This is a genomic window from Kitasatospora sp. NPDC059812, from assembly GCF_042732075.1.
Classification (GTDB): domain Bacteria; phylum Actinomycetota; class Actinomycetes; order Streptomycetales; family Streptomycetaceae; genus Kitasatospora.
Window position 1 is genome coordinate 48,246 of sequence record NZ_JBHWIO010000002.1, and the last position, 111,874, is coordinate 160,119.

Annotated in this window: 111 protein-coding genes and 2 tRNA genes (1 of these 113 running past the window's edge); 74 read left to right on the top strand and 39 right to left on the bottom strand. The window is 69.9% G+C overall.

The window, feature by feature from the left end:
- Window positions 1-105: 105 nt before the first annotated feature.
- From ACFV6D_RS01305 to ACFV6D_RS01315, 3 genes are all read right to left on the bottom strand, one after another.
- Window positions 106-510, bottom strand: coding sequence for a hypothetical protein (locus ACFV6D_RS01305; protein WP_371518744.1), 405 nt, complete (start codon window positions 508-510; stop codon window positions 106-108).
- A gap of 258 nt (window positions 511-768) precedes the next feature.
- Window positions 769-954 (bottom strand): DUF397 domain-containing protein, encoded by a 186-nt coding sequence (locus ACFV6D_RS01310; RefSeq protein ID WP_380557490.1) that lies wholly within the window; start codon window positions 952-954, stop codon window positions 769-771.
- A 3-nt stretch (window positions 955-957) separates the two neighbouring features.
- Window positions 958-1,809 (bottom strand): helix-turn-helix domain-containing protein, encoded by an 852-nt coding sequence (locus ACFV6D_RS01315; protein ID WP_380557493.1) that lies wholly within the window; start codon window positions 1,807-1,809, stop codon window positions 958-960.
- 180 nt (window positions 1,810-1,989) lie between these two features.
- Here ACFV6D_RS01315 and ACFV6D_RS01320 point away from each other — a divergent pair, with 180 nt between their 5' ends.
- From ACFV6D_RS01320 to ACFV6D_RS01345, 6 genes are all read left to right on the top strand, one after another.
- Window positions 1,990-2,352 carry an ATP-binding protein gene (locus tag ACFV6D_RS01320; RefSeq protein ID WP_380557496.1) on the top strand — a complete coding sequence of 121 codons (363 nt, stop codon included), beginning with the start codon at window positions 1,990-1,992 and terminating at the stop codon, window positions 2,350-2,352.
- The gene (locus tag ACFV6D_RS01325; protein ID WP_063349240.1) at window positions 2,349-2,606 is read left to right on the top strand and encodes a hypothetical protein; all 258 of its coding nucleotides are present in this window, start codon (window positions 2,349-2,351) and stop codon (window positions 2,604-2,606) included. The genes ACFV6D_RS01320 and ACFV6D_RS01325 overlap by 4 nt, the downstream gene beginning before the upstream one ends.
- Before the next feature lie 178 nt (window positions 2,607-2,784).
- Window positions 2,785-3,633, top strand: a complete 849-nt coding sequence (locus ACFV6D_RS01330; RefSeq protein ID WP_063351379.1) for a helix-turn-helix transcriptional regulator — start codon at window positions 2,785-2,787, stop codon at window positions 3,631-3,633.
- A 254-nt stretch (window positions 3,634-3,887) separates the two neighbouring features.
- Entirely contained in the window at window positions 3,888-5,018 is a 1,131-nt protein-coding gene (locus ACFV6D_RS01335) for a methyltransferase domain-containing protein (protein ID WP_380335097.1), read from the top strand.
- Between the two features lie 177 nt (window positions 5,019-5,195).
- Window positions 5,196-6,389: a PQQ-binding-like beta-propeller repeat protein gene (locus ACFV6D_RS01340; RefSeq protein WP_380335094.1), complete on the top strand. Its 1,194-nt coding sequence runs from the start codon at window positions 5,196-5,198 to the stop codon at window positions 6,387-6,389.
- Between the two features lie 137 nt (window positions 6,390-6,526).
- Window positions 6,527-7,354 carry a putative adhesin gene (locus ACFV6D_RS01345; RefSeq protein ID WP_380335092.1) on the top strand — a complete coding sequence of 276 codons (828 nt, stop codon included), beginning with the start codon at window positions 6,527-6,529 and terminating at the stop codon, window positions 7,352-7,354.
- Window positions 7,355-7,468: 114 nt separating this feature from the next.
- Here ACFV6D_RS01345 and ACFV6D_RS01350 read toward each other — a convergent pair whose 3' ends face one another.
- On the bottom strand, window positions 7,469-8,458 hold the full coding sequence (locus ACFV6D_RS01350; RefSeq protein ID WP_380557499.1) for a zinc-binding alcohol dehydrogenase family protein: 990 nt from the start codon (window positions 8,456-8,458) through the stop codon (window positions 7,469-7,471).
- Window positions 8,459-8,633: 175 nt separating this feature from the next.
- Between ACFV6D_RS01350 and ACFV6D_RS01355 the strand changes: the two genes are divergently transcribed.
- Window positions 8,634-9,029 carry an ArsR/SmtB family transcription factor gene (locus ACFV6D_RS01355; protein WP_380335086.1) on the top strand — a complete coding sequence of 132 codons (396 nt, stop codon included), beginning with the start codon at window positions 8,634-8,636 and terminating at the stop codon, window positions 9,027-9,029.
- A gap of 31 nt (window positions 9,030-9,060) precedes the next feature.
- Here the strand turns inward: ACFV6D_RS01355 and ACFV6D_RS01360 are convergent, their stop codons facing one another.
- Window positions 9,061-9,828: a CDP-alcohol phosphatidyltransferase family protein gene (locus tag ACFV6D_RS01360; protein WP_380557502.1), complete on the bottom strand. Its 768-nt coding sequence runs from the start codon at window positions 9,826-9,828 to the stop codon at window positions 9,061-9,063.
- Between the two features lie 261 nt (window positions 9,829-10,089).
- On the opposite strand from ACFV6D_RS01360, the gene ACFV6D_RS01365 reads away from it, so the two are divergent.
- Both ACFV6D_RS01365 and ACFV6D_RS01370 read left to right on the top strand, forming a co-directional pair.
- Window positions 10,090-10,680, top strand: coding sequence for an NUDIX hydrolase (locus ACFV6D_RS01365; RefSeq protein WP_380557505.1), 591 nt, complete (start codon window positions 10,090-10,092; stop codon window positions 10,678-10,680).
- A gap of 29 nt (window positions 10,681-10,709) precedes the next feature.
- Entirely contained in the window at window positions 10,710-11,396 is a 687-nt protein-coding gene (locus tag ACFV6D_RS01370; RefSeq protein ID WP_380557508.1) for an HAD family hydrolase, read from the top strand.
- Between the two features lie 69 nt (window positions 11,397-11,465).
- Here ACFV6D_RS01370 and ACFV6D_RS01375 read toward each other — a convergent pair whose 3' ends face one another.
- Window positions 11,466-12,161: a YidC/Oxa1 family membrane protein insertase gene (locus tag ACFV6D_RS01375; protein WP_380557511.1), complete on the bottom strand. Its 696-nt coding sequence runs from the start codon at window positions 12,159-12,161 to the stop codon at window positions 11,466-11,468.
- An 81-nt stretch (window positions 12,162-12,242) separates the two neighbouring features.
- The gene (locus tag ACFV6D_RS01380; RefSeq protein ID WP_063349248.1) at window positions 12,243-12,536 is read right to left on the bottom strand and encodes a DUF6412 domain-containing protein; all 294 of its coding nucleotides are present in this window, start codon (window positions 12,534-12,536) and stop codon (window positions 12,243-12,245) included.
- 194 nt (window positions 12,537-12,730) lie between these two features.
- Between ACFV6D_RS01380 and ACFV6D_RS01385 the strand changes: the two genes are divergently transcribed.
- Window positions 12,731-13,015, top strand: coding sequence for a type II toxin-antitoxin system Phd/YefM family antitoxin (locus ACFV6D_RS01385; RefSeq protein WP_371518778.1), 285 nt, complete (start codon window positions 12,731-12,733; stop codon window positions 13,013-13,015).
- On the top strand, window positions 13,008-13,430 hold the full coding sequence (locus tag ACFV6D_RS01390; RefSeq protein WP_380557514.1) for a type II toxin-antitoxin system VapC family toxin: 423 nt from the start codon (window positions 13,008-13,010) through the stop codon (window positions 13,428-13,430). Before ACFV6D_RS01385 ends, ACFV6D_RS01390 begins: the two co-directional genes overlap by 8 nt.
- A 98-nt stretch (window positions 13,431-13,528) precedes the next feature.
- On the opposite strand, the gene ACFV6D_RS01395 is transcribed toward ACFV6D_RS01390, so the two are convergent.
- From ACFV6D_RS01395 to ACFV6D_RS01405, 3 genes are all read right to left on the bottom strand, one after another.
- Entirely contained in the window at window positions 13,529-14,617 is a 1,089-nt protein-coding gene (locus ACFV6D_RS01395; RefSeq protein WP_380335070.1) for a Gfo/Idh/MocA family oxidoreductase, read from the bottom strand.
- A gap of 134 nt (window positions 14,618-14,751) precedes the next feature.
- The gene (locus ACFV6D_RS01400) at window positions 14,752-15,603 is read right to left on the bottom strand and encodes a hypothetical protein (protein WP_380492347.1); all 852 of its coding nucleotides are present in this window, start codon (window positions 15,601-15,603) and stop codon (window positions 14,752-14,754) included.
- A gap of 191 nt (window positions 15,604-15,794) precedes the next feature.
- Window positions 15,795-16,229, bottom strand: coding sequence for a hypothetical protein (locus ACFV6D_RS01405; RefSeq protein WP_380492349.1), 435 nt, complete (start codon window positions 16,227-16,229; stop codon window positions 15,795-15,797).
- A 515-nt stretch (window positions 16,230-16,744) separates the two neighbouring features.
- Between ACFV6D_RS01405 and ACFV6D_RS01410 the strand changes: the two genes are divergently transcribed.
- The 4 genes from ACFV6D_RS01410 (at window position 16,745) to ACFV6D_RS01425 (ending at window position 20,977) form a co-directional block, all read left to right on the top strand.
- Complete coding sequence (locus ACFV6D_RS01410; RefSeq protein ID WP_063349252.1) at window positions 16,745-17,524, top strand: HAD-IIA family hydrolase; 780 nt, start codon at window positions 16,745-16,747, stop codon at window positions 17,522-17,524.
- A gap of 83 nt (window positions 17,525-17,607) precedes the next feature.
- Entirely contained in the window at window positions 17,608-18,876 is a 1,269-nt protein-coding gene (locus ACFV6D_RS01415; RefSeq protein ID WP_380557517.1) for a low temperature requirement protein A, read from the top strand.
- A gap of 78 nt (window positions 18,877-18,954) precedes the next feature.
- On the top strand, window positions 18,955-19,683 hold the full coding sequence (locus ACFV6D_RS01420) for a uracil-DNA glycosylase (protein ID WP_244293451.1): 729 nt from the start codon (window positions 18,955-18,957) through the stop codon (window positions 19,681-19,683).
- Between the two features lie 196 nt (window positions 19,684-19,879).
- On the top strand, window positions 19,880-20,977 hold the full coding sequence (locus ACFV6D_RS01425; RefSeq protein ID WP_380557520.1) for a glycoside hydrolase family 6 protein: 1,098 nt from the start codon (window positions 19,880-19,882) through the stop codon (window positions 20,975-20,977).
- A 79-nt stretch (window positions 20,978-21,056) separates the two neighbouring features.
- On the opposite strand, the gene ACFV6D_RS01430 is transcribed toward ACFV6D_RS01425, so the two are convergent.
- The 4 genes from ACFV6D_RS01430 to ACFV6D_RS01445 all read right to left on the bottom strand — a co-directional run bounded on the left by ACFV6D_RS01430 (window position 21,057) and on the right by ACFV6D_RS01445 (window position 27,311).
- Window positions 21,057-22,988 carry a galactose oxidase-like domain-containing protein gene (locus tag ACFV6D_RS01430; protein WP_380557523.1) on the bottom strand — a complete coding sequence of 644 codons (1,932 nt, stop codon included), beginning with the start codon at window positions 22,986-22,988 and terminating at the stop codon, window positions 21,057-21,059.
- An 84-nt stretch (window positions 22,989-23,072) separates the two neighbouring features.
- A complete protein-coding gene (locus tag ACFV6D_RS01435) occupies window positions 23,073-25,202 on the bottom strand; it encodes a glycosyltransferase family 2 protein (protein WP_380557526.1) in 2,130 nt (709 codons plus the stop codon).
- A gap of 623 nt (window positions 25,203-25,825) precedes the next feature.
- The gene (locus ACFV6D_RS01440) at window positions 25,826-26,545 is read right to left on the bottom strand and encodes a 3-oxoacid CoA-transferase subunit B (protein WP_079135861.1); all 720 of its coding nucleotides are present in this window, start codon (window positions 26,543-26,545) and stop codon (window positions 25,826-25,828) included.
- Between the two features lie 4 nt (window positions 26,546-26,549).
- Window positions 26,550-27,311 carry a CoA transferase subunit A gene (locus ACFV6D_RS01445; RefSeq protein WP_380372832.1) on the bottom strand — a complete coding sequence of 254 codons (762 nt, stop codon included), beginning with the start codon at window positions 27,309-27,311 and terminating at the stop codon, window positions 26,550-26,552.
- Window positions 27,312-27,656: 345 nt separating this feature from the next.
- On the opposite strand from ACFV6D_RS01445, the gene ACFV6D_RS01450 reads away from it, so the two are divergent.
- The 6 genes from ACFV6D_RS01450 (at window position 27,657) to ACFV6D_RS01475 (ending at window position 33,726) form a co-directional block, all read left to right on the top strand.
- Window positions 27,657-28,931 (top strand): substrate-binding domain-containing protein, encoded by a 1,275-nt coding sequence (locus ACFV6D_RS01450; RefSeq protein ID WP_380557529.1) that lies wholly within the window; start codon window positions 27,657-27,659, stop codon window positions 28,929-28,931.
- Window positions 28,932-28,936: 5 nt separating this feature from the next.
- The gene (locus ACFV6D_RS01455) at window positions 28,937-29,749 is read left to right on the top strand and encodes an ABC transporter ATP-binding protein (protein WP_380423633.1); all 813 of its coding nucleotides are present in this window, start codon (window positions 28,937-28,939) and stop codon (window positions 29,747-29,749) included.
- 65 nt (window positions 29,750-29,814) lie between these two features.
- Window positions 29,815-30,621, top strand: a complete 807-nt coding sequence (locus ACFV6D_RS01460) for an ABC transporter ATP-binding protein (protein WP_079136313.1) — start codon at window positions 29,815-29,817, stop codon at window positions 30,619-30,621.
- Entirely contained in the window at window positions 30,621-31,487 is an 867-nt protein-coding gene (locus ACFV6D_RS01465; protein WP_063349260.1) for a branched-chain amino acid ABC transporter permease, read from the top strand. The genes ACFV6D_RS01460 and ACFV6D_RS01465 overlap by 1 nt, the downstream gene beginning before the upstream one ends.
- Window positions 31,488-31,738: 251 nt before the next feature.
- Entirely contained in the window at window positions 31,739-32,824 is a 1,086-nt protein-coding gene (locus ACFV6D_RS01470) for a branched-chain amino acid ABC transporter permease (protein WP_380557532.1), read from the top strand.
- The gene (locus ACFV6D_RS01475) at window positions 32,821-33,726 is read left to right on the top strand and encodes an alpha/beta fold hydrolase (RefSeq protein WP_380372846.1); all 906 of its coding nucleotides are present in this window, start codon (window positions 32,821-32,823) and stop codon (window positions 33,724-33,726) included. Before ACFV6D_RS01470 ends, ACFV6D_RS01475 begins: the two co-directional genes overlap by 4 nt.
- Window positions 33,727-33,832: 106 nt before the next feature.
- On the opposite strand, the gene ACFV6D_RS01480 is transcribed toward ACFV6D_RS01475, so the two are convergent.
- Together ACFV6D_RS01480 and ACFV6D_RS01485 are read right to left on the bottom strand one after the other, a co-directional pair.
- Entirely contained in the window at window positions 33,833-35,113 is a 1,281-nt protein-coding gene (locus tag ACFV6D_RS01480) for a hypothetical protein (RefSeq protein WP_380557535.1), read from the bottom strand.
- A 377-nt stretch (window positions 35,114-35,490) separates the two neighbouring features.
- Window positions 35,491-36,081: a DedA family protein gene (locus ACFV6D_RS01485; RefSeq protein WP_244293667.1), complete on the bottom strand. Its 591-nt coding sequence runs from the start codon at window positions 36,079-36,081 to the stop codon at window positions 35,491-35,493.
- Window positions 36,082-36,593: 512 nt separating this feature from the next.
- Between ACFV6D_RS01485 and ACFV6D_RS01490 the strand changes: the two genes are divergently transcribed.
- Entirely contained in the window at window positions 36,594-37,685 is a 1,092-nt protein-coding gene (locus tag ACFV6D_RS01490; protein WP_063349264.1) for an LLM class flavin-dependent oxidoreductase, read from the top strand.
- 102 nt (window positions 37,686-37,787) lie between these two features.
- On the opposite strand, the gene ACFV6D_RS01495 is transcribed toward ACFV6D_RS01490, so the two are convergent.
- Complete coding sequence (locus ACFV6D_RS01495) at window positions 37,788-39,719, bottom strand: putative bifunctional diguanylate cyclase/phosphodiesterase (RefSeq protein ID WP_380557752.1); 1,932 nt, start codon at window positions 39,717-39,719, stop codon at window positions 37,788-37,790.
- Between the two features lie 682 nt (window positions 39,720-40,401).
- Window positions 40,402-40,827: an OsmC family protein gene (locus tag ACFV6D_RS01500; RefSeq protein WP_063351385.1), complete on the bottom strand. Its 426-nt coding sequence runs from the start codon at window positions 40,825-40,827 to the stop codon at window positions 40,402-40,404.
- A gap of 263 nt (window positions 40,828-41,090) precedes the next feature.
- On the opposite strand from ACFV6D_RS01500, the gene ACFV6D_RS01505 reads away from it, so the two are divergent.
- Window positions 41,091-41,426, top strand: coding sequence for a chorismate mutase (locus ACFV6D_RS01505; protein ID WP_063349265.1), 336 nt, complete (start codon window positions 41,091-41,093; stop codon window positions 41,424-41,426).
- Between the two features lie 358 nt (window positions 41,427-41,784).
- Window positions 41,785-42,393, top strand: coding sequence for a signal peptidase I (lepB, locus tag ACFV6D_RS01510; protein ID WP_380557538.1), 609 nt, complete (start codon window positions 41,785-41,787; stop codon window positions 42,391-42,393).
- Here the strand turns inward: lepB and ACFV6D_RS01515 are convergent.
- From ACFV6D_RS01515 to ACFV6D_RS01525, 3 genes are all read right to left on the bottom strand, one after another.
- Window positions 42,356-43,423: a DMT family transporter gene (locus tag ACFV6D_RS01515; RefSeq protein WP_380557541.1), complete on the bottom strand. Its 1,068-nt coding sequence runs from the start codon at window positions 43,421-43,423 to the stop codon at window positions 42,356-42,358. The two genes, lepB and ACFV6D_RS01515, sit on opposite strands and share 38 nt — an antisense overlap.
- A 254-nt stretch (window positions 43,424-43,677) precedes the next feature.
- Window positions 43,678-46,119, bottom strand: a complete 2,442-nt coding sequence (locus ACFV6D_RS01520; RefSeq protein WP_380557544.1) for a transglycosylase domain-containing protein — start codon at window positions 46,117-46,119, stop codon at window positions 43,678-43,680.
- 223 nt (window positions 46,120-46,342) lie between these two features.
- A tRNA-Lys gene (locus ACFV6D_RS01525) sits at window positions 46,343-46,416 on the bottom strand.
- 202 nt (window positions 46,417-46,618) lie between these two features.
- Between ACFV6D_RS01525 and ACFV6D_RS01530 the strand changes: the two genes are divergently transcribed.
- Both ACFV6D_RS01530 and ACFV6D_RS01535 read left to right on the top strand, forming a co-directional pair.
- Window positions 46,619-47,359 (top strand): DUF998 domain-containing protein, encoded by a 741-nt coding sequence (locus ACFV6D_RS01530; RefSeq protein ID WP_380557755.1) that lies wholly within the window; start codon window positions 46,619-46,621, stop codon window positions 47,357-47,359.
- A complete protein-coding gene (locus ACFV6D_RS01535) occupies window positions 47,356-48,237 on the top strand; it encodes an alpha/beta fold hydrolase (protein ID WP_380335039.1) in 882 nt (293 codons plus the stop codon). The genes ACFV6D_RS01530 and ACFV6D_RS01535 overlap by 4 nt, the downstream gene beginning before the upstream one ends.
- A gap of 101 nt (window positions 48,238-48,338) precedes the next feature.
- Here ACFV6D_RS01535 and ACFV6D_RS01540 read toward each other — a convergent pair.
- The 4 genes from ACFV6D_RS01540 to ACFV6D_RS01555 all read right to left on the bottom strand — a co-directional run bounded on the left by ACFV6D_RS01540 (window position 48,339) and on the right by ACFV6D_RS01555 (window position 52,504).
- Window positions 48,339-48,412, bottom strand: a tRNA-Lys gene (locus ACFV6D_RS01540).
- 87 nt (window positions 48,413-48,499) lie between these two features.
- Entirely contained in the window at window positions 48,500-50,581 is a 2,082-nt protein-coding gene (locus ACFV6D_RS01545) for a dipeptide ABC transporter ATP-binding protein (protein WP_380557547.1), read from the bottom strand.
- On the bottom strand, window positions 50,578-51,507 hold the full coding sequence (locus tag ACFV6D_RS01550) for an ABC transporter permease (RefSeq protein WP_380426341.1): 930 nt from the start codon (window positions 51,505-51,507) through the stop codon (window positions 50,578-50,580). The genes ACFV6D_RS01545 and ACFV6D_RS01550 overlap by 4 nt, the downstream gene beginning before the upstream one ends.
- 16 nt (window positions 51,508-51,523) lie before the next feature.
- Window positions 51,524-52,504 carry an ABC transporter permease gene (locus ACFV6D_RS01555; RefSeq protein ID WP_063349271.1) on the bottom strand — a complete coding sequence of 327 codons (981 nt, stop codon included), beginning with the start codon at window positions 52,502-52,504 and terminating at the stop codon, window positions 51,524-51,526.
- A gap of 345 nt (window positions 52,505-52,849) precedes the next feature.
- Here ACFV6D_RS01555 and ACFV6D_RS01560 point away from each other — a divergent pair, with 345 nt between their 5' ends.
- The 35 genes from ACFV6D_RS01560 to ACFV6D_RS01730 all read left to right on the top strand — a co-directional run bounded on the left by ACFV6D_RS01560 (window position 52,850) and on the right by ACFV6D_RS01730 (window position 89,336).
- On the top strand, window positions 52,850-54,553 hold the full coding sequence (locus tag ACFV6D_RS01560; RefSeq protein ID WP_363370159.1) for an ABC transporter family substrate-binding protein: 1,704 nt from the start codon (window positions 52,850-52,852) through the stop codon (window positions 54,551-54,553).
- Window positions 54,554-55,006: 453 nt separating this feature from the next.
- The gene (locus ACFV6D_RS01565; RefSeq protein WP_380557550.1) at window positions 55,007-55,279 is read left to right on the top strand and encodes a low temperature requirement protein A; all 273 of its coding nucleotides are present in this window, start codon (window positions 55,007-55,009) and stop codon (window positions 55,277-55,279) included.
- A 74-nt stretch (window positions 55,280-55,353) separates the two neighbouring features.
- On the top strand, window positions 55,354-57,051 hold the full coding sequence (locus ACFV6D_RS01570) for a recombinase family protein (protein ID WP_380557553.1): 1,698 nt from the start codon (window positions 55,354-55,356) through the stop codon (window positions 57,049-57,051).
- 25 nt (window positions 57,052-57,076) lie between these two features.
- Window positions 57,077-57,850, top strand: coding sequence for a hypothetical protein (locus ACFV6D_RS01575; protein WP_380557556.1), 774 nt, complete (start codon window positions 57,077-57,079; stop codon window positions 57,848-57,850).
- Window positions 57,851-58,800: 950 nt separating this feature from the next.
- Entirely contained in the window at window positions 58,801-59,004 is a 204-nt protein-coding gene (locus tag ACFV6D_RS01580; RefSeq protein WP_380557559.1) for an HNH endonuclease, read from the top strand.
- 486 nt (window positions 59,005-59,490) lie between these two features.
- On the top strand, window positions 59,491-59,976 hold the full coding sequence (locus tag ACFV6D_RS01585; RefSeq protein ID WP_380557562.1) for a P27 family phage terminase small subunit: 486 nt from the start codon (window positions 59,491-59,493) through the stop codon (window positions 59,974-59,976).
- Window positions 59,957-61,660, top strand: a complete 1,704-nt coding sequence (locus tag ACFV6D_RS01590; RefSeq protein ID WP_380557565.1) for a terminase large subunit — start codon at window positions 59,957-59,959, stop codon at window positions 61,658-61,660. The genes ACFV6D_RS01585 and ACFV6D_RS01590 overlap by 20 nt, the downstream gene beginning before the upstream one ends.
- 79 nt (window positions 61,661-61,739) lie before the next feature.
- Window positions 61,740-63,152 (top strand): phage portal protein, encoded by a 1,413-nt coding sequence (locus tag ACFV6D_RS01595; RefSeq protein WP_380557568.1) that lies wholly within the window; start codon window positions 61,740-61,742, stop codon window positions 63,150-63,152.
- 215 nt (window positions 63,153-63,367) lie between these two features.
- On the top strand, window positions 63,368-64,126 hold the full coding sequence (locus tag ACFV6D_RS01600) for a hypothetical protein (protein WP_380557758.1): 759 nt from the start codon (window positions 63,368-63,370) through the stop codon (window positions 64,124-64,126).
- Window positions 64,127-64,136: 10 nt separating this feature from the next.
- Window positions 64,137-64,664 carry a hypothetical protein gene (locus ACFV6D_RS01605; RefSeq protein WP_380557571.1) on the top strand — a complete coding sequence of 176 codons (528 nt, stop codon included), beginning with the start codon at window positions 64,137-64,139 and terminating at the stop codon, window positions 64,662-64,664.
- Between the two features lie 109 nt (window positions 64,665-64,773).
- On the top strand, window positions 64,774-65,715 hold the full coding sequence (locus tag ACFV6D_RS01610) for a major capsid protein (protein ID WP_380557574.1): 942 nt from the start codon (window positions 64,774-64,776) through the stop codon (window positions 65,713-65,715).
- Between the two features lie 183 nt (window positions 65,716-65,898).
- Window positions 65,899-66,435 (top strand): hypothetical protein, encoded by a 537-nt coding sequence (locus tag ACFV6D_RS01615; protein ID WP_380557577.1) that lies wholly within the window; start codon window positions 65,899-65,901, stop codon window positions 66,433-66,435.
- A complete protein-coding gene (locus ACFV6D_RS01620; protein ID WP_380557580.1) occupies window positions 66,432-66,776 on the top strand; it encodes a hypothetical protein in 345 nt (114 codons plus the stop codon). The genes ACFV6D_RS01615 and ACFV6D_RS01620 overlap by 4 nt, the downstream gene beginning before the upstream one ends.
- The gene (locus ACFV6D_RS01625; RefSeq protein WP_380557583.1) at window positions 66,776-67,036 is read left to right on the top strand and encodes a hypothetical protein; all 261 of its coding nucleotides are present in this window, start codon (window positions 66,776-66,778) and stop codon (window positions 67,034-67,036) included. Before ACFV6D_RS01620 ends, ACFV6D_RS01625 begins: the two co-directional genes overlap by 1 nt.
- Window positions 67,029-67,433 (top strand): hypothetical protein, encoded by a 405-nt coding sequence (locus tag ACFV6D_RS01630; RefSeq protein ID WP_380557586.1) that lies wholly within the window; start codon window positions 67,029-67,031, stop codon window positions 67,431-67,433. The genes ACFV6D_RS01625 and ACFV6D_RS01630 overlap by 8 nt, the downstream gene beginning before the upstream one ends.
- Before the next feature lie 18 nt (window positions 67,434-67,451).
- On the top strand, window positions 67,452-68,021 hold the full coding sequence (locus ACFV6D_RS01635) for a hypothetical protein (protein ID WP_380557588.1): 570 nt from the start codon (window positions 67,452-67,454) through the stop codon (window positions 68,019-68,021).
- 84 nt (window positions 68,022-68,105) lie between these two features.
- The gene (locus ACFV6D_RS01640) at window positions 68,106-68,417 is read left to right on the top strand and encodes a hypothetical protein (RefSeq protein ID WP_380557591.1); all 312 of its coding nucleotides are present in this window, start codon (window positions 68,106-68,108) and stop codon (window positions 68,415-68,417) included.
- 384 nt (window positions 68,418-68,801) lie between these two features.
- Window positions 68,802-71,204, top strand: coding sequence for a phage tail tape measure protein (locus tag ACFV6D_RS01645; protein WP_380557594.1), 2,403 nt, complete (start codon window positions 68,802-68,804; stop codon window positions 71,202-71,204).
- Window positions 71,205-72,065 (top strand): phage distal tail protein, encoded by an 861-nt coding sequence (locus tag ACFV6D_RS01650; protein WP_380557597.1) that lies wholly within the window; start codon window positions 71,205-71,207, stop codon window positions 72,063-72,065. It abuts the gene before it with no gap.
- 9 nt (window positions 72,066-72,074) lie between these two features.
- Window positions 72,075-73,187: a hypothetical protein gene (locus ACFV6D_RS01655; protein WP_380557600.1), complete on the top strand. Its 1,113-nt coding sequence runs from the start codon at window positions 72,075-72,077 to the stop codon at window positions 73,185-73,187.
- A gap of 9 nt (window positions 73,188-73,196) precedes the next feature.
- Window positions 73,197-74,309, top strand: coding sequence for a hypothetical protein (locus ACFV6D_RS01660; RefSeq protein WP_380557603.1), 1,113 nt, complete (start codon window positions 73,197-73,199; stop codon window positions 74,307-74,309).
- Between the two features lie 801 nt (window positions 74,310-75,110).
- Window positions 75,111-75,329: a hypothetical protein gene (locus ACFV6D_RS01665; RefSeq protein ID WP_380557605.1), complete on the top strand. Its 219-nt coding sequence runs from the start codon at window positions 75,111-75,113 to the stop codon at window positions 75,327-75,329.
- 19 nt (window positions 75,330-75,348) lie between these two features.
- Entirely contained in the window at window positions 75,349-76,182 is an 834-nt protein-coding gene (locus tag ACFV6D_RS01670) for a peptidoglycan-binding protein (RefSeq protein ID WP_380557761.1), read from the top strand.
- Between the two features lie 99 nt (window positions 76,183-76,281).
- The gene (locus ACFV6D_RS01675; RefSeq protein ID WP_380557608.1) at window positions 76,282-76,503 is read left to right on the top strand and encodes a hypothetical protein; all 222 of its coding nucleotides are present in this window, start codon (window positions 76,282-76,284) and stop codon (window positions 76,501-76,503) included.
- A gap of 51 nt (window positions 76,504-76,554) precedes the next feature.
- A complete protein-coding gene (locus tag ACFV6D_RS01680) occupies window positions 76,555-77,121 on the top strand; it encodes a hypothetical protein (protein ID WP_380557611.1) in 567 nt (188 codons plus the stop codon).
- 155 nt (window positions 77,122-77,276) lie between these two features.
- Complete coding sequence (locus tag ACFV6D_RS01685; protein ID WP_380557614.1) at window positions 77,277-79,136, top strand: hypothetical protein; 1,860 nt, start codon at window positions 77,277-77,279, stop codon at window positions 79,134-79,136.
- A 222-nt stretch (window positions 79,137-79,358) separates the two neighbouring features.
- A complete protein-coding gene (locus tag ACFV6D_RS01690; RefSeq protein ID WP_380557617.1) occupies window positions 79,359-80,189 on the top strand; it encodes a hypothetical protein in 831 nt (276 codons plus the stop codon).
- A 96-nt stretch (window positions 80,190-80,285) separates the two neighbouring features.
- The gene (locus ACFV6D_RS01695) at window positions 80,286-81,002 is read left to right on the top strand and encodes a hypothetical protein (RefSeq protein WP_380557620.1); all 717 of its coding nucleotides are present in this window, start codon (window positions 80,286-80,288) and stop codon (window positions 81,000-81,002) included.
- A 54-nt stretch (window positions 81,003-81,056) separates the two neighbouring features.
- Window positions 81,057-81,593: a DNA cytosine methyltransferase gene (locus ACFV6D_RS01700; protein ID WP_380557623.1), complete on the top strand. Its 537-nt coding sequence runs from the start codon at window positions 81,057-81,059 to the stop codon at window positions 81,591-81,593.
- Between the two features lie 25 nt (window positions 81,594-81,618).
- Window positions 81,619-81,972 carry a hypothetical protein gene (locus ACFV6D_RS01705; RefSeq protein WP_380557625.1) on the top strand — a complete coding sequence of 118 codons (354 nt, stop codon included), beginning with the start codon at window positions 81,619-81,621 and terminating at the stop codon, window positions 81,970-81,972.
- Between the two features lie 421 nt (window positions 81,973-82,393).
- On the top strand, window positions 82,394-82,924 hold the full coding sequence (locus ACFV6D_RS01710; RefSeq protein ID WP_380557628.1) for a hypothetical protein: 531 nt from the start codon (window positions 82,394-82,396) through the stop codon (window positions 82,922-82,924).
- A complete protein-coding gene (locus ACFV6D_RS01715; RefSeq protein ID WP_380557631.1) occupies window positions 82,911-85,343 on the top strand; it encodes a phage/plasmid primase, P4 family in 2,433 nt (810 codons plus the stop codon). The genes ACFV6D_RS01710 and ACFV6D_RS01715 overlap by 14 nt, the downstream gene beginning before the upstream one ends.
- Before the next feature lie 65 nt (window positions 85,344-85,408).
- Complete coding sequence (locus ACFV6D_RS01720) at window positions 85,409-87,256, top strand: DNA polymerase (protein WP_380557633.1); 1,848 nt, start codon at window positions 85,409-85,411, stop codon at window positions 87,254-87,256.
- Window positions 87,257-87,639: 383 nt separating this feature from the next.
- The gene (locus tag ACFV6D_RS01725) at window positions 87,640-88,431 is read left to right on the top strand and encodes a sigma-70 family RNA polymerase sigma factor (RefSeq protein ID WP_380557636.1); all 792 of its coding nucleotides are present in this window, start codon (window positions 87,640-87,642) and stop codon (window positions 88,429-88,431) included.
- A 491-nt stretch (window positions 88,432-88,922) separates the two neighbouring features.
- The gene (locus ACFV6D_RS01730; protein WP_380557639.1) at window positions 88,923-89,336 is read left to right on the top strand and encodes a hypothetical protein; all 414 of its coding nucleotides are present in this window, start codon (window positions 88,923-88,925) and stop codon (window positions 89,334-89,336) included.
- 70 nt (window positions 89,337-89,406) lie between these two features.
- On the opposite strand, the gene ACFV6D_RS01735 is transcribed toward ACFV6D_RS01730, so the two are convergent.
- Window positions 89,407-89,610: a DUF397 domain-containing protein gene (locus tag ACFV6D_RS01735; RefSeq protein WP_380557642.1), complete on the bottom strand. Its 204-nt coding sequence runs from the start codon at window positions 89,608-89,610 to the stop codon at window positions 89,407-89,409.
- Entirely contained in the window at window positions 89,588-90,442 is an 855-nt protein-coding gene (locus ACFV6D_RS01740; protein WP_380557645.1) for a helix-turn-helix transcriptional regulator, read from the bottom strand. Before ACFV6D_RS01740 ends, ACFV6D_RS01735 begins: the two co-directional genes overlap by 23 nt.
- Before the next feature lie 143 nt (window positions 90,443-90,585).
- Here ACFV6D_RS01740 and ACFV6D_RS01745 point away from each other — a divergent pair, with 143 nt between their 5' ends.
- The 7 genes from ACFV6D_RS01745 to ACFV6D_RS01775 all read left to right on the top strand — a co-directional run bounded on the left by ACFV6D_RS01745 (window position 90,586) and on the right by ACFV6D_RS01775 (window position 95,282).
- On the top strand, window positions 90,586-91,014 hold the full coding sequence (locus ACFV6D_RS01745; protein WP_380557648.1) for a hypothetical protein: 429 nt from the start codon (window positions 90,586-90,588) through the stop codon (window positions 91,012-91,014).
- The gene (locus tag ACFV6D_RS01750; RefSeq protein WP_380557650.1) at window positions 91,011-91,247 is read left to right on the top strand and encodes a hypothetical protein; all 237 of its coding nucleotides are present in this window, start codon (window positions 91,011-91,013) and stop codon (window positions 91,245-91,247) included. The genes ACFV6D_RS01745 and ACFV6D_RS01750 overlap by 4 nt, the downstream gene beginning before the upstream one ends.
- 269 nt (window positions 91,248-91,516) lie before the next feature.
- A complete protein-coding gene (locus ACFV6D_RS01755) occupies window positions 91,517-91,990 on the top strand; it encodes an NUDIX domain-containing protein (protein ID WP_380557653.1) in 474 nt (157 codons plus the stop codon).
- A gap of 395 nt (window positions 91,991-92,385) precedes the next feature.
- Complete coding sequence (locus ACFV6D_RS01760) at window positions 92,386-92,706, top strand: hypothetical protein (RefSeq protein ID WP_380557656.1); 321 nt, start codon at window positions 92,386-92,388, stop codon at window positions 92,704-92,706.
- Between the two features lie 84 nt (window positions 92,707-92,790).
- Window positions 92,791-93,255 (top strand): NUDIX domain-containing protein, encoded by a 465-nt coding sequence (locus ACFV6D_RS01765; RefSeq protein ID WP_380557658.1) that lies wholly within the window; start codon window positions 92,791-92,793, stop codon window positions 93,253-93,255.
- A complete protein-coding gene (hemC, locus tag ACFV6D_RS01770) occupies window positions 93,256-94,227 on the top strand; it encodes a hydroxymethylbilane synthase (RefSeq protein WP_380557660.1) in 972 nt (323 codons plus the stop codon). It begins immediately after the preceding gene.
- Complete coding sequence (locus ACFV6D_RS01775; RefSeq protein ID WP_380557662.1) at window positions 94,170-95,282, top strand: low temperature requirement protein A; 1,113 nt, start codon at window positions 94,170-94,172, stop codon at window positions 95,280-95,282. Before hemC ends, ACFV6D_RS01775 begins: the two co-directional genes overlap by 58 nt.
- Before the next feature lie 136 nt (window positions 95,283-95,418).
- Here the strand turns inward: ACFV6D_RS01775 and ACFV6D_RS01780 are convergent, their stop codons facing one another.
- Entirely contained in the window at window positions 95,419-96,393 is a 975-nt protein-coding gene (locus ACFV6D_RS01780) for a LysR family transcriptional regulator (RefSeq protein WP_244293453.1), read from the bottom strand.
- Window positions 96,394-96,653: 260 nt separating this feature from the next.
- Here ACFV6D_RS01780 and snpA (ACFV6D_RS01785) point away from each other — a divergent pair, with 260 nt between their 5' ends.
- The 4 genes from snpA (ACFV6D_RS01785) (at window position 96,654) to ACFV6D_RS01800 (ending at window position 101,384) form a co-directional block, all read left to right on the top strand.
- On the top strand, window positions 96,654-97,295 hold the full coding sequence (snpA, locus tag ACFV6D_RS01785; RefSeq protein ID WP_063349275.1) for a snapalysin: 642 nt from the start codon (window positions 96,654-96,656) through the stop codon (window positions 97,293-97,295).
- A gap of 340 nt (window positions 97,296-97,635) precedes the next feature.
- On the top strand, window positions 97,636-98,259 hold the full coding sequence (snpA, locus tag ACFV6D_RS01790) for a snapalysin (protein WP_380335027.1): 624 nt from the start codon (window positions 97,636-97,638) through the stop codon (window positions 98,257-98,259).
- Window positions 98,260-98,441: 182 nt separating this feature from the next.
- Window positions 98,442-99,101, top strand: a complete 660-nt coding sequence (locus ACFV6D_RS01795) for a pentapeptide repeat-containing protein (RefSeq protein WP_380335024.1) — start codon at window positions 98,442-98,444, stop codon at window positions 99,099-99,101.
- Between the two features lie 207 nt (window positions 99,102-99,308).
- Entirely contained in the window at window positions 99,309-101,384 is a 2,076-nt protein-coding gene (locus ACFV6D_RS01800; RefSeq protein ID WP_380426829.1) for a phosphocholine-specific phospholipase C, read from the top strand.
- Window positions 101,385-101,586: 202 nt separating this feature from the next.
- Here ACFV6D_RS01800 and ACFV6D_RS01805 read toward each other — a convergent pair whose 3' ends face one another.
- From ACFV6D_RS01805 to ACFV6D_RS01845, 9 genes are all read right to left on the bottom strand, one after another.
- Window positions 101,587-102,375 carry a multiprotein-bridging factor 1 family protein gene (locus ACFV6D_RS01805; RefSeq protein WP_380557665.1) on the bottom strand — a complete coding sequence of 263 codons (789 nt, stop codon included), beginning with the start codon at window positions 102,373-102,375 and terminating at the stop codon, window positions 101,587-101,589.
- Window positions 102,375-102,887, bottom strand: coding sequence for a GNAT family N-acetyltransferase (locus ACFV6D_RS01810; RefSeq protein WP_380557668.1), 513 nt, complete (start codon window positions 102,885-102,887; stop codon window positions 102,375-102,377). The genes ACFV6D_RS01805 and ACFV6D_RS01810 overlap by 1 nt, the downstream gene beginning before the upstream one ends.
- On the bottom strand, window positions 102,884-103,729 hold the full coding sequence (locus tag ACFV6D_RS01815) for a hypothetical protein (protein ID WP_380557671.1): 846 nt from the start codon (window positions 103,727-103,729) through the stop codon (window positions 102,884-102,886). Before ACFV6D_RS01815 ends, ACFV6D_RS01810 begins: the two co-directional genes overlap by 4 nt.
- The gene (locus ACFV6D_RS01820) at window positions 103,693-104,349 is read right to left on the bottom strand and encodes a hypothetical protein (RefSeq protein ID WP_380557674.1); all 657 of its coding nucleotides are present in this window, start codon (window positions 104,347-104,349) and stop codon (window positions 103,693-103,695) included. The genes ACFV6D_RS01815 and ACFV6D_RS01820 overlap by 37 nt, the downstream gene beginning before the upstream one ends.
- On the bottom strand, window positions 104,346-104,765 hold the full coding sequence (locus ACFV6D_RS01825; protein WP_380557677.1) for a hypothetical protein: 420 nt from the start codon (window positions 104,763-104,765) through the stop codon (window positions 104,346-104,348). The genes ACFV6D_RS01820 and ACFV6D_RS01825 overlap by 4 nt, the downstream gene beginning before the upstream one ends.
- Window positions 104,766-104,950: 185 nt before the next feature.
- Complete coding sequence (locus ACFV6D_RS01830; RefSeq protein WP_380557679.1) at window positions 104,951-105,799, bottom strand: helix-turn-helix domain-containing protein; 849 nt, start codon at window positions 105,797-105,799, stop codon at window positions 104,951-104,953.
- 26 nt (window positions 105,800-105,825) lie between these two features.
- Entirely contained in the window at window positions 105,826-106,347 is a 522-nt protein-coding gene (locus ACFV6D_RS01835) for a DUF6879 family protein (RefSeq protein WP_380485629.1), read from the bottom strand.
- On the bottom strand, window positions 106,271-106,585 hold the full coding sequence (locus ACFV6D_RS01840) for a hypothetical protein (RefSeq protein WP_380557682.1): 315 nt from the start codon (window positions 106,583-106,585) through the stop codon (window positions 106,271-106,273). Before ACFV6D_RS01840 ends, ACFV6D_RS01835 begins: the two co-directional genes overlap by 77 nt.
- An 81-nt stretch (window positions 106,586-106,666) precedes the next feature.
- Window positions 106,667-107,209 (bottom strand): DUF5753 domain-containing protein, encoded by a 543-nt coding sequence (locus tag ACFV6D_RS01845; protein WP_380557685.1) that lies wholly within the window; start codon window positions 107,207-107,209, stop codon window positions 106,667-106,669.
- A gap of 54 nt (window positions 107,210-107,263) precedes the next feature.
- Between ACFV6D_RS01845 and ACFV6D_RS01850 the strand changes: the two genes are divergently transcribed.
- Window positions 107,264-107,476: a hypothetical protein gene (locus ACFV6D_RS01850; RefSeq protein ID WP_380557688.1), complete on the top strand. Its 213-nt coding sequence runs from the start codon at window positions 107,264-107,266 to the stop codon at window positions 107,474-107,476.
- A 13-nt stretch (window positions 107,477-107,489) separates the two neighbouring features.
- On the opposite strand, the gene ACFV6D_RS01855 is transcribed toward ACFV6D_RS01850, so the two are convergent.
- Entirely contained in the window at window positions 107,490-108,296 is an 807-nt protein-coding gene (locus tag ACFV6D_RS01855) for a phosphoribosyl-dephospho-CoA transferase MdcG domain-containing protein (RefSeq protein ID WP_063349280.1), read from the bottom strand.
- 173 nt (window positions 108,297-108,469) lie between these two features.
- Here ACFV6D_RS01855 and ACFV6D_RS01860 point away from each other — a divergent pair, with 173 nt between their 5' ends.
- Entirely contained in the window at window positions 108,470-108,703 is a 234-nt protein-coding gene (locus tag ACFV6D_RS01860; protein WP_063349281.1) for a hypothetical protein, read from the top strand.
- Between the two features lie 40 nt (window positions 108,704-108,743).
- Here the strand turns inward: ACFV6D_RS01860 and ACFV6D_RS01865 are convergent, their stop codons facing one another.
- Window positions 108,744-111,874, bottom strand: the 3' portion of a protein-coding gene (locus ACFV6D_RS01865; RefSeq protein WP_380557691.1) for a S41 family peptidase. It continues 73 nt past the right edge of the window; the window shows 3,131 of its 3,204 coding nt (coding positions 74-3,204); the start codon falls outside the window, past its right edge — the gene reads right to left on this strand; it ends in the stop codon at window positions 108,744-108,746.

The following is a 111,874-nucleotide window of genomic DNA, read 5'->3' on the forward strand; positions in this document are numbered from 1 at the left end:
GGCTGCGAGCGCGCGCGCGGGCGCGCGCGGGGGGGGGGGGGGGGGGGGGGGGGGGCGGGGCCGGGGGGGGGGGGCGCCCCCCGCCCCCCCCCCCCCCGGGCGGGGTTACCAGGTGTCGATGCCCATCTTCTTGGCCGCGTCGTGGACGGCCTTGTAGTGGGCGTGCGACATGCCGGACTGCTTGTCCTTCTCGGGCAGGTTCTTGTCCGCCGCGCGGAACTCGTCGCGGGCCTCGGCGAGCAGGCTCGTGCCGTAGGAGACGGGGACGTCCTTGACGCCGTGGGACGGGTGGGTCTTCTCGGCGGTCTTGCTGCCCGCCTTGATCAGGATGTCGCGGGCCTTGTTGAAGTCGTCGGCCTTGACCGTCTTCGGGTTGCTGAGCTGCGCCTGCACCCGGGCCGTCGGCTGGGCCGGCGTGGTGTCTGCGGCCATGGCGGGAGCGGCAGCGGCGACGCCGAGGGCGCCGACGGCGGCGACTGCCACGAGGGCGTTCCGGAGGGTCCTGTTCATGGATATCGATCCCTTCGCAATGTCTAAGCATCAGTGCCCGCACCGGACTTGAGGTCCGTGGGAGTGCGAACTCCTCGGCACTACCCCGGCCCTCCTCGGCGGCAAACCGGCGTCGGGTCGGGGGCGGTTGGGGAGCGGTGGGATCAGGCCGTCTTATGAAAATGGGGTTATCGGACTGCTGGGTTAGTAGGGACGGAAGGGGCTCAAGGGGACGGCCAGGGCGGGCCGTTCGACGAACGGCCCGCCAGTTGCGGTGGATCAGACGTCGAACTCTCCGGCGCGGATGGCGGAGACGAGGTCGCGCCATTCGGTGGGGGTGAGTTGGGCGATGGCGTCGGGTAGAAGAGTGCTGCGGATGTATATGACATCGGGACCTATGGCCACCTCAGGGCAGGAGTTGCCGTCTGCGCAGGCCTTGGGGCGCTTCCAGTGGAGGGTCTTCATGGCTTAGATCTCTTTCTTGATAAGCCTGATGGCATCACGAGACTGGCTCTCGGTGAGAGACCGCTCGGCCATCGTGTCAATGATGTGGCGGTAGTTCTCCAAGTGCTTCTGCTCATGCAGGAACGCCGGGCCGCCAACTGCGTCGAGCTGGACGGTGTCCAAGCGGGGAACTGGCCCCTTCGCGTAGAAGATGCCTTGGCCCGCACCAATGAACCCATTGGCGCTGAAGGTGATCACTCGAAGCGCCACGTGCGGAAGTTCTGAGTACTCAAGCAGCTTGTCCAGCTGGTGTTTTGCGGCATCGCGGCCACCGAACAGCATGCGCAGGGCGGCTTCGTGAACCAGCGCCGAGTACGGTTGAGCACCTTCGCCCATCAGTAGTGCCGAGCGCTGAAGTCGGTGCTCGACACGTGCTTCGAGGAGTCGAGGCGGAAGCGTCGGGTAGACGTCCTTGAAGATCGCTCTCCCGTACTCCTCTGTCTGCATAGCGCCGGGAATGTGCGAGATCTGATAGGTGAGCATTCCCCTGGCGAAGTACTCCATCTCGGCGATGTTGAGGAAGCCAGGCGGTACGGACCCTCGGTAGTCCTCCCACCAACCCTTGTGGCGTTCCTCGGCCATGGCCGCGAGCGCTTCCACGAAGGCGTGATCGCCCTCCTCGTAGTCGCAGGCGAGCATGCGTACCCGCTCGGCGCTGATCGGGTACTGCCCCTTCTCGATCTGCGTGATCTTCGGTCGGGCGAATCCGAACAGCGCGGCGGCTTCGGCGGTTGTGCGGCCCGCGCAGTCGCGCATCTTCCGCAGCTCGGTGCCTACTCGTTCCTGCCTGGCCGACGGGGTGGTTCGTGGTGGCATGCCCCCAAGCATCCATCGCGATCCCGCGAAGGGTCCAGCAATCCATCGATCGAGTGAAGAGTGGGGTAGAAGTACCCGTACATGTACCACCAGTGCCCTACAGTCGGTGATGCACCGATCACCGAACCGGGCGTCAGTGGCCCGCTCGGCATTTCCCCTTCACCTCTCCGGGAGATCCCTGTGCGTAACCTCAACTCCCCCTCCCTCACCCTCGCTCGCGACACCCTCCGCGACGGCATGACCCGCGTCGGCTGGTCGTCCTCCTCCATCGCGGACGCCGAGCTCGCCCTCGTCGAACTGATCGTCAACGCCTGGCGTCACGGCGAGACGACCTCCCCCGTCGTCCTCATCCACTTCCTCTCCAATACTCTCCGCGTCACCGTCGCGGACCGCTCCTCCGCCCTCCCCGAGCAGCGAACGCCCTGCCCGCTCGCCGAGTCCGGCCGGGGCCTCCAGCTGGTCACCGGCCTCACCCACCGCTGGGGCGTCGACCCCCTGAAGCTGGGCAAAATCGTTTGGTTCGAGCTGGACGGTGTCGCGTGATCGCCCACCACCCCATCCACCCGGCCGATCCGGCGCTGCACCACCTCACGGCCCGCCAGATCACCGGACTCATCGTCGAACTCCGGACCGAAGGTCGCGAGTTCGGGCTCCTGTGGCCCTCCGCCCAGCCCGGCGAGACCAACCTCAACGGCCGCGCCCTCGTCTCCCTCGGCAACATCCCGGCGAGCACCCTCATCAACCTCCTCGCCCTCCTCCGCGAGTACAAGCGCGAGCGGGACCGCCGCCGATGCTAGGTCTCCTGACCTTCAACCTCCTGGCCGCCCTCCTCGGCGCCCTCTGCGAAACCCGCGCTCGTCACCTCCACGACCGCACGGTCACCCGCGCAGTGCTTGCCGAGTGCCAAGCCTGCGATGCCGCACGGCACTTCGCGGTTCCGACGTGCGAGTTCAGTCGGCAGGTAGCCTCCGGGTGGTGAGCACCGATTTTCAGCAGGCCCGGCTGTCCCTCGGTGTGCGGCTACGGGAGTTGCGCACCGAGGCGGGCGTGAACGGCCGCGACCTCGCCGGACGACTGGGCTGGCCGGCGTCGAAGATTTCGAAGCTGGAGAACGGCAAGCAGACGGCCACTCCCGCAGATCTCCAGGCGTGGGCCGAAGCGTTGGGGCGTCCGGAGGTCGCTGCCGAGTTGAAAGGCAGGCTGCAAGGCCTGGAGTCCCGCTATCGGGGATGGAAGCGGGTGCTGGCCGGCGGGCACCGGGTGCGCGAGGAAGCCGGAGTCAGGCACGGCCGGGAGGCGGCGGTGACCACCGGCTACGAACCTGCCATCATCCCGGGCATTTTCCAGATCGCGGAATACGCCCGCCACGTCCTGACTCACGCAACCGATCTGGACGACGGGCCACGTGACATCGAGGAAGGAGTATGTGCCAGGCTGAAGCGTCAGGAGTCCCTCTACCAGCGAGGGAAGCGCTTCCGCTTCATCATGTCCGAGGCCGCACTGTACGTGCAGATCTGTCCGCCCGACATTCTCGCCGCTCAACTCGATCGACTGGGTGGCCTGCTGGGGCTCGACACGGTTGAGGTGGGGATCGTTCCGCTGGGGGCTCCGGTGACAGTCATTCCCAAGCACGGTTTCTGGATCTACGACGACAGGCTCGCGATCGTCGAGACGTGGAACGCTGAGCTGTGGCTCGATGAACCCGCCGACATCGCGCTGTACCGGAAGGTCTGGGGAAAGCTGCACGATGCTGCGGTGTGCGGCCCCGCAGCACACCGGCTGATCGCCCGTGCGCGCTCGACGCTGGCACTGGCAGCCACCTGAGAAACCTGCGGAAGCCTCGCCGCGCACAGGAGAAATACGGAGAAATGCCGCTCACGCCAGCAAGGTTGGGCCTCTACCGTGCTGGACAGGACCTTGCCGGCACCCGAATGACCGGCACCGATCGAGAGGAGCCGGAATGGGCGAGCACGGAGACGGCAAGGGTGGCGAGGACGGGGACAAGAAGCAGTCCCCGAAGGAGTCCGACGGTCAGTGGACCAAGCCCGTGACGCCGCCGAAGAAGTGAGCGCTAACTGATGGACGACTACGCACAGTTGCTGACCCGAATGGAATCAGCGGGGGCACTGGGCGAGGGGTGGCGGGGCGCGTTCGAGCGTGCCCCGCGCTCTTCCTTCGTCCCGGACTCCGTCTGGGCCCCGGACGGCGACAGGCCGACCGGCTACGGCCTGATCACCCGGACCGACCACCCGGACGCCTGGTGGGCGCTGGTGAACGCCGACGAGGTGGTGGTCACCCAGATCGATGACGGCCTGGATACCGGGCCGGGCATCGCCACCTCCTCGGCCTCCATGCCGTCCCTCGTCGCGCGGATGCTCCGGCACCTGGACGTGGTCGACGGGAACACCGTGCTCGACATCGGCACCGGCACCGGATGGACGAGCGCGCTCCTCTCCGCCAGGCTCGGCGACGCCCACGTGACCACCGTGGAGGTGGATCGAGCGGTCGCCGCCGCAGCGGCCCGACGACTCACCGCAGCAGGCTTCCACCCCAGTTGCTCGACCGGCGACGGCCTCGAAGGCCAGCCCCTCCGGGCGCCTTACGATCGCGTCCATTCCACGGCGGCGGTTCGCCGACTGCCGCGTGCCTGGCTCGAACAGACCCGCCCCGGCGGCGTGATCGTCACCCCCTGGGGCACGCCCTACGCCAACGCCGGACTCCTGCGCCTGGTGGTCGGCGGTCCGGGGGAGCCCTCCCACGGCAGGTTCGTGGACAACGTCAGCTTCATGTGGGTCCGCAGCCAGCGCCCCCACCCGGTGACCGAACCGACCGACCGGCCGATCCACCGGGGCTCGTCGCCGATCGACCCGGAGCTGGCGCTGGAGAACGTGGACGTGGCGTTCGCCATCGGCCTCCGGGTGCCCGGCGTTCGGTATCACCACACCTGGGACGACACGGACCCCGGCGGCACCTACCGCATGCAGCTCTCCGACGGCGTCGGCTCCTGGGCGTCCGTCCGCCACCACGACTGGGGCGCCGCCGACGCCGTCCAGCAGGCCGGGCCCCGCCGCCTGTGGGACGAGATCGTCCGCGCCCGCCGGGGATGGCTGGCCGACGGCGAACCGGACCTCACCCGCTTCGGCGTGACGATGACGCCGACCGGTGAACAGCACGTGTGGCTCGACGAGCCCGGCAAGCTGATCGGATGACCCGGCCGCGAAGCTTCAAGCGACTGACCTGAGTCCCCGCGCAGGAAGTCGGCCGGTCCGACTTCCTGCGCACAGCCTTCAGAATCCCGGCCGCATCCTGGCCGCCCTTCTCGGCGCCTTTTGTGAAGCTCGCCCGCGCGGTGGAACCGGCGGCGGGCGCAGACGGTCACCTTCGGTGTGACCTCGAACGAATCGCAGACCGATCCCGTCCGCCCCCACGTCAGCCGCAGGCGCATGCTGCTGGGCGTCGCCGGTGTGGCGGGGGCCGCCGTCACCGTCGGGGGCATCGGCTGGTGGGCGCGGCGGGACGCCGACACCGGCCACCGCGTCTGGAGCAGGACCGGTACCGGCAGCCGGGTCGCCCTGTCGGCCACCCCGCAGCCCGACCTCTACGTCGCGGACTTCGACGGCACGGTCAGCGCCCTCGACCTGCGGACCGGCACCCCGCGCTGGAGCGCCAAGGTCACCTCGCACAATCCCGCCGACAGCAACTTCGGCTGGCCGATCGCCGCAGGCGACGGACTGGTCTGCGTGACCACCGACTCCCACGTCCACGCCCTGGACGCCGCGTCCGGAGCCGTCCGATGGGCCGTGCCCGCGCCGGGGGGCTACCTGTCCGGATGGACGGACGGCCCCACCGTCAGCGGGGACGTGTTCGTGACCTGCGACGGCCGCGTCCACTCCTACGACGCGGCGACCGGCGAGGCCCGGTGGGCCGGCCCGCTGGAGGCCGCCTGCGGGCCGGCGATCGCGGGCGGCACCGTGTACCTCGCCGCCCCCGCAGGCGGGATCTCCGCCCTCGACGCGAAGACTTGTGAGCGGCGCTGGGAGCAGCCCGCCGTCGGCAAGCTCGTCGACCGGCCCGTGGTCCACGAGGGCGTCCTCTACCTGTCCACTTCCGCTGCCTCCGCCCCGACCGGCGCCACTTCGACCGCCTCTGCCTCGACCGGTGCCGCCTCGACCGTCTCCGCCCTGGACGCGGCGACCGGCCGGGTGCTCTGGCAGCGTGACGATCTCGGCCACCCCGGTGTCCGGCCCGCCCCGGTCGCCGACGGGACGCTCTGCCTCCTCGACAACGACCGGGTCGTCGCCGTGGAGGCGAGTACGGGCCGCAGCCGGTGGACCTCCTCGGTGCCGGACGGCCTGGGCCGGGGCATGAGCACCATGGCCGTCGCCGACGGCCGGGTCTACGTGGCGCTGAACGACGGTCGGCTGCACACCCTCGACCTGGCCACCGGCCGGCTTCAATGGCAGGACGATCCGGCCAAGTTCGGCACCGAGTACACCGGGCTCTCGCTGACGGCCTTCGGCGGCGTCGCCTACCGCGGCAGCCGGGCAGGCCTCTACGCGGCGGGCATACCCGCGGCCTGACCACCGCGCGAGGTCTCGGCGCGGCAGGGCACCGCGCGGTGCGCCTTCAGGCAGCGGGCACTGCCCGTACGGACCTGGCGCCCGGGCCGACGCCACCGATATCCAGGAGAGTGAGCTTTCGAGTCGAGAGGGGGACGATGCACGCCCACGACAGGACCAAGGGTGCCGCCGGCAAGGCCCGCACGCCGGCCCGCACTTCGGAGCCGGCGACCAGGAACCCGAACCGGGCGCAGGCCGCCGCCCAGTCGCTGCTCGGCCTCCAGAGCAGCCACGGCAACGCGGCCGTCGTGCAGATGCTCCGCGCGACCGGGATCCAGCGCGCGGCCGACCAGAACCGGCCCATGATCAATCACCAGAACCCGGACGACGACTGGGAGGCCGACAACACCGCGCCCGCGCGTACGGACGGTCTCGTGCTCAGCGGTCACGGCGCCTGGGAGGCCGCGAACGGCACCTTCCGGGTGCCCGCGGGGACGAGGGTGCACTTCTACACGCAGCACGGGATGGTCCTCCCCGACGACCTGGGCGGGCAGGTGGAGAACGGCGCCAACCGGGGCGGCAGCGTGGAACAGGGGCAGGACCGTGGCGCCACGCGCACCGTGGTGGGCGGGCGGAGCCTGCAGAACTACACCATCTCCTACCCCAGCGGCCTCACCATCCGGGGAAACCCGGCGATCGCCAGCCCGGTGGGCGGCGGGTACGACGTCGAACTCGACCCGGGGACGCCAGCCGCCGCCGTCATCAACGTCGCCACGCTGACCGACCCCCAACTCGCGGGCCGCTCGATCGTCTTCGACGGCGACGTGCTGCTGAGCGACATCCTGCGGCCCGGCATGGGCGACGTGCACTTCGCCGCCTGTCGCTTTGTCGAGACCAACAGGCCCGGGACGCGCAACCAGGGCCGTCCTCAGGGCTACAACGGCCCCGGCGACCCCGGCGAGGCCGGCGGCCTCTACAACCCCTGACCCGCCCGGCCTCCAACGCTCCGGGCTCCGCGCTTCAGGCTCCGCGCTCCGCGCTCTGCGCAGGAAGTCGGCCCACCCGACTTCCTGCGCAAGGGGCGCCGCCCGGGGCAGGGCTCAACCGGCCACGCGCACCACGTACTTGCCGGTGGCCCGACCCTCCGCCATGGCATCGTGCGCGGCGGGGACGGCGGTCAGGCCGGGGACTTCGGTGACCGGCAGCGTGAGGTCACCGGCGGCGAGCAGGTCGAGGACCGTGCGGATGGCTCGGGCCAGCCGCTCGGGGGCGGTGGCGGCCAGGGCGCGGTGGCTGAAGCCGGTGACGGTGAGGTTCCCGGCCATCAGGCGGCCGAGCGGCGGGAGGTCGGCGACGGCGCCGCCGCCCGCGTTGCCGAAGAGGACGATCCGGCCGTTGGGCGCGGTGAGTTCGAGGTCGAGCTCCAGGGCCTCGGTGCCCAGCGGGTCCAGCACGAGGTCGACGCCCCGGCCGCCGGTCGCGGCCCGGACGGCCTCCGGCAGCGCCTCGTCGCGGGCGAAGGCGTGGTCGTAGCCGGAGGCGACGGCGGCCGCCGCCTTCTCCGGTCGGCCCACCGTGCCGATCAGTCGACCGCCACCCCCGATCAGCGGGACCAGTTGGGCGACGGCGTGGCCGATCCCGCCGCCGGCCGAGTGCACCAGGACGGTGTCCCCGGCGGTGAGCCGGCCGGCGTCGGTGAGCAGCAGCACGGCGGTGGCCAGGCCCAGCGGGGCGGCGGCGGCCTCGCGCAGCGCCAGCCCGTCCGGGACGGGCACGGTGAGCGCGGCCTCGGCGAGCACCACCTCGGCCAGGCCGCCGCCGACGGGCGCGGCCGCCACCCGGTCGCCCACCGCCAGTCCGGTGACGCCCTCGCCGACCGCCCGGACGGTGCCGGCCACCTCCTTGCCCGGCCGGTACGGCCAGGCGGTGACGTAGCCGGCGTCGCCCCGGCGGCCCATCACGTCGACGAAGTTCAGCCCGGCGTAGGCGACGTCGACCGCAACCTGGCCGGGGCCGGGGCTCGGGGCCTCGACCTCCCGGATCTCCGTGTGCTCGGCCCCACCGGGTGCGGTCATCACCAGTGCGCGCATGTCGGTCCCCCTCGACTACGATGTTCGACGAACGGCGAAATTGACGTGAGGCAGTGGTACCACGCAGTTTCGATGATTGTCGAACATCGCAGATCAGGCGCAGATCAGATGTTGATCAGAAGTGGATCAGACGCGGATCAGACGCAGGTCAAACGCAGATCAGAGAGGTCGGATCATGCCCCGCAGCACCCGGCGCCGACCGGCGCTCACCCACCCCGCGACCGGGGAGATCGACCTGCTCGACGTCCTGCACGCGCTCTCCGACCCCACCCGGATGACCATCGTGCGCATCCTGCGCGCCGAACCCGAGCGGGCCTGCGGCACCTTCCCGGTGGACGTCGCCCCCTCCACCCTCAGCCACCACTTCAAGGTGCTGCGCGAGTCCGGCCTGATCCACCAGCGCGAGGAGGCCAACCGCAAGTTCTCCGCCCTGCGCGCCGTCGACCTGGAACAGCGCTTCCCCGGCCTCCTCGACACCATCCTCGCCGCCCACGCGCGGGCCGAAGCCGACGTACAGGCCGAGCCCCACGCGCAGGCCGAGACCTACGCGCGGGCCGAAACCCGCGCGTAGGCAGCCGCCCGCGCGCAGCGGCGCGGCCCGCTCAGCGCAGGCGCGAGGAGGACAGGATCGACGCCAGGTGCGCCACCACCATGCCCCAGGTGATCACCGCGATCCCCGCGACCGCCGCCCGCGTCGCGTCCAGGTTGCCGAGCGCCGCGTCCACCGCGGCCGCCGCGAGCAGCACCAGGGAGGCCTCGATGCCGTTCGTCACCCGGTGGATCTTGAACACCGAGGCGAGCCGGCGCGCGGTCGCGATGCCCTGCGAGCGCGGCTGGGTGGACTCCTCGTCCGCCGGGGCCTGCCCGCTGCGGGCCCGGGCCACGTCCACCAGGTCCGTCGAGGCCTTGAGCAGCACCACGCCCAGCGCGGCCGCCAGGCCCACCGACACCCACAGCTCCGACCCGCCCCGGGCCGCCCGCACGCCCGCGCCGATCATCAGCGCCGCGTCCGCCAGATAGGCGCCGAGCCGGTCCACGTAGACCCCGACCATGCTGAACTGGCGCTTCCAGCGCGCCACTTCGCCGTCGACGCAGTCGAAGAGCAGGAACAGCTGGAACAGCACCGCCGCCAGCACGGCGCCGGTCAGACCGGGGATCAGCAGGGCCGCCCCGCCGCCGACCCCGCAGACCACCATCACCCAGGTGAGGGTGTTCGGCGACACCGAGGTGCGCACCAACTGCCGGGTCGTGCGCAGCGAGATGCGGCGCATGTACAGCCGTCCCGCCCAGTGCTCACCGTTGCGGCTCTGCAGCTTGGCCTGCGGCTGGCACACCTCGCGCAAGTCCGCGAGCGCCGGAGCAGCCACCATGACGACATCCCTCCACCTGTCCCGAAACGATCACCACAGGCTACGGCCTCCCGGGCGCCGCCCCGACCGGCCCTTCGTGGCCGTCCGGAGAGGGGGGAGCCAGCTGCCGGGCGGCCCCGGGAGGAAAACCGGTGGGCCGCCGGAGGGCCCCGGGGCTAGGCTTCGCGGGTTCGCCGGAACCGGAAGCCCCGGCCCCGATCACCCGCCCCCGCAAGCCGGTTGACGTTGACGTGGTCCGGAGCGCAACGAGGAGTGCTGATCATGGTGACCACAGGCGGCGCGGTGCACAGCCCGGGCCTGACCGAACTGCTGGCCGGCCACCGGCCGCAGGGCCCGACGGAGACCGCCGACCACGAGCGCGTCCGCCACCTCACCGGGGCCGCCGACGCCTGGGACCGCGGGACGCCGCTGCACTTCACCGCCTCCGCGCTGATCGTCCACCCGCCGACCCGGCGCGTCCTCCTGCGCTGGCACGTCCGCCAGCAGGCCTGGCTCCAGGTCGGCGGCCACGGCGACCCGGGGGAGACCCGGCCGCTGGACATCGCGCTGCGCGAAGGCCTGGAGGAGACCGGGCTCACCGACCTCACCCCGTGGCCCGACGCCGCCCTCGTCCACCTCGCCCTCGTCCACCTCGCCGTCGTGCCCGTCCCGGCCTCGCCCGCCGAACCGGCCCACGAACACGCCGACCTGCGCTTCCTGCTGGCCACCGGCACCCCGGAGCGGGCGCGGCCGGAGAACCCCGCCGCCCCGCTGGAGTGGCTGACCATCGCCGAGGCCCGGCAGCGGACCACCGAGGAGAACCTCCGCGAAACGCTCGACCGGGCCGGCCGCCTGCTCGACGCCCCCGCCTGACCTTCCGAACCCCGCTGGAGCACACCCGGATGCACACCGACCAGACCCTCATCTTCGACGCCGACGACACGCTCTGGGAGAACAACGTCCTCTTCGAGCGCGTCATCGACGGCTTCCTGGACTGGGTCGCCGCCCCGGCCGACCGCGACCGCGCCAGGGCCGTCCTCGACGAGATCGAAGCCGCCAACTCCGCCGCCCTCGGCTACGGCGCCGCCGTGTTCCGGCAGAGCCTCGCCGACTGCCTGCGGCGGCTGAACGGCGACCGCACCCCCACCCCGGCCGAAGAAGCCCGGATCGACGGCCTCCTCACTCCGCTCAGCAGCCGCGAGATCGAGCTGATCCCCGGCGTCGCCGACACCCTCGCCGACCTCGCCGGACGCCACCACCTGCTGCTGCTCACCAAGGGCGACCTCGACGAGCAGCAGCGCAAGGTGACGGCCTCCACGATCGACCACCACTTCCGCGGCGTCCACATCGTGGCCGAGAAGTCGGCGGACACCTACCGGCGGCTCGGCGCCGAGCTCGGCCTCGACCCCGACCGGACCTGGATGATCGGCAACTCGCCCAAGTCCGACATCGCCCCGGCCCGCCGGGCCGGCCTGCGCACGGTCTTCATCCCGCACCAGCACACCTGGGTCCTGGAACACCAGGACCTCGGCCCCGACGAGGCGACCCTGCAACTGGCGGCCTTCCCCGAACTGCTGCGGCACTTCTGACGCAGGCCGGCGGGGTCAGCGGCCTCGGCGAGATCGGCGGGTTCGGCGGCGGTGTTCACAACGCGAGGCTCACAGCGCGAGCGCCGCCGCCGTCGGCGCCGGTGCGCCACCCCGGTGCAGCCAGGCCCGCTCCGCGGCCGTCCACGTGCTCGTCGTCACCAGGTGGAGCGCCGCGGCCACCGGCACCAGCATCGCGAACAGCACCGACCCGAAGGACAGGTAAGGCAGCAGCCCCGCCCCCGGCTGAGGGGTCGGCTGCGCGGCCGCCGCCCGCCTGGCCCGGCGGAAGTTGACGTACCCGACCGCCGCCAGCCCGGCGTACAGCAGGCCGAACACCGCCAACTGCCCGGCGCCGTGCGCGCTCCCGACGTGCAGGCCGAGCGGCACGCCGAACAGGGTGTGGTCCAGCAGGCCGTTCGGGGTGGTGAACAGGCGGTACATCACCGAGAAGAACGGAACCTGCACCAGCATCGGCAGGCACCCCGCGAACGGCGAAGCCCGCTCCTCCCGGTACAACTCGGCGAGCGCCTCCCGCAGCTTCTCCGGGCGGTCCTTGAACCTCCGGTTCACCTCGGCGACCTTCGGCACCAGCCGCGCCCGCGACTTCTCCCCCCGCGCCGCCGCGCGCGCGAAGGGATGCAACGCCAGCCGGACGGCGACGGTGAACAGGACGATCGCCAGCGCGGTCGGCAGTACCTGGGCCAGCGCGGCGACGGCGGCATGGGCGACGGCGACGGCCGGGTCGAGAACAGCGAGAACGGACATGGTGGAGCGAGCCCTCCGGGGGTCTCGGAAAACGAGTGGTCGACGGAGGACGGCCGCGTGGAACGGCGGAAGACGACGAAGCTACGCGGCCGCCGGGGCCGCACCCGGCGCCCTCGGGCGTCGCCTGCCCCGGGCATCGGGATCGCGCTGCGGGAGGAAGGCCGTACGGAACGCGCGCCGCCGCAGCACCCCGCTGCGCACCGCCGTGGGCGCCCGTGCGCCCAGCAGCCGCGCCCCCGCCAGCGTGCCCGCGACCGCACCGGCCAGCAGCGCCACGGCGGCGACCGCCGCCACCGACGCGACCGTCCCGCCCTCGGTCACCAGCTCCCCGGTCAGCACCCGGAGCAGCCCGAGGAGCATCGCGACGACGGTCATGCGCTGCTCCTCCTTCGACGTGACGGGCTTGGGGCCCCACGGACTCGGGGGACTTCAGACGTTCAGGACGATCGCCGAGCCCGCCGAGTTCCCGCCCGGCGCGGAATTCCCGTGGCGCACCCGCCGCGCCGGGGTGCTTCGCGAAGCGGTGCAGGGGCGTAGCCGCAGGTGCTACACGGGGCTACCGTGGAGGGATGAAGACGATTACCCAGCGGGAGTTCCGGAACAACTCCGCCGCGGTGATGGATGCGGTGGAGGCCGGGGAGACCTTCCACATCACCAGGAACGGGGTCGAGGTCGCGGAGCTGCGACCGGTGTCCGGACGGCGGCGGCTCACGGCGGAGGAGCTGGTGGCGCGGCACGTGAAGCTGCCGCGGGTGGACTACCAGCAGATGCGCAAGGAGGCCGAGGAGTACCTCGGGCCGGAGGAGCTGGTGGGCGACGAGGGCGACGACCCGTTCGAGCGGCGGCGTGGCTGAGCGCAGACGGGCAGTCCGGCGGCGGCCGGCCGGGGTGCTCGACACCTGTGTCTACATCGATCTGGCCCTGCTCTCCCCGGCGAGCCTGCCGGCCGTGCCGGAGCTGACCGCGATCACCTTCGCGGAGCTGCAACAGGGCGTGTCGATGGCCCGCGACGCGGTCAGCCGGGCGGCCCGGCTGGAGGTGCTGGGCGCGGCGATGGCCGACTTCGACCCGCTGCCCTTCGACGCGGCGGCGGCCGCCCGCTACGGCACGCTGGTGACCCTCACCATCGCGGCCGGCCGGCAGCCGCGTCCGCGCCGGATCGACCTGATGATCGCGGCCGTGGCCTCGGCCCACGGACTGCCGCTGTACACGCGCAACGTCGCGGACTTCCGGGGCCTGGGCTCGGCGGTGGAGGTCATCGGGGTGTGACGGCCGCCGCTCTTCGCGCTGGTGGCCTGCCGCCCCTTCGGCTGATCATCTAAGCAGCTTAGAAGTGGAATTGAGGGGGCGGCAGGCCCGGAAGCCGCTCAGCCCAGGCGGACCGTGGTGCCCGTGGCGGCGGAGGCCCGGGCGGCCTCCAGGACGGCCAGGGTGGCCACCGCGTCGCGCGGGTCGACCGGGGGCGGGGTGCCCGGGGAGGCCAGGGCGGCGGCGATGCCCGCGTAGAAGGCGGGGTAGTCGCCCGGTTCGGTGGGCAGCGCGATCGAGGACTCGTCGGTGCCGAGGGTGCCGTACTGCGAGGGCTGGTCGGCACCCCACGGGCGGGCGCCGTCCGGTCGGTGCCCGGCCCGCAGCTCCGCCTCCTGCGGGTCCATGCCGGGCTTGACGTACCCGGCGGCGTCGCCGAGCACCCGCAGCCGGGGGCCGATCAGCGGGGTGATGGCGCTGGTCCACAGGTGCGAGCGGGTGCCGGAGGCGTGCGTGAGGGCGAGGAAGGCGTCGTCGTCGACGACCGCGCCGTCCCGGCGCACGTCGACCTCCGCGTACACCGTCTCCACCGGGCCGAACAGCGTCAGCGCCTGGTCCACCAGGTGGCTGCCCAGGTCGTACAGCGTGCCGCCGACCTCCGCCGGGTCGGCGAGCTCACGCCAGCCGGGCTTGGGCTTCGGGCGGAACCGCTCGAAACGGGACTCGAAGCGGTGCACCCGGCCGAGCGCGCCGCCCCGGACCAGCCGGGCGGCGGTCAGGAAGTCGCCGTCCCAGCGCCGGTTCTGGAACACGGAGAGCAGGGTGCCCCGGGCCTCGGCGAGCTGGCACAGCTCCAGCGCCTCGGCGGCGGTGCCGGCCAGCGGCTTGTCGACGACGGTGGCCAGCCCGGCGCGCAGGGCGGCGCGGGCGAGCGGGGCGTGGGTGCGGTTGGGCGAGGCGACGACGACGAGGTCGAGCGCGTCCGGGTCGGCGAGCAGCTGCTCGGGGGTGTCGACGGCGCGGGCGCCGGGGTGCTCGCGGCGCAGCTGCTCGCGGCGCTCGGGGCTGGCGGTGACCACGGCGTCCAACCGCAGCCCCGGCGTGGTGGCGATGAGCGGGGCGTGGAAGGCGGAGCCGGCCAGGCCGTAGCCGATCAGGCCGACGCGGAACGGGCGGTCCGGGGAGGACGAGGGGGTCGAGGCGCTCATGCGCCCACTCAATCACGAGGCGCCCGGTTGCTCCCGGTTTCGCAGTGGCGGAGCCGGGAGGCGGGGCGGACGTCGGTTCGCGCCCTCGCTCGTCGGACGGCATGGGGGCAAGGCGCCTCAGGGCAGTTGACGGATCAGCCGACGCAGCCGGGTACCGAGGGGGAGCTGCCGACGCAGTTGTCGGGGGTGTTTCCACTGACCGGTGTCGTGGTGAGTGTCATGGTTCCGTTCTGCCGGTAGATTCCGCCGGCCGTCATGACGGCCTGGTTGGCGCTGATCTGGGTGCTGGTCAGCGTGGTGGAGGTGGAGTCGATGGCGGCGATGCCGCCGCCCTGGGATCCGGAGCTGTTGCCCGCGTCGATGAAACTGCTGGTGGTGGTGAGCGACCCGCGCAGGCCGTTGTAGATCCCGCCGCCCTGGCCGGTGGCGCTGTTCCTGGCCACGGTGCTGTTCGTGAAGGTCGCCACCGCCCCCTTCTGGGGGGCGCCGACGTCCTCGTTGGCCAGGCCGCCGCCCCTGCCCTGGGCGGTGTTGCCGGTCAGGGCGCTGGCCGTGAGGGTTACCGCGCCGTAGTTGAGGATGCCGCCGCCGTCGGTGACGGCGGAGCCGTTGCTGAGGGTGACGTTGCCCTTGAGGGTGAGGCTGGCGCCCGCGGCCACCTTGACGATGCGGAAGCCGGCCGTACCGGCCGTCGTCGAGCGCGTGATGGTGTCGTTGTTACCGGTCAGGGTGATGGCGGTGGTGATGATCGGCAGCGCGTTCGCGCCGTCGGTGTCGCTGCTGTGCGACGAGGTGATGGTGTAGACGCAGCCGGTCGCGAGGACGACGTTGCCCCCGCCGGCGCTGTTGGCGGCGTTGATCGCCGCGACCAGCGCCGTCTCGTTGCAGGCCACGGCCGCCTGTGCGGAGGTGGGGGCCAGTGCGGCCAGCACGGCGGTCAGGACGACGGAACTGGCGAGGACCGGGATGGTGCGGATGCGTCGCATGATGTTCCCTTCGGGTTGATGGAGACCCCCGTGTTCGTGGTGCCGTGCCCGCTGCGGCAGCGGCTGCGGCGGCTGCTGCGGGCACGGGCACGGGCACGGCTCGCGAGAGCGGGCCGGGCCAAGCCGGGCCAGGCCGTGGAGGCTTCGCGCCACGGCCTGACCCGGCGGCCGAGCGATGCCGCGCGTCCGTCTCAGGCGGTGGGGGTCACCGCAACGGCGCAGGCCTTCACGGCGGCGGCGCTGGCGGTGGCAGCGGTGGCGGCCGCGGTGGCGGCAGCGGCGGAGGAGGTGACCGCGGCGGCCTCGGCGGCGCTGGCGCTGGTGGCGGCTGCGGCCTCGGCGGCGGCGTTGGGTGGCACGGCTTGGGTCGCCGCGATGAAGGTCTTGAGGGCGGCGGCGGCCGACGCGGCGTCGGCCTGCGCCGCGGCTGCCGCGGTGGAGGCGTTGGAGGCGGCGACCGACGAGGAGACGGTGGCGACCGCGCAGGCCACGGCGTCCCTGCGGGTCTGACCGGTCGATGCTGAACTCGGTGTGTTCGTCGAGGTGTTGGCCACGGCCGCAGCCGTGCCTCCGGCCAGCAAGGTGCCGACGGCAAGAGCTGCGACGGCTATGCGATGGATCTTCATGGGGCCCTGTTCTGGGAAGGATGGGCTCACGCGCCCGGCAGCACAGCCGAACACGGATGCCACGGTGACGAGAGCCGAACCGGCTCTCACCAGAACAAGAACACCGAGCGGCCCGCCTGTCCCTTCGATCATCGCGCCGACGTGCCGAAAGCCGGACCGGAACTGTCCGACTTCCTGTGCGACTTCGCTGGTCAGGAGCGCACGGGAAGATCCGGTACGAACCGCCCGGTGGTCCCCTCATCGGCGTAGCGCGTTTGCGCGGACGAACCCGCCCACCGGCCGACTGCCTCCATTCGCACCGCGGCCGTGCCCGGGCGGAAGTGGTGCACGCGGATGCGTTGCCGCAGGCGTGCCGTGGTCGTTCCCGTCCGGGGCCGCCCCGGTCGGCCCGAGGAGGCAGGCTCTAGGCTGGTCCGTGTTGGGGCAGCCAGTGGCGCCCGGCCGGCCGAGGGTGTCCGGTCCGGAGCGATGTGCGAAATCGTTCAGAACCGTTGCAAGACCAAGGAGACACCTACGTGGCAGACCGCAAGCCCATCGAGTCCTGGCTGACCGACATGGACGGCGTCCTCATCCACGAGGGCACGCCCATTCCTGGCGCGAAGGAGTTCCTGCGCAGGCTGCGGGAGTCCGGCAAGCCGTTCCTGGTCCTCACCAACAACTCCATCTACACCCCGCGCGACCTCAGCGCCCGCCTGGCCGGGATGGGCCTGGAGGTGCCGGAGGAGTGCATCTGGACCTCCGCCCTGGCCACCGCCAAGTTCCTCAAGGGCCAGCGCCCGGGCGGCACCGCCTACGTGATCGGCGAGGCGGGGCTCACCACCGCGCTGTACCAGGCCGGTTACGTGCTGACCGACAACAACCCGGACTACGTCGTCCTCGGCGAGACCCGCACCTACAGCTTCGAGGCGCTCACCAAGGCGATCCGCCTGATCAACCAGGGCGCCCGGTTCATCTGCACCAACCCCGACGAGACCGGCCCGTCCCCCGAGGGCGTGCTGCCGGCCACCGGCTCGGTCGCGGCCCTGATCACCAAGGCGACCGGCGTCGAGCCGTACTTCGTCGGCAAGCCCAACCCGCTGATGATGCGCGAGGCGCTGAACACCGCCGGGGCCCACTCCGAGACCGCCGTCATGATCGGCGACCGGATGGACACCGACATCGTCGCGGGCATGGAGGCCGGCATGGAGACCATCCTGGTGCTCACCGGCCTGACCGCCGCCGCCGACGTCGAGCGCTTCCCGTACCGGCCGACCCGGGTGGTCAAGTCGATCGCGGACCTGGTCGAGCTGGTCTAGCCTCTGCGGTGCTGTCATGGGCCCCGTCCCGGCCGGTCGCCGGGCCGGGGCCCGTTTCGTACCTGTGGGGAGGCAACGGCGCAATGAGTGCGACGGGGGATGCGGGGCCGCCGGAGGCGCGGCGGGACGCCGGGGGCGTCGGCGGGGAGGCCGACGAGAAGCGGGTCACCTGGGCCGAGCTCTACTTCGACCTGGTCTTCGTCTTCGCGATCACCCAGGTCTCCGGGCTGCTGCACCACCACCACGACGCCACCGGGCTGGTCCGGGCGCTGGTGGTGTTCGTGCCGGTGTACTGGTGCTGGGTGGGCACCACCGTGCAGGCCAACATCCGGGACGTGGACAACCTGCGGGACCGCCTCGGCATCCTGGCGGTCGGGCTGGCCGGCCTGTTCATGGCGCTCGCCGTCCCGGGCGCGTACGGCGGGCGGGGCGTGCTGCTCGGCGCCGCGTACTGGCTGGCCCGGCTGGTGCTGCTGCTCCTGCTGATCCGCCTGCCGGGCGTCTGGCGCGGCCCGTACGGCGCCGGCGTGCTGGTCAGCGGGCCGCTGCTGGTCGTGGGCGGGCTGTTGCCGGACGGGCCGCGGCTGGCCCTGTGGGCGGCGGCAGCGCTCTGCGACCTGGCCGCGCCGCTGGTGTTCCGGCGGCGGCTGGCGGCGGTGGCGTACCACCCCTCGCACATGCCGGAGCGGTTCGCGCTGTTCCTGCTGGTGGCGCTCGGCGAGTCGATCGTCGGCATCGGCGGGACGGCGGCCGGCGCCCGGCTGGACGTGGCCGAACTCGCCGCCGTGGCCGCGGCGTTCACCATCTCGGCGGGGCTGTGGTGGCAGTACTTCGTGTACGCGGCGGACGCCATGCGGTACGCCGTCGAGGTCGCCGACTCCCGGCGGGACGTCGTCCGGCGGATCTTCCAATACGGGCACCTGGCGCTGGCCGCCGGGGTGATCGGGGTGGCGGTCGGCTTCGGGGAGACCGTCGCGGACCCGTGGCAGGCGCTCGGCCCGGGGTCGGTGGCGCTGCTGTACGGCGGGTGCGGGCTGTACCTGCTGACCTTCGGATACACCCGCTGGATGATGTTCCGCAAGGTGGCGACGACCCGGCTTGGTGCGGCGGCGGTGGTGCTGGGGCTGGCGCCGGCGGTGGTGCGGCTGCCGGCGCTGGCGGTGCTGGTGGCACTGGCGGTGCTGCTGGTGGCGCTCAACGTGGTGGAGCACGTCCGGGTGGTGCGGGCGGCCGGTTCGGGCCCCGCGACGGTGGCTCCCTCGGGGTCGGCGCTGCCTGTAGTTCCCGCTGGGGCCCCGCTGCCTGGTGGGTCCGCGCTGCCTTCTGCGCCTTCTGCGGCTTCGGCGGAGTGAGTTGTCGGTGGGGCTGTGTAGCGTTCGGGGTGAAAGAGGGCGTGCGGCACAACAGCCGCGGTGTGGGAGGTAGATGTCGTGACGGACACGGTCGAGGCGGGCGTGGTGGAGGCTGGCGAGGGCGGCGGGCTGGAGCTGCCCGAGTCCTGGCGCCCGGTGCTGGGCGCCGAGACGGAGAAGCCGTACTTCGCCGAGCTGGCGGCCTTCGTGGCGGCCGAGCGTGCGCAGCACCAGGTGTTCCCGCCGAGCGGCCAGGAGTTCGCCGCGCTGGAGGCCACGCCGTACGAGAAGGTCCGGGTGCTGGTCCTCGGGCAGGACCCGTACCACGACGACGGCCAGGCCCACGGCATGAGCTTCTCGGTGCTGCCCGGCACCAGGACGCCGCCCTCGCTGCGCAACATCTTCAAGGAGCTGGACGCCGACCTCGGCATCCCCGCCCCGGACAACGGCTACCTGATGCACTGGGCCGAACAGGGCGTCCTGCTGCTCAACGCGGTGCTCACGGTGCGCGCGCACGAGGCCAACTCGCACAAGGCGAAGGGCTGGGAGAAGTTCACCGACGCCGTGATCAAGGCGGTGAGCGAGCGCGAGGAGCCGGTGGTCTTCGTGCTGTGGGGCAACTACGCGAAGAAGAAGCTGCCGCTGATCGACACGTCCAAGCACGTGGTCGTGCAGGGGGCGCACCCGTCGCCGCTGTCGGCCAAGCTGTTCTTCGGCAGCCGCCCGTTCTCGCAGATCGACACGGCGCTGGACGGCTTCGGCGGCGAGCCGATCGACTGGCAGGTGCCCAACCTGAAGCAGGGCTGAGCACCTGGGGCTGAGCGCCCGGGAGTTGGGTGAGGGGCGGTCCGGGCGGGCGGGGTCGCCCGTCCGCCCGCTCACGGCCACCCGGCGTTCACCGCCCGTCGCGGGCGGGCGGTGGCCGGTGTGCTTAGCTGGTGCCGACCGGTCGCCGGACCGGCTCTGGGGGGAGGGGCGGTACGTGCGCCGGGTGGGACGGGTAGTGGCAATCCGACGGGCCGTGGGGGCGGCCCTGGTCGTGCTGTTGGCGGGGGCCGCGGGCTGTAGCGGTTCGACCGCCGGATCGGCCAAGGGATCACCCGGCGGCCCGGGCGGCGGGGCCTCGGCCGGTGCCGCGGCCGGCGGGAACGCCGCCGTGTCCACAGCCGCGCCCACCGCCTCCGCCGCGAACCCGGGCACCGGCCCCGCGAGCCTCGCCCAGCTCCCCGGCCAGGCCTTCTACGTCTCCGACCAGACCAACGCCGCCCGGCAGGTGACCGCCCTGCGCGGCCAGGGCCGGCCGGCGGAGGCCGACACGATGCTGCGGATCGCCGCCCAACCCTCCTCGCAGTGGCTCGGCGAGCAGGGCGCCAAGGAGATCGCCGAACAGGTCAGCCGCCGGGCCGCCGAGGCGGACCGGACGGCGGTCTTCGTCGCCTACAACATCCCGCACCGCGACTGCGGCCTGTACTCGGCCGGCGGCGCCGCCGACGCCGCCTCCTACCGGGCCTGGATCAGCGGTGTCGCGGAGGCCCTCGGCGACCGCAAGGCCTGGGTGGTGCTGGAGCCGGACGCCGTCGCGCACACCCTGGACAGCTGCGGGATCAAGGGCGACCTGGCCGCCGAGCGGTACGGCCTGCTGGCCTTCGCCGTGCAGGAGCTGAAGAAGCGTCCGCAGGTGCGGGTCTACCTGGACGCGGGCAACCCCGGCTGGTCGCAGGACCCGGCCGAACTGTCCACCGCGCTGCGCAAGTCGGGGATCGCGGCGGCGGACGGCTTCGCGGTGAACGTCGCCAACTTCTACGACACCGGCCGCAACACGGCCTACGGCGGCCAGCTCTCCGCCGCCCTGGGCGGGAAGCACTTCGTCATCGACACCAGCCGCAACGGCAACGGCCCGCTGGGCGGCGACGCCTGGTGCAACCCGCCCGGCCGCGCGCTCGGTGAGCGGCCGACCGCCGACACCGGCCGGGCCGGGGTCGACGCCTACCTGTGGATCAAGAATCCGGGGGAGTCGGACGGCGAGTGCGGGCGCGGCGAGCCCCGGGCGGGCGAGTTCTGGCTGCCGTACGCGCTCGGCCTGGCGCAGGCCGCCCGCTGAGGGGGCTGATCCGCACCAGTGCCGGCCCGCACCAGTGCGGGTCCGGGTCCGTACCAGGCCGTGACGCACCCGGTGTCGCTCAGCCGGTCACCTGGATCCAGCGCGCGACCGACGGAGTGCCGGCGGCGTCGGTCAGGAACAGCATGTACCAGCCGGGCGGCAGCAGGTTGGGGTTGGCGGGGAGCGTGAGCGAGACCCCGTCGGCCGTGCGACCGCTGATGTCCAAGGCCACCGACCGCTGTTCGACGTCGGTCACGTGGGTGACCGAACTCGGCCGGATCAGCTTGGCGGTGGCGACCGCGTCCGGCCGGGCGGTGCCGATCCGCACGGTGGTGCCGAGCTTCGCGGCCCCCGGCGCGGCGGCCACCTGTGGGCGGTCGCCGTGGAACAGGTACGGCGGGGTGTAGATCTCGATGCGCTGCTCGAAGCCGCCCGGCGTGGTCTCGGCCTTGTCCGCGAACAGCGGGTTGGAACCGAGCACGGCCACCCGGCCGTCCGGCAGCAGCAGTGCCTCGGAGTGGTAGTTGCGGCCGACGGCGGGCTCGGCGGCGGTGCTGAAGCTGTTGGTGTCCGGGTGGTACACCTGCGCTTTGAGCAGGTCGCTGGCACCCCGGCCCCGGTAGCCGCTGGAGCCGCCGGTGGTGAACACGGTGTCGTCCGGGAGGATCACGCTGTTCAGGTAGCGGGTGCCGCCGGCCGGCAGGTCCGGGCCCGGGGTGAAGGCGGGCTTGGCGGCGGAGAGGTCGACGATGTCGGTGCGGGCGGTGGACAGCGGCGACTCGCCGACGCCCCCGCCGCCGAGCACCATCACCTTCTGGGCCTGCGCGGGCGGCAGCAGCACCGAGGACGAGGTCTCGGTGAGGGCGGGGTCGCGCAGGCCGGGGACGGGCTGGAAGCCGTTGTTCGACAGGTCCCACACCCCGGGGTCGCGGCCCTTGTCGGCCGGGCCGTAGCCGCCGTTGGAGCCCGAGTAGAAGAGCTTGCCGGAGGCGGTCAGGAAGATCGACGGGTAGGTCGGGAAGTAGCGGTCCGGGCCCTTGGACCAGGTCTTGTTCTTCGGGTCGTAGATCTCGTTGTCGTTGCCGTTGAGGATTTCCCCGGTGTCGTCCAGGCCCGAGACGGTGACCACCCGTCCGTCTCCCAGTCCGGTGAGCGTCGGGTACCAGCGGGCGTACGCCATGTCGGTGACCTGCTCGTACAGCTCGGTGTCCGGGTTGAACTCGAACGCGGAGCGGATGCCCTGGTACTCCTGCTTGTCCAGGGTCAGCTTCGTGCTCTGCCCGTACAGGTTGTGGGCGTCGACCCCGGCCAGGCCCTTGATCCGGTACTGGGCGGGGGAGTCGGTGACGTAGTCGGCGCCCTCGCCGACCGCCTCGACGAACACGTGCTGCTCGCCGGCGGTGACGACGGCCTGCTTGCCGGCGCCCGTCTTCACCGCGGCCGGGACGGTCACCGGCACGGTGGAGGCGTACTCGCGTCCGTTCGGGCCGACGAAGACGGTGCCCTTGGGGAACGTCCTGGCGCGCTCGGGGCTCTCGTTGCGCACCCGCATGACGCCAGCCGCCCTCTTCACCACGCCCGCCAGCTTCTCGTACCGCTGGGTGCCGCCAGCCACCAGGACGCGGCCGTCCGGCAGCGAGGCGTGGCCACCGCAGAACATGTCGGCCGGGGTGGGTATCAGCTTGTAGGTGTTCGCGGCCGGGTCCCAGAGCAGGCTGCGGAAGCTGCCCGCGTCGAAGCGCTTCTCGTCGTTGCCGGAGCCGGCCACGATGAGGACCTTGCCGGTGCGCAGCAGCGTGGCGTGGACGGCGTTGACCCGGAACTCGGCGGGGAGCGTGAGGGTCTGCCAGTGGCCGTACTCCGCCTTGTAGTCGGGGCGGTTGATCACGTACTGGTGGTACTGCTGGCTGGCGAAGCCGAGGACGGCGGGCGCGTTCATCCCGGCGACGGTCAGCGCGACGGTGCTGCCGAGGGCGAAGCGCTTGGTCCGGCCGGTCTTGTGGATCTTCACGGTGGTTGGTCCCCTCGTGAGGTTCGGGAGCTCGTGAGGTTCGGGGTGGCTGGCGGTTCGGGTGTGCTGGCGGGTCGGGCGGCTTCAGCGGGTGGTGGTGGTGTGCTCCGCCCGGTCGGGTGCCGCGGGGACGCCCGGCGGCGCGGCCGGCGCGGCCGGGGCGGCCGGGGCGGCCGGGGCGACCGGTGCGGCCCGGCCGTGCCGGGGATCGCGGGCGTGCCGGGGGCGGCGCTTCTCCAGGACGACCCTCGGGGTCGCCGCCGGACCGCCGGTGACGGTGAGCGTGGCCGTGGGCCGGGTGCGCCGGCGGCGGACGGCGTCGCCGGCCAGCACCAGGATCGGCAGCACGGTCAGGACCAGGGCGATCCAGGCCCAGGTGCGCATCGCGACGTGGTCGTAGCCGGTGAAGAAGGAGGCCGCTATCGCGCCGCCGAACACCAGCGTCCAGAACAGGTGGAAGCGGAAGGTGCTCACCCGGTCCGCGCTGGCCGAACGGCCCTTCGGCGTCACCACGAAGCGGCTGCGCCGCCGCAGCAGCGCCTGCACCAGCGAGGCTGCGTAGACCGGGCCGCAGAGCGCGGACATCAGCATGCCCGCGACCCCGGAGGAGCCGGCCGGCTCGTGCGGGCTCACGTTGTGCTTGCGGTTCCAGGTGTAGAGAAGCAGTTGGAGTGCGGCGGCGTCGCTGTACAGCATCATCCAGATCTCGGAGGACACGTGGACCCCCGAGGCGCCGAACACCAGGTAGAGCACGCTGGACAGACCGCCGAGCAGCCAGGTGAGCGCCGCCATCGGGTAGAAGCCCACCATCAGCGAGTAGTTGAGCAGCCGCCCGGGCGACAGCCGCCAGAGCACCCGCCAGTACTGGGTGAGCAGGGTCTCGTAGGTGCCGCGGCTCCAGCGCAGCTGCTGGGAGAAGAAGTCGGTCCAGGAGGACGGGCCCTCGCCGACCGCGAGCACGTCCGGGGTGTACACGGATTTCCAGCGTTCACCGGTCTCGGCGTTCCGGCTCCGGTGGAACTCCAGGCCGGTCGCCATATCCTCCGTGATGGAGTCGTACAACCCGCCGATCGACTGGAGCGCACGGATTCTGACGGCGTTGTTGGTGCCGACGAACATGGGAGCGCCGTAACGGTTTCCGGCGCGCTGGATGAGTGCGTGGAAGAGGTACTGCTGGCTCTCGGAGAATTTGGTGACGGCCGATCCCGAGCTGCGGTAGTTCCCGTACACCTGGGGTCCGACCACGAATGCCACGTCGGGGTCGCGGAAGTAGCCGAGCATCCGCTCGCAGAAGTCCGGCAGCGGGACGTGGTCGGTGTCCACCGAGACCCAGAAGTCGTAGTCGTCGCCGTGCGCCTGCAACCAGGCGTTGTAGTTGCCGTGCTTGGTGCCGGTGCGGAACCGGCCCTTGGGCTGGTTCCAGTACGGGCGGCCGAAGCGGCTGAAGTGGCGGACGCCCAGCTCGGTGCAGAGCGCCTGCATCGCAGGATCGTTTCCCTCGTCCAACAGCCAGACGTCGTACGGGCCGTCGTGCCGGACGGCGCGTGCCGCGACCAGCGTGGCCCGCACCATCTCCGCCGGCTCCTTGCCCGGCACGCAGGCGGTGACGAACGCGACCCGGGTGCCGGACTCCGGCGTCACCGGTATCGGATCGCGGGCGACGAGCGTGGCGTGGGTGTTGGACACGACGTTGACCAGCCGGAACACCTCGACCACGGCGATGATCCCGATCATCACCTTGTCGCCCAGCAGCACCAGGGTGTGCGTCTCGCCGGGGCGCTCCGGCCAGTGCTCCGGCAGCAGCAGCCACACCAGCAGCACCACCTCCACCAGCGGGGCCGCCACCATCAGCAGGGCGGCGCGGATCCGGTGCGGCTCGCGGCGCAGCAGGCTGCGGTACTGGACGCGGTAGGGGGCGGTGGGGGCGGGGGCGGGCTCTTGCGCGGCCTGGTGCACGGTCTCTTGTGCGGCCTGGTACGCGTGCCACGGTGTCGGCGGGGCTCCGTGCCGGGCGGGCTCGGGCCGGTAGACGCCGCCACCGAGGTCGTCCTCCTCGTCGGGGTCGTGCGCCGGGCCGGCCAGCCGGCTGAAGTGACCGTAGTCGTACGGGGCTTCGGGTACGGGAACGGCGGCCAGGTCGTCGTCGAGCCGCCGCCCGGCGCCTCGCCCGCGGGCCGTCCCGGCGTCCTTCTGTCGCGCGAACGGCGTGGTCATCGTCTGCTCCCCCCGGCCGGGGCCCGGCCGTGGCGGCGGGCCCGTTGGTGCGTGTTCAGACCGGGGGTATGCGATCCGCCGTCCCGTGGCGCGCCTGGCCGGCCGCGTTCGGCGGGGCTGGTCCGCTCCCCCCGGAGCTTTGCTTCGCCTTGCCTCTTGCCTCGAAAGCCGTCCCCGTGAAACACCGCCCGGTGGACCGCCGTTGTTTCCAAGCGGTTTTCGGGCCGTCATTCGCGTCATGCTTCTGCTTGCGCCGGTGGGCGTTTGCGAGCGGAATTCATTGCGCGCCTGCGGGGACTTCGAATGCGGATCCCGGCGCGCTCCCGGCTTCCCCTCCGGGCACGCGGGATCCACGGCGCCCCCAACTCTCCCGGAGGGCAACCGTGATCGCAACCGGTCTGGGAAATGATCACCGCGCAAGCATGAAGATCCTACGGTTCCCGGCCAATCCGCACCGCAGTGGTGCTAATGCAGCGAATTCGGCGGACGGGGCGACGGCAGCGGCGGCACTGAGGCAAAGCGAACGGCCGGACCTCCCCGACGGGAGGCCCGGCCGCTGCTGTGGGGCGGGGTCGGCGCGTCCGGTCCGGTTGGTGCTGGCCGGTCCGGTCGACCCGGCCCGGTCAGAGCGGTGGAAGGAGGGCGGCGCCCGTCGCGGCCTGGACGTCCGCGAACCCCGTGCCCGGGGCCGTCTCCACCACCCGCAGCCCGTCCGGCGTCACGTCGATCACGGCCAGATCGGTTACGATCCGGTTGACAACTCCTCGGCCGGTGGCGGGAAGTGAGAGCTCCTCGACGATCTTCGGGGAGCCGTCCCGGGCGGTGTGCTCCATGACCACGATCAGTCGACGGGCCCCGTGCACGAGGTCCATCGCGCCGCCCATGCCCTTGACCATCTTGCCGGGGATCATCCAGTTGGCGAGGTCGCCGGCAGCCGAGACCTGCATGGCGCCGAGCACCGAGACGTCGATCCGGCCGGCCCGGATCATGCCGAAGGAGAAGGCGGAGTCGAAGTACGAGGCGCCGGGGGCGACCGTCACCGTTTCCTTCCCGGCGTTGATCAGATCGGCGTGCTCCGTGCCCTCGACCGGGTACGGGCCCACGCCCAGGATGCCGTTCTCCGAGTGCAGCACCACCTCGACGCCCGGCGGGAGGTGACTGGGGATCAGGGTGGGCAGGCCGATGCCCAGGTTCACGTACTGGCCGTCGCGCAGTTCGCGGGCGGCTCGGGCGGCCAGGGCGTTGCGCGGGTCGAGGCCGGGCTGCGGGTGGCGGACGGCCTGCGGTCGGTGGGCGGTCTGCGGGGTGGGCGCGGGGGACCGGGTGCTGGTCGGGGTGGACATCGGTTCAGGCCTCCTGGAGTGCGGGGCGGACGGTCCGGCGCTCGATACGGCGGTCCGCGGGATCGGCGGCCACCACCCGGTCCACGTACACGCCGGGCAGGTGCACGGCGTCCGGGGCGAGCTCGCCCGGCTCGACGATCCGGTCCGCCTCGACCAGGGTGATCCGGCCCGCGGTCGCGCAGAGCGGGTTGAAGTTGCGGGCGGCGGCGTGGAACACGCAGTTCCCGTGCCGGTCCGCCACCTCGGCCCGGACCAGCGCGAAGTCCGCCGTGATGGCCTCCTCCAGCAGGTACCGGCGGCCGCCGAACTCCCGGACCTCCTTCGCCGGTGAGGCCAGTGCCACCGAGCCGTCCGCCGCGTAGCGCCAGGGCAGCCCGCCCTCCTCGACCTGGGTGCCGACCCCGGCCGGGGTGTAGAACGCGGGGACGCCGGCGCCTCCGGCGCGCAGCCGCTCGGCCAGCGTGCCCTGCGGGGTGAGCTCCACCTCCAACTCGCCGGACAGGTACTGCCGGGCGAACTCCTTGTTCTCGCCGACGTACGAGGACGTCATCCGGGCGATCCGGCCCGCCCGCAGCAGCAGGCCGAGCCCCCAGTCGTCCACCCCGCAGTTGTTCGAGACCACCTGGAGGCCGGTGGTGCCGGTGTCCGCCAGGGCACTGATCAGGGTGCTCGGGATGCCGCAGAGGCCGAAGCCGCCGACGGCCAGCACCGCACCGTCGGGGATGTCCCCGACCGCGTCGGCGGGGGAGTCCAGGACCTTGTCCAAGGGATCACCTCGTGAGGAGTGGGATACGGGAGAGGGCACGCCCGGGCCGGGCCCGGTGGGAGGGCCCGGCGGGATGGCTCGGCGGCCGCCGCCGGACGGCTGCCGAGCCCCTCCACCGTCACCGGACGCGGGCCGCCGCAGCCATGGCGGCTCCCGCCATGGGCGGATACCAGCCCGTGTCGGCCGGCCACACCCGGACGTCCGGGGAGCGGCGCCGCCCGGGTGGTATGTCGGCCAGAGCCACATCACGATGGGCCGATGCGTCGCCCGGCCACATGTCGCCAGTCCCACCGCACACCTACGGTTCCGGCATCCACCCCGCCGCACCCTCAGGAGTCGGTCATCATGCGCAGCTCGACAGCCCCCACTCGGCCCGCCTCCGGCGCCCGCCCGGGCGAGACCCTGACCGGCGGCCCGGCCCGGAAGCTCGCCGCCGTCGCGGCGTGCGTCCTGCTCGCCGCGGGCTGCGCCAAGGCCGGCACCGCCGGGACGGCCTCGGCGGACGGCGGTGGTGCGAAGAGCCCGGTCAAGGTCGGCCTGGTGTACTCCAAGACCGGACCGCTGGCCGCCTACGGCAAGCAGTACCTGGAGGGCTTCAAGGCGGGGCTGAGCTACGCGACCAAGGGCACCGGCGCGGTCGACGGGCACAAGGTCGAATTCGAGGAGCAGGACGACGCGGGCGACCCGGCCAAGGCGGTGTCCGCCGCCAAGGACCTGATCGGCAAGGGCTACAAGGTCCTGGCCGGCTCCACCGTCTCGGGCGTCGCCCTCCAGGTGGGCCCGATCGCCGCCCAGAACAAGGTGCTCTTCGTCAGCGGCCCGGCCGCCGCCGACAAGGTCACCGGTTTGAACAAGTACACCTTCCGTTCCGGCCGCCAGTCCTTCCAGGACATCCGCACCGCGGCCTCGTTCATCGGTGACGCCAAGGGCAAGAAGGTCACCGTGCTCGCTCAGGACAACGCCTTCGGACAGGCCAACGTGGCTGCCGTCAAGGCCGTGCTCGGGGCCCAGGGCGCGACGGTCGACCAGGTGCTCGCCCCGCCGAGCGCCACCGACCTCACCCCGTTCGCCACCCAGGCCAAGACCGCCAAGCCCGACCTGCTGTTCGTCGCCTGGGCCGGCGACAGCTCCTCGGCCCTGTGGACGGCGCTCAACCAGCAGGACGTGTTCGCCGACACCAAGGTCGTCACCGGCCTGGATCTGGCCGCCTCCTACCCGCTGTTCGGCCCGGCGGCCGAGAAGATCTCCTTTCTGAACCACTACTTCAGCGGCGCCGCCGGCACTCCGGTGGAGAAGGCCATGGACGAGGCCGTCACCGCCGCCGGCGGGAAGACCGACATCTTCACGCCCGACGGCTTCACCGCCGCCCAGCTGATCGTGCACGCCGTCGAGGCCAACCACGGCTCCACCGACGACACCTCGGCCCTGGTCAAGGCGCTGGAGGGCTGGAGCTTCGACGGGGTGAAGGGGCGCACCACGGTGCGCGCCGAGGACCACGCCCTCCTCCAGCCGATGTTCCAGGCCCGGCTGACCGGCACCGGGGCCGCCGCCAAGCCCTCGGTGGAGAAGGCCCTGACCGCGGACGAGGTGGCGCCCCCGGTCACCCCGATGGCGGGCTGATCCCGATGCCCGCTCCCACCGCCCCCACTCCTTCCCGGGCCGGTTCCCCGGCCACGACCACGGCCTCGCCCGCCCCGGTGCTTCGGCTGGACGGACTCGGTTGGTCCGTCCGCGGGGTGCCGATCGTCGAGGACGTCTCCTTCTCGGTCGGCGAAGGCGAGTTCATCGCCTTCATCGGCCCCAACGGCGCCGGCAAGACCTCCCTCTTCAACCTGATCTCCGGCATCTATCCGGCGACCCACGGCAGCCTCCACCTCGACGGTGTGGACGTCACCGCCGAGGCCGTGCACGCCCGGGCGCGCCGCGGCCTCGGCCGCACCTTCCAGACCTCCTCCCTCTGGCCGGGGATGACCGTCGCCGACCATGTCCGACTGGCCGCCCAGGCGGCGGCCGGACCGCGCGCCTCGTACCGGCTCTGGCGCCGTGCCGACCGGTACCAGGAGCAGCTGGCCGAGACCCTCCACCGCACCGAACTCACCCACCGTGCGGACACCTTGGCGGGCGCGCTCTCGCACGGCGAGAAGCGCAAACTGGAACTGGCCGTCCTCCTCGTCTCCGATCCGCGGCTGATCCTGCTGGACGAGCCGATGGCCGGGGTCAGCGCCGAGGAGGTGCCGGCCCTCACCGAGCTGATCCGGTCCGTGCACCGCGACCTGGGCCGGACCGTCCTGATGGTCGAGCACCACATGGACGTCCTGCTCGGGCTGGCCGACCGCCTCGCGGTGATGCACCACGGCACGCTGCTCGCGCTGGACACCCCCGAGGCAGTGATGGCCGACCCGACCGTGCAACAGGCCTACCTGGGCGAGGCGCTGTGACCTCCTCTCCGCTCCCCTCGCCCGGTTTTACCTCCACCGCTGCCGCTGCCGCTGCCTCCGCGGCCGTGCCTACGTCTCCTGCCGCCCCTCTCCTCTCCGTTCGCGATCTGCGGGTGGTCATCGGCGGGCTGCACATCCTGCACGGTGTCGACCTCGACGTGGCCCCCGTCGGGGTCACCGCGCTCCTCGGCCGCAACGGCGCCGGCAAGACCACCACCGTCAAGGCCGTGATGGGCCTGGTGCCGCGCACCGGAAGTGTCCGCTTCTCCGGTGTCGAACTCGCCTCCCTTCCGACACATCTGGTGGTCCGTCATGGCATCGGCTACGCCCCCGAGGACCGGGGGATCTTCGCCGGCCTGACGGTCGCCGAGAACCTCCGCCTCGCCGAGCGCGCCGTCCGGGGCGGGGGCGAGGCGGGCGAGCCGAACTATCCGCTCGTCCACGAGCTCTTCCCCGAACTCAAGCAGCGGGCCGGCCAGTTGGCCGGGACGCTCTCCGGCGGCCAGCAGCAGATGGTGGCGATAGGCCGGACGCTGCTCAACCGCAACCGGTTGATCATCGCCGACGAGCCCACCAAGGGTCTGGCGCCGAAGATCGTCGCCGAGGTGGCCGAGGTGCTGGCGCGAGCGGCCGAGGCCGTGCCCGTTCTCCTGGTCGAGCAGAACCTCGCCCTCGTCCGACGGCTGGCCGGCACCTGCGCCGTCCTGGCCGACGGCCGTACCGCCCACCGGGGCGACACCGCCGAGCTGTTGGCCGACGAGGAGGCCGCCCGCCGCCTGCTCGGCGTCGGCTCCCGTCACCCGCTCGCCGGCGGACCCCGGCCCGCCGCTTCTCCGGCCACCCCTGTCGTCACCGCGGAGGTGAAGCCCTGATGGACACCGTCGTCCTCCTCTCCTGTACCGGACTAGGTCTTGGTGCGCTGTACTTCCTGGTCGCCTCCGGTCTGTCGTTGATCTTCGGTCTGATGGACGTGCTCAACTTCGCGCACGGCGCCCTGCTCTCCATCGGCGCCTACGCCACCTGGTGGGCCGGCACCGAGGCCGGCCTCTCCTTCTGGCTCGCGGTGCCGTTCGGCACCCTGGTCGGAACGGCCGCCGCCGTCCTGCTGGAGCTCTTCCTGATCCGCCCGCTCTACAGCCGGCCGCGCGATCAGATCCTCGCCACCGTCGGGGTCGGGCTCGCCGTGCCCGCCCTCCTGATGGGGGTCTGGGGCGCGGACGCCCGCCCCTTCCCCCAGCCGGCCGTGCTCTCCGGCACCTGGCACGTGCTCGGTGCGACCGTCCCGGTCAACCGCTTCGTGCTCGTGGCCGCGGCCGCGCTGCTGCTGCTCGCTCTTCGGTTGTTCCTCGCCCGTACCCGCTACGGGCTGATCGTCCGGGCCGGCGTCGAGGACCGGGCGATGGTCACGGCGCTCGGCATCGACGTCCGGAAGGCGTTCACCCTCGTCTTCGCCATCGGCGGGGCGGCCGCCGCGCTCGGCGGTGCCCTCGGTGGCCTCTACTTCGGTTCGGTCAATCCCGGCCAGGGGACCGGGCTGCTCATCTTCGCCTTCGTCGTCGTGGTGATGGGCGGCATGGGCTCCGTCACCGGGGCCGCCGTCGCCTCCGTGGGCGTTGGTCTCGTCCAGCAGTTCGCCAACTACTACACCGGCGCCGGGCTCGGCGACCTCTCGGTCGTCGTCCTGCTCGCCGTGCTCCTTCTCGTCCGACCCCGTGGACTCACCGGGAGGCTCGCGTGAGCGCCGAAACTCCGATCACGAGCACCGGTGGCCCCGCGGCCGACCGCAGCGCCGCCGCCATGGCAGGGGGGACTGACACCAGCCCTGCCATGACCGCCATGCTGGCAGAGGGGACTGACACCAGCTCCGCCAACACCGTCACTGTGGCAAGGGGGACTGACACCAGCCTTGCCGAGACCCATTGTGAACACACGACCGACCTCGGCGCCATCCCTCGAACAGGTGATTCAGTCACTAATCGCTGGACACCGGTGCACAGAGCGCTACGCTGGTGGCCGATCGCCCTGCTGATCACGCTCCTTGTCGCCCCATATAGTGCGCTTCCCGTCCCGGGACTGCTCGACGGCCCGCTCGGCAGCCCCGGCAGCCTGCAACTGCTCGCCCTGTGCCTGCTCTACGGGGCCCTCGCCTCCGGCTACGACCTCCTGCTCGGCCGCACCGGACTGCTCTCCTTCGGCCACGCGCTCTACTTCGCGACCGGCCTCTACGCCACCGACCTCGGCATGCTGGAACTGCGACTGCCGTTCGCCGCCGCGGCGGTCTTCGGCGTCGCCTGCACCGTCGCGCTGGCCCTGCTGCTCGGCTCGGTCAGCCTCCGCGTCACCGGAATCGGCTTCTCCATGGTCACCCTCGCCTTCGCCCAGGCCGGCTCGATCCTCGTCCAGCGCAACCCCGGTGGCGTCACCGGCGGTGAGGAGGGCCGCTCCGCCCCGGCCGACCTGCTGCCCTCCGGCCTGCTCGGGATCGAGAACACCGCCAACCTCTACTGGATCGCCGTCGGCTACCTGGTGCTGACGGTCGCCGTGGTCCACTGGGCCGTCAACTCGCCGGCCGGTCGGGTCTGGGAGGGGATCAAGGAGAACGAGCGCCGGGTGGAGGTGCTCGGACTGCGTCCCTACGGCTACAAGTTGGTCGCCTTCGTGCTCGCCGGCGGCCTCGCGGGGCTGGGCGGGGTGGTCTACCTGCTGCTGACCGGCGGCGCCACCCCGCAGGCCGCCGGCTCCGACGCCACGCTCGCCCTGCTGGTGATGGTGGTGCTCGGCGGCTCGGGGACCCGCTGGGGTCCGCTGCTCGGCGGTGTCCTCTACACCTGGGCCAGCCACCGGCTCGGCGACCTCGCCAACTCGACGACGATCGCGGACCTGCCCGCGGTCCTGCGGGTGCCGCTCTCCCAACCCCTGTTCCTGCTGGGCACCCTGTTCGTCGCGGTGGTCTACCTGCTGCCCGGCGGCCTGGCTAGACTGCCTGCCCGCATTCGCGCCGCCCGATCCGCCCGTGCGGTCCGCACTCCGGCCGCTACCCGGACCGCCCGTCCCACCGGAGGTACCCCCGCGTGAGCCAGTCGCCCCTGAAGCCCGAGGAGTTGACCGTCGCCGTGCCCGGAGGGGAGCTGGCGGTCCTGCGCTGGCCCGCCGCCGAGCCGGACGCCCCGACGATCGTGGCGGTGCACGGCATCACCGCCAACGGCCTCGCCTGGTACGAGGTCGCCCGTCAACTCGCCGGGCGGGTCACCCTGCTCGCGCCCGACCTGCGGGGGCGCGGCGGGAGCCGCGCGGTCGCCGGGCCGTACGGGCTGGCCCGGCACGCCGACGACGTGGCCGCACTGATCACGGCCCTCGGCACGGGCCCGACCACCGTGGTCGGCCACTCGATGGGAGCCTGGGTCACCGCCCTGGCCGCCGTCCGGCACCCGGAACTCGTCCGCCGGGTGCTGCTGGTGGACGGCGCGCTGACCTTCCCGCTGCCGGAGGGTATCCGTGAGGAGGACGCGCTGGCCGCGGTGCTCGGCCCCGCGCTGGCCCGGCTGTCGATGACCTTCCCGGACCGGGACGCCTACCGCGAGTTCTGGCAGCGGCACCCGGCCTTCGGGACGGCCTGGTCGGCGGAGATCGACGCCTACACCCAGCGCGACCTGGTCGGTGTCGAGCCCGAACTGCGCTCCTCCTGCGTGCTGGAGGCCGTACAGACCGACGGCGCCCAGGTCCTGCTGGACCGGGACGCGGCCACCGCAGTGCACCGGCTGCCCTGCCCGGCCGAACTGCTCTGGGCCGAGCGCGGCCTGCTCGACGAGCCCCAGGGCCTCTACGACCACCAGCGGATCGGGCTGGCCGGGCTGGACCAGGCCCGGGTGCCGGCCTCGCTGGTGCCGGACACCAACCACTACTCGATCCTCTGGGGAGAGCCGGGGGCCGAGCGCATCGTCCGCGGCCTGCTCGCGGACGTCACCGCCGCGGGGTAGCGGGCCCGGCCCCGACGACGGCGGCCGGCGGGGTCCGTCCACCCCGCCGGCCGCGCCTGTCCCGGTCTGCCCCGTCCCGGCCCGCCCTGTCTCGGTCTGCCCCGTCTCAGCCCGCAGCGCCGAGGAAGGTCTCCCAGCCGCCGCTCGGCGCCTGGCCGACGTTGAGCGTGCGCAGCTTGCGCAGGGTGGACTGGTCCTGCACCTCCAGCCACTCGACCAGCTGCCGGAAGGAGACCAGTCGGACGTCCGGCTTGCCCGCGATGGTCTTGAGGGTCTCCTCGACGGCGTCCATGTAGATGCCGCCGTTCCACTGCTCGAAGTGGTTGCCGATGAAGAACGGCGCACGGTTGCTGTTGTAGGCGCGGTCGAAGCCGGCCAGGTAGGAGTCCTTGGCCTGGGTGCGCCAGTCGTTGTACTTGGACGGGTCGCCCTTGGTGCTGCCCGCGGACTGGTTGGCCAGGATGTTGTAGTCCATCGACAGCACCTGGAAGGAGTGCCCGGGGAACGGGATGGACTGCAGCGGGAAGTCCCAGACCTTGCCGTCCTGCACCTTCTGCGGCCATATCTGCAGGCCGCCGGAGGAGCTGGCGTCGTACTTCCAGCCCAGCTTCGCGGCCGTCGGCAGGAGCGCCTTCTGACCCTCCAGACAGGGGGTGCGGCCGCCGATGAGCTCCTTCTTGTAATCGAAGGGGAGCGGGTCGACGTCGGTGAAGCCGGTGTTGGTCCGCCACTGGGTCACGAAGCCGATCGCCTGGTCGATCTCGCTCTGCCAGTCCTCCGGGGTCCACATGTTGACCCCGTTCTTGTCCGGGCGGCTGGAGCAGAAGTGCCCGTTGAAGTGGGTGCCGATCTCGTGCCCGGCCAGCCATGCCTGGCTGACGAGCTTGAGCGTGCTCTTGACCGCACCGTCCGACAGGTACGGGATGTCGGAGGCGCCGACCGAGTGCTTCGGCGGGTGGTACAGGTCGGCCTTGCCCTTGGGCAGGGCGTATATACCGGAGAGGAAGAAGGTCATCGTGGCCTTGTACTGCTCCGCCAGCTTGAGGAAGCGGGGGAACTGGCCGTCGTCGGTGCCACCCGCGCCGTCCCAGGAGAACACCACGAACTGCGGCGGCCGCTCACCGGGCTTGAGCTTCTCGGGCTTCGGCTGGTTCGGCTGCGGGCCGGTGTCGGCGTTGGAACCGTCGCCGATCGGAGTGCCCTTGGGCACCCCCGTCTTGGTCGGGTCGGTCGTGCCCGCCGGGGTGGTGCCGGGGCTGCCGCCGGTCGTGGGGGAGGAGGAGTTCTGGCTCGAACCGGATCCGCTGCTGGAACAGGCCGCGACCGCGCCGAGGGCCGCGGTCGCAGCGGTCGCACTGAGCACCGTCCTGCGCGAGATGCTGGTCATGGTCTCCCCTGGGTGCCGATGCCGGTGGTGAGGGCGGCCCGGGGCCGCACCGGTCAAATCGGGCAATTGATGAATTTTCCGCCGTTAGCATGCCATGTGGCCGCAGCGGCCACCAAGGCCGTCGACCCTCTACGAGAGTCAACACGTCAGCAGGGCCGGGCTGGGCTGCAAGGATTCGTCGTCTGTTGCCGTCCTGTGACGCTTCGCTCCTCGCGCCGCCAGGGGAGTACGGTACCGCCGGTCCGGCGGGGCGGGTCAGAGTTCGTCAGCGCTCGGTACGGCTCGTCGCCCGTCCGGGCAGATCTCGCCCGTGGCGGGGGCGAGGCGAGGGGCGACCGGGACGTCCGGGGCCGGGGGCGCAGGCCGAGGCGCAGCGGTCAGAGCGCGGCGAGCCGTCGTCGGTTGCGGCGCACTATTCGCGCGATCGCGGTGCTGACGATGGTGGCAGCGGTGCAGGACACCGCGAGGCTCAACCAGGCGGTGTCGAACCAGTGGCTGTTCAGCCAGCCCAGCGTCACGATGTAGGCGGCCCAGACCAGCGCCGCCAGTGCCGACCAGTGCAGGAAGCGGTGCGGGTGGGCGGGGGAGTGGCCGATGGCCACGTCCAGGACGGTCCGCCCGGCCGGGACGAACCGGGCGACCACCACCATGGCCGCGGCCGCCCCGTGAGGGCGTTCGACCAGGGCCTGTTGGACCCTGGTCACGCTGGCCGCCAGTTCCGGGCGCCGGGCGAGCCGGCGCTGGAGCAGCGGGGCGCCGCGCCGGGCGAGGTGCAGGAGGAGGAGGTCGCCGAGGAAGGAGGCCACTGCCACGCCCAGGCCGAGCAGCACCGGGGCGCCGTCGATCCGCGCCGTCTTGAGCACCGCCAGGATGACCAGTGTCCCGCTGGGGATGAAGGGCAGGAGGGCGTCTCCGAGCACGGCGAAGAGCGCCAGGGCGCAGATCCACGAGGATCCGATCGCCGCCACGAAGTTCAAGGCCTGTACTCCCTCCACGCCGCCCGGGGGAGCAGGTGGCCGCTGAGGTCAACGCTAGCGCCTCGACTTTTCATGCCATGAAGCACCCCGGTATGCCGCGGGTCACAGACCCCGGCCCCGACCTGCGCAAAGGCGCGAGCCCTCCGCCCGGTGACCTCCGGCGCCGGCATGAAGTCGCCAGGAGTGTCCGACCGCTGGCTCTCCGTCATCCGAATGGTCGGTCGGCGGCACCGTACCGGGCCGTGCCCGCCGGCGCCGGGCGGGATCGAAGCGGGGCCGGAACGGGGCCGGCGTACGGGCCGGAGCGGGGCCGCTGCACGGGCCGCGGTGGAGCGGGCGTGAGGTCGGCGTGGTGGTCGGTGTGCAGGTCGGAACGTGCCGGATGCGGGAACAGTCGGCCCGGCGCGGTGGTTGACCCCGGTCGGCAGCAGCGACCGCCGGGCCACCCGAGACCCGCGGTCGCCCACCAGGGCCGGCTCAAGAAAGCCAGAAGGGCGGACGGCATGACCACCGAGGACCAGCAGGAGCACCCGACCGAACCGCGGACCGGCGCGGCGATCCGGGGCACCGCCCGCGGCACGGCGCCCGCCCCGCTCTCCATCCTCGACCTGGCCACCGTGGGCGTCGGCTACACGCCCGCCGAGGCCCTGGCCGCGACCACCGCGCTGGCCCGCAACGCCGAGCAGTGGGGCTACCACCGCTTCTGGGTGGCCGAGCACCACGGCATGCCGGGAGTGGCCAGCTCCACCCCGGCCGTCCTGCTCGCCCACCTCGGCGCCAACACCACGACCCTGCGGCTGGGCTCGGGCGGGGTGATGCTCCCCAACCACGCCCCGCTGGCCATCGCCGAGCAGTTCGGCCTGCTGGAGGCCCTGCACCCGGGCCGGATCGACCTGGGGCTCGGTCGCGCCCCCGGCACCGACCCGGCCACCGCCCGGGCGCTGCGCCGCGGCCGCGCCGAGGGCGCCGACGACTTCCCGCAGCAGCTCGCCGAGCTGACCCACTTCCTCGACGGCGACTTCCCCTCCGGCCACCCCTACGCCCAGCTGACCGCCGTCCCCCAGGGCGACGGGCGCCCGCCGGTCTGGCTGCTCGGGTCCTCCGGCTTCAGCGCCCAGCTGGCCGGCCGCCTCGGCCTGCCATTCGCCTTCGCCCACCACTTCAGCAGCGTCAACACCGTCCCGGCGCTCGACCTCTACCGGGAGTCCTTCCGGCCCTCCGCGGTGCTCGCCGAGCCGTACGCGCTGATCGGTGTGAGCGCGGTCGCCGCCGAGGACGAGGGTGCGGCCCGTCGTCTCGCCCGCTCCGCGGCCCTCGGCATGCTCCGGCTGCGGCGCGGCAACCCCGGCCCGATCCCCACCCCGGAGGAGGCCGAGGCCTACCCGTACAGCCCGGCCGAGGCGGAGTTCATCGACAGCTGGCTCGACAACGTGGTGCTCGGCGCCCCGGGCGAGGTCGCGGACGGGCTGGAGGCCCTGCGCAAGCGGACGGGCGTGGACGAGCTGATGGTCACTTCGCACATCCACGGCCACGAGGCCCGGCTCCGCTCCTACGGCCTGATCGCCGAGGCGTACGGCCTGACGGCGGAAGCCTGACGGCGGAAGCCTGACGGTCGAGGCCTGAGCACGGAAGGCCTGAGTACGGAAGGCCTGGGCGGAGAGGCCCGGCCGCCGGGTCCGCAGCGGGGCCGGCCCCGGTTACCGGCTGGTGTCCGGGCCGGGGCGGTCCTTGCGGAGTATGGCGGCGACGAGCTCGGCCTCGCCCGGCCGGGCGAAGTACCAGCCCTGGGCGGTGTCGCAGCCGGTCAGCCGCAGCCGTTCGGCCTGCGCGGCGCTCTCGATGCCCTCGGCAGTGACGGTCAGGCCGAGGGTGTGGGCCAGCTGCACCATCGCGCCCACGATCTGCTCGTCGGCGTCGCTGCGGCGGGAGCCGAGCTCGGGGAGTTCCGAAGGGTTCGTCGCCGGGGCCGGGTCGCGGAACCCCTCGATGAAGGTGCCGTCGAGCTTCAGGACGTGCACCGGCAGCCGGGAGAGGTAGGCCAGGTTGGAGTAGCCGGTGCCGAAGTCGTCGATCGCGATCCGCACGCCCATGTCCGCGAGCGCCTGGAGCGCCTGCAACGGCCGTCCGCCGGGGCCGAGCAGGGCGCTCTCGGTGATCTCCAGCTGGAGCAGCCGGGCCGGCAGCCCGGTGCGTTCGAGGGCGCGGGCGACGTCGGCGACCACGTCGGAGTCCCAGATCTGGCGGGCGGCCAGATTGACGCTCACGAAGGTCTCGGTCTCGGGGAACTCGGTGAGCCACTGCCGGGCCTGGCGGCAGGACTCCTCCAGTACCCAGGTGCCGAGGGGCACGATCGCGCCGGTCTCCTCGGCGAGCGGGATGAAGCGGTCCGGAGAGAGCGTCCCGTAGCGGGGGTGGCGCCAGCGGACGAGGGCCTCCGCGCCGTGGACGGCTCCGTCGGCCAGGCCGACCAGCGGCTGGTACTCGATGGTGAACTCGCCGCGCTCCAGGGCGGGCCGCAGTGCGGTGGCGAGGAGCTGGCGGGTCAGCTGGTGGGCGCCGCGGTCCGGGTCGTAGAGGGTCCAACGGGCGCGGCCGTCGGCCTTGGACCAGTAGAGCGTGGCGTCGGCGTCCTTGACCAGGTCGGTCGGGGTGGTCTCGTGCACGGACCGTTCGACGACGCCGACGCTGGCCGTGATGACCAGTCGGTGTCCGGCGACGTCGAAGGGGTGTTCCAGTTCCTGGAGGATCCGGGCGGCCAGGTCGGTCAGTTGGTCGCTGCCCCGGCTGTCGGTGACCAGGACAGCGAACTCGTCGCCGCCCATCCGGGCCACCAGGTGGGCGTCGTGCCCGGAGAACCCGCCGCGCAGCCGGGCGGCGACGGCGATCAGCAACTGGTCGCCGATGTGGTGCCCGAGCGTCTCGTTGATCGCCGCGAAACCGTCGAGGTCCAGGTAGCAGACGCCGACCCGGCGCCCGTCCGCCGGCGCGAGGACGGTGTCGCTGGTGTCGGCGGTGTCGGGAGCCTCGGCGGGCTCAGCAGTCCCGGTGGTCCCGGTGGCCGTGGCGCAGGCGGCGTCGAGCCGCTCGAAGAAGGACGTCCGGTTGGGCAGTCGGGTCAGCGGGTCGTGCAGGGCCTGGTACTCCAGACGGTCACCGAGCCGGCGCTGCTCGGTGATGTCCTCCACCAGTGCGAGGGTGTAGAGCGGCTGGCCGGCGCCGTCCCGGATCAGCGAGACGGTGACCTTGCTCCAGACGGTGCGGCCCTCGCGGTGCTTGAGCTGCTTCTCCACGCGGAACCGCTCCCGCCCGCCGTGGACGAGTTCGGGGAAGAGCCGGTGCGGCATGCCCTCCGGATCGATGATCTCGTGCAGGTGGGTGCGGACCAGTTCGCCGACGCTGCGTCCGATCAGGGCGGCGAAGGCGGGATTGACCTCGATGATCCGGTCCTCGGGGTCGATCAGGGCCATCCCGATGACCGCGTCGCAGAAGGCGGCCCGGAATCGGGATTCGCTGGCCCGCAGCGCGGCCAGCAGCCGGTCGCTCCCGCCGTTCTCCTGGCCGGGGCCGTCGACGGCGCTCCGGTGGGTGCCGTCGGTCAGCGGCGCCGAGCAGGTGGGGCAGAGCAGCATCCCGGGGTCGTCCAGCACGGTTCCTGCCGCACTCGCCACACTCGCCGCACTCGCCGTGCCGACGGCCCGGCCGCCGGTCGCGACAGCACCGACGGCCGTGACGGAACCGACGACGCCGACCGGACCGACTGGACTGATCGAACCGACCGAACCAACCGGACCGACTGGACCGACGGTGCTGATGTCCGGGCCCAGGAGGGGTGTTGTGAGGTGACGGTGGTGCGGTGTTTCCTCGTGCCGCACGCCCGGGTGGTGTGCGTCGGCCCCCTCGTTCTGGCCCGGCACGGCATGCTCCCGTCCGCTGCTGACGTTGGATGCTGGTCCGGCCGGCCGATCGGGACTCCGGCGGCCGGCTCCGCACTCTGTCGCGGTCCTCGGAGTCGGTCCGGTGCGGGGCGCCCGCCGTGGGGCGCTGTCGCGCGGAGACCCGCGTGAAGAACAGGGCGCTGCGGCCGATCATAGGCCGCGGCGGCAACGGGCGGTGACCGCCGCCAGGGTGATTCGCCCGCTTTGTGATCATGTGCGGCGGTACGCGCAGACGCCCCCGGTGCACATCACATGATGTGCGCCAGGGGCGCGTGCGCCGAGATCGCGCCCCCGGGCGCCGACCGCGCGCCCGGAGCGGCCGGAGCGGCCGGAGCGCGCCGGGATCCGCCGGGGTCCGACGGGATCCGTCGGGGCGTCAGGCCAGCTTGGCGGTGAGGGTGATGGTGGTGCCGGTGAGCGCCTTGCTGACCGGGCAGTTGGCCTTGGCGTCCTCGGCGGCCTTGGTGAAGTCGGCCTCGTCCAGTCCGGGCACCTCGCCGGTGACGGTCAGGTGGATGCCGGTGATGCCGGTGCCGGGCTGGAAGGTGACATCGGCCTGGGTGTCCAGCTTGACGGGCGGGGTGCCAGCGCCGGTCAGGCCGTGCGAGAGGGCCATCGAGAAGCACGCGGAGTGAGCGGCGGCGATCAGCTCCTCCGGGCTGGTCTTGCCGTTGGGCTGTTCGGCCCGGGCCGGCCAGGAGACGGGGTACTCGCCGATCCCGGACGAGGCGAAGGTCACCTGCCCCTTGCCGTCGAGCAGGTTGCCTTCCCAAGCGGTGCGGGCGGTGCGGGTGGTTGCCACGATCGGTACCTCCATTACTGAGGGACTGCTGAGTCGTCACTTCCGGTCATACGCGCACCAGCCTACGGGGCGGCCCCCGTTCGGCCCGGGGCGGCGCGGGCCCGGATCGGCGCCGTGTGCCGGGCGGTGCGGGCAATGTCCGGATTGCGGACGGATCCGCCAAAAGGTGCGGCTCCACCACGGGGGCCCTGTTAGATTTGCCCGGGCCCGAGCCCGGCCGCCGTACGGCCGGGTGCCCACTTCAGACACCGGGAGCCGCCCCGATGACGGACCACCCCACGACCCCCGACGCAGGCCTGACCGACGGGGTCGACGCCGCCGTGCGGGCGGAGCTGACCAGCCTGCGCGAGAGCATCGACAACATCGATGCCGCGGTGGTCCACATGCTGGCCGAGCGCTTCAAGGCGACCCAGCGGGTCGGCCGGCTCAAGGCCGAGCACAAGCTGCCGCCGGCCGATCCGGCGCGTGAGCGCGACCAGATCAAGCGGCTGCGGGAGCTGGCCGCCGGGGCCAAGCTGGACCCGGTCTTCGCCGAGAAGTTCCTGACTTTCATCATCGCCGAGGTCATCCGGCACCACGAGGCCATCGCCCGCGCTTGAGAGCGCACCCCTGAGGGGGTCGGTGGTGAGCCGTCGAGGACGGCCCCGGCGCCGCCCGGCCCGGACATGTCGGGGGCGGCTAAACGCCGGATTTCGTGAGGCTCCGGGGTTGGCGTAGCGTGCAGGTTCCCCCAGCCGGAGAGGTGGAGCAGCGACGATGGCGGTGAACCTGCCCGAAACGCCGAGCGATGCCGGGTCCGGTCCGGCCCCCGCCGCCGGACGCGGCCCCGGTGCTTCCGAGGCCCCTGACGCGCCCGGAGGCCGTGCCGAGGCCCGCCGCCGTGCGCACGGTTCGCGTGGCCGCAAGGCCCGGCGTGCCGGGCGTCGGCCCCGGCCCTGGTGGATCGAGATCCCGGCGATGGCGGCGGTGGGCCTGGTGGTCGCGCTGCTGATCAAGACCTGCCTGTTCCAGGTGTTCACCATCCCGTCCGGCTCGATGGAGAACACGCTGCGGATCGGCGACCGGGTGGGCGTGAACAAGCTGGCGCCGCTGACCGGCTGGAAGCCGGAGCCCGGGCAGCCGGTGGTGTTCAAGGATCCGGGTGGCTGGCTCCCGCCGCAGCCCGTCGACTCGAACCCGTTCACCAACGCGGCCGGCTCGGTGTTGAGCTTCGTCGGCCTGGTGCCGCCGAAGGACGACAACTACCTGGTCAAGCGGGTCATCGCGACCGGTGGCCAGACCGTGCAGTGCACGGGCACCACGCTGACCGTCGACGGGAAGAAGGTCGACGAGCCGTACCTGCACTCCGGCGACGACTCCTGCGCGGGCCTGGACTTCGGGCCGGTGACGGTGCCCTCGGGCCACGTCTGGGTCGAGGGCGACCACCGCAGCGACTCGGCGGACTCCCGCTACCACCAGCGCGGTCCGGGGGGCGGGGCAGTGCCGGTGGACAACGTGGTCGGGCCGGTGTCGGCCGTGGTGTGGCCGCTCAATCACCTCGACTGGTTCGGCTGGGTCGGCCGCTGACCTGCCGCTCGGCGGCGACCCGCTCCGAAGAGTCCGGAGCATCCCGGGAGTCCCGGGAATCCCGGGAATCCCGAGCACCCTTGGCGTCCGCGGCCTCCACGGCCGCCGGCTTGCCGGTCTGCGCCGCGAAGGCGCCGGTCAGCACGAGCAGGCCGCCCGCGATCTGCGGCAGACCGAGGTGCTCGCCGAGCAGGACCCAGGCCAGCACGGTGGCGACGACCGCCTCAAGGTTGGCCACCACCCCGGCGACCGGGGGCGAGAGGTGCCCGACGGCGATCACGCCGGTCAGGTAGGCGAGCACGGTCGCGATGAGGATCATCCAGGCGGCCGGGAGCAGCGCGGGCAGGGTGTGCCCGTTCATCACCACGGACCCGCCGAGCGTGCTCCAGTCGGCCTGCCAGGGCCGAGTGAAGACGGTGAGCAGGACGGCGCCGATCAGCAGCCCGAACGCGCTGACCGCCAGCGGGTCGACCGGGCGCTCGCCCCGGCGGCCAGCGTCGGCGAGCACGAAGTAGCCGACCTGGCAGCAGGCCGCGCCGAGGGCGAAGAGCACGCCCAGCGCGTCGAAGCTCAGGCCGTTCCAGACCTCCACCACGCAGGCCAGCCCGGCGACCGCTACGCCGGCGCCGATCGCGGCGCCCCGGCTGATCGGCTTGCGCTGGACGAACTTGACGTAGCCGATGAGCAGTGGCGGTCCGAGGTACTCGATGAGCAGGGCGACGCCGACCGGGATGCGGGAGATCGCCGCGAAGTAGCAGGCCTGGACGCCGGCCACGGCGAGCAGGCCGAACCCGATCAGCAGGCCGGGGCGGCGCAGGACGGCGTCACGGTGGCGGTAGGCGATGGGGAGCAGGGCCACGGCGGCGCCGGTGACTCGGAGCCACACCACGTGCAGCGGTGAGAGGCCGGCCTCGATCAGCGGTTTCGCGGCGGTGCCGGAGCCGCCGAAGGCGAACGCGGAGACCAGCGCGAGGCTGAGGCCGAGGGTTCTGCCCGTGGGGAGGGTGGGCGAGGCCGTTGATCTGTGCACCGACGCATTGTGACAGTCATACCGGGCGTTCAGTAAGGTGCCATTCCGTCATTTGGTCCTGCACGGAACTGTGCGCAGCGGCGCACTCACCCAGCCTGCGCACGACCCTCCCGCCGTCCGCGCCCCCTCGCCACCCGCGCCCCCTCGCCGTCCGCGCCCCCTCGCCACCCGCGCCCCCTCGCCGTCCGCGCCCCCTCGCCGTCCGCGCCCCCTCGCCGTCCGGGCCCCCCGCCGCCCAAGCCCCCCCGCCGCCGCTACCCGGCGTTCGCCCCCGCCCCGGTGGGCGTGTCCGGCCCGCCCGTGGGCTGGGTGGTCGGCTGGGTGGTCGGCGCCGTGGTCGGGCCGGTGGAGGGTGTCGGCCGGCCGGTCGGCCGCCCGGTGGGCCGCGTCGTCGGCGGGGCGGTCGGCTGCTGGGTGGCCGGGGGCGCGGTCGGCGGGCTGGTCACGCCGCCGCCGCCGGAGTTCGAGCCGCCGGCCGGCGTGGTCGGACCCGAGCCCGAGCCCGAGCCCGAGCCGGCCCCGGCGCCGTCGCTCGGCGGGGTGGTCGGCGCCGCGGGGGCGGTCGAGCCGCCGTTCGAGCCGGTCCCGGTCGACGGGGTGGCGCTCGGCGAGGACGGGGCCGTCGGCAGATCGGTGGCGCCGGAGGAGTCGCCGCCGTCGGCCGGGGTCTGGAAGTCGCTGACCGGCACGCCCTTGAGCGCCGCCTTCATGTAGCTGGTCCAGATCTGCGCCGGGAACTGGCCGCCCGCCGCGCCGTCGATCCCGCCGACGCCGCTCAGACTGACCTGGGCCCCGTTGCCCGGGTCCTGGCCGAACAGGGCCACCGAGGTGACCAGCTCGGGGGTGTAGCCGACGAACCAGACCGACTTCTGGTCGTCGGTGGTGCCGGTCTTGCCTGCCACCGGGCGGCCCAGTGCCTTCGCTCGCCAGCCGGTGCCGCCCGGGTCGCTCACCACACCCTGGAGCATCGAGGTGACCTGGTTCGCGGTGTCCGTGCTGATCGCCTGGGTGGTCTTGTGCACGGGCAGCGGGAGGGCCTCGCCCTCGCGGTCCACGGACTGCACCAGCCACGGGGTGATCTGCTTGCCGCCGTTGTCCAGCGCCGCGTACACGCCGGCCATGTCGAGCACGCTCGGGGTGGCTGCGCCGAGCGGGATGGACGGCACCGGGTCGAGGCCCGGGGTGCTGCCGGGCAGGCCCAGCGCGATGCCGGTGTCCTTGACCTTCTGGAGCCCGGTGTCCTGGGCCAGCTGGGCGAACGCCGAGTTGACCGACCAGTCGGTGGCCTGCTGGAGGGAGATCTGGCCGTAGCTCCTGTCGCCCTCGTTCGGCGGCGCGTACGGGGTGCCCTTGCCGCCGCGGACCTTGCGGCCGCTGGTGCCGTCGTAGACGGTGCGCGGGGTGACGGTCCGGCCGTCCTGGGTCTTGGCGTTGTTCTCGAACGCGGCCGCCAGGGCGATCGCCTTGAAGGTCGAGCCGGCCTGGTAGTCCCGCCGGGTCGCGTTGTCGACGTAGTGCTTGACGTAGTCGACGCCGCCGTAGAGGGCGACGACCGCGCCGGTCTTCGGGTCCACGGAGACGGCGCCGGCCTGGGCGGCCGCGTCCTTCTTCCGCTTGTCCGGGTTCAGGGTGTCGCGCAGCTGCGCCTGGACGGAGTCCTGGAGGGCCTGCTGGCGGGCCGGGTCGATGCTCAGCTTGATCGTGTAGCCGCCCTTGGCCAGCTCGGTCTCGCTGATGACCTGGTTCGAGGTGAGGTACTGGGTGGCCTCGTTCACCAGGTAGCCGGTCTGGCCGGACAGGCCCGGGTTGGGCTGCGGGTCCTTGACGTCCGGGAACGTGATGGCGGACCGCTCCTCGGCGGAGAGCCAGCCCTCCTTGACCATGCCGTCCAGCACGTAGTTCCAGCGGTTGACGGCGTTCTGCTTGCCGGCCGGGGTCGCGGTGGCCACGTCGTAGGCGCTCGGGGCGTTCAGCAGGGTGGCCAGGTAGGCGCCCTGGGCGGGGTCGAGCGCGGAGGCGTCGACGCCGAAGTACGCGTGGGCGGCGGCCTGGATGCCGTAGGCGCCGCGGCCGTAGTAGGAGGTGTTCAGGTAGCCGGAGAGGACGTCGTCCTTGCTCTCGGTGGCGTCCACCTTGATGGCTATGAAGAGTTCCTTCACCTTGCGGGTGACCGACTGCTTCTGGTTCAGGTACGTGTTCTTCACGTACTGCTGGGTGATCGTGGAGCCGCCCTGGGTGCCCGCGCCCTTGGCGGTGTTGACCGCGGCCCGGAGCAGGCCCTGCACGTTGACGGCGCCCTCGTGGTAGAAGTTGCGGTCCTCGGCGGCCAGTGCGGCGTGCTGGGCGGCGGGGGAGACCTTGTCCAGGCTGACGTTCTGCCGGTTGGTCTGGCCGGTGCGGGTGATCACGGAGCCGTCGGCGTAGAGCCAGGTGTTGCTCTGCGCGGTCGCGGCGGCGTGCGCGTCGGGGACCTTCACCAGCGTGACCCCGAGCGCGAACAGGCCGACGCCGAGCAGCAGGGCCACGGCGAGGCCGAGCAGGCTCATCCGCCAGGTGGGGATCAGCCGGCGCCAGCCGGTGCGCTTCGGACGGCGGGGCTTCCTGCCGCCGGTCGCGGGGGCGGCGCGCTGGAAGCGTTTGACCGGTCGGAGGCCTGTCGACGGCGTGCGACGGCCGCTCTGGGCGTTCTCGGACAAGGCGCGGCCTTTCCTGCGGGCGGACCGGGTCAGCCTGCACGGACGGGGACATCGGTGGTTAGGGACCTTTGTCCCGATTCCGGTTTACTGCCCTGGACGAGCCGGGCGGGCCGATTGGCTCCACCGGAACGGCAATCGAGACCGACATCACACGCAAAACGGACGTCGAAGGCCAAAAAATTGAGGAGCCCCTCGCTGCTGCGAGAGGCTCCCCAAATGTCTGTGCGCCGCCAGGGACTCGAACCCCGGACCCGCTGATTAAGAGTCAGCTGCTCTAACCAACTGAGCTAGCGGCGCCTGCTGACCTGGAAAACAATACACGGTCCCGGCGGGTGCCTCGAACCGCCCGGAACCGCCCGCATCCGCGCGGGAGCCGGCCCGCCGCCGAGCTGTCCGTTTCCGCCCGGTTGGGGTGCAGTTCGCCGCCGGTTAGGGTGGAACGGTGCCCAGCCCCAAGCCCGGACACCCGAACGCGCGGAAGGCGGTCGCCGCGCTGCTGATGCTCAGCGCCACGGCGTACACCGCGTGGGTGCTGGAGGTCGTGCTGAGCACCGGACTCGACCCGGTGCAGGCGTACATCAGCGAACTCGCGGCCGAGGACCAGCCGCTGGGCGGCCTGTTCCGGGCCACCGACCTGGCCGCCGGGCTCTGTGTGCTCGCCGCTGCCGTCACCGCCCTCGCCGGCGGGCAGGCCGGGCCGCGCGGTGCCCGGCGCGGGTGGGCGGTGGTCGGCTGGTCCGCCCTCGCCCTGTTCGGCGCGGCGACCGCCGCCGACTCCCGGCTGCCGCTCAGCTGCGCCCCCACCAGCGACGAGATGTGCGCCGCCCGCGAGACCGCCGGGCTCGTCCCCGCGACCCACACCGCGCACGCCGTCACCAGCAGCCTCGCCATGCTCGGTGCGCTCACCGGGCTGGCCGCGCTCACCGTGGCCGCCCGCCGCTACGGCTGGTGGCCGCCGGTGCGCCGGATCGGGCCCTGGCTGCTCGGCGCCGAACTGCTGGCCACCGGCTGGAGCCTGGCCGCGATCGCCGCCTTCGAGGCCGGGCGCGGCACCTGGGCGCTCGGGGCCGGCCAGCGGCTCCAGGTGCTGCTGGTGGCGCTCTGGCTGGCCGTCCTGGCGCTGAGCCTGGCCCTCCCCGCGGGGGTGCCGGGCGACGAATCCACCTGGTCCGACGCTTCTCCGCCGGCGCACCGGGGGCCCCGGTCGGCCGAACGGCCCCCGGGCCGGGAGCCGGCATGACCGCACCCGACGACCCCCGCACCCGGGCGCGCTTCCTGCGCGTCGACGGCGTCCCGCTGCACGTCCGTACCGAGGGCAGCGGCCCGGTCTGCCTGCTCACCGGGGGCCTCGGCAGCAGCTGGTTCGACTGGGACCTGGTCGTCCCCTTCCTCACGCCCTACCGCACCGTGGTCCGCTTCGACCGGCCCGGCTACGGGCTGAGCGCCCCCGAGCCCGCCACCGGGCGGCCCGCCCCGACGGCCGCCGGCGAGGCCGAGCGGATCCGCGCGGTGCTGGACGGCCTCGGGCTGCGCGGGCCCTGCACCGTCGTCGGCCACTCGCTGGCCGGCTTCCACGTCGAGGCCTTCGCCCGGCTGCACCCCGACCGGGCCGCCGGGTTGGTCCTGGTGGACAGCAGCGTCGAGCCGGCGGCCCGACCGTACCCGGCCCCCGGCGCGCGCGACCTGGCGGCCCGGGCGCTCGCGGGCGCCGCCACCGCCGTCGCCGTGCCGTACCTGCTCGGCCCGGCCGCCCGCCGGCTGACGGCCCGGCTGTCCACGGTCTGCCGCGAGGACCTCGCCCCGGCGCCGCTGGTGCGGCACTGCTACCGCACCGGCCGGGCCCTGCGCGCCCTGCTGCGGGAGAACGCGCGCTACCTCGACCTGGCCGCCGAGGTGGACGGGCTGCGGCGCACCCGGCCGCTGCCGGAGGGCCTGCCGGTCACCGTGCTCGCCGCCGACGACGGCTGCCGCAGCCGCCGTACCGAGGAGTGGCTGGCCGGCCAGCGGGAGCTCGCGGCGCTGCTCGGGGCCGACTACCGCACCACCGCCCCGGCCGGGCACCTGGTGATGTTCGACCGCCCGGACGCGGTGGCCTCCGCCGTCCTGGACACCGGCTGAGGCCGGGCATCCGCTGCGGCGCCTACTGCGGCGCCTACTGAAAGGCCCACTGAAACGCCTCAGGCCGCCCACCGAAGTGAGCGGCCTGAGACCTTGCCATGTGCGCCGCCAGGGACTCGAACCCCGGACCCGCTGATTAAGAGTCAGCTGCTCTAACCAACTGAGCTAGCGGCGCCTGCTGACTCGGAGAACTTTACACGGCGCCCGGTCGATCCGCCGAATCGCTTTCGAGTGGTCACCCGTAGTGATCGCAGGCGGCCGGCTACGACTCCGGGTAGTGGCAGGCCGCCTGGTGGTCCTGTGCCGGGGTGTCGCCGAGGAGCGCCGGCCGTTCCTGTTCGCACCGCGTGCGGGCGGCCGGGTCGGCGAGGCGGGCGTACACCGGGCAGCGGGTGCGGAAGGGGCAGCCGGTGCGGCGCTCGGTGGGGGAGGGCGGGTCGCCGGCGAGCAGGATGCGGTCGCGGGCGCGCTCGGCGGCGGGGTCGGGCAGCGGGACGGCGGAGAGCAGGGCGCGGGTGTACGGGTGCCGGGGGCGGTCGAAGACGGCGGAGACCTCGCCCTGTTCGACCGTCCGCCCGAGGTACATGACGCTGACCCGGTCGGCGAGGTGCCGGATCACCGAGAGGTCGTGCGAGACGAACAGGTAGGAGAGGCCGAGTTCGGCCTTGAGCGCTTGCAGCAGGTTGAGCACCCCGGCCTGGATGGAGACGTCCAGGGCGGAGACCGGTTCGTCCAGGACCAGCAGTTTCGGCCGGACGGCCAGGGCCCGGGCGATGGAGACGCGCTGGCGCTGCCCGCCGGAGAACTGGTGCGGGTAGCGGGCGGCGTGGTCCGGGTCGAGGCCGACCTGGTGCAGCAGTTCGGGCACCCGGCGGGCGATCTCCTCGCGGGCGGCGTGCTGGGCGCGCAGCGGTTCGGCGATGATGTCGCCGATCGGCATCCGCGGGTCGAGGCTGGCCATCGGGTCCTGGAAGACGATCTGCAGTCGGGCGCGCAGCCGGTGGGCCTCGGCGCGGGAGAGCTTGGCGGTGTCGTGGCCGAGCAGTTCGATCCGGCCGGTCTCGGGGGCGGTGAGGTTCAGCAGTTCGAACAGCGTGGTGGACTTGCCGGAGCCGGACTCCCCGACCAGGCCGAGGGTTTCGCCCTCCCGGAGGTCCAGGTCGACGCCGTCCACCGCGTAGACCTCGCCGACCCGGCGCTTGAACACCGTGCCCTTGAGGAGCGGAAACGTTTTGCCAAGGCCGCTCACCGCCAGCACCGGCGCCCGCGAGCCCCGGTCCCCCCGGTCCCCCCGGTCCTCCGGAGCGGCCGACGGGGCCGGAAGCGCCGGCACCGGGTAGACGTCGGCCGGCGCGGGCCGCCGCTCGGCCAGCTCCGCCGACCGGACGCACGCCGCCAGGTGCCCGTCGCCCCCGGCCAGTTCCGGCTCCGCCGCCGAGCAGCGCTCCTCCGCGAGCGGGCAGCGGGCGGCGAACGGGCAGCCCGGCGGCAGGTCGGCCATCGGGGCGGGTGCGCCGGGGATCGGGACGAGCGGGCCGCCGAGCCCGTCCAGCCGGGGCACCGCGCCGATCAGGCCGAGTGTGTACGGGTGGCGCGGGGCCGCGAACAGCTCGTCCACCCCGGCGGTCTCGACCACCCTCCCCGCGTACATCACCGCGACCCGGTCGGCCATCCCGGCGATCACCCCGAGGTCGTGGCTGACCAGGACGAGGGCCGCGCCGGTCTCCCGCTGCGCGGTGCGCAGCACGTCCAGCACCTGGGCCTGGATGGTGACGTCCAGCGCGGTGGTCGGCTCGTCGGCGAGCAGGATGTCGGGGTCGTTGGCGATCGCCATGGCGATCATCGCGCGCTGGCGCATGCCGCCGGAGAACTCGTGCGGGAAGCTGTCCAGGGCCCGTTCGGGGGCCGGGATGCCCACCAGGTCGAGGAGTTCGGCGGCCCGGCGGTGGGCGGCGGCCCGGTCGACCCGCTGGTGGATGCGGACGGCCTCGGCGATCTGGTCGCCGATCCGGTAGACCGGGGTGAAAGCGGACAGCGGGTCCTGGAAGACCATGGCGATCCGGCGGCCGCGGATCGCGGCGAGCTCCTTGCCGGGCAGCCCGACCAGTTCCCGCCCGTCCAGTCGCACTGAGCCCTGGACGCCGGCCGTCTTGGGCAGCAGTCCGAGCACGGACAGCGCGGTGACGGACTTGCCGGAGCCGGACTCGCCGACGATGCCGAGGGTCTCGCCGCGCCGCAGGGTGAGGTCCACCCCGCGGACGGCGGGGACGGGGCCGTGCGGCCCGGCGAAGTCCACCCGCAGGTCGCTGACGGCGAGCAGGGGGGTGTCGACGGTGGTGGTCACGGCTTCTTCCTCCGGGCGGAGCGGCGGCGGGGCGCGCCCCCGGCGGTGGGGTCGAGGGCATCGCGCAGCCCGTCGCCGATCAGGTTGACGGCGAGGACGAACAGCACCAGCAGCCCGGCGGCGAAGTAGAACAGCCAGGGGAACACCGGGGCTTCGCTGGTCCCGGCGGCGAGCAGGGTGCCGAGCGAGACGTCCGGCGGTTTGACGCCGAAGCCGAAGTAGGAGAGCGCGGTCTCGCTCATCACGGCGCCGCCGACCGCGATGGTGGCGTCGATGATGAGGAAGGAGGCGACGTTCGGCAGGATGTGGCGGGTGATGATCCGCAGCGGCCGCACCCCCATGAACCTTGCGGCGCGGACGAATTCGCGCTCGCGCAGCGAGATGGTCATCGAGCGGACCACCCGGGCGGTGATCATCCAGTTGAACAGGGCGAGCAGCAGCACGAAGGCGATCCAGCCGGCGCTCTTCAGCCGGGGCGAGACGATGGTGATGATCAGGAAGCTGGGGAAGACCAGCAGCAGGTCCACCGCGAACATCAGCGCGCGGTCGGCCCAGCCGCCGAAGTAGCCGGCGCAGGCGCCGACCAGGGAGGCCAGCACGGTGGAGAACAGCGCCACCAGCAGGCCGATGACCAGCGACTTCTGCAGGCCGCGGACGGTTTGCGCGAAGACGTCCTGGCCGATCCCGTTGGTGCCGAACCAGTGCTCGGCGGACGGCGGTTGGTGCAGCGCGCCGAAGTCGGGGGCGGCGTAGTCCCAGGGCGTCAGGTACGGCCCGCCGAAGGCGAGTGCGAACAGCAGCAGGACGATCACGGCTCCGGCGACGGCCCCGCGGGCGGCGAGCAGCCGGGCGAGGACGAGCCGGGCCCGGCCGGTGGTGCGGGGGGCGGCGGCCGGGGCGGCCGGGTCCACGGCGACGGTGGTCACGTCAGTTCACCTCCGGTCAGGACCGCACGCGCGGGTCGAGGGCGGCGTGCAGGGTGTCGGCGAGGAAGCCGGAGGCGAGGACGACGACGGCGGTGAACAGGTTGACGGCGACGACCGAGTTGACGTCCTGTTCGTTGATCGACTGGATCAGCCACTCGCCCATGCCGTGCCAGCCGAAGATCGTCTCGGTGAAGATCGCGCCGGTGAAGATGCCCAGGAAGCTGTAGGCGAACATGGTCGACATCGGGATCACCGCGGTCCGCAGCCCGTGCTTGACCAGCGCCCGGCGGCGGGTGAGCCCCTTGGCCTCGGCGGTGCGCAGGTAGTCGGAGCCGAGCACGTCGAGCATGGTGCCGCGCTGGTAGCGGCTGTAGGTGGCGAGGCCGCCGAGTGCGAGCGAGATGGTGGGCAGCAGCAGGTGCAGCGCCCAGTCGGCGAGGTGGGCGCCGAGGCCGCCGGTCAGTCCGGGGGTCTCGTAGCCGGTGAACGGGATGACGTCGTGGCCGGCCGCGTCCTTGGCGGCGATGGCGCCGTTCTTGAGGAACAGCGCGACCAGGAAGACCGGGGTGGAGAGCAGGACGAAGGAGAGCACGGTGAGCAGCCGGTCGGAGATCCGGTACTGGCGGACGGCGCTCCAGGCCCCGGCGGCGATGCCGAGGACGATGCCGAGCAGGCTGCCGAGCAGCAGCAGCCGCAGCGAGACCCAGACCCGGCGGCCGAAGTCGTCGGTGACCGGGGTGTCGTGGATGGTCCGGCCGAGGTCGCCGTGGAGCAGCCCGTCGGCCCAGTGGCCGAAGCGTTCGACGACCGGGGTGCGGTCGTTCAGGTTGAGCGCAGTGAGCTGGCGCTCGACCGACTCGGCGGCCGGGCGGGGGACCTTGGCGTCGAAGTAGGTGCGCGGCTGGAGGGCGGTCGCGGAGATCGCGTACGCCAGGAAGACGGCGGCGATCAGCAGCACCGCGTAGTAGCTCAGGCGCTTCGCCAGGTAACGGAACATCAACGGCCGCCCGGGGTGGGGGAGGGGCCGACGCGTCTGGTGGGCATCGGGTGGTGGCCTTCGGTCGGGGCCCGTTCAGGCCTTCGGACGGCAGGGGGACGGGGCGGTACGGGGAAAGCGCAGGTCAGAGTCTGGCACCGGTGCGAGGCCGGGGTGTTGCGGCGGTATTGCCGCAGATGACTTCTGGATCAGGTGTGCGGTCCTCCCCCTGGTGACGGAACTGATCGGCTGTTACGTTCTGCTGGCCCGGTGCCGACTTGGCTGCCCACGCTCAAGCCCCGCCACACCTCGCGCGGCACAACTGCCCGTTACCGCCCGTTTCGAAGACCTCACCAGGGGGACTCCATGGACGCTTCCACCACGGCCCGCCGCCTCGGCCGGGCGACGGCCCTCGCCGTCGCCGTCGCGCTGGCGGTCACCGCGTGCACCTCGGGCGGGGGCGGCTCGGCCGACAAGGTGGCGAAGAGCGAGCCGCCCCGGCAGGACTCCCAGGACATCAACGCCAAGCCGCTGGACCAGGTCAAGGACGGCGGCGAGGTGCGGTTCCCGCTGTACCAGTGGATCACCCAGTGGAACCCGTTCCAGGTGGACGGCACCTACGGCGACGCGGTCTCGATCATGCGCGCCCTGGAGCCGTCGCTCTTCAACACGGACGCCTCCGGCACCTTCCAGCCCGACACCGACTACCTGCTGGACGCCAAGGTCACCTCGACCTCGCCCGAGGTGATCACCTACAAGCTCAACCCCAAGGCCAAGTGGTCGGACGGCAAGCCGCTCAGCTACCTGGACTTCAAGGCCGACTGGCAGGCCAGCAACGGCAAGGACCCGGCGTACAACATCGCCGACCCGTCCGGCTACGAGCAGATCTCCGCCGTCGAGCAGGGGGCCGACCCGAGCGAGGTGAAGGTCACCTTCTCCGAGCCGTACGCGGACTGGCAGAACCTGTTCCGCCCGCTGATCCCGGCGGCCGGCATCGCCACCCCGGACGACTTCAACAAGGGCTGGGTGGAGAAGATCCCGATCACCGCGGGCGCGCTGAAGGTCGGCGTGGCGGACAAGACCGCGCAGACCCTCACCCTCGTCCCGGACCCGGCCTGGTGGGGCACCAAGGCCAAGGCGGACAAGATCACCTTCCGGGTGATGACCCAGTCCGCGACCACCCAGTCGTACCTCAACAACGAGATCGACCTCGCCACGGCCGGCACCGCCGCCGCGTACGGGCAGCTCAAGGACGCCAAGGACACCGCGATCCGGGCCGCCAGCCCGTGGGACGAGGTGCACATCTCCTTCGGCTCCGGCGGCGCGCTGGCGGACCAGAAGGTCCGCCAGGCGCTCGGCAAGGCGCTCGACCGGTCCGCGCTGATCAAGATCGCCAACAACGGCGTGCCGGTGGAGTTCAAGCCGCTCGGCAACCACATCTTCATGCCCAACCAGACCGGCTACCAGGACAACTCGGGCGAGTGGGCGAAGTTCGACGTCCCCGCCGCCAAGAAGCTGCTGGACGACGCCGGTTGGAAGGAGGCGGGCGCCGGCCAGCCGCGCACCAAGGACGGCCAGTCGCTGCAACTGCACTGGACGGTCAACGAGTCCACCCCGCAGGCCCAGATCGACCTGGCCACCGCCGCCGCCGCGATGTGGCTGCAGGCCGGGGTCAAGGTGAGCCTGGACAAGGTGCCCGCCAACGACTTCTTCACCAAGTACGTGAACCCGGGCAAGTTCGAGATCGCGAGCTGGCGCAACACCGACTCGTTCCCGCTCTCCAAGAGCCTGGGCAACTTCCGTCTGCCGGTGGGGGACAACACCTTCAACAACCCCTCGCGGATCGGCAGCCAGGAGGTCGACGACCTGCTCAAGAAGGCGGCCGGGACGGTCGACCCGGTGGAGGCCGCGAAGCTCTACAACCAGGCCGACGCGAAGATCTGGGAGCTCGGCCACACCGTCGAGCTCTACCAGCGGCCGACCGTGGTGGCGACGCGCAAGGGCCTCGCCAACTACGGTGCCTTCGGCCTGGCCGGGGAGGACTACGCCAAGGTCGGCTGGGAGAAGTAGTCCCCGCCGCGGACGCGGCGAGAGCGAACGGGCGGCAGGCGCTGGCGAGCAGCGCGGTGATCACGAGGCCGGTGGTACGGACACGGGAAGGTCGGCTCTGCCGCCCCCGTTCTCCTGCCACCGGCCTTGACCTTCCGCGTTGCCCGCAGGCCGCCCGTGTCGTGGGGCCCCGCAAGGCCCGCGCTCGCTTCCAACCGGGGACGAATCTAGCGGGGCCGTCCGGCCGGCCGCGGCGCAGCGCGCGGGGCGCGCCCGGAAACCCGCCGCGCTGTCACCCGGTTCGCGCACCGGGGCGTCAACTACGGCTGACGGCAAGGAAAAAAGGGGACGAACGGCGCAATCGACCCCGGGATCGCGAACCGCTGCGCCCGTCGCGCCGGTGCGTGCGCGGGGCCCGGGCCGCTGCCAGGATGCGCGGGACAGCCAGCCCCTCCCGAACCCGGAGCAGCACCGATGGCCAGCGAATCCGCCGCCGCCCCCCACCCGCGCCCCGTCGACCCGCCCCCGGTGCGCCGGATGGTCCCGCGCGACCGGGACGAGCCGCACCGGGTCGCCACCCCGCTGGAACTCTTCTTCGACCTCTGCTTCGTGGTCGCCGTCGGCCAGGCCGGGCGCGAACTCGCCCACTCCCTGGCGGCCGGCCACTACGGCGACGGCCTGCGCGGCTACTCGATTGCTTTTTTTGCGATCTGGTGCAAGTGGACTAACAGATCACTACCCCTCTGACCTGCGGGAACGTCCATCGGGGAATCCGATGCACTCCAGGCAGGCCCGGAAGGGGCATGTCTGGAGGTCTGAGGATGGAAGAGCGCAAGGACCGGGCCACGTTGCTCGGTTTGGGGTTCGAAGAGGCGGAGCTTCGTCTCTTGGGACTGTGGGAGCCGGCCGTTGGACCCGCTCACACGCTGGCAGAGGCGTACATCAGGCGCAGCAACAAGCGCGACGACGTGACGACGCTCCGGGAGCACGTCCGGGACGTGGTCCGTCAGGCCATGCGGGACGGCAAGAGCATCCGGCATGTCTGGTTCGAACAGCGCTCCGCCAGCAAGGCGTACGTCAAGCGTGAAGAGTTCGACGGCGCCGTTACGGCAGTCCTTGAGGGGCTGTCCAAGACCCTGTACGTCTGGAAGACCGACCGGTTGAGTCGGCGTGGCATGGGTCAAGTCGGCTTGCTGCTGGATGAGTTCGAGAAGCGTGGCGCGTGGATTTTCAGCGTTATTGAGGGGCTGGACTCTCGTACCGGTCGCATAATGTTCGCGTGGCTCTCCGAGCGTGCCCGCGAAGAAGCCAAGGACATTTCAATCCGGACGAAAATCGGGATTGACGCCCACAAGGCTGAGGGAATCTGGCCCGGCGGCGTAACTCCGTACGGCCTCATCTGCGTTGACGGAAAGCTGGCGCACGGGATCACCGAGTATGGGTTTGCGCGCCCAATTGCCGAAGCCCTCCTTGAGCGCACGGTTCCCGCTGAAATCGCAGCGGACTACAACGGCCGAAAGATTCGGACCCGCAAGGGCAAGCTCTGGAGTGCTCAGGGCATCATCAACATGGCCCATTCTGTGAGCTGGGCTGGCCTCGTTCCCAATCGGGAACGAATCCTTGACGAGTTCGGGAACCCGACAGACAAGTACCACCGAAGTAGCACCCCGCTCATGGACGCAGACGGTCACCCGGTCGAATGCGGGGAAGGTGTGGTCGACTACGAAGAATTCCTTACGATAGACGGTATCTTCAAGAGTCGATCCCGCCCGGGGACCACGATCGGAAATCGTGCACGCGGACAACGGGAAAGGGTTGCAATCATTGCCGGATTTTTCAACTGCCCTTACTGCGGGGGTCCCATGGGAAACGGTGGCACCAACTACCGGTGCAACAACCGAATCAATAAAGGCGAGACCGCTTGTAAGGGGATCAGTGTTGCCAGGCCGCAAGCCGAAGCGGCCATGGGGGAATTGTGGTTGAACCATATTCTTAACCTTCCGCCGGAGTCCCCCACGATTCAGAACATTGCCCGTCGCTGGCTCAGCTATCAGGACCCGGCGAAGGAAAAGCGGAAAAAGACCGTGTCAGCTGCTCTCGACAACGCCGTGTCACGCCAAATGAAGCTCAACAAGGAGTATTTCCTTGGAGCCAGCAAGATGGACGAGCGCGAATACGAGAACCTTCGGGATCAGGTAGCAGCGCAGATTGAGGGCATGAAGAAGGAACTCGAAGAACTGTCCGCCGAAACGGATCTGACTCCGCTCATGGACCCGCAGGCTCTTCTGAGGCTCTGGGAGAACGGTGGAGTGGACGGACGCCGGAAGTTGCTGGATGCCACCCTGACGAAGGTCGTGCTCCAGCCTCTCCCGGGTGACTTGCCGGAAGGCGAGAAGGCTCCGTCCATAACCGATCGGATGCTCGTGCACTGGCGCGACACCGCCGGGCGAAGCGACGCAGCAGAGGCGATGACGGCGGTCATGAAGCACCGTGAGCGTCAGATTGCCTCGGTAGCCTGACTCAACCAGACAGGAGAGAGAAAACATGAGTGCCGAAGTGTGGGAGCCCGGGGACCTCGTGGTTGACCTGAACGGGGGTGTGTGGGCACGGGCCCACCCGGAAGACCAGGCCAAGGGCTGGGCGTGGGGGTACGCGCTCGAAGGCGTCGCCGGCCCGGTCGAAGGGGCGGTTGAAGAGAACTACCCGCCTCGCCCGTTGACGTTGCTGGTACGTGACGGCGTGGCGGTCAACGAGCCGTCGAAGCATCGGACGGCCCGCCTGTTGCAGATGACCGTGATGGCTCCGCAGGACCGGTTGAAGGGTCCGGAGCCGGTCGGCACCGGGAAGCACATAGCGGTACGCCATCGAGACTGGCACCCGGTGCACACTGCACGGGGAACTGTCCTTCTTCGCTGGCGTGGCACGGACGGCGTAGAACGGACGTGGGGTGGAGTCGAACGGGCCGACGGCGGGCGGTTGGTGGTCAGGGTCCCGGGCGACCACCATGACGCGCGGCCCCTCGTACGCACCCTGGAAGAAGCCGTCAGCCTCGTGTGGGACTGGTGGCTTCACCCTGATGGTTCCGGCTGGCCCGAAGACGTGGAGCAGCTGCCCCGGAACGAACACGGACCGGAACTGTGCTTTGAGTGCGGAGACGTGGCCACTCTCCGGGTGGACCAGCCGTACCAGAGGGCACACGACACGGCGGCATTCACCGAGCACACTTGTGACGCTCACCTGACGGAAGCCGTCAACGTAGCGGTACAGACCGGCTCCAAGGCGGGCCCGCTCACCGTAACCCCGGTGGTCGCTGAGTAGTGGCACACCACCCCACCGTGAGCCCCTGGTTGGTCCAAGCGACCGCCGGGGGCTCTTGGCGTTCTGTATAAGGGAGACGGGGCACCCGGCCGATGAAGGGACGAGCGTGGACGCGAACGACGACCCGTACTGCGGAACCTGTAACGACCTCTACACACACCTTCTCGACCCGCAGAGGGCTGGACGTACGCTCTGTGGTGCCCGAATCGAACGCCACCCGTCGTTCAAGGGCTCGTGGCGGGACTTGGGTTGGCGGTGCGCTTTGTGCCTGGAAGACGCCGGCGACGATGCCCCGGAGTGGTTCAAGGACGGGAAGCCCGGCGGGCCCTCGTACTGGAAGTGGTACCTGCGAGACCACCCCGCCCCGGTGGACTGATGCGCTACCCCTGGACGCGTACGGCATTTTGCACGCCTACATATGCAATGTCACATTGCACAGGGCAGGCCCAACGCCAGCGGGGTCCGGTGGACAGCGGAGGGGTTCCCAGTGGTGATGAGTGACAGTTTTTACGCCACTTCCAATATCTCCTAAGAGAGTCCTATAGAGATACCGGATGGAGCGTTTCGCCCGTCACTCATCACTCCGAGGTTTATCAGATCCGGGTGACCGATGCTCTCCAGTTCCCCCAGAGAGGGCGGGATTCCCGCGCACCCCTAGCCGGATCGGCGGTCAGAGGGCCCGCACTCTCTCTGCTTCCGCCCGTGCACCACGCACCCCGCGTTACCGGGGTGGCTGCCGGCGTCGTGTGGCGGAGCGGGGGACTGAGCCGCCCATGAGTAACCAGCCTTTCGGGGCTGCCGAAAGGGGTTGCAAGCGCGCTCAGTCTCCCAAGGCCACCATCGTCACGTGACGATGGCTCTTCGTTCGGGGGTGGAGCATGGTTCGGAACACGAGGTCTGTCCGTGCGCGTCGCGTGGCCATAGCCGCCGGCACGGGTGCGGCTGCCAGGATGCGCAAGGCCATTCATAGGGCCGGGGGCAGCCACTGTGAGGCATGCGGCCTTCGCTTCCTTGGGTCCGCTATCGACGTGGACCATATCAAGCCCATTGCCCATGGCGGACAGGACGTTGACGACAACGTACAGACGCTCTGTCGCCCCTGCCACAAGCTCAAGACCCGTCGGGACTTCGACTTCCAGAAGCCCCCCTTCTGATGCCCTTCAAGCCTCGTACCCCCTGCCCTATCCCCGGGTGCCCTGAGCTGACCAAGGGTGGTCGGTGCCGTGCGCACGAGCGGCAGGCTAACCGACAGCGCTTCACTCCAGGTGGTAGCGCGTACGGTCCACGCTGGCCCGGCATCCGGAAGGCGTACCTGTATGCGAACCCGTGGTGTGTGCTGTGCTCGAAGTCCGCGACCGTGGCTGACCACTGGCCGCTGAGCCGGCGACAGCTCGTGGAGCAAGGTGAAGCCAACCCTGACGCTCCGAAAAACCTTCGACCGTTGTGCACTCTGTGTCATAACCGGGAGACCGCGCGGCTCCAGCCTGGCGGATGGGCTGCTGAGCGTCGCCCGGAAGCTCCACCCTTCTGACCTGCGGGTTTACCAGGGGGGTGACCCCCTACCCCCGGGCTCCCGGCGCGGCAGGGAGGGAAAAAACTACCGTGGCTCATAGGGCCGTTTCTGCGGGAGGTGACCGACCGTGGCCGCTCGTGGCCAGAAGCCGAAGCCCCATCTCCAGGCCATCCGGGAAGGGACCTTCCGCCCGGACCGTGACTCTGAGGGCGCCTCGTTCGCCCCGGCGGACCCGGTTGAGCCGGACTGGCTGGAGATCATGCCGGGCCGTGCTGGCGACATCGCCGCCGTCCGGGAGAAAGCCGCCGAAGTCTGGGCGCGCACCGTGCCCGCGCTGGTCATCTCCGCCGGCCTCACCGATCCTCAGCGGGAGACCGCCATTGAGTATTGCGTGACCGTGGCCCGTCTCTGGCAGGCGGAACGGGAGCTGTCCCGGAGCGGGCTCGTGGTGGAGACGGAGCGCGGCAACGTAAAGAGTCCGTGGGTGACCATTGCCCACCAGTACCGGAGTCACTTCCGGTCACTGGTCGGCGAGCTGGGCCTTTCGCCGGCTGCCGCTACCCGGATCACACCGCCGGACCCGGGGGGCGCCGATGGAGATATCTTCGACTGATCTTGAGGTGCTTCCGGTGCCGTACGCGGCCTTGCTGGAGCTTGGCCTGAGTGAAGAGGACGTTGCCGCCGCGCTGCGGTCTCGTCCGCTCGTGGTTGCTGCTCAGGCCAAGGACGCACCGGGCGCCTATTTCGACGTAGCCGCCGCCCGTCGGGCCGTAGCCGCAATCGAGAGCTTCAAGCACACGAAGGGTCGGTGGGGGAACTCCCGCCTCAAGTTGAGCCCGTGGCAGGTGGTTTGGGTCATCGCGCCGCTGTTCGGTTGGCTGGCTCACGACTCGGAGCTAGGCCGCGCCGTCCGGGTGATCAGAAGCGCGTGGGTGGAGATCCCGCGTAAGAACGGCAAATCAACGCTCAGCTCCGGCATCGGCCTCGTGCTGCTGTTGGCCGATCGGGAGATCGGTGCGGAGGTCTACGCGGCTGCTGGCAGCTTGCCTCAGGCTGAGCGGGTCTTTGACGACGCTAAGAGGATGGCGCTCACAAGCCGCGCTGTCCGTGGGCGCGTTGAGGTGTTGCGGGGGCTCATCAGGGTGCCCCGGACCGGTGGTGTCTTTCGTGCGTTGAGCAAGGTAGCCGAGACTGCTCACGGTCTGAACGTGTCTGGTGCGATCGTGGACGAGGTCCACGTTCACAAGAGGCGCGACTTGATCGACGCGATCGAAACCGGCACCGGCGCGCGCGACCAACCGCTGATCGTTTACATCACGACGGCGGATGAGGGTGTTGAAGGTTCGATCTACGACGAAAAACACGTTTACACAACTCGCTGTGCTGACAACGTAGTTGAGGATCCTGGGCACTATGGCGTCATCTGGGCGGCGGAGGAGTCGGACGACCCGTTCGCAGAGGAGACGTGGCGCAAGGCCAACCCGGGTCTCGGGGCTTCTCCGTCGTTGGCGTACATGCGACGCGAAGCCAACAAGGCCCGTAGTACCCCCTCGTACTTCCCGACCTTTTGCCGTCTCAGCCTCAACAGGCGCATGCGTGCGGCGACGAGGTGGCTCCCTCTCTCGCTATGGGACGCGAATGCCGGCAGCGTGGACGACGCCCATTTCCGGTACCGCCGGGCATGGGGAGGGGTCGACCTTTCCGCCGTCTCCGACCTGTCCGCGTGGGTGCTGGCCGTGGAGTCCCGCATGCCCGGCGTGGATCTGGAACTGATCTCCCGCTTCTGGCTACCGGAAGAGCGCGTGGACGAGTTGGAGCAACAGCTTCAAGTGCCGCTTCGGCAGTGGGCTCGTGAGGGCTTGTTGACGCTGACGGAGGGCGATGCGATCGACTATGGCGCGATTGAGCGTCAGATCATCGCGGATTGCCGCCGGCTGGACGTGCAGCGAATCAGCTTCGACAGGATGTTTGCCGGTCAGCTCGTGCAGCGCGTTGAGGCCAAGACGCGCGGCGTGGACGTGGTTCCCGTGGCGCAGACATACCTAGGCATGTCGCCCGGGTCGAAAGAGCTTGAGCGCTTGCTGAGGGAAGGCCGCATCAAGCACGGCGGGCACCCGATTCTGAGATGGCACGCTTCGTGCGTTGAGGTCTACCGCGACGGCAACGACAACCTCAGGCCGGTCAAGCCGGACCGGGGGAAATCCTCCGCCCGAATCGACGGCATAGCCGCTGCCGTCATGGCGCTGGACGGCTATGTCAGGCGCCCCGTTAGGCGGTCCCGCGCCGCAAGTGCTTAGCCACCATCGTCACGTGACGATGGCCTCTGCCCCGTCCGGGCTCACCGGGCGGGGTTTCTTCATGCCCAAAGGGGGTTGCATGGCGGAGACTCCGCTTGAGATGACCATCCGGCTCCGTCGCAAGCTGGAATCGCGAAAAGTCCGGTCTCGGATCTGGGGTGAGTATTACGAAGGGAAACATCCCCTTCTGTTTGCTACGCCGGAGTTCCGGGCTCAGGTGGGCGACCTCTTCGACGGCTTCTCGGACAATTGGTGCCGGACGATTCCGACGGCCATGATCGAACGCATGTCTCCGCTGGGCTTCCGCCTTGAGGATGGCACCCTGGACAAGGCCGCTCAGCGCGCCTGGAAGGCGAGCGAGTGTGACGTTGAGATCGGCCTCACCATGCTGGACTCTCTGGTTACCGGCCGGTGCTATGCGCTGGTCTGGAAGCCTGACGGCGTGAACACGGAGATCACGTTTGAGCCGGAGGGGCAAGCCCTCGTTGAGTACGTTCCCGGGCGCCGGCGTGCTCGTGCGGCGGGTATCAAGGTGTGGCGCGACGGAGGCCACGAGCTAGCCACACTCTTTCTGCCCGGCATGGTCTACCGCTGGCAGCGGAACCTGTCTGGTGGGGAGTGGACTGAGCGCGTGATCGGCCTCCGCCCGTCCGAGAGTGCGCACTTCCCCAACCCCTTGGGTGTGGTGCCGCTGGTTGAAATTCCGAACCGCACCCGGCTGACGACGCCGCCCCGGTCGGAGATCTGCGACGTGATCCCGCTCCAGAACGCCATCAATTCCCAGTGGGCAAAGCTCTTCCTTGCTACGGACGATAGGGCTCTTCCCACTCGTGCAGTGCTCGGTATGGATCGGCCCGTCCGGGAGATCACCGACGATACCGGCGAAGTGGTCGGTGAAGAGGATCTGCCGATTGGTCGCTTTCGGTCGGACCGTCTTCTTTGGCTGGAGAAGGACACGGCCCGTATTGCGGAGTTCTCCGCCGTCGACCCCCGGCCGTTCCTTGAGGTGATCCGGGAACTGATCGATCACATCTCGGCTCAGACCCGCACCCCACCCCGGTACCTGGGACGACTGGCGAACATTGCGGCGGACACGCTGGAAGTTGACGACTCCTCCCTTGTCTCGAAGGTCAGGGAGCGTCACAAGTACGTCGGGAGTGCGCTCAGGGAGTTGATGCGCCTTGAGGCACTGGCAGCCGGCGAACCGGCACGGGCCGAAGCGTTGCGCTTGGGTGACGTTGTTTGGCGCGATCCCCAGTTCCGCAGCGATGCCCAGTACGCGGACGCGTTGGTGAAGCTCAAGAGCCTCAATCTCCCGGACGAAGCCGTGTGGGAGCGCATCCCCGGCGTGACTCCGGACGAAATTGAGCGTTGGAAGTCGATGAGGAACGACCAGGCAGCGGCCATCGTCGGTGGGGACCTAGCCAGCCTGTACGGGCCGAAGCCTGAGCCTGAGCCGGCGCCTTCGGAGCCTGAGGCGGAGGCCGGCTAGTGCCAGGCTCAGAGACTCTGGCGCTGGCCCGATACGCGGAGGTTCAGGGGAGTACGCGCGGCGTAGTAGAAGCCGTTCAGACCATCTGGCACGACGTTTCCCCGGATCGCCTTCTCAGCGCGATGCAAGGTGAGTCGGGGGCGGCCATCCTTCGGGCGGTCACGGCCGGTCAGCTCACGGCAGTGGAGGGGGCTCAGGCCTTCGTAGGCTCCGTGATGGTGGCTCAGGGTGCAGCCGCCGCCCCGCTGGCCACTCTGGACGCCTCCGCCTTCGTGGGTATCGCCTCCGATGCTCGTCCGCTGACAACCCTTCTCTACCAGCCGGCTATCACGACAGCTCGTGGTTTGGCGTTGGGCATGAGCCCGGAGGCAGCTTCTATCGCCGGCCTCAACCAGATGGCCGTCATGGTCTCGACTCAGCTTGCTGACACGGCCCGTGCCGCCACCTCCGTGGCGATGACCGCGCACCCATCCGTCACCCACTACGTGAGGGTTGTACGGCTTCCCGCGTGTGCCCGGTGCATCGTACTGGCCGGTCGGAAGTACAGCCGGAGCAAGGGCTTTGCGCGGCACCCCCGCTGTGATTGCGGCATGGAGCCGTTGAGCGCTGACAGCGACCGCCAGCCGAAAGACCCGGACTGGCTATTCCAGGACATGACCCCAGCGGAGAAGAAGCGTGCCTTCGGCGCTGCCGGAGCGGACGCCATCGAGAAGGGAGCGGACCTGTCACAGGTGGTCAACGTGCGCCGGGGAATCGAGACAGCCGCCGGCAGGGAGGCCCTGACCACCCGCATTGGCACGACCCGCCGGGGCATGGGTGAGCGGGCAGCCGAAACGACTTTCAGTCGAAGCGACCGCTCCCGCTACTGGCGCGCTGACACCCCACGTCTCATGCCCGAACAGATTCTCAAGCTCGCCGGAGAAGACCGGGAGCGACAGCTAGAGCTTCTTCGGAAGCACGGATACATCAAGTAGGAGAAGAGATATGGACCCGGAGACCGACCCGACAACCACCGCCCCGACCCCGGACGAGAAGCCGGCGGAGACCCCGGAGGAGAAGCCGGACGAGACCGCCGATGCACTCAAGGCAGAGCAGGAAGCCCGTACGGCCGTCGAGAAGGAAGTCACCGACCTCAAGGCGGAGAATGCCCGGCTCCGCCGCTCCAACGCCGCAACGAAGGGCGCCGACCTGGACGAGATCCGGGCTGAGGTCCGTTCGGAGTTCGTTGGCCAGCTCGTTCGGGCGGAAGTCCGTGCCGCTGCCTCCGGCCGACTGGCCGATCCGGCGGACGCTTTGGCGCTTCTCGACCTTGCCAAGCTCACCCCGGAGAAGGGTGAGCCGGACCCGGTTGCCATCAAGACTGCCCTTGAAGAGCTTCTGACCGCCAAGCCCTACCTTGCCCCGAAGGGTGATTCGGCATGGGGAGACGTGGGCGCCGGCCAGCGCAAGACCGCAAAGCCGGAGCCGTCCACGCCTCTTGAGCGTCTGCGGAACGCCTTCGGGAATCCGTAGCTCTCCAGTACCCCCGAAACCGGAGGACATCGTCACGTGACGATGGTCTCCCCCATTTGCCCCGTCCGGCGACAACCACCGGGCGGGGCAAGACCTTTCGGGGGTTACATTGGCGCTCACCCTTCCTGAGGCCGCGAAGCTGTCCACGACCGATCTCCAGGCCGGAGTCATCGAGACCTTCGTTCAGGAGAGTTCGGTCCTGGACCGGATTCCGTTCCTCACGATCAACGGCAACAGCTACGCGTACAACGAAGAGGCGACGCTCCCGGGCGTCGCGTTTCGATCGGTGAACGAGGGTTACGCCGAGAGCACGGGCACCGTGAACCAGAAGTCTGAGTCTCTGGTCATCCTCGGTGGTTACGCGGACGTCGACCGTTTTATTGTCCAGACCCGGGGCAACCTGAACGATCAGCGCGCGATCCAGACCCGCGCGAAGGTCAAGGCCGCAAGCTACAAGTTCCAGGACTCGTTCTTCAACGGCGACACGGCCGTTGACCCGAAGGGGTTCGACGGCCTCAAGAAGCGGCTCGTCGGCGCTCAGGTGATCAGCGCGGGTGACGCGCCGATTGTCGGCAACGGTGCCAGCGACGCTCACGCGTTCTTTGACATGCTGGACAACCTGGTTGCTCAGGTTCCGGGCCTCAATGGCCAGAATGGCGCGCTGTACACCAACCGCGCTCTCATGGCGAAGATCCGGAGTGCTGGTCGTCGTCTCGGCGGTGTTGAGTCCGTCCGAGAGGATCTGACCGGCAAGCGCGTCCTTACCTGGAACGGTATCCCGCTTCTGGACGCTGGCCAGACTGCCGCCGGCGCGGACATCATTCCGCTGGCCGGTACCACCACCATCACCAGCGACGTGTACGCGGTGAAGTTTGGTGCTTCGGAGGACGACCGGGCCGTGACCGGCCTCACCAACGGTGGCGTTCACACTGAGGATCTGGGGCTTCTCCCGACTCAGCCCGTGTACCGGACGTTCATTGAGTTTTACACGGGCCTTGCTCTGTTCGGCGGTAAGGCTGCGGCCCGTCTGACCGGCGTGAAGAACGGCTGATCGGGGGACTGGCATGCCGCCGCGCAAGCGAGCAACCGCCGCTCCCTCCCTGCCGCACGACGACGGATGCTCCCCGAACCGGACGGAGACCTTCGCGGTTCTCACCCCGGACGGGGAGATCCGGACCGTCGTTCGCTGCCTGGAGTGCGGCGCCCAATCAGTAACCTAGACAAGGGGGTTGGCATGGCGCTCCCCGCGCTGGCGACGGCCGGCGAACTGGCCGCTTGGATGCAGCTCACCCCTGACGAGCTTCCGGCCTCCGCTTCGCTTGTCCTGGACACGGTCTCAGCGATCGTGCGGGCGGAGGCCCGGCAGCACTTCACCCGACGAACTACCACGGTCGAACTCCAGCCACGCGACGGAGTTGTGACGCTGCCTCAGCGTCCGGTGGTCCGGGTCATCTCTGTGTGGTCCGCCTCCGCCGTCCTGGACCCGGGCGGCTGGCGCCTCTTCCGGGATCGGTTGCACGTTCCGGCCGCAACGAGCCTTGTTGAGGTCGTGTACGAGCACGGGTATACCGAGGTTCCCGGGGACGTGCGGGCCGTCGTTCTGACGGCTGCCTCTCGGGTCCTCAACAACCCTTCTGACCTCCGACAGGAGACAGCCGGAGGCGTGTCCGTGACCTATGCGGCGGAGACCATCGGGGCGTCGCTGTCGCCTGCCGATCGGGACCTTCTCGCCCGGTACCGCCGACGCGTGGCCGTGGTGGACACGGCATGAGTGTTCTCTTCTCTCAGTCCGTCGTCGTCGTCAGGGCTCCGTTCCTCGTGGATCGCTACGGCAACGAAACCTCCGAACGGGACTGGAGTCGGGCGGTTCGCCGTACCGTGTGCGGGCTCTCCGTCCAGCCCGACAGTTCTACCGAGGCTGACGGCGACCGGCCGTCCGTGGTCACCGGCTGGCGTGTCACGACCCGCCGGGGAACCGACCTGGACCTAGTTCCGGGTGACCACGTGGAGTATGACGGCCGGCTACTGGAGACAGACGGGCTCGTGTCCCGCTGGACCGTTCGGGGCCGGCTGCACCACGCCGAAGCGCGACTTGTGGAGGTGATCGGCTGATGGCTCGTAAGTTCCGGGCCAACAAGGCCGGTATCAACAGCCTGATGAAGACTCCGGAGGTCGGCGCGGAGGTCAGGCGCGTTGCCCAGAGCATCGCTGAGGTCGCCGGATCGGGCGAAGGGCTCTTCAAGGTCGACTCAGCGCTTGGCCGTCGTCGTTGGCGGTCGGCAGTCATCGGAAACTATGACTTCCCCACCTCTGGCGGCCTTGCTGGCTCACGGACTGACCTTCTCCGGGGGCTGAACGGTGCGCATGAGTAAGCCGGTGGTCGTCATGCCGGACGCTGTAGCCGTCGTGGTCTCGTACCTCCGTGCAGCACTGGCAGCCCGGAGCAAGGCCGTCCCGGTAGTTTCCCGCATCCCGACCAACCGTCCGCCGGCCTTCGTCCGAGTCGAGCGCATCGGAGGACTCAAGGCCACGCCGGTATCGGACCGGGCCCGGCTTGATGTTCATTGCTGGGCTCCGTCGGAGGCCGACGCACACGACCTTGCCGCCGTGTCCCGTGCGCTACTGGACGATCTCCCGGGCGTGCGCGACGGCGTGACCGTCTATCAGGTCAACGAGGTGAGCGGCCCAATGTGGCTGCCGGACGATCTGACCTCAACTCCCCGTTTCGCCTTCGCTGTTGAGGCGCACATGCGCGGACGGGTTCTCTAATCACTTACAGGGGGACACATGGCGCTCAACGCCGATGCCGTCCGGGTGGCGCTTACCGGCGCTGCCTACGCGGCTCCGAAGGGTACTACCGCACCTACTGACGCCACGTCGACATGGCCGGTTGGCGCCGTGGATCTGGGATGGATCTCGGACGACGGGATCACCGAAAGCAACTCCGCCGACACGTCCGAAATCAAGGCGTGGCAGCACGGCCAGACGGTTCGAAAGGTCATCAGCGGCAGTGAGATGAGCTTCAAGTTCACTTGCATTGAGACCAGCAAGAGCGTTCTTGAGCTGTATCACAAGGGCTCGAAGATCATTACAACCTCCGGCAAGTCGGTGCTCGCCATCAAGGCGCCCGGTAGCGACAGGCGCATGTTTGGCTTCGATGTGGTGGACGGAAACAGTCACCTCCGCATCGTCGTGCCGGACGGCGAGGTTACCGAGGTAGGCGATATTGCCTACAAGAACGCGGAGGCCATTGCCTACGAGCTGACCATCACCGCGTACCCGAGTGCCGACGGCACTGTTGCGTACAAGTACAGCGATGACCCTGCGTGGAGCGGTTCAACCCCGCCCGCCCCGTAACCACCATCGTCACGTGACGATGGCCGCCGCCCCGTCCGGGCTCATCGGGTGGGGTTTTCTCATGCCCAAAATCAGGGGGACCGCATGGCTGAACTGTTTGACCTAGATGCGTGGGCCAACGAGGCCCGGCGCTCGCCCTTCGCCTTTCGGGTTGGTGGGGTGGACTTCTCGCTTCCGGCGGCCGGAGACCTGGACAAGGGCATCCTCGCTGCCGTGAACCTGGAGACGCCTTCGGCTGACGACGTGCTGACGCTTCTCCGTGAGGGGCTGGCCGATCAGTGGCCGGACTTCGACGCGCTCCCCATTCCGCTGGGCGCTGTCGGTGAGCTGTTCAAGCGCTGGCAGGCGCACGAGGGCATTCCGCTGGGGGAATCGCCGGCCTCTTCGGACTCCTGACGGAGCACGGGGAGGCTATCGAAGCCGACCTTCAACGCTTCTACGGGCTGGATGTCCGAGACCTCTTCCGGTCCGGCTCCGTGCTGACGTGGCGCCGTCTGCGTGCCCTCGTGACCCATCTCCCGCCGGACTCCGCACTAGGCCGCGCATTGGCCGGTGATGACGCCGGCTGGACGCTGGAGACGCAGCTTCTCGCGGCTGTTCACGACAGGCTCAATGAGGCGAACTGGCAACGCGGTAACGCTGGCGCCCGTTCTCCATCCAAGCGTCCGGAGCCCATTGCCCGACCGGGAGTGAGACCGAACCGGATTGGTGGGACGAAACGCGATCCACGCGAAGTCGCGCGCTACCTAGCGCAGTTCCAGCCAGCACCGGGGGGTGAAGATGGCCATTGAAGTCGGCATGGGATACGTCAGTATCGTGCCCGAAGTTGCGGGGTTCGCTGATCAGCTCCAGGGCCACATCACGGGCCCGGCTCAGAAGGCCGGAGAGGCCGGCGGTCAGGATGCCGGAGAAGGCTTTACGGGGAAGATGGGCGGCTTCCTCAAGGGCGGGCTCATTGCCGTTGGCGCGCTAGCCGCCGGCGTGCTGGCCAAGGGCTTCATGAACGTCCTTGATCAGGGGGAGATCAACGGCAAGCTCCAGGCCAGCCTAGGCACCACCCCGGAGACCGCTTCCCGCTACGGCAAGGCCGCCGGCCAACTCTACGCCAGCGGCATTTCTGACAGCGTGGAAGAGGGCGCTCAAGCGATCTCGTCCGTGATGCGTTCCGGCATTCTGCCGCCCGACGCGACCAACGCGCAGATCCAGAGCATCACAGGCAAGGTAGCCGACCTCTCGAAGACCTTCGAGTTGGACCTTGGGCAGACTGCGAACGCCACGGGTCAGATGCTCAAGACCGGTCTCGCCAAGGACGGTACAGAGGCCATGGACCTGATGACCGTTGCCATGCAACGGATGGGTCCGCGCGCTGACGACCTCTCAGACACGATGAATGAGTACAGCACGAAGTTTCGTGATCTGGGCTTGTCGGGTGCCGACGCTATGGGGCTCATGGCTCAGGGTATGGCCGCCGGTGCTCGTGACACGGACACCATGGCTGACGCCTTGAAGGAATTTCAGATCCGGTCAACGGACGGGTCGAAGGCCAGCACCGAGGCGTACGAGGCTATCGGCCTCAACGCGGAGGCCATGACGAAGAAGATTGCCGCTGGTGGTGCTGGGGCGAAGGAAGGTCTCCAACAGGTACTGGACGGTATCAAGGGCATCAAAGACCCTGCCGACCGATCGGCGGCAGCCGTCGGACTTTTTGGTACGAAGGCTGAGGATCTTGGCGGCGCGCTGCTGGCCATGGACACCCGAACTGCGGTGTCCGCACTGGGGGATACCGCCGGAGCCGCAGAGAAAATGGGCACGGCGCTCCACGACAACGCGAAGACAAAGATCGAAGGCTTCAAACGGTCGTTTGAGGTTGGGGTGACCGACTTCCTTGGAGGCAAGGTCATCCCCGCTCTGGAGCGGGCGGGCTCCGTGGTCGGGACCGTTCTCGGGCCGCCCTTCCAGGCCGCGACGGACACGGCGAAGCTGTTCTTCGGAGCGCTGACCGGTGCTGGCGCTGCCGTGGATCTCCCGTGGGCCAACCGCGTCATCGACGTGGCGTCAAAGGTCCGGGGAGTCCTGGACGAAGCGGCCGGGGGAGTGCGCGCTTTCGGGGCCGCGTTCATGGCGGGCGGGTCCGATGTTACGTCGTCCGGCTTCGCCGGCGTCCTGGAGCGGGCAGGACTTGTGGCCCGGAATTTGTGGGACATATTCGCCAACTACGTTGTCCCGTCCGTGACGTCGTTCGCTAGCGCGGTGGTCGGCGCTGTGGTTCCGGTCGTCTCCGGGCTGGCTTCGATCCTGGCTGAGGTCGTCTGGCCGGCGCTCATGCGGGTCTACCAGTCCATCTCTGAGAACTTGAAGCCCATCTTTGAGGCGCTGTCAAGCTTCGTGCAGGATCACGTAGTTCCGGCAGTCCAGATGATCGGCGGGAAGCTCTCGGAGTTTGTCGAGAAGGCGCGCCCGGTGGTTGAGGTCGTCTCATCCGTGCTGAGCTGGCTAGGCCGGCTGGCGGCTGACATTCTCGGTGCGGTCATCCCCGTGATCGTCCGCCTTGCTGGTCCGATCCTCTCCGGGCTGTTCTCGTCCATCGGCACTGCGATCGGCTGGCTAGGAGACCTAGTCGGTTGGGTCGGTTCCGTCGGTAAGAAGTTGCTCGAAGCTGGCCGCAGTGTCGGTGACTTCGCGTCGACAGCGAAGGACAAGTTCGGTGAGTTTATCGATTGGTGCAAGGGGCTCCCCGGCAAGGTCTCGGAGGCCGCCGGCGACTTCAAGAACCTGCTCGTGGAGAAGGGGAAGGACCTGGCGCGCGGCATCTGGGACGGCATCTCCGGCATGGGCGGCTGGCTGAAAGACAAGCTGCTCGGCTGGGCGAAAAACGTGATTCCCGGGCCGATCGCTGACGCGTTGGGCATCAAGAGCCCGTCTCGCGTCATGGCGGATCGGGTCGGACGCTGGATTCCTGCCGGTATCGCTGAGGGCGTTGACGAGGCCGAACCCGAGCTGACCGCCCGGCTCCGCACCCTGGTGACGATCCCTCAGCTCACTCTTCCGCGTCCGGTTCTTCCGGCCCCGATGCTGCCGGCCTCCGCCTCTGGCTCGTCCATCACTGTCAACGCACACACAGACGCCAGCCCTTACGAGATCGGCAAGGCGCTCGCTTGGGAACTCCGGACGGGGGGAAGGTAGTTGGCGAATCTCTACACCGGAGAGCCCTGGACACTGGAGTACGGCGGCGTCATGTTGGGCGGCTCGTCCCCCGTCATCATCCAGGACGTGACCGGTCTCCTGGACGCGCCGGACGTGCGGACCGCTGATCAAACACTGTTGCAGCGGCACGGGGTTTCCCCCGGCACGGACTATCTGGGCGGCAGGGTCATACACCTGACGCTCACCGTGCTGGACAGCCCCGGCACGCTGGCGGACCTGCTGGCGGCTTTTCAGCCGGCCACCGGAGACAAGCCGCTTCGGTTCTCCGTGCCCGGAGTCGCCGGCGACCGGGGCCGGACGATGGCCCGGGTCAGGAAGCGGTCCATCCCCGTTGGCTCCAGCTATGCCCACGGGGCTGCCTCGTTCGACGTGGAACTGTTCGCCGCTGACCCGCTTCTCTACGAGGACACGGAGACCACGGCCAAGCTACTACCGACGGCACCACGCGGGTCGGTGCCCGTCTTCCCCCTGAGGTTCCCGTTCGGGTTCATGAGGGCCGGAGTTCTCTTCGCCGCGCAGCCGGCGGAGCTGGCCGTTGCTGGCAACACCCCAACATGGCCCATCTTCACGATCACCGGGCCTGTGACCAATCCGAGCATCCTCAACCGGCGGACCGGTGAGCGGCTGACTGTTCAACTTGCCGTGCCCACGAGTGAAGTGCTGGTGGTCGACACGGGGGCCCGATCGGTGACTCTCAACGGTGCATCGCGCTACGGCGCTCTCTCCTCAGACTCCACGTGGTTCCCGCTGAGGCCCGGCGGCAACGGGCTGGAGTTTGACGACCTACAAGGCAACAAGAACCGCTTCGCGGAGGCGCGTTGGCGCTCCGCATGGCTTTAGGGGGGACTCATGGCGGGTGGCATTCGAGCGCCGCTGTACGCGCACAAGGGGGAGTACGACGCCGCCGACTTCCGGACGGCGCTCTCTGACCTACGAGGCTCCAACGTCGGAGTCATCCCGGGGACGGACGGCGACGGCCTCAAGGTGACGGCGGTAGCAGGGTCTTCCGCCCGGGTTGCTGTAGCTGGTGGGCGGGCTTGGGTTCCGCTGACGAAGGCCGGCGTCCGGGACAACCGACAGGCTCACTACGTGGACCTTCCATCTCCCGGCGTGGTGTTCAACCTTGGTACGTCCTCCGCAACGGCGGACCGGTACGACCTGATCGTTGCCCGGGTCACTGACGACAACGACGTGAGCCCGTACGTTGAAGTCCCGCTAGCTGGCTTCGCTCCGGGCCTCATGTCGGCTGGCTGGACCATCGACGTTGTTCGGGGCGTGGATGGTGGAGGCACCCCGGCGGTCACCTTCGAGAGCTTCCTTGTGCTGGCCCGGGTCAAGGTCCGAAAGGGGGCGACAAGTCTCCAGGCCGCCGACGTGGAAGACCTCCGCTTCTCTACGACAGGGCAGGGAGATCCGACGGCTCTTAGTCCGCTGAGGACGGCTCCCGGTCAGTCGGTTGCCTCTGTGGCCTCCGCTCAGGCACGCGGCGGGCTCATCTACTCGACAGACGAAGACCGCCTTTACTACAAGGGCGCGACCGATGCTAAGCCCATCGTCAACCGGGCGGTCATGATGGGTCAGACCGGGCGCGGTTCGTCCGGGTGGTGGGGAGTGGACGGCCCCGACACCAACATGTCCGGTGTGGTCCTGAGGTTCGACGGGGCAGCGGCACCGTACGACCGAATCGGCATCCTCAACTATCAGATCCGGGTGGGTGGTCCGGCGGATCGTGAGGGCTGGCATTCCATTTGGACGTTCAGCGACACCACGCTTTACTGGGAAAGTCTCCGGATGTACGAGCACACGAACAGCGGGCTTTCCCCTCATGCGGGCGCCGTGCATGTGCTGATCCCGAAGAACCGCCCGCTCAAGGTCTGGCACGCGTTGCATGCCCAGCTGGGGTTCTGCTACTTCGATGAGTGGCAGAGCTACTCCCAGATGGTCATCATGCCGGCGGAGTGATGGAGGATCATGCAATATCGAATCCTCTTCGCGGAGTTCACCAGCGGGGATGTCTGGGGGGAGCTTCCTGCCCTTGAGTTGAACTTCTCCCGGGTCCTCAACGCACCGGGCGAAGGGTCCGTCAAGATCCCTCTCACGGGGCCGGCTGTCCGTGGTCTCCCTTGGCAGGCTCTCAAGCCGTGGCGGGTACTCGTCTACGTCCAGGCCGGGGAGCAAATCCTTTGGGGCGGACCGCTGGTGACGTACGCCGTAGACCTGTCTGCCGAGACGATGACGCTCAACCTGCAAGGGCTCTGGACGTACTACCGTCACCGGTTCATCTCCGAAGACCGCACGTTCCTCGCACGGGATCAAGCGCTCATAGCGCGGGATCTCATCAAGGACTTCGGGGACGGCACGGGGGATCTCGTGCGCTCCAGTGGACCGAAGGCGCTGACCTTCGATGAGACCTACCTCTCCGGGATTGTCCGAGACCGCTCGTACTGGCGGTACGAGTGGAAGGCCGTAGGTCAGGCGGTCGAAGAGCTGTCTCAAGTCCGAGGCGGTTTCGACTTCCGCATTGACCACTTCTGGCAGTCCGGCAGGATCGCCAACCGATTCGTCTTCGGCCTGTCAACGGGTGACTCAACTGACTTCGTTCTGGAGCACGGAGCCAACTGCGCGGTCCCGGGGGTCAGTTCAGACGGAACGGCCATGACGACGGAGGCCATTGTCACAGGTGCCGGAGACGGCGCCGATCAGCTCGTCTCGTCGTGGTACGACCTACTCCACGAGACCGACGCAAGCCGGCGAATCCCGCGCCTCACCTCTGTTCAGTCCCGCGTGGACGTAACTGCACCGGACACGCTCACCGGGTACGCACAGCAGATGATTTCTGAGGGTTCCGTCCCGATCGTGATCCCTGCTGTCCAGCTCCGCCCGCAAACCTTTCCCGCTGTCGGGGATCTCCAGGTTGGCCAACTGGTCACCGTGCGCGTCCGGGCGGGGGAATGGCCGGGCCACGACGGAAGGTTCAAGGTCACGGAGATTCGTCACAAGGTAGCGAACACGGGCACGGAGACCGAACTTGCCCTTACGCCCGGGGAGGTGTTCGCCAGTGTCGGCAGCCCTGCTATCGCCTAGCCTGGCAAGCGAGTTGACGAGCCTCCGGAGACGCCTGGACTCCTTGGAACGCGGATTCAGGACCGGGCGTGACGTGCCACTGGCCATGAGCCCATATGAGGGCTGGTCAGCGACCGCCAGTTTCAAGGCTGTTGCTCAGATTGGCACCGGACCGCTGACCCGGTCTGTCCTCAAGCTCGATGTCCGGGCAAGCGTCTCCGGCGTCGGCGCCGTTGAGTTCCGTCTCTTCGACGTGGACAGCGGACGGGCAACACAGAGCAGGGTCACGCTCAACCCCGGCGCCGGTCAGTGGGTCACGTGTGAGTGGCTGCACAGCCTTCCCGATCCTCCGGCCTCCGGTGGGTGGCGTCGGGTCCTACTGCAAGCCCGGGTGAGCACCGGGGCGCCGGCGTTGTCGGTCTCGCCGGGGCTGGCCTCCGGGGTCTCCAGTTCAGCGGCGCCAGCCGCCACCAGTGCGGGCACGTGGGCGATTGTCACCGCTCCGGCGGGTTACTAGAAAGGGGGTGCGCGTGGCAGATGCCGGCGCCTACGACATGAGCATCATGCTGCCCGTGGACGATGTACGGGCAGTGGTTGCGTACGCCACGGGCCAGGACCCGGGTCCGCCGACCCCGGAGGCCTACCGGATAGCCGGCGAACAGGTCCGCAAGACCGCTGAGACTGCCGTGGTCGCTTTACTTCGTCGGTGCGTCGACTTCCGCCCGGTCTCCGCCAGCGTCACGATTCGGCGTGAGGAGGTAGACCCGAATGCCCCAATCCCGCTCACAGGGCCCGGAGACCCCACCTGACGCGTTGGGAGTCGTGTCGATCGGCGCCCGGGAAATTTACGATCAAGTCGTTGGCCTCCGCGAGGAAATGCGCACCATGACCCAACAGGGGGAGTCGGTGCGCGAAGAGCTGGAAGACCACGAGAACCGCCTTCGAGACCTGGAGCGCTGGAAGTACGCACTTCCCGTCGCCGCCGTCTCTGGCGTAGTAGCGGCTACCGCCACCGTGGCTAAGGCCATCGGGAAGGCTTAACCACCATCGTCACGTGACGATGGTCTCTGTCCCGTCCGGGCTCACCGGGCGGGGTTTCTTCATGCCCAAAATCAGGGGGAAACAGATGGCTCGCTTCAATGGCGCGCAGTGGCGCCCGATCCCGAACAACCACACCGCCGGCGGTCAGGAGGGTGTTAACGGTGTGGTCGTTCACATCATGGACGGCAGCCTTTCCGGCACTGACAGTTGGTTCCGCAACCCATCGGCTCAGGCTTCGAGCCACTTCGGTACCGGCAAGGGTGGCGCGCTCTACCAGTGGGTTGACACCGGTGACCGGGCGTGGGCTCAGGCCGGCGGCAACCGCCGGTGGCTGTCCGTCGAGAACGAGGGCAACGGCGGCGACGCCCTGACTGACGCCCAGATCAACCGGTGCGCTGAGGTACTGGCGTGGGCTGCCCGGACCTACGGCGTTCCGCTCCAGGTCACCAGCGACCCGAACGGGCGCGGTCTCGGCTGGCACGGCATGGGCGGTAGTGCGTGGGGTGGCCACACCTCGTGCCCGGGTAGCGCGGTACGCGCTCAGCTCCCGGAGATCGCTCGTCGGGCGAAGCAGATCAACGGCGGCGGATCGAAGCCGTCCGACGGTTCGGCGCCGTTTCCGGGGGCCGACTGGTTCAAGAGTCAGCCTCGGAGTGCGCTGGTCACGGCCATGGGTCAGCGTCTCGTCGCTGAGGGTTGCTCGGCGTACTCCAGCAGCCCGGGTCCTCAGTGGACCGATGCCGACCGGCAGTCCTACGCGAAGTGGCAGCGAAAGCTGGGCTTTTCCGGCAGCGACGCCGACGGCTGGCCCGGTACTACCTCGTGGGCTCGTCTCAACGTACCCAATGCCTGATCACGCAGCGTAGCGCCCGGGCGCCCGGAATGACCGAGTATCGCCCGACTGTGCAGCTGCTCAGTTCATCTACGGACAGTAACCAAATAGGAGGAACCGTTGAAGTTCATCACTACCCATCCCGCCCGTCTGTACGCCGTGCTCGTGTCCGTGCTGGCTCTCGTGGCGCACTACGTGCCGGAGCTTCCCGGCGCACTGATCCTCGCGGTAGCCGCTGCCGTTCTCGGTACCGGTGAGGCCGTCCAGCGCGTTGAGAACGCGAAGACCAACGAGGCCGGTACCCCGGCGCCGGCAGAGGTTTCTGTCCCGGTTGAGGAGTAGGAATCGGGGGCTCTCCAGAAGGGCTGACACCCCTATATAAGGAGAGCCCTCGTGGGACACCCGCACATTGCGCTGATCGGCAAGGCGCGCGCCGGAAAGGACACGATCGCTGAGAGGCTCGTGAGCCGATTCCAGTACACGCGCCTTGCCTTCGCCGACCCGCTCAAGGACATGCTCCTGAGGATTGACCCGCTCGTCATGGATCGCTTCGGACTGGGGGCTGTCAGGCTCTCGGAGGTGGTCGATACGAAGAGCTGGGAAGCCGCGAAGGATCAGCATCCGGAGAGCCGGCGCTTGCTCCAGCACCTAGGGCAGAACCTCCGGGACGTTGATCCTGAGTTCTGGATCCGGATGCTCACAGAGAAGGTCCGAACGGCGGACCGCTGGGGGCTCCCGGTGGTCGTGTCGGATGTGCGCTACCCCAACGAGGCCGAAGCGCTCCGCAGGGCCGGCTTCCGGCTCGTACGGGTCATCCGTGGCGGCATGGCCAGCAGCACCCCCGGGGCTTCGGAGCACGAGAGTGAGACCGTCCAGGACAACATTTTTGCCGATCGTACGGTCTTCAACCTGAGCACGCTCGAAGCCCTCCGCATGGAGGCTGACGCACTGGTCAGATGACGTTTTGCCCCCTACTGCCTGCTTGGCGGTAGGGGGCTTCGTCATGCCTGAACGACCATCGTCACGTGACGATGTCGCTTGCGAGCGTCGGAGTGGAACTGTACTTTCGTCGCCACGGGCCCGGTAGGACCGGGGAGCTTCGGGGAGGAAGCACGATGACCATTACGCCACTCAAGCGCAACCGGCTCGCCGTGGACGTGCCGGCGGGAGCGTTCAACCTGAGCCCTTGGCCGGAGCCCGACGGGCAGGGGTGTGCCTGGTATCTCACGGTGAACGGTAAGCGAGATGGTAAAGCTATCCGGACCTTCTCTAGCTTTGAGGCGGTTGAGGAGTGGGCTGAACACTGGTCGATCCCGTGGGCAACCGTCGGTGCCGGATCGGTTCATCACATCATTGCCGACCTTGAGACTGGGCTTACGTTTTGCGGTAAACTCGCCTCGCTCGCCACTGACGTTACGTCAGAGTCGGGACGGCCGTGCGGAGATTGCGTCATGGTGCGCGGCAATCTGGAAGGTCCGGCAGTCGAATCCGACGAGCCGGCATGGGTATCTCGCGCGAAGGATGGGAACATGCCCCCTCGTAAGAAGAAGGACACGGAGACCACGGTAGAAACCACGGAGACCCCGGAAACGTCGGCGGAGACCCCGGAAACGTCGGCGGAGACCCCGGAGACCACGGCGGAGGCCACGGAGACCCCGGAGGCCACGGAGACCCCGGCGGCTACGGAAGCGTCGGTGGAGACCCCGGAGGCCCCGGCGGAGACCACGGAAGAGAGTCCGGCGGCTACGAAGTTGCACGTCGGGACCGAATCCATTACCCGCCAGTGGAACGGTACGGAAACCGACGGCGGCTTCGACCGGGCGGCCATTGAGGAAATGGGTCGCATCGCAGGAATCACGTTCGATCAGTTCGGAGACCCGGACGAAGAGGGATTCTCCCGTATCGCGCAGTTGATCGAAGACAGCAAGTCGGACGAAGACCTCAAGCTCAAGGAAGCTGGCCTTCTCGTTTGGGTGGGAGAGCTGACGAAGAAGGTCGCGGACCTTCGCGCCAACGCCACCGAAGAGAACGAGGGGGAGCCGAAGGCGCTTCACGCGGCAGCGAAGGCGCGCCGTCTGATCGACCGTCTCCCCGTGAAGCACCGGACGAGGCTCAAGAAGGCTGTCACTGAGGCAGCGAAGACGAAGATCAAGCCAGCACCCATTGTCCCGGTTACCCCTGCCACGCCGGCGAGTCCTGAGACGACCAGCATTGACGACATTCCCAACGGCCGGAAGCTCATCGCAGAGGGCATTGAGGTCTTCAGCGCGTCCATCAAGGCCGCCGCAGAGGTGGCCGATCGGGCGCGCGTGCTTTCGGAGATCGGCCTCAAGGTCCGACTCGGGTCCCGCAACAAGTGGGGCACGGTGGATCTGCGGCTGGACTCGAAGGCTGGCAAGGATGCCATGGCGGAGGTCATCAAGGGCTCTCTCGCTGCGGCTAACCCGGAGAACCCGGACAACGAAGACGCCTACAAGACCATGCTCACCGCCTACCAGAACCGCAACGTGGACGTAGTGGCGGAGTTCGTCCAGTCGCTGGACGGGGAGAACGCGGAACAGTTTGAGACGGACGGCTTCCAGGTCATCCGGGAGCACTTCGACCCGGAGGCGGAGGAGAACGAGGGTCTCACGGCCTCTGAGGCGGTCTGGAAGTACTTTGAGCAGCTTCCCGGCAAGGGACTGCCCCGTCACACCCGCGCGGAGCGTGGACGCCTGGACCGTGCCCGGAAGAAGCAGCTTGCCGAACGGGTGACGGCCGGCGAACTGTCCGCCGACGAAGCCGAAGAGCTGGGCGGAGACAGGGCACCGAAGACCCCAGAACAAGAGGACTTCGAGCGCATCGAGCGCGCCCGGAAGAACTTCTCTCAGGTCACCTCCCGTGGCAAGAAGATGAACAACGCGCACCGGAACAAGGTGCGTGACGCCCTGGACAAGCTGATCAGCGACCTTGCGAAGGCACGGGCCGCGCTGTAGTCCACAGCAGTACCACGAGCCCCCGGTTCCCTCAGCGGAGCCGGGGGTTTTTTCATGCCCTCTTCCAGGTGATGAGTGTTGATTTTCACGGCCACTCACATATCACTTAGGGATCCCCTAAGTGATACCGGCCAGCTCGTCCAGGCCGTCACTCATCACTCGTGAATCCCGTGCGCTCCCTACCTCGTGACAGACGATCACGAGCCCGAAGGGGGCACGCGCATGGGGAAGGTCCGCACCATCAAGCGATCCGGCAGCCGCTTCTACGTGGACGCCGAGACCGCCGAGAAGGTACCCGGCGTCACGAGCGTCATCGAGATGCTGCCGAAGCCGTTTCTCAAGTTCTGGGCTGCACGGCTGACCGCCGAGACCGCCGTGCAGAACCTAGCCGCCGTCTCCAGCATCGCTGAGCGGGACGAAGCCGGCGCCGTTGACTACCTCAAGAACGCGCACATTCGGTACACCAAGCTCCGCTCACAGATCGGCTCCGATGCTCACGATCTCTTCGAGCGGATGATTCGCGGTGAGGTCGTCGGGCGCGTACATCCCGACATGGAGCCGTACAAGCGCGGCTTCGCGGAGTTCCTTGAGGCCGTCGGACCTCAGCTCGTCCGCGCCGAAGACGTGGCCTGGAGCGACACCCACAGCTACGCGGGAAGTTTCGACGCGATCCTTCGTCTTCACCTGGACGAGGACGGCAAGCTAGACCCCGCCGGCCGGCCGCACCTGATCATGACCGACTGGAAGACGGCGGCTAGCACGTACCCCGAAGTCGCCTTGCAGATGGCCGCGTACGCGCACGCCGACTGGATCATCTCGCCGGATGGGTCGCGTGAGCCGATGCCGGAGTTCGACGGCGCGGCGGTTCTCCACATCACCCCGGAGGGCTGGGAGTTCATTCCCGTCCGGATCGACCGGGAAGTGTTCGAGATCTTCTTGACGCTCCGCCGGGTCTTCGAGTGGGACCGGGACATCAGCAAGACCGTACTCGGCAGCGCCATTGCGTCCAGTGCGAAGAAGCTTGTGACAGGCACTCAGCGCCGCTCCTGCTAGCCGGAATCGCTGGCACTCCAGTACCGGCAGACAACAACGGCGGGGACATCGTCACGTGACGATGGTGACCCGCCCTCACAATCAAGGGGGGCGCACTTGCGTACTCAGATCTGGGACACCGACCCGGAGGCCAAGCCGAAGCCGCGTCAGGTCTTCGCCGACGATATGGCGTTCCGGTTCCGGGCTGGCCGCTCTGTCAATGACCGGCCCGTCGCGCTGGAGAGCTGGCGCGTGACTACCGGCGACCCGGAGGTTGCCGCCGCTGTTGCTCAGCTCATGGGCGGTACGCCGGAAGAGTGGGAGACCAGCAAGGAAGACTTCCTTGAGGTGCTGACCACGTCCGATTCCGTGAAGGTCGTCATTGATGGCGTCAAGGACATTGACAGCCGCTTCGTGCTTTGGGGCCGAACTGGCGGTCCGATCCACGAGTGTGACGGCGTCAACTACTTGAGCCCGGAAGAGGAGGCCGGCACCCCGTGCACCTGTCCGCCTCTGCTGGCGGACCGCAAGGCTCAGGCTCGGTTGGGCCGGGGGCCGGCGCCGCAGACCCGGATCACCTTCCGTCTCGCTGAGGACTACCACCTCGGTAAGGGCCAGCTCACCTCAACGTCGTGGGAGCTGGTCAAGGTGCTCCACGAGATCGACGACGCCCTTGACGCCGTCGGGGGTGAGGCGCTGTGCAGCCTGAGCCTGGAGCTAGTCGAGTTCACGACTTCTTCGGGTCAGGCTGTCGCCTTTCGGAAGCCCGTCATCAAGGTTCTCAAGGCGTACAGCGCGGCTATCGCTGACGACCCGTACGACGACGAGTCGTGAGGTCACCGGGCGGAGTCCTTCGGGGCTCCGCCCCTTTCTCATCTAGGGGGGCGCATGCCGATTCTTGAGCTGTGCGCCGGATATGGCGGGCTTGGCCGGGCCGTCGAAGCCCTCACTGGGGAGCGGGTCCGCTACGTGGCGGAGGTTGACCCGTTCGCGGCTCTCATCCTCGCTGCCCGCTACCCGCACGCCCCGAACCTTGGGGACATTCGAGAGTTCGACTGGGCGCGCCTAGTTGGCGAAGTCAACATCATCACCGCCGGATTCCCTTGCCAGGACATATCCCATGCGGGGAAGAGGGCGGGAATCAGTGGTTCACGGTCAAGCATCTGGCGACACGTCGCGGAGGCCGTTCGCGTTCTACGACCGGATTACGTGTTTTTGGAGAACGTTGCCGCAATCCGGTCTCGGGGGCTTTCGGTTGTTCTCGGGGACTTGGCCGAAGTCGGGTACGACGCGCGATGGACTAGCTTTCGAGCGGCCCGAATTGGAGCCGCCCATAGCCGCGACAGGTGGTTTTGCATCGCTTCCCCTGCTTCCCACCCCGACCGCATCGGACGCCACGAGGGGACCGGACTACGCGAAGGCTGAGCGCGGTTCCGGAGGCGATGACCTCGTGACCGCCGTCGCCAGGCTCTTTCCGGCGGACTCCGTGGACAAGCTCAACGCTCCGTCGGAGGGCTTCCACTCCCCGGGGGACTGGTGGGGAGATTTCTCCGCTGCCGTCCATCGGTGGGAAACCTTGATCGGTCGTGCGGCGCCGGCGCCGGTAGAGATCGGCCCGCGTGGTGGGCGCCGGCTTGCTGCCGTCTTCGGCGAGTGGTTGATGGGCCTTCCCGGGGGGTGGATCACTCGTGTCCAGGGACTCAACAGGTCAGCCCAGCTCAAGGCCGTAGGCAACGGCGCCATGAGCCAACAGGCCTTCACGGCCTACCTGCACCTAATGCATCACGACGAAGAGAAGAGGTGAAGTCCAGTGTCTGAGCGGGGAGTTGTCACAGACTACGCGGCAGACGAGATGTACCCCGGTGACCTCGTGTGCTACGCGGCACGACAAGGCAACCGGGTTCGGCTGGCTGATGCGGTGGTTGACCTCGTGGTCACCGTACGCGTGGACGGCAGGCTCCGTCCCATGCTCAAACTCAAGCCGACTGGCGCTGAGTCCGGCTTTCGCAAGCGGCGGAGTCTTCGCGCTGTCTGGATCGGTGCTGAGCATGTCCGGCTTCTGAGTCCCGGGCCGGTGGAGCTGGACGAAGACCGCGACTACTGCAACTAGGAGGCACCAATGATCATCATCACCAGCGAACCTCTGACGTTCTTTCTGGTGGCGGCCGTGAGCGGTGTTCTCCTCTGCGCGCTGGTCATAGCCGTCGCCGTCCTCTGGGGCCGCGATGACTAACGCCAACAAGCGCAAAGGAACAGCGTGGGAATCCGCCGTCCGGGACTACCTCAACAGGGAGCTTGGCCTTCTCGATGAGGACGGCAGGCTTCGAGACCCGTTCTTCTGGGGAAACGCCCGGCGGCCGGCTCAAGAGGGCTCGAAGGACGTAGCAGACGTGCACGTTGTGCCGTTCGTCCTGGAGTGCAAATACGTGAAGAGGTCGACGATTCCCGGCTTCCTGCGACAGGCGGAGACCGAAGCTGACAATGCCGGATTTCCGTTTGGGGTGGCCGTGGTCAAGACCCGTGGCGTCGCTGCTCGCCGGGGCAAGGTCTATTTCACGGTTCGCACCTGGACCCGCATTCGGCATTTGCTGGGCATGGACACGGATTCCATGCGGAAGCTGTACGGCTTCACTCCGTTCACGCGCGGTATCGACTCCGGCCGCTGGTACCTGAGGTGCGACCTGGACGCCTTCGCCGCGCTGGTCGAAGACGTACGCGCCGTCTACGGCCCGGGGGTGATCCGTGCAGTTCGCTGACATCCTGTCCCGCTTCCGAGAAGTCACCGAAGAGTCCGACGGCGGGTACCTCGCTGCCTGCCCGGCTCACGGGGACTCCCGCCCGTCCCTCCGAATCTGGCGCGGTAGCAACCACAAGGTGCGGCTCACGTGCCGCGCCGGCTGCCTCACCGGCGACGTAATCGGCAAGGCCGGGCTCGAATGGGCGGACCTCTTCGACGCCGAAGGCGACGGCGCCACCGTTCCGGCCGAACGGCCAACCATCGTGGGAACCGGGCGAGTTGCCGCACTGGCCTCGTACCTGGATCGGGCGATTGCCTGGCTGCACCGCTCCGACAGCCCCTCCGGCTCCCGGGCTCTCGACTACATCCTTGAGCGCTTCGGAGTTGGGGACGAGCTGGCTCACGACCTGGAGCTAGGCGCCGACCACGGGGCGGAGACGTGGGACTTCCCGTACCGCTCAGCCGCGTACACCCGCTTCCCGCGCATCGTGGTTCCGCTTCGGGGCTTCGACGGGGTGGCGCGGGCCGTCCAGGGACGAGACCTTACCGGGCAGTGCCCGCTTCGATGGGTCAGCCTCAGCAACCCACCCGGCGAGCGCTGGTCTTCGTACGGGGTCTTCAAGGGACAAGGCACCTTCGGAACGGTCATCATCACCGAAGGCCCCGGGGACGCGTTGAGCGCTGTAGCCGTCGGGTACGACGCAGTAGCGATCCGGGGCGCGTCGCTCGTCAACTCCCCGGAACTTCTGGACGAGTTGGCAGCCGGCCTCCGTGGATCTCAGGTCATTGTGTGCGGAGACAACGACACCGCCGGCCGGGGCTTCATGCGCAAACTCGCCGAAGGTCTCGACGCCCGGGGGCTGAGCGTGCTCGTCCTGGACGTGCCGCACGAGGGCGACGACCTCACCGACTGGCGCGCACGAAACCCGGTGGCCTTCCCGCTGGCACTCCACTCCGCCGTCAAGTCGGCTCGTCCGCTGGTGGCCACCGTGGACGCTCAGGACGCTGCCGATAGCGCGGAGTTGGCGGAGCGAACCGGCGCCGATTTCGTTGATCGGGAGCAAGGGCTTGAGGCCGCCCGGCTGTTGGGCCAGCTCGTGAAGAAGTTCGGTGCCACGAACGCCATGAACGCCTATGGCCTCGTGGCCTGGACGGACGGGAGGATCAAGTTCGCTCCCGGTCTCGGCTTCTACACCTGGAACGGGCGGACGTGGGACCGGTCAGAAGTGAGGGTCCGTCAGGAAATCCACCGTATGGGCGCAGCACTGGCGTTGGCCGGTGAGACCACGGCGGCGAAGGGCTTCCTGAACACCACGGGCATTGATGCGATCCTCACGGAGCTTCGCAGCGTTCCGGAGGTCTACGTCAAGGCGGACGAGTTCGATGCGCGACCGGACCTCTTGAGCTTTAAGAACGGTGTTGTTGACCTTCGTGCAGGCAAGCTCCGTCCGCACGATAAGCGGGACATGCTCACGGTGTCGCTGCCGCTGGTGTACGACGCGCACGCCCCGGCGCCTCGGTGGGAACAGTTCCTCTCGGAGATCATGCCGGGCATGCCGACCATGCCGGGGTACCTCCGCCGGCTCGTGGGGTACGGCATCACCGGGCACGTGTCGGAACAGTGCTTCTGTGTGCTTCACGGCTCCGGCGCGAACGGGAAGTCTGTTCTCACGGACACGCTTACGGAGGTCTTTGGGCCGCTCGTGACGACTACGCCCTTCGCTACCTTCGAAGAGCGACGGTCCGGCGGAATCCCCAACGATCTTGCAGCGCTTCGGGGTTCACGGCTCGTCATGGCCTCCGAAGGTGAGAGCGGCAAGGCCATGTCGGAGAGCGTCCTCAAGAACTTGACCGGTAAGGACAAGGTGACGGCGCGATTCTTGCGCCAGGAGTTTTTCACCTTTGCCCCGACCTTCCTTATCCTCTTGGCCACGAACCACAAGCCTCGCTTCAAGGGAGCGGACGAAGGCTTGTGGCGCCGCGTCAAGATGGTGCCCTTCAACCGCTACTTCGCTCCGCATGAGCGGGATTACGGGCTCTCTGACGCCCTACTGGCGGAGGCTCAGGGCATCGCAGCATGGGCGGTCAGGGGCGCTGTGGAGTGGTACGCCGGCGGTCTCGAAGACCCGGCTCCGGTGCGGAACGCAACGAAGGAATACCGCGAAGTCTCCGACGAGCTACAGGGGTTCTGCCCCGGCGTAGTCGAGATCACCGGAGCGGACTCCGACCGGTTCCTAGGGAACGAACTCTTCTCCGAGTACCTGACGTGGTGCGATGCGGAGAATCTGCCGCTCGTCGAACGCTGGCGACGCACCACCTTTTATCGGGCCATGGAAGAGCGCGGCGCGACGAAGCGCAAGACCAACACTGGCATCACCTTCTTCGGTGTGCGGCTGACTGATCAGCCGAACAAGGGGGCGCCGGGAATCTTCAACTAGCGGCAGCAATCAGGGACATCGTCACGTGACGATGGTCCCTTTTTTGTTGCCCGAAGGGGGGTGTAGTGCGGACCTATACGCACGAGGTAGCCGGGGAGGCAGTTCGCGTCCACGTGCCGGCCACCGTGGACGACCTGGACGAGTTCCGGGAGTGGTGGTGTCAGGCGAGCAACCGGGGCCCGGTAGCAGTCGACACCGAGACCACGGGGCTCCGGCTCTTCGCCTCGGACTTCCGCCTTCGGACAGTGCAGTTCGGTGACGCTCACGACGCATGGGTGATCCACTGGGAGCGTGGCGGCTGGTTCCGGCAGTACGCCCGGGACGCGCTGACCCATACACGGGAAATGCTGATCCACAACGCGTCGTACGACTTGTTGGTGATCGACCGGCATGCCGGAATCCCGCTGGAAGACCTCGTGGACCGGGTCACAGATACGCGCGTACTAGCGACCCTGATTGATCCGCGCCAACCGGCGGAAGGGGGAATCGGAACAGCCCTCAAACCCCTGTCTGCCTTCTGGGTCGACCCGACGGCACCCGACACGCAAGGGGACCTCACGGGCGTTTTCCGGTCGCTGGGGCTCACGAAGTCCACGGGGTTCGCCGCTATTGATCTGGACCACCCAACGTTCAACCTCTACGGCGGACTTGACTGTATTCTGACAGCGCGTCTGGAGCCGGCTCTTCGGGCGGAGCTTCGCCGGTTGGGCGTGCGGGAAGCGCTCATCGACTACGAGCACGACCTTGCCCGGATGTGCATGGTCATGGAGCGGACCGGGCTCGTCCTGGACGTGCCTTACACGCGCCGGCTGGCCGTCCAACTCTCGACGGAGGCAGCGGAGTTCTCGGAGAAGGCTGCCCGGTACGGGGTAGCGTCCGTCAACGCCACGAAGCAGATCGCCGAAGCCCTCATGGGCATGGGCGAGACACTGACGGAGCGTACGGCCTCCGGCGCGCTCAAGGTCGACAAGGCCGTACTCTTGCGTCTCGCTGACATGGATCTCCAGTGGAATCGGCTGGGAGTTCGCACGCCAAACCCCGTGGCGGAAGCGGTACTTCGCTCGAAGCGCGCCGGTAAGTGGGGGACGACCTACGCGGAAACCTTCCTGCACTCTGTGGACGATGCGGGGCGCGTACACCCGGGAATCCGGCCATTGGCCGCACGCACGGGAAGGATGAGTGTGCAACGGCCAGCGCTCCAGACCCTTCCCTCTTCGGACCAGATGATCCGCCGGTGCTTGCTCGCTGACGAAGGCCACGTGATGGTTAGCGTGGACTTTGCTGCCGTCGAAATGCGCGTGTTGGCCGCGCTGGCAGGGGTCAAGCGGATGACTGAGGGCTTCCTAGCCGGCGAAGACATTCACTGGTTTACGGCCCGGCTCATCAAAGGGGACAGCGCCACCGAGAAGGATCGCAAGGTCTTCAAAGGCGCGGGGTTCTCGAAGGTGTACGGAGGTGGCGTCAGTACGGCGGCGCGGCAGACCGGTGCCAGCGAAGAGGCCATGGCCCGTGCCTTCGCCGAGTATGACCGGTTGTATCCAGAGATCCGGAGGGCGTCGAACCGGTGGCAACGGGAGGCACGAGCCCGCCGCATGGTGTTCATCTCTGCCACCGGCCGGCGGCTTCCACTTGACCGGGACAGAGCCTTTGCCGTCGTCAACTACGCCTGTCAAAGCGCTGCTAGGGACTGCCTCGGGCAAGCCATGCTCAACATCCAAGAGGCCGGCTTGTCGCACCTGTTGCGCTTGCCGATTCATGACGAGCTGCTTGCGTCGGTGCCCGCGAAGGATGCCGAAGAGGTTGCCCGGGAGATCGAAAAGTGCATGACCTTCGATCTCTACGGAGTGCCGATTATCGCTGAGGCGGAGATCGGCAAGCGCTCGTGGGGAAGCCTCTACGGCGCCGATTTCTGACCCATTGACCATCGTCACGTGACGATGGTCTTGATGTTGATCACGACCGTGTCACGGCGGGCTCATTCGTCTCCGCCCTAGGGATGAGCCTGCTAACGGTCCAGTTTCGCGCGGGTGTTGATGCCCTGCTTTGGGCCTGTTTGTCCAGGTGAAACGGCCTTGTTGGTGTCGGACCGCCTCCGTAACTTCGACTTCCACGCAACGACGAAGGCCATGCGCAAGCCGCCGTCCTGCTAGCCCGGACCGGGGTTACGCAAGGCCACTTCGCCGCGACTCCATGACGCATGCCCGCGCTCGATTCGGCATGCCCAAAAGCCCGCTCCGGGTGACCTCTGCACTCCAGGCGGGGTGCAGAGATCCATCTAGCACCCCGGAGCAGAGCCTTGATTTCGCTGACCCCTGCCCAGATTCAGGACGCGAAGAACAACAAGCTTGAGGCGGTCGCCGCCGTCATCGATGCTACCGAAGAACGCGTACTCCAGCTTGCGAGCAAGTACGCCACGATCAGCTACGAGCCCAACCCTCAACTCGCTGAGGACATGGCACAGGAAGCCCGTACGGCCGTCTGGCTGGCCCTCCGCCGCTTCGAAGGGGAGAGCGTTGCGGAGTTCTTCACCTACATAGACACGACCATCAAGGGCGTGCTCTCCGACCACCGCCGGGCGGAGACCCGTACCGGGGCAAGCGGGCAGGCAGCAAAGGACTTCGAAGCCGCCCTTCGTGAGGCTGGCGGAGACCCGTACGCCGCTGAGCGCGTGTGCACGTCCGGCCTTCCCAACGGACGGAAGCTCTCCCCGGATCAGGCCAACGCCGCTCGTCTCGCTTGGATGGGCGTTGACTACCTGGACGCCCCGATAGCCGGCACCGAAGGGGAGACCCTTGCCGATCGGCTGGCGGACAAGCTGGACGTGCCGGCGGACCTCGTGGAGCCCCGGGATCTGGACGACGCCCGGCGGAAGTTCATGCGTCAGCGCGTGCACACTGTGCTCGGCATGATGGGCGCCCGACAGCGCCGCGTCCTCAAAGCGACGTACGGCATAGCTCCGGTCCCGTTCTACGGCACCGAGAACGACAAGCAACTTGCGGCGGATATCTACATGGAGCCGTCGCAGATCCGGCAGACCCGCGCGAAGGCGAAGGCGGCCTTCGGAGACATGTACGTGATCGGGGCCTGAGGTGCGAAAGACGTTCCCCGCCTCCGAAGGTCGAACCGTCGTGGTCGACTTCAAGGCCTCAATCGCAGACGTTCAGCTACTCGACTCCGACGGCGCGGCGGAAGCAACGTTTCTACTGCGCGCTGACGCTTACGGACCCGCACATCCCGTGATAGCCGCCCTCACCCGAGGCGATTATGCCGCAGCACGATCCCTGCTGCTGAGCCTTCGTTGGGGCACCATCGTCACGTGACGATGGCTAGGCGATTTTCGGCCACCCACTGTCACCCTGCGTGATGGTGGGTGGCCTTTTTTGTTTGCCCAGACTTGATCAAGGAATTGCCCCGGCATGGGAATGGCGGAAAACTGGGGCGCAACCTTCCGGCCTCCCGTGCGTCTATGGGAGTAGGGCCGTCTGTGTGCGGAGCCTTGATCAACTTGATGGCGTGACGCTTGGGGGTGATCCGGAATATCCCCTTCCGTTACTCGAACGAATGACCTATTGTCTACGCATGGTTACGCACCCGGTGCCCTACGTGGCGGAAATTGTGGTCAGCGTGCCCAACAACATGAGCCCGGAGCTGGTCACGTGGGAACCGTGCCCGGAAGCGGTCATCATGCTGGGGGGAGTGGACGTCACGTCGTGTGAGGATCTGCACGGCGTGCTGAGGAGTGAGGGCATGCGGACGGCACGAACCGTTCGCGCGCTTTCACAGGGGTACCCCGGCTTCCGTCTGGAAGCGCGAGAGCAGCGGACCGGCCGGCTCGTGGGCATGGCCGAATGGGTGTGGTGTCCGAAGTTGCGGCAGTACCGGCAGTGGGACGTGTTCACCGGCTGTGAGTGGGGCGAACACGGGTGGCTACCAACGCTGCTGCACCGATTCGCGCACGGTGAGGACAGCGGGGGGAGAGCGGTAGCCGCGTAGGTTCAGGCGTGACAAGACCCCACTACTCAGCGGGTGGGTAGTGGGGTCTCCGGGCCCTCTGGTGGACAGCTCAGACGTCTCCGAAGGTGCCTTCCTTTACGGCCGCCACGAACGAACTCCAGCCTTCGGGCGAGAAGTTGAGGCGGGGGCCGTCGGGGTCCTTGCTGTCCCGCACACGAGCCGGGTGGTTAACGTCCCACTCGACGCACTCCCCGCCTTGCCCGTTGCTGTAGCTGGATTTGACGAACTTCTCAGGCTTGCCGTGGGGCTGCATCGGTGAATCCTTCCAGTGCCGATCTGATCTTGGCTTGGCTGTCTGTCGGAGACAGAGCTTGGGCCCTGAGCAGATCGTAGAGCCCCTGGCGGTGCTGTACGTCCTGGGAGTCTTCGAAGAGCTTCCCGCTTCGGCTGCCTTCCTCGTACGCAACTTCCGACCCGTCATCCAGGGTCAGCAGAGTGAGGGACGAGCCGCCCAACTCGGAGTGCGCGCCAGCGCGGAGCGGGAGCACTTGAACCGTGACGTGTCGAAGTTCACTTGCCTCAAGGACCTTGGAGAGCTGTTCGACCATGACGGCTGGTGACCCGATCGGGCGGACAAGGGCGTACTCGTCCACGATGAACCAGTACCGGCACTCTGCTGGTTGGCGGTACACGCGCTCTTGTCGCTCAAGTCGGGTGGTGAGCCAATCGTTTATCTCCACCGGGTCTGCGAAGGGCTCGCCGGCCTGGAGCATTGCCAGGACGACCGCCTTCGTCTGGAGCAAGCCCGGGAAGCTGAGAGTGTACGTAGCCTGTGCGCGGGCGGTTGCTGCCAGCTTGAGCAGCGTCCCGTACTTGTCGGGGAAGGGTTCCTTCTTCGCCAGCATGTAGAGCCGTTGGAAGTGACCGTCCGTCCCGAAGGCGGCGTCCAGCAATTCCGACAGTCCCTCAGGTGGTTTCGATTCCCCGCCTTCGATCCGGCTCAGGTGGGACACCGAGAAGTTAATGATCTTCGACAGTCGGGCAAGCGACATGTTGTCATGCAGCTTGCGGAACCGGCGGATCTCGGAGCCGTAGAAGTGGCGGGGCGACCTGTCCGGATGAAGCTGCCGTTCCTGCGCACCCATCCGGTTGCTCCTTCTCATGTCCCACGACCGGCGCCCCCCCGTTGCGGGACATGGCGCTCCTTCACAGGGTAGCGCCGAAGCGCGACGCTTGAACCACACACGGTGCAGACCTGGAGCATGAACACCCCCACGGAGAACTGATCATGACGACGCGTGAGCCCGCCGAGCGCCCCCAGCGAGACCCCGGTTGGTCGTACCACGACCGGGACTTCCCGCCGTGCTCGTGCGGCAAGCCGGAGTGCTCGGACCACGCGGTCAAGATCAGCATCCACTACACGGAGCAGGACCCGAAGACGACGCACATGCGCCCGCTGACCAACCCGTACGCGGCGGAGATCAACGCGCTCGTCCTGGACGTCCTCAACGGCCGGGTCGGCATCCTCGTGGACCGGGCGGGGGGCAAGAGCAAGGCCGTCTTCGTCCGGGGTGAGAACGGCTACGAGTGGGAGACGGACAGCCGTTACCTGGAGCGACCGCCGGCGCCGCCCGGGGAGCTCGCCGACAAGATCGCCATCCGCAACCGGGACTCCGACCTGACCGACACCCGGCTTCGCCGACGGCGGGCTTCGTGAAGCCGGTGAAGTCCAGTCCGCTGGACGTGCTGGTTGCGACCCTCGTTGTCGGGCTCGTCAGCGGCGGACTGGCTCAGGCCATCACGATGCTGATCCCGGACGCCCCGCCGTCCACGACCGGCCTTGTCTTCCTGCTGGTCTTCGCCGCGTCCCTCATGGCCGGAGTCTCCGCTTCGGAACCGGTCATGCGTCGGGTGGCGGAGCGAAGAGCCCTCCGGCGGGACCGGCCGTGACCGTCCTGGAGACCGGTGTACTCCCGCCGGTCAAGTTGGGACTCGTCTGGTTCGCCGGGAGGTGCTTCAAGTGCGAACTCGATCGGGACGTGACCCCGGTCGGGGATCTCGTTGTCGAAGGCCACGTACTACCCGCTCTTGCCTGCCGCTGGTGCCTTCGCGCGCTGGAGCTGTACCACGCACAGCAGCGTGCCAATGCGGAGCAATAACCCCCACGTACCGCCCAACTAGCCGAAGGGTTACCCAAGTTGAACACGCTCCCCGCCATCATGACCAACCCGCCCGGACGACGCTTTGGCTGCATGGCGGTGGCCCTCAACCCCGCCGGCGACGTGCTCATGGTCGAACCGGCGTACAAGCCCGGAAAGCTCATCCTTCCGGGCGGCAACGCGGAGCCGTACGAGGTACCCAACGAGGCCGCTGCCAGGCGCGTCCTGATGGAGACTGGCCTTGTCCTGGACCTCTGGCAGTTGGTTGCCGTGGACTACGTCTCGGCGAGGGAGGTCCCGGAGGGAGTGAACTTCGTCTTCTGGGGTGGCCGGCTCACGGATCGGAAGGCCGACCGCGTCTCCGCCCCGCCCGTTGAGGAGAGCGGTGTTCTCCGGACGGCGTGGGTTTCGCCGGGGGACCTCCGTAGCGTTACCGACGCCGAGCAAGCGGCCCGGGTGATCGACGCGCTCCGGGCCGTCGAACAGGGAACCGGGCTTCCCCTGCTGCTGCGCGGTCATCCCGCTGGCGCGTAGGACCCTCTCGTACCCCCATGATCTCCCGGAGCTTTTCACCACCCCCGGCTCCGGGACACCCCCACCGAGGCCGTTCGGTGGGCGCGTACGGGCCGCCGTACGCAGGTCGCCCTGGTCATCGGTCTGTCGGGGATCAGACCAGGGCGACCCCTTCAATTTCCGGCGGGTGGGGGCTGGTCATCTGACTGCACCCGTCGGGAAGCGCTCCGGACACCCGCGAGCGCCCGTCATCCCCTGTTGCTGTCATGGCAGACACGGCAGGGGGTGACGGCCCAAGACCCCCGTCGTCCTGCGACGCCGGAGGATGTTCAACCCCCGCTCCGGTGACACGACTTGGACGGACGTGGACGACCGGGGCGGGGCGCACAAATCAGGTCGACCTAGGAAGGGATCGCGTGGCTAACAAGCGGCCGAAGGGGGCCGGACGCGCCGAACAGACGCTTCGACGAAGCAACGCGCGAACGGGCGCCCTGCGCAAGGTTGTTCCCCTCTTCGGTCCCTCGGTGGGTTCGGTCGTACTCGACACCCGAGGCGACGGGCGACTTGGGTTCGTTCGCAACGTCGTTCAGGACGTCGTGTACCTGCGGGAACCCGGTTCGCCCGATCGGGTATGGGACTGTCCGGCCAACCTCGTTGACCGCCCGCCGAAGGTCGCCACCGAACTCGCTCAACTTCTCGATGTCGGGGTGACCCCCAACCAGGATGACCCCTCCTAGAACCCACGACTCCCGCTCCGGGAAGGTCATCAACTCCATTAACTGGGGCGGGCCGCACCGATCAGATGAGCCGGAAAGGAACATATGGGCGTAGCACCGGGCCACCCCGTTACCTCGTACGTGTTGTGCACCGACCCGGCCTCCCGGCTGTTGATCGTTCAGGCTGCCGGACTTGGGACGTGGCACCTTCCTGGCGGTGTGGTCGAAGCGGGGGAGTCGCCGCTTGACGCTGCCCTCCGTGAGACCCGCGAAGAGCTGGGCATTGTCCTGGACATTCGGTCGGATGACCTCTTCGGCGTGGAGTGGGCACAAGCCCGTCGGGCCGGCGCACGTGACCGGCTCGTGTTCCTGTGGGCCGGTCCTATGCTCAGCGCTGCCGACACCGACCGGATCTCTCTGCAAGCACGCGAACTGTCCGCGTGGCGCTGGGCAACGCGTGAAGAGGCGAAGCACCTTCTTCACCCCGCCGTGGCCGCCCGCATCGTGGTGCCGCTCCAACTTCCTGGGAGCGTCACCTACCAAGAGACCCGACACGAGAGGACCACCTGAATGAGCACCGACTTCCCGAAGCGGCTTCTCCGAATCGGGACGCGAAGTTCCCCGCTCGCGCTCGTCCAGACGGACATGGTGATCGCGGCCCTGAAGGTGCACGAGCCGGACCTTCAAACGGAGGTGGTCCCGGTCACCACGGAGGCCGACAAGTGGCAAGGGGATCTCGCCCAGTTGGGCGGGAAAGGCCTCTTCACCAAGCAGATTGACACGCTGCTCCAGCGCGGTGAGGTCGACATGGCCGTGCACTGCGTCAAGGACGTACCGGGAGACGTCCCTCTTCCGAAGGGGCTCGTCTTCGCCGCGTACATGGAGCGGCCGGACGTCCGCGATGTCCTCCTTTTCCCGGAGGGCTCCGAGTACAAGTCGCTCGCCGACCTCCCGGCCGGCTCGGTCATCCTGTCGTCCGCCGTTCGCCGTAAGGCGCAGGTTCTTCGCGCCCGCCCTGATCTCAAGGTTGTTCGGGTCAGGGGCGCCGTCGGCTCCAGGCTCGAAAAACTGGACGGGAAGAAGAAGCTCGACGGTGTGAAGCCGGACGGCATGATCCTCGCCGTCGCCGGACTGGCCCGACTCGGAATCGAGCGCCCCGGCTACGTGCTCGGCATGGACGAGATGCTTCCCGCCGTCGGTGCCGGCGTGCTCGGACTGGAATGCCGCCAGGAAGACCACTCCGTCGCCGCGCTGCTGGAGAAGGTCAACCACGAGAAAACGCAACGGGAAGTGACCGCCGAACGCGTCATGCTCCACGGCCTTCGCGGACACTGCAACAGCCCGATCGCCGGGTACTGCACCACCGAAGGCGACGGACAGCTTGTCCTGCGTGGAATGGTGTTCGACCGAGAGGGCTCTAAGTTCGCCAACGCGATGATGTGGGACGAACACCAGGGAGACCCGGCGACGTTGGGCGCCCGCGTGTGCGCCGAACTGCTCCGACAGGATGCCCGACAGATCATCATGGGCATCCCGCACTGACAGGCGCCTCAGAGGCCCCGTCCGGGTTCACCGGGCGGGGCTTCAACGTTGGACTACCTGTCGACCGGGCTCCCCGGGTAGGCTGTGCGTGGTTAGTCCATGGGTGGGCCTGGATGAACTTCACCTGGTTCGCCTCCGCGTACGACTGCGACGACGTGCCGTACCGGGTCACCACGCTGGTGCAGATCGCCGGGGTGCTGGTCCTCGCGGCCGGGGTGCCACGGCTGTTCGCCACCCAGGACCTGACGCTGTCGATCGCCGGGTACGTGGTGATGCGCCTGGCGATGGTCACCCAGTGGCTGCGGGCGGCGGCCAGCGAGCAGGGCGAGGCGCGCCGGGTCGCCGTGCGGTACGCGGTGGGGATCGCGCTCTGCCAGGTGGGCTGGGTGGTGGTGGTGTTGCTGCCGGACGCCGTCCGGCCGGTGGTCATCCCGCTCGGGGTGCTGTGCGAGCTGGCCGTGCCGGTGGTCGCCGAACTGCGGATGCAGACCTCCTGGCACCCGCACCACATCGCCGAGCGGTACGGGCTGTTCACCCTGATCGTGCTCGGCGAGACGGTGGCGGCCGCGACGGTCGCGGTGCAGTCGGCGGTGGACGAGCACGAGGAGCTGGGCCGGCTGCTGCCGGTGGCGATCGGCGGCCTGCTGATCTGCTTCGCGGCCTGGTGGATCTACTTCGCCCGGCCGGTCCACGAGCACCTGCGCTCCAACCGGCAGGCCTTCGCCTGGGGGTACGGCCACTACCTGGTGTTCGGCGCGGCCGCCGCGATCGGCACCGGGCTGGAGGTGGCCGTGGAGTCGGCCGTGCACCAGGCGGAGATCTCCGCGACGGCCGCCACCGCGACGGTCACCGTGCCCACCGCGCTCTACCTGCTCACGGTCTGGCTGCTGCACTCCCGGCACACCAAGACCGGCGCGGCGCAGGCGCTGGCCCCGACCGGGGCGGTGCTGGTGCTGGCCTGCACCGCGCTCGGCGGCTCCGGCGTGCTGGCGGCGGGCCTGGTCTGCGCGCTGACCGTGGCGGTGGGCGTGCTGCTGCACAGCCGGGAGGGCTGACGGGGGCGCCTGGCGGTTCCGGGGTGCCCGGCCGTCGTGGGGCGCCTGGCGGTTCCCGGGTGCCCGGCCGTCGTGGGGTGCCCGGCGACTCTCAGGCGCTTGGCCGTCGTCCGCCGGCCGGGCGGCCAGGTGATGCTCAGGCGCAGTCCAGCAGGATCGGCTCGTGCCGGGCCAGCCAGGCCAGGTAGGCCGGGTTGACCTTGGCCAGGTCCAGGTAGGCGGCGCGCAGTTCGCCGTACAGCGCGTCCAGCGCGGGCTGGCTGAGCGCGCGCGGGCGCCAGGTGAGCAGCAGCCGGACGGCCAGCGGGTCCCCGTGCACGGGGCGCACCACCGTGCCGGGCCCGGGGGCGGAGGTCGGCTGGCAGGGGCGGACGGCCTCGCCGGAGGCGACCAGTTCGGCGGCGGTGGCGTTGTCCCGCACCTGGACCACCCGGGGGTTGAGCCCGGCCTCGCTGAACACCCGGCGCATCGCCGCGTACTCGTGGTCGGCGGTCGGGTCGACCATCCAGGTGTCCTCGGCGAGGTCGGTCAGGTGGACGACCGGGCGGGCGGCGGCCGGGTGTCCGGCGGCGAGCGCGACGAACTGCGGCTCACGGGCCATCAGCACCCGGTGCTCGGCGTCCGGCGGCACCCGTAGCGGGAAGCCCTCGCTCTCGTAGACGAAGGCCACGTCCAGCTGGTCGGCGGCGACCATCCGCAGCAGGGCGCTGGCCGAGACGTCGACGTGGATGGTGGTGTCGGTGTCCGGCAGCCGTTCGTGCACCCGGCGCAGCCAGGCCGCGACCGCCCGGCTGCCGACGCTGCCGATCCGCAGCCGGCGCTGCCGCCCGGGGCCGGCCGCGTCGCGGGCCTCCTGGCGGGCGGCGGCCACCAGCGCGGCCATCTCGGTGATCACCGGCCGGGCCCGGGACAGCACCGAGTGGCCGAGCGCGGTGGGCCGGCTGCCGGTCTGCTCGCGGGTGAACAGGGTGCCGCCGATGGCCCGTTCGATGCGGTGCAGCTGGGTGGTGAGGGAGGGCTGGGTCATGCCGAGCTGGAGCGCGGCCTTGCGGAGGCTGCCGGTGTCGGCGATCGCGCACACCACCCGGAGGTGTCTCACGTCGAGCTCCACGCCCGGAGCATAGACGCCACCCGGCCACATCGCCAAGGACATGACAGAACAAAGCGCGGCAGGAGGGCACGTGGTGGGCCCCGCCGGTATGCGGCCGTGCTATCGCCGGTTGACATCATCCGCCGCGGGCCCGGGCGGGTCGAAGCTCAGGGGCAGCGAATCCGCCCCGGCCCCACCGGGGCGCCCCCACCGTCGCCGCAGCCGTGTCCGGCCCCCACCGGCCCCGGCGGTTCGGCGTACCGCGAATCCGGAGCCCCCACATGAAGCGATCCGTGCTGTCCGCCGCGCTCGGCCTGGCCCTCGCGGCCGGTCTCGCCGTGCTGCCCACCACTGCCGCGTCCGCCGCCACCCCCGGCCCGGCCGTCCAGGGCTACACCGCCTCCACGTACGCCGGTTCGGCCGCCGAGGCCGCGAACAACCAGGCGTTCTTCCACGCCGTGATGGCCTCCGCCAAGGCCAAGCAGGCCGCCAACCCGTGGCTGCAGACCGTCACCGTCACCTACGACACCGCCAGCGCGCCCTCCTTCACCAGCCAGATATCCCAGGCCGCGCAGATCTGGAACAGCTCGGTCAGCAACGTCCAGCTCCAGGCGAGCAGCGGCACCGGCGACTTCTCGTACTACGAGGGCAACGACAGCCGCGGCTCCTACGCCAGCACCGACGGCCACGGCCACGGCTACGTCTTCCTCGACTACCAGCAGAACCAGCAGTACAGCTCGCTGCGCGTCACCGCGCACGAGACCGGGCACGTGCTCGGCCTGCCCGACAACTACTCCGGCCCGTGCAGCGAGCTGATGTCCGGCGGCGGCCCCGGCCCGTCCTGCACCAATCCCTACCCCGACAGCAACGAGCGCGGCCAGGTCGACAGCCTCTGGTCGAACGGCGTCGATTCCGTGAACTAGGGGAGTCGCGAACTCGCCGCTGAAACAGGGAAGTTGCCGACGCCCTTCGGGTGCGGCGGGCCGCCCGGCCGGAATCGGGTGGCCCGTCGCTCGGTTGCTTCCCCGATCGGGAGCCTAACCGCCGGTGGAGCGGAATGCCAGGGGCACGCGCGAGTCAAGGCTGGTTAAAGACATCTCAAATCGCTTTACCGCAAGGGGTATTGATCGAAGCTATCGCGGGTTGACATCATCCGCCCGCCCGCCGGGCTGCCCGAAGCTCTGGGGACATCACCCGCTGACCAGGTGTCCCCCAGGGCCGGCCCCCAACCGGCCACGGCACCACCGGAATCGGAGCCCCCACATGAAGCGATCCGTGCTGTCCGCCGCGCTCGGCCTGGCCCTCGCGGCCGGTCTCGCCGTGCTGCCCACCACCGCCGCGTCCGCCGCCACCCCCGGCCCGGGCGTCCAGGGCTACACCGCCTCGACGTACGCCGGTTCGGCCGCCGAGGCCGCGAACAACCAGGCGTTCTTCCAGGCCGTGATGGCCTCCGCCAAGGCCAAGCAGGCCGCCAGCCCGAACCTGGCGACCGTCGTCGTCACCTACGACGCCAGCTCGGCACCGAGCTTCCGCACCCAGATCGCCAACGCCGCGCAGATCTGGAACAGCTCGGTCAGCAACGTCCAGCTGCGGTCCGGCTCGGGCGGCGACTTCGCCTACTACGAGGGCAACGACAGCCGCGGCTCCTACGCCAGCACCGACGGCCACGGGCGCGGCTACGTCTTCCTCGACTACCAGCAGAACCGGCAGTACAACTCGGTCCGGGTGACCGCGCACGAGACCGGGCACGTGCTCGGCCTGCCGGACCACTACTCCGGCCCGTGCAGCGAGCTGATGTCCGGCGGCGGCCCCGGCACCTCCTGCACCAACCCGTACCCGAACGGCACCGAGCGCAGCCGCGTCAACTCCCTCTGGGCGCGCGGCTGATCGTCCGCCAGGCGCCCCGGCCCGGCCGCAGCCCGCAGCGGCCGGGCCGGGGCGCCGTCGTCCGGAGGTCGTCGCCCTTCGGTGGGTGGTCGTCCGGCGGGTCGTCGTCCCGACCGTTGTCGGTGCCGCGTGCGAGCATGCGGGCGAGACCCGTTCGCCCCCGACCGTGAGGTGCCACCGCCATGCCGCGTTCCGCCCCCGACCAGCTCGCCGACCTGCCGTACGCGGACCTGCTCCGCCCCCACGCCGGGCGGCTGCGCAGCGACGAGCGGTACGACACCACGCACTTCGACGGCGGCGAGCACACCGACGAGTCGGCGGCCGGGGCGGCGTTCCTGGAATGCGCCTTCACCGGGGTCGCGCTCAGCGGGGTCAAGCTGCGCCAGGCCCGGTTCAACGAGGTCTGGGTGCAGGCCGGCCGCTGGGTGGCCTGCGACCTGAGCGACACCGAGTGGCAGGACAGCGCCTTCGTCGGCGGCGTGCTGGCCGGGGTCGCCGGATACGGCTCGGCGCTGCGCCGGGTGGTGTTCCGCGGCTGCAAGCTGGAGGCGGTCAACCTGCGGGCGGCCGTGCTGCGGGACGTCGTGTTCGAGGACTGCCTGCTGCGCGACGTGGACTTCGGCGAGGCCAAGCTGACCGAGGTGTCCTTCCCCGGCTCCACGCTGGAGGAGGTCCGGCTGCGCGGCGCCACCCTGAAGAAGACCGACCTGCGCGGGGCCGCCCGGCTGGGCCTCGCGGACGGCCACCAGGGGCTGCGCGGCGCGGTCATCAGCTCCACCCAACTGCTGGAGCTGGCACCGCAGTTCGCCCACGCGCTGGGAATCGAGGTCAAGGACCGCTGACCAGCCGCCCGCTCCGTCCCTCCCCGCCGTTTCCGCCGCCCGTTCAGCCCGGCGTCGCTCGGTGACACCCGGACGAACAGTCCGCCAACCCTGCCGCGCGCATCTGGTGGGCGCCTCCGGCCGGGGTGGAAGATGCTGCGCGATCGATGAGCCCCGACTTGTGTACACAACATCGCCAGATCGCCAGTGAAGGGACGGGCCGGGCTGATGGCCGAGCTGAGTCGTAGGAAGTTCGTCACGCTGTCCGGTGCCGCCGCGGCGGGACTCGCCGTGGCCGGCACCAGCGCCGCAGGGGCCGCCCCCGGCGCACCCGCGGTGGCCTCCACCGCCACGCTCCAGCAGACCGGCACCATCAACGACGTGCAGCACGTGGTGATCCTGATGCAGGAGAACCGCAGCTTCGACCACTACTTCGGCACCCTGCGCGGGGTGCGCGGCTTCGCCGACCGCAGCGCCATCCAGATAGCCGGCGGCTACAGCGTCTTCAACCAGCCCAACGGCCTGCTCGGCCGCCAGTACCCGTGGCAGTTCAGCCAGACCAAGCCGGCCGGCGGCGCAGACCCCGAGCGCCTCGCCCAATGCAACGGCGACCTCAGCCACGGCTGGAGCGATCAGCACAAGGCCTGGAACAGCGGCAAGATGGACTCCTGGGTCGCCGCCAAGGGCAACGTCCGCACCCTCGGCTTCCTCACCCGCCAGGACATCCCGTTCCACTACGCGCTGGCCGAGAACTGGACCATCTGCGACGCCTACCACTGCTCCGTGCTCAGCGCGACCGGCCCCAACCGCACCTACCACTGGTCCGGCCAGATCGACCCGGCCGGCAGCGCCGGCGGCCCCGCGTACGACGGCGGCGACGAGAAGGGCCTGCGCTGGCAGACCTACGCGGAGGCACTGGAGAGCGCCGGCGTCAGCTGGAAGGTCTACCAGAACGCCGCCGACAACTACGGCGACAACGCCCTCGCGTACTTCACCCAGTTCTCCGGCGCCCCGGCCGGCAGCCCGCTGGCCGTCAAGGGCATGGGCTCGGTGCCCAAGGCCACCGGCAGGACCCCGGACGACATCGCCGCCGCGATCAAGGCCGACGTGCTGAACGGCACCCTCCCGCAGGTCTCCTGGATCGTCCCCGACCAGGCCTCCTCCGAACACCCGTACGCCACCCCCGCCGACGGCGCGCACTTCGTCCACCTGGTGATCGACGCGCTGAACGCCGACCCGAACGTCTTCAACTCGTCCGTCCTGTTCATCAACTACGACGAGAACGACGGCTTCTTCGACCACGTCCCGCCGCCGGCCGCCCCGGCCGGCACCCCGGGCGAGTTCTACAACGGCACCAACATCGGCCTCGGCTTCCGCGTCCCGATGATCGCCGTCTCGCCCTGGACCCGCGGCGGCTGGGTCAACTCCGAGACCTTCGACCACACCTCCGTGCTGCGCTTCCTGGAGACCTGGACCGCCGCCCTCGGCACGCCCGCGCAATGCCGGAACATCAGCGACTGGCGCCGACGCGTCTGCGGCGACCTGACCAGCGCGTTCGACTTCGCCAACCCGGTCTACGGCCTGCCCGGGCTGCCCGACACCTCGCAGACCATCGGCCTGTCGGCGTGCGGCCCGCTGCCCAACCCGGCCCCGGTCAACAACCAGCTCCCGATCCAGGAGACCGGCACCCGGCCGGCCCGCGCCCTGCCGTACCAGCCGAACGCCAACCTGGACCACCTGGAGTTCGGCTCCGGCGGGGTCATGAAGGTCTGGATCGCGATGGACAACGGGGGCACGGGGGCGGCGAAGTCCGCCCACTTCGCCGCCTACGCCAACGCCTACCGCAGCGGCGGCCCCTGGCAGTACACCGTCGACCCGGGCGGCACCACCAGCGACTTCTTCAACTGCGGCACCAACTTCGGCGGCGGCCCCTACGACCTGACGGTCGTCGGCCCCAACCGCTTCCTGCGCCGCTTCAAGGGCGACGCCACCAAGGCCGGCAAGAACGCGGCCGTCACGGCGTCGTACGCGGTCGAGCCGGGCACCGGCAAGCTCGCCGTCTACTTCAAGCTCGCCAACTCCGGTGCGACGCCCATGACCTTCACGATCGCGTCGAACAACTACCGCACGGACGGCCCCTGGACGTACCAGGTCCCCGCCGGCGGCAACGTCACCGACTTCTTCAACGCCGCGGCCTACAACAACGGCTGGTACGACTTCACGGTGACGGTCGACGCCGACAGCACCTGGTCCCAGCGCTTCACCGGCCACCTGGAAACGGGCACCCCCAGCATCACCGGCTGACGCCCCAGGCCCCGCTACCCGCTCCCTCGGGTGGCGGGGCCTCCACCCGCCTCTGATCGGTCGTCAACTCGGCGCGGAATCGGCGCGGAATAGTATTCCGATCCGCCTGCCGACCTTATGGCCGTCCGGGATCCTGCCTACCGTGAGCCCAAGGCGCAGAAGGTATCGCGCCTGAAGTTCCGGACTATTCCCCGCTCAAGCGTCAGGGCCGCGCGGGGAGGATCGGGGAAACGTCCATGGGAACACGTGAACAGCACGGCGCCGGTCGCGCGCCCGGGCTGCGGGCCGCACGGAGGACGTCGATCTCGGTACTGTCCGCCTTCTGCTGCGCCGCCGCGCGGTCCAGCGCCTGCTCCGCCGCCGCATACCGCTCGGCCACGAAGTGGCACCAGCCGAGGTACGCGGTCCCCATGGCGGCCGCACCGATCGCCGGAGCCCGCAGGGCGTACGGCGCGTCCTTGGCCGCCTGGACGGCCAACTCGGCCCGCGCCGCCACCATCGGAGTCACATCCGCGGAGGAGGAGATGTCCTCCAGCTTCCGCAACTGGACCAGCCCCGACTCCGCCTCGACGATCATCGCCCGGTCCACCAGGCCCGGCCTGCGGGCCTGGAAGTCGGCCCGATCAGGATCAGCCGGAATCAGGCCGGACAGCGCGCCTCCCGCCCCCAGCACCCCATCGATCAACCGGGCCAGCGCCGGATCCGGCATCCGGTCGCCCGACTCGAACCTACTGACGGTCGACTGGGACACGAACACCGTCGCCGCCAGCCTCGGCTGGGACATACCCGCCCGCCGACGCAGCAGCCGCAACGTGCGCCCGAAGGACGTCAAACCCGCCTCCGCTCTTGGCCGTTCACCCGCCCACCAAGTGCTGCCGGAGCCTACCCCCCGACCGGACAACTCGCCACAGCCCCAAGCAGATCGAGGAGCCGGACGCGCCCGGCGTCGGCAGCCGGCGGTCACCCTCGCCGGGCAGAGCGGAGGCCCCACTACCCGCCTCGGGTAGTGGGGCCTTGGGTGCGTGATCGGAGGCCGCTCGCTGTTTGGGGCGGCCGGATGGCGTAGGTGGTGAATCCGGCGTGCTCGCCGGTCGGGACGAACCCTGCCTTGAGGAGGACGCGACCGGAGGCCGGGTTGTCCGGATGGTGCTTGGCGTGGATCTCGGGCAGCCCGAGGTGGCCGAAGCCCAGGGCGAGAATCCTGAGGACCGCCTCCGTGGCGTGCCCCTTCCCCCAGGTGTCCGCGCGCAGGATGTAGCCGAGTGCGGCGACGGGGCGGTCCAGGCAGAGCTTGATGATCCCGAGCAGGTCGCCGTCGAAGTCGAAGCCCAGGGTGTAGAGCGTGCGCGGGGATTGAGCGGCGGAGGCCACTGCGTCGCGTGCGGCGCTGCGGGCTTCGGCGGCGTCCATCGGCCCTCGCTGGAGGAACCTGGTCGATTCCGGGCTGTAGATCCGCTGGAGGGCGGCGGAGTCGTTTCGGGTCAGCTCTCGCAGTACGATCACTCGCCCACCGCCTGCACCATGGTGGTCAACTCGGCGGCGGTCGGCCGGTCGTCGGGCCCGGCCAGCAGGACGAACCGCAGCCGGGCCTGGAGTGCGGGCCAGGGCATCCGGGAGGACATCGGGACGGCTCTGGCGGCGATGGCCTCGCGAACCACCTCGACCGGCGTGCCCCGGCCGAGTCCGGCGGCCTCGTAGTCCAGCGGCCAGTTGCCCGTGGCGCACGTCCACAGGGTGCCGGCGAGGGCGTAGACGTCGGCGCCCTGTGTCGTGTCGACGGGTTGGGGTCCGGTGATGATCCGGGCGGCCAGTTCGGGGGCGGTGAGGTGGACCATCGTGCCGTCGAAGGTCTTCCAGGGAGTGGTGCCGACCTTCCGGGACCAGGCGAAGTCGAGGAGGCGCACGGTTCCGTCATCACCGTGGACGCCGTGCTGGGGCTGGAGGTCGCCGTGCACCCATCCGTCGGCGTGGAGGACGGCCACGGCGCGGCACAGCCCGACCGCAGCGGCAAGGGCTTGGTCCCGCCCTCCTTCGCCCTTGCGCACGGGACGGAAGGCCTGCCAGGTGGATGGTCCGGCCAGCCATGGGGTGACGAACCAGACGCCGTTGTCGAACCGGCCGGCGGTCACGGTGTAGCCGGGGAGCTGGTCCAGCACGGAGGCTTCTCGCGCGGTGACCTCGGCGGCCTCACCGGCGCCGAGCTTGATGCTCGCGCGGCCTCGCGGCCCGGTCGCCTTCCAGACCGACGAGCCCCGCCGGTTGCTGATCTCCTCCAGTTCCAGCGGCCCGCATACGGCCTCTGCGGCCTTCAGCGCTTCGGCGGCCTCGGGAGTGAACTCGCCCATTCTCTTACTGCCTTCCACTCGCAGGGGATGTGCTCGAACACGTCGTGGCCGTCGTCAACGGCCCCGCCCACCGCCGTCGCGAGATCGGGTGTGCTGGTCAGGAGCTTCGGGTCCAGGAGGCGGACGGCCGCGCGCACCGGGAGGAACGAGAACGGGGCCGGCGGGATGTCGTGCCCGGCCCTGCTGGTCTCGGCAGCCCCCTGGACGAACTTGCCGAACATCACGCCGACCGGCCCGTAGAGGTTCTTCAAGGCCCAGTGCGGCCAGGCCAGCAGCTCGCGGTGGTCGGCGTCGGCGCACTGCCCGATCAGCACCACGTTCTCGCAGGCCAGCGCGCCGAAGGGACGCGCCATCAGAGGGCGAATCCACTCGGCAGCCTGTACGCCCGCGTAGAACAGTTCGGCTTCGACGGCGTACCGGCGAGTGTCGCGCGAGATCTCGTAAACGGTCCACCCGGTCATACCGCGCGCTGCGGATGGCCGGAGGAACGGGCAGTACTGCTGCATGGCGGGGAGATAACCGCTCATGTCCATGCCGGCCGGGTGTTCCGTCCGGGCCTCGGTGAGGCGGAGCGCCCCGGCAGTCGGCCGGGACGCTCCGTCGGACGGTGCGGTGATCACCGGGTGGTCGCCGCCGGGGCCAGGTCGTCGCCGTCGCCGGGCGCGGGCGAGCAGTCCCACTCGGCCCAGACCTCGCCCGTCTCGCGGTAGCGGGCCAGGGCCACGGTGTTGACCGTGCCGTCGGCGTCGGTGAACCAGATCTCCGGCAGGGGGCCGTACGCCTCCTCGTACGCGCCCACCCAGGAGATGAAGCCGACGCCCACGCTCTCGACGTGCGTCAGCTTGCGTCCGCCGTGCCGGACGGCGAATGCCTCGTGCGCGGCCGGATCGCTGAGAAGCTGGTGCCACGCGTTGTCGATGGCGGCGGAGAACATCTCCGCCGCAGTCTGACCCGCGTCGATCCGACGCGCGGCGATCGTGAAGAACTTGCCCAGTTCGTTCAGCTCGGTGATGGACTTGATGGTGGCGGTGCTCACGGCCTCTCCCATCGGGTTGGCTCTGCTCGCCTGGAGCGGGCGAGCAGTGGTGCGGGAAGGTGCGCCGCCCGGCGGGCTTCCACGGAACCGAGGGGGATCGGATTCACCTGGCGCCGGGTGGCGGATTACCAGGTTGGCCGTCAGGGGTTCGGACGCTCAACGTGCTTGCATCCGTTTGCAGAACTTCAGCCCAGAGAGTCGATCGCCCTGGCGATCAGGGACCGCACTTGTGCGCCGTGCACCGCGAATCCCATGAGCCTTTCGAACGCCTGGACGTAGAGGCCGACTTCGCCGGGCGCGGTGAGCGTCACCTGGGCCGAGAGCAGTTCTACCCCGGCTTCCGCATCGTCGAAGACGTTGAAGGTCTCCACTGGCCACATGGTGCGCTCTGCGGCGAAGGGGATGAGGCCGAACGAGACAGCTGGCAGGGACATCACCGTCAGCAGGTGCTTCAGTTGCTCAGCCATCGTCTCGACCCCGCCGAGGCGGTAGTACAGGACGGATTCCTCCACCAGGATCGCGAAGCGGTGGTGACCGGTGCGGATTACGCGGGATCGGGCCAGGCGGGCCTTCACGGCCTCGGCGACATCGTTGGGCGTGCGCCGGAAGTCGGACACCGTGGCGAGCAGCGCGGTGGCGTACGCCTCGGTCTGCAAGACGCCGGGTACCACGCGGGAGGAATAGGCGCGGAAGTGTCGCGTGCGCTCGTAGAGCGGTACCGCTGATTCCTGCAGCATGCGAAGGCCGGTGCGGGTGAGCCTGCGCCACTCGACATACATGGAGTCCACCGCGCGGTTGGCGGCGATCAGATCCTCGGCCTGGTCGTCCGCCCCGCAGGCTCGGCACCACGCTCGGATGTCCTTGTCGGATGGCGCGGTCTTGGCGTTGATGATGCGGGAGGTCTTCGCGCCGTTCCACCCGCACAGGGTCGCCAGCTCCTGCCCCAGGAGTCCGGCGTCCAGCATGATCTCGCGCAGCCGCGCGGCGACGGCCAGACGGGCCTCTTGGGCACTGGAGGACGGGGAGACGGGCATGAGCTGGCGGTCCTGATGCAGGTGGGTCAGACGGTGTACTTCTCGTGCGGGATGCCGCGCTCCCAGACAGCCTCGAAAGCGACGGCGCAGAGTTTGGCCACTGCAGGGTCGTCGGTGAGCGTGGGACCGGCAGAACCGCCGTCGCCGGTGAAGTGGTTGAAGCGAACCACGGTTTCGTCGAACAGCCAGAAGTCGTTACCGGGCAGGGCGATATCCGACGCCTGACGGCGCGGCAGCCAGCGCACCTGCTCGCCGGCCGCCAGGTTCACGACCGTTCCGGCATGCTCGTACCGGATGTAGTCGGTGACCGGCTCGGAGACGATGCGCCCGCGGCGTACGACCACGCCGCGGGCGACTGCTTCCCGGATCTGCGCAACCCAGCCGGACCACCCTTCGGATTCCGGGTCGGTGTCGACGTGGCCAGTGCGCAGGAACTCCGCGAATTCCTCCACCTCGCCGGCGATCCCGTAGCTATCCCTCAGCTCCAGATGGACCGCCGACCTGCGGGCCTGCCTCAGCATCGCCGAGAAGTCCGGCACGTTCTGCATCGTCGAGCGCCTTCCTGATGATCCCTGCCATACGCAGCGGGATGCGGGTCACGTTCTCGTGGTCGGGGATACCAGCGGAGTGGCCGGGTACCCACTCCGTGCTGCCGATCTTCGTCAGCAGGGGCTCGCCGGGCTTCCAGCCCTGGAGGACCAGCTCCTTCTCCTCGTCGTCCACCCACACCATCGGGCTCTCGTCCTTGCCGGTGTTGGGGTCGATCCCGCCGAACCGTAGGGTCATGGCGCCCTCCCGTGCCAAGTCGGTTGCGCGGTTTTGCACGCCACCGTTTCGCGTGACATGGCGGAGCGTCAAGGGCGCGTTTCAGCATGGACGTTCTGGATGCCCGCGGCTCTGCTGCGGCTGTGGAACGCAGGTCCGAAGAACGCCGAAAGCCGTGGCCACGGACTCGGCTTGTGAGAGTGCGAGGGCCTGTAGCTGATAGTAGGCCGTGAGCATCGGCGGTACTGCGCCGCTGTCCCGTTCCAGGTGCCCTTGCTGCGCCGATTCGGCGTAGGACATCAGCGATCGGTCCGGAAGGGTGATGATGTTCACCGGGAGGTCGAACGCTCGTTCCTCGCCTATGGCGTACGGAGCCACCTGGAGAACGGTGTTGGGCGTCCGGGCGAAGGCTGCAAGCTCGTCGGGCTGGGCAGCCATGATGGACTTTCCGCCGACCGGCCGTCGGATGCGGCTCTCATCCAGAACGGCGTGGATCGATGGCGGGGTCTCCCGGCGCAAGTTCGCCTGTCGGAGCGCGAGGTAGGCGACCCGCTCCTCGGCTTGGTCCTGCGTGATGCTGCCTCGGCGGACTGCCCCCGCCGCGATGGCCCGCGCGTAGTCCAACGTCTGAAGCAGCCCCGGCACGATGCCTCTCATCCGGCGGGCCGCCCGGCGGCGACTCGGCCGGGACCGCCGCCGATGACCGACCCTCCCGCCTGTCCCGCACCGGACTGCTGCGCCCCGGTCGATCTGCTCAACGACGCCAACGCGGCCGGACGGACGTGGAACTGCCCGAACTGCGCCCGGTGGGGCGTCGCCTGGTCGGCGGGCTGCCTGGCGAACCAGCCGTTCGGGGCGATGGCCGGACTCCGCATCCCGGCGGCGTCGCGGCCGCCCAACCGGCCCAACTGATGTGGCGGACAGCTCAGACGAACGGGCCGCGTGGGAACCACGGGTCGCGGACCTCCCGGGGCCCGTCCGGCGTCAGCAGGGTGAGGGTGTACGGCGAGGCCGCGTACTCGGCGAGCTGGACCGAGCCGTAGCGGGTCTCCAGTTCGGCCTGGACCGGGACCGGCAGCCTGCTGAGCGCCCGCCGCAGTTGCAGGGCGTCCCGGCGGCTGATCGGGTGCGGGGTGCGCAGGACCAGTCGCAGGGGGCTGAGCGGCCCGGCGACCGGTACGCCGGTGCCCAGTTCGTAGCCGACCGCGCCGATCGGGCCCCAGGACAGCCGGTGGTCCGCGACGATCCGGCCGACCGCCGGCAGCAGGGCCAGCGCCGGGATTCCGGCGACCCGTTCGGGGTCCAGCCGCCCGCACCGCCCGGCCAGCTGCTCGGGGCGCAGTGTCCGGGCGACTGCGGCCCAGGGCGCCAGGGCGTCCAGCCGCTGCCCGGGGCGGGGGCCGCGCACGATCACCGGGATCCACTGTTCGGGCGCGGCCTCCGGGTCCCGGGTGCAGCGTTGCGGGTGTGGGACGTCCGCCGGGGTGCCGACCAGGGAGGGGGCCCGGCCGACCGTCACCCACGGGTGCACGCGCAGGACGGCCCGCGCCCAGTCCGGCAGCTCGCCGCCCGCCAGCGGGTGCAGCGAACTGGGGCACTGCATCAGCAGCAGGTCGTGGGCGCCGGGCAGTCGCCCGTCCAGTGCGGCCAGCGGCCCGACCCGCCGGCGCGGCCCGTCGTGGGGGTCCTCGGTGGTGCGCCGGGCTTGGCGGGCGGAAGGTACGACGGTCACGGTGGGCTCCAGACGGTGGCGTCAGTTCGGCCGACGGCTCCAATCTGCGCCGGGCGGCCGCCTCCGCGCCACGGCCGTTGGGCGCGTTCACCAGGGACCAAAGGCTCAACGTGCGGCTCCGGGTGCCCGGTGTGAGAGTGGGGGAAGCCCGGTATCCGTTCGGAGGAGGAGTCATGGGCATCTTCGACAGGTTCCGCCACAAGGCGCACGAGGCGACCGGGCAGGACGCCGCCGAGCGTGCCGCCATCGCCCACGACGAGGCCGCGGACGCGTACAGCCCGGAGATCGAGCGGGCCCGCGAGACCCAGGAGGCCCGCGAGTCGGAGCGGCGTGCCCGTGCTGTCCAGGAGGAGGCCGACCGGCGCGCGGCCGAGAACATGACGGCCGAGGGCGACCCCTGGGGCTGAAACCCCAGGAGTCTCAGCACCCTAAAACCTCCAGCCCCGGTCACCGCGCCCGCGGCGGCAGCGGCGGGCGCCGCAGGTCCGGCCGGGGGGTGTCCTCCGGCGGGGGCGCCGCGGCGGGCGCGTCCTCCAGCAGGTCCAGCGCGAGCTGGACGGCGGCGACCAGCTCGGGGTGGCGCCCGCGGGCCCAGTCGCGCGGGGTGCGCAGCACGTGCACGTCCGGTTCGACGCCGTGGTTCTCCACCGACCAGCCGAGTCCGCCTTCGAACCAGGAGGCGTTCTTGGGCACCGAGATCCGGGTGCCGTCGCCGAGGGTGTGCCGCCCGGTCATCCCGACGACCCCGCCCCAGGTCCGGTTGCCGACGACGGGGCCGAGGCCGAGCAGTTTGATCGCCGCGATGACCACGTCGCCGTCCGAGCTGGTCGCCTCGTCGGCGAGCGCCACGAGCGGGCCGCGCAGTGCGTGCCGGGGCCAGCGGACCGGCTGGCGGTCCCGGCCGAAGTCCCAGGCGAGGACGTGCCGGGTGAGTTTTTCCAGGACGAGTTCGGAGACGTTGCCGCCGGCGTTGCCGCGCACGTCCAGGACGAGTGCGGGCTTGTCCAGTTCGCGCCGCAGGTCGCGGTTGAACTGTGCCCAGCCGGAGCCGCCGAGGTCCGGGATGTGCAGGTAGCCGCACCGGCCGTCGCTGAACTCCCGTACCAGGAGGCGGCGTTTGGTCACCCAGTCCTGGTAGCGGACGGCCCGTTCGTCGGTCAGCGGGGTGACGGTGATCCGCCGTACCGGGCCGTCGGGGCTGCCGCGAAGGGCCAGTTCGACGGTGGTGCCGCCGGTGCCGGCCAGCAGTGGCAGCGGGCCGCGCACCGGGTCCACCGGGCGGCCGCCGACGGCGAGCAGTTCGTCGCCGTCCCGGACTCCCTGGGCGGCGAGCGGGGCGCGGGCGCGCGGGTCGGAGGTCTCGCCGGGCAGCACCCGTTCGACCAGCCAGCGCCCGTCGGGGGAGCGGTGGGCGTTGGCGCCGAGCAGGCCGAGCGGCTGCTGGCCGAGCGAGGGGCCTTCGGCGCGCCGGGACGGGGTGACGTAGGCGTGCGAGGTGCCGAGTTCGCCGAGGAGTTCGCGCAGCAGGTCGGCGAAGTCGTCGGGTGAGCAGACCCGCTCCAGCAGCGGCTCGTACTGGGCGGTCAGGGCGGGCCAGTCCAGGCCGGACATCCGCTCGTCCCAGAACTGGTCCCGGACGATCCGGGAGGCCTCGTGGTAGGCCTGGCGCCATTCGGCGGCGGGGTGCACGGTGTGGGTGATCCGCCGCAGGTCGACGGTGCTGCCGGCGCCGCCGGTGACCGGGACGATCCGCAGGGTCCCGGCCGAGTAGACCGCGATGGAGCCGCCGTCCCCGGAGACGGCGTAGCCGTCCAGCTTGTCGACCAGGGTGGTGCGGGTGCCCCGGGCGAGGTCGAAGTACTCCAGCGAGGGGCGGCCGGAGGTGTCGTCGGGGCTGGCGAAGGTCTGTCCGAGGGTGCCGGAGATCGGCCAGCGCAGCCAGATCAGGCCGCCGCGCACCGCGTCGGTGGCCGAGTACTTGGAGGCGATCACCGGGAACTGGAGCAGCCGCTCGCCGATGCCCTGCGGGTCGACGAGGACGGTGCCGTCGCCGCCGCCGTTGCCGCGCGGGGCGCCGTCCTCGGCGGGCGCGGCGAACGGGGACGGCGTGTCGGCGGTGAGCGGGACGAGGTAGGGGCGGCAGCCGAGCGGGAAGGAGAGGTCGCCGGTGTGCACGTCGTGGACGGGGTCGAAGCCGCGCCAGGACAGGAAGGCCAGGTAGCGGCCGTCCCGGGTGAACACCGGCTGCTCGTCCTCGAAGCGGCCGTCGGTGACTTCGGTGACCGGCCCGGGTGCTTCGGTGCGGGTGAGCCGGATCCGGCGCAGCGAGCGCCCGGCCACCGGCTGGGACCAGGCGATCCAGTGCGAGTCGGGGGAGAAGCGGGCGCTGGAGACCGGCCCGTAGCCGGAGGCGGCGAGTTCGCGGACGGCGCCGTCGTCGGCGGCGACCAGCAGCAGCCGCCCGTCGGAGGCGGCGACGGCGAGGTGGGCGCCGTCGGGGGAGGCGGTGAGTTCCAGGACGCGGCCGATCCGGTCGGCGGCGAGCACCCGGTGGCGGTGCTTCTCGGTCTCCTCGTGCCCCGGCAGCGGCATCACCTCGATCGCGTCGGCGCCCTCGGCGTCGGTGATCCAGGCGGCCTCGCCGGTGTGTCCGAGGATCACCGGCAGCCGGGTCCGCACCCCGGGGGTGTCGGCGAGCGCGCGGGCCGGGCCGTCCTTGTGGGTGAGCCAGTACTGGCTGCCGCGCACGGTGATCACCCCGGCCCGGCCGCTCTGGTCGCAGGCCAGGTCCTTGACCTGGGCGGCGGCGCCGACCTGGTACGGGCGGCGGCCGGCCCGGGCGCCGCCGAGCGGGACGGCGAGCCGGCGGGGGGCGGGGGCGTCCAGGCTGTCCAGCACCCAGAGGTCGCCGGCGTGCTGGTAGACGATCCGGGTGCCGTCGGTGGCGGCCTCGCGGGCGTAGTAGGAGGCGTGGTCGGTGTGCCGGCGCAGGTCGGTGCCGTCGGGGCGGCAGGAGTAGACGTTGCCGATGCCCTCGTGGTCGGAGAGGAAGGCGATCCGCCCGGCGACGGGCATGGGTGAGGCGAGGTGGCCGGGGTGGTCGGCGAGGATCTGTTCGCCGTCCGCCCAGAGCCGGCCGGTGGCGCCGCCCCGGTAGCGCTTCCAGGCGGCGGGTTCGTGCGGGGCGGCGCCGGTGAGCAGCACGGTGCGTTCGCGGCTCATCTGGGCGTCGCCGACGGGGCCCCAGGGCATCCGGTGGCCGGGGGAGCCGTCGGGCGGCAGGGCGTGCGCCCAGGTGTAGTGGCCGAACGGCTCGTGGTAGGAGGTGACGGCGAGTACTTCGCCGTCCGGCAGCCAGCCGCGCACCCGGGTGTCCTGGCTGCCCCAGTGGCTGAGCCGTTCGGCCTCGCCGCCCTCGACGGGGGCGGTCCACACCTCGGGGGTCAGGTTCAGCCAGCTGGTCCACGCGAGGGTGCGGCCGTCGGGGGAGAAGCGGGGGTGGCTGACGCGGGTGCGGTCGCAGCTGACCCGCCAGGCCCGGCCGGTGGCGCCGTCGGCGTCCAGCGGGGCGATCCAGA

What these genes read in the sequence shown, in the direction of transcription:
- ACFV6D_RS01630 (WP_380557586.1), top strand. Translation starts at nt 67,029, where the DNA reads ATGAGTAAGCCGGTGGTCGTCATGCCGGACGCTGTAGCCGTCGTGGTC.
- ACFV6D_RS01735 (WP_380557642.1), bottom strand. Translation starts at nt 89,610, where the DNA reads ATGCAGCCCCACGGCAAGCCTGAGAAGTTCGTCAAATCCAGCTACAGC.
- ACFV6D_RS01830 (WP_380557679.1), bottom strand. Translation starts at nt 105,799, where the DNA reads ATGCCCGTCTCCCCGTCCTCCAGTGCCCAAGAGGCCCGTCTGGCCGTC.
- lepB (WP_380557538.1), top strand. Translation starts at nt 41,785, where the DNA reads ATGGCGGCGGTGGGCCTGGTGGTCGCGCTGCTGATCAAGACCTGCCTG.
- ACFV6D_RS01355 (WP_380335086.1), top strand. Translation starts at nt 8,634, where the DNA reads ATGCCCCGCAGCACCCGGCGCCGACCGGCGCTCACCCACCCCGCGACC.
- ACFV6D_RS01850 (WP_380557688.1), top strand. Translation starts at nt 107,264, where the DNA reads ATGACCGACCCTCCCGCCTGTCCCGCACCGGACTGCTGCGCCCCGGTC.
- ACFV6D_RS01740 (WP_380557645.1), bottom strand. Translation starts at nt 90,442, where the DNA reads ATGGGTGCGCAGGAACGGCAGCTTCATCCGGACAGGTCGCCCCGCCAC.
- ACFV6D_RS01345 (WP_380335092.1), top strand. Translation starts at nt 6,527, where the DNA reads ATGCACGCCCACGACAGGACCAAGGGTGCCGCCGGCAAGGCCCGCACG.
- ACFV6D_RS01685 (WP_380557614.1), top strand. Translation starts at nt 77,277, where the DNA reads ATGACCATTACGCCACTCAAGCGCAACCGGCTCGCCGTGGACGTGCCG.
- ACFV6D_RS01435 (WP_380557526.1), bottom strand. Translation starts at nt 25,202, where the DNA reads ATGACCACGCCGTTCGCGCGACAGAAGGACGCCGGGACGGCCCGCGGG.
- ACFV6D_RS01560 (WP_363370159.1), top strand. Translation starts at nt 52,850, where the DNA reads ATGGACGCTTCCACCACGGCCCGCCGCCTCGGCCGGGCGACGGCCCTC.
- ACFV6D_RS01530 (WP_380557755.1), top strand. Translation starts at nt 46,619, where the DNA reads ATGCTCAGCGCCACGGCGTACACCGCGTGGGTGCTGGAGGTCGTGCTG.
- ACFV6D_RS01400 (WP_380492347.1), bottom strand. Translation starts at nt 15,603, where the DNA reads ATGCGACGCATCCGCACCATCCCGGTCCTCGCCAGTTCCGTCGTCCTG.
- ACFV6D_RS01840 (WP_380557682.1), bottom strand. Translation starts at nt 106,585, where the DNA reads ATGACCCTACGGTTCGGCGGGATCGACCCCAACACCGGCAAGGACGAG.
- ACFV6D_RS01660 (WP_380557603.1), top strand. Translation starts at nt 73,197, where the DNA reads ATGCAATATCGAATCCTCTTCGCGGAGTTCACCAGCGGGGATGTCTGG.
- ACFV6D_RS01710 (WP_380557628.1), top strand. Translation starts at nt 82,394, where the DNA reads ATGACTAACGCCAACAAGCGCAAAGGAACAGCGTGGGAATCCGCCGTC.
- ACFV6D_RS01640 (WP_380557591.1), top strand. Translation starts at nt 68,106, where the DNA reads ATGGCTGAACTGTTTGACCTAGATGCGTGGGCCAACGAGGCCCGGCGC.
- ACFV6D_RS01570 (WP_380557553.1), top strand. Translation starts at nt 55,354, where the DNA reads ATGGAAGAGCGCAAGGACCGGGCCACGTTGCTCGGTTTGGGGTTCGAA.
- ACFV6D_RS01815 (WP_380557671.1), bottom strand. Translation starts at nt 103,729, where the DNA reads ATGGGCGAGTTCACTCCCGAGGCCGCCGAAGCGCTGAAGGCCGCAGAG.
- ACFV6D_RS01370 (WP_380557508.1), top strand. Translation starts at nt 10,710, where the DNA reads ATGCACACCGACCAGACCCTCATCTTCGACGCCGACGACACGCTCTGG.
- ACFV6D_RS01350 (WP_380557499.1), bottom strand. Translation starts at nt 8,458, where the DNA reads ATGCGCGCACTGGTGATGACCGCACCCGGTGGGGCCGAGCACACGGAG.
- ACFV6D_RS01480 (WP_380557535.1), bottom strand. Translation starts at nt 35,113, where the DNA reads ATGACCAGCATCTCGCGCAGGACGGTGCTCAGTGCGACCGCTGCGACC.
- ACFV6D_RS01405 (WP_380492349.1), bottom strand. Translation starts at nt 16,229, where the DNA reads ATGAAGATCCATCGCATAGCCGTCGCAGCTCTTGCCGTCGGCACCTTG.
- ACFV6D_RS01535 (WP_380335039.1), top strand. Translation starts at nt 47,356, where the DNA reads ATGACCGCACCCGACGACCCCCGCACCCGGGCGCGCTTCCTGCGCGTC.
- ACFV6D_RS01670 (WP_380557761.1), top strand. Translation starts at nt 75,349, where the DNA reads ATGGTCTCTGTCCCGTCCGGGCTCACCGGGCGGGGTTTCTTCATGCCC.
- ACFV6D_RS01315 (WP_380557493.1), bottom strand. Translation starts at nt 1,809, where the DNA reads ATGCCACCACGAACCACCCCGTCGGCCAGGCAGGAACGAGTAGGCACC.
- ACFV6D_RS01795 (WP_380335024.1), top strand. Translation starts at nt 98,442, where the DNA reads ATGCCGCGTTCCGCCCCCGACCAGCTCGCCGACCTGCCGTACGCGGAC.
- hemC (WP_380557660.1), top strand. Translation starts at nt 93,256, where the DNA reads ATGAGCACCGACTTCCCGAAGCGGCTTCTCCGAATCGGGACGCGAAGT.
- ACFV6D_RS01860 (WP_063349281.1), top strand. Translation starts at nt 108,470, where the DNA reads ATGGGCATCTTCGACAGGTTCCGCCACAAGGCGCACGAGGCGACCGGG.
- ACFV6D_RS01490 (WP_063349264.1), top strand. Translation starts at nt 36,594, where the DNA reads ATGACCACCGAGGACCAGCAGGAGCACCCGACCGAACCGCGGACCGGC.
- ACFV6D_RS01310 (WP_380557490.1), bottom strand. Translation starts at nt 954, where the DNA reads ATGAAGACCCTCCACTGGAAGCGCCCCAAGGCCTGCGCAGACGGCAAC.
- ACFV6D_RS01690 (WP_380557617.1), top strand. Translation starts at nt 79,359, where the DNA reads ATGGGGAAGGTCCGCACCATCAAGCGATCCGGCAGCCGCTTCTACGTG.
- ACFV6D_RS01620 (WP_380557580.1), top strand. Translation starts at nt 66,432, where the DNA reads ATGAGTGTTCTCTTCTCTCAGTCCGTCGTCGTCGTCAGGGCTCCGTTC.
- ACFV6D_RS01375 (WP_380557511.1), bottom strand. Translation starts at nt 12,161, where the DNA reads ATGTCCGTTCTCGCTGTTCTCGACCCGGCCGTCGCCGTCGCCCATGCC.
- ACFV6D_RS01395 (WP_380335070.1), bottom strand. Translation starts at nt 14,617, where the DNA reads ATGAGCGCCTCGACCCCCTCGTCCTCCCCGGACCGCCCGTTCCGCGTC.
- ACFV6D_RS01335 (WP_380335097.1), top strand. Translation starts at nt 3,888, where the DNA reads ATGGACGACTACGCACAGTTGCTGACCCGAATGGAATCAGCGGGGGCA.
- snpA (WP_380335027.1), top strand. Translation starts at nt 97,636, where the DNA reads ATGAAGCGATCCGTGCTGTCCGCCGCGCTCGGCCTGGCCCTCGCGGCC.
- ACFV6D_RS01800 (WP_380426829.1), top strand. Translation starts at nt 99,309, where the DNA reads ATGGCCGAGCTGAGTCGTAGGAAGTTCGTCACGCTGTCCGGTGCCGCC.
- ACFV6D_RS01555 (WP_063349271.1), bottom strand. Translation starts at nt 52,504, where the DNA reads ATGTTCCGTTACCTGGCGAAGCGCCTGAGCTACTACGCGGTGCTGCTG.
- ACFV6D_RS01440 (WP_079135861.1), bottom strand. Translation starts at nt 26,545, where the DNA reads ATGTCCACCCCGACCAGCACCCGGTCCCCCGCGCCCACCCCGCAGACC.
- ACFV6D_RS01465 (WP_063349260.1), top strand. Translation starts at nt 30,621, where the DNA reads ATGGACACCGTCGTCCTCCTCTCCTGTACCGGACTAGGTCTTGGTGCG.
- ACFV6D_RS01380 (WP_063349248.1), bottom strand. Translation starts at nt 12,536, where the DNA reads ATGACCGTCGTCGCGATGCTCCTCGGGCTGCTCCGGGTGCTGACCGGG.
- ACFV6D_RS01635 (WP_380557588.1), top strand. Translation starts at nt 67,452, where the DNA reads ATGGCGCTCAACGCCGATGCCGTCCGGGTGGCGCTTACCGGCGCTGCC.
- ACFV6D_RS01565 (WP_380557550.1), top strand. Translation starts at nt 55,007, where the DNA reads ATGGCCAGCGAATCCGCCGCCGCCCCCCACCCGCGCCCCGTCGACCCG.
- ACFV6D_RS01455 (WP_380423633.1), top strand. Translation starts at nt 28,937, where the DNA reads ATGCCCGCTCCCACCGCCCCCACTCCTTCCCGGGCCGGTTCCCCGGCC.
- ACFV6D_RS01580 (WP_380557559.1), top strand. Translation starts at nt 58,801, where the DNA reads ATGCGCAAGGCCATTCATAGGGCCGGGGGCAGCCACTGTGAGGCATGC.
- ACFV6D_RS01625 (WP_380557583.1), top strand. Translation starts at nt 66,776, where the DNA reads ATGGCTCGTAAGTTCCGGGCCAACAAGGCCGGTATCAACAGCCTGATG.
- ACFV6D_RS01605 (WP_380557571.1), top strand. Translation starts at nt 64,137, where the DNA reads ATGGACCCGGAGACCGACCCGACAACCACCGCCCCGACCCCGGACGAG.
- ACFV6D_RS01765 (WP_380557658.1), top strand. Translation starts at nt 92,791, where the DNA reads ATGGGCGTAGCACCGGGCCACCCCGTTACCTCGTACGTGTTGTGCACC.
- ACFV6D_RS01360 (WP_380557502.1), bottom strand. Translation starts at nt 9,828, where the DNA reads ATGGTGGCTGCTCCGGCGCTCGCGGACTTGCGCGAGGTGTGCCAGCCG.
- ACFV6D_RS01495 (WP_380557752.1), bottom strand. Translation starts at nt 39,719, where the DNA reads ATGCTGCTCTGCCCCACCTGCTCGGCGCCGCTGACCGACGGCACCCAC.
- ACFV6D_RS01615 (WP_380557577.1), top strand. Translation starts at nt 65,899, where the DNA reads ATGGCGCTCCCCGCGCTGGCGACGGCCGGCGAACTGGCCGCTTGGATG.
- ACFV6D_RS01595 (WP_380557568.1), top strand. Translation starts at nt 61,740, where the DNA reads ATGGCGGAGACTCCGCTTGAGATGACCATCCGGCTCCGTCGCAAGCTG.
- ACFV6D_RS01575 (WP_380557556.1), top strand. Translation starts at nt 57,077, where the DNA reads ATGAGTGCCGAAGTGTGGGAGCCCGGGGACCTCGTGGTTGACCTGAAC.
- ACFV6D_RS01600 (WP_380557758.1), top strand. Translation starts at nt 63,368, where the DNA reads ATGGTGGCTCAGGGTGCAGCCGCCGCCCCGCTGGCCACTCTGGACGCC.
- ACFV6D_RS01365 (WP_380557505.1), top strand. Translation starts at nt 10,090, where the DNA reads ATGGTGACCACAGGCGGCGCGGTGCACAGCCCGGGCCTGACCGAACTG.
- ACFV6D_RS01590 (WP_380557565.1), top strand. Translation starts at nt 59,957, where the DNA reads ATGGAGATATCTTCGACTGATCTTGAGGTGCTTCCGGTGCCGTACGCG.
- ACFV6D_RS01505 (WP_063349265.1), top strand. Translation starts at nt 41,091, where the DNA reads ATGACGGACCACCCCACGACCCCCGACGCAGGCCTGACCGACGGGGTC.
- snpA (WP_063349275.1), top strand. Translation starts at nt 96,654, where the DNA reads ATGAAGCGATCCGTGCTGTCCGCCGCGCTCGGCCTGGCCCTCGCGGCC.
- ACFV6D_RS01305 (WP_371518744.1), bottom strand. Translation starts at nt 510, where the DNA reads ATGAACAGGACCCTCCGGAACGCCCTCGTGGCAGTCGCCGCCGTCGGC.
- ACFV6D_RS01655 (WP_380557600.1), top strand. Translation starts at nt 72,075, where the DNA reads ATGGCGGGTGGCATTCGAGCGCCGCTGTACGCGCACAAGGGGGAGTAC.
- ACFV6D_RS01835 (WP_380485629.1), bottom strand. Translation starts at nt 106,347, where the DNA reads ATGCAGAACGTGCCGGACTTCTCGGCGATGCTGAGGCAGGCCCGCAGG.
- ACFV6D_RS01415 (WP_380557517.1), top strand. Translation starts at nt 17,608, where the DNA reads ATGAGTGCGACGGGGGATGCGGGGCCGCCGGAGGCGCGGCGGGACGCC.
- ACFV6D_RS01450 (WP_380557529.1), top strand. Translation starts at nt 27,657, where the DNA reads ATGCGCAGCTCGACAGCCCCCACTCGGCCCGCCTCCGGCGCCCGCCCG.
- ACFV6D_RS01730 (WP_380557639.1), top strand. Translation starts at nt 88,923, where the DNA reads ATGGTTACGCACCCGGTGCCCTACGTGGCGGAAATTGTGGTCAGCGTG.
- ACFV6D_RS01645 (WP_380557594.1), top strand. Translation starts at nt 68,802, where the DNA reads ATGGCCATTGAAGTCGGCATGGGATACGTCAGTATCGTGCCCGAAGTT.
- ACFV6D_RS01755 (WP_380557653.1), top strand. Translation starts at nt 91,517, where the DNA reads ATGACCAACCCGCCCGGACGACGCTTTGGCTGCATGGCGGTGGCCCTC.
- ACFV6D_RS01700 (WP_380557623.1), top strand. Translation starts at nt 81,057, where the DNA reads ATGCCGATTCTTGAGCTGTGCGCCGGATATGGCGGGCTTGGCCGGGCC.
- ACFV6D_RS01385 (WP_371518778.1), top strand. Translation starts at nt 12,731, where the DNA reads ATGAAGACGATTACCCAGCGGGAGTTCCGGAACAACTCCGCCGCGGTG.
- ACFV6D_RS01745 (WP_380557648.1), top strand. Translation starts at nt 90,586, where the DNA reads ATGACGACGCGTGAGCCCGCCGAGCGCCCCCAGCGAGACCCCGGTTGG.